The sequence below is a fragment of the Mesorhizobium sp. CA8 genome (genome assembly GCF_020164955.1).
In the GTDB taxonomy this organism is placed as follows: domain Bacteria; phylum Pseudomonadota; class Alphaproteobacteria; order Rhizobiales; family Rhizobiaceae; genus Mesorhizobium.
On the sequence record NZ_JAIUHG010000004.1, the window covers coordinates 170,135 to 278,434 of the forward strand.

The following is a 108,300-nucleotide window of genomic DNA, read 5'->3' on the forward strand; positions in this document are numbered from 1 at the left end:
ACCGTTACCAGGGTCGTCAACGACAACGATACCGACGCCAGTTCAGCAAATTGATCAGGACGCAGATAGATCGACACGAAGCAGAATGACCCCAATGCGAGGCCCTGCGCGCTGCCTTTGAGAATGTAATTGCGCTCTATCGCTTCTGCCTCTGCGACACTTGCTATGGTGCCGCCCGCTCTATGGAAGCCTTGGATGCTGAAGTACCGCCAGAGGCTGGCCGATAGCAGAACGAAAGCCAACGCCAAATAAAGCAGATCCTGCGTGCGCAGGTAGACCATGAAACCGAGAATCCAGTAGCATACGCCGCCGATCGCCACCATGCCGGCGTTGTCGAACAATGCCCGCACGAACTGGATATAGACATCCGCCGGGATGTTCTCGGTCTTTGTTCTGCCCATGTCGCTGGCCCAACACTACGCCCTCTAATGCCACGCCCGCCTTAAGAAAGGCTTAGACAGCGGCTTGACTTCGGTTGCCGAAGTTACGAAACCGCAGGCAGATCAGAGAATTCAATCCTTCGGCAAACAATCGGCCGGCTGGTGCGATCACTCCGCCGCCCGGAGTGCCGGCTCCGCCGGAGCCTGGGCCAGACGCTCGATCAGCCGCGCACGCTCGCCCGCCGCCTTGTCGGCGCTGGCCTGTCGGACATGGCCGTAGCCGCGGATCAGCGCCGGCACGGAGGCCAGAGCCGTCGCGGCCTCCACCCTGCCAGGCGCCAGCGCGCCGGCGATGAGGTCGAGATCGGCCTCATACTCTCTCAGCAGCTGCCGCTCCATGCGCCGCTCGGCCGTGTAGCCGAAAAGGTCGAAGGCGGTTCCGCGCAGGCCCTTCATCGCCGCCAGCAGCCGAAAGCCCTTCATCATCCACGGGCCGAAGCTCGATTTGCGGGGCTTGCCGTCATTGCCGCGCCGCCCAAGGATCGGCGGCGCAAGGTGGAATTCAAGCTTGTCATAGCTCTGGAACTGCTGGGCGAGGTCGGCGGCGAAGGTGCCGTCGGTGTAGAGGCGCGCCACCTCATACTCGTCCTTGATCGCCATCAGCTTGAAGAGGTTTTTGGCGACGGCTTCGGTCACCGCGGTCGAGCCGGGCACGGCCTTGGCTTCGGCGACGCCCAATGTCGCCACACGGTCGGCGTAGCGCTTGGCGTAGGCGGCGTTCTGATAGGCGGTGAGGAAGGCGACGCGGCGGGCGATGACATCGTCCAGAGTCTCGGCGGGTTTCGACGCCGGCTTGCCGGTTTGGGCGACCAGGCCGCGCACGAAGTCGGGCTGGTGCGCCGCACGACGGCCCCAGCGGAAGGCCGCGATATTCATCGCTACCGCTTCGCCGTTCAATTCTATCGCCTTTTCAACGGCTTCGGCCGAAAGCGGCAGGCCGCCATGCTGGAAGGCGAAGCCCAGCATGAACATGTTGGCGCCGAGCGAATTGCCGAACAGAGCGCTCGCCGTGCGGGTGGCGTCGAAGAAATGCGCCTTGTCGTCGCCGGCAGCCGCCCGGATCGCCTTCTTCAGCCGCTCGACCGGCAGCGAGAAGTCGGCGGAACGGGTGAACTCGCCGGGCATGATCTCGGCGGTGTTGGCGAGGAAGATCGTATGGCCCTCGCGCACTGCGCCCAGCACCTTCTTGGCGCCGGAGACGACGAGATCGCAGCCGAGCACAAGGTCGGCCTTGCCCGCCGAAACGCGGATGGCGTGGATGTCGTCGGGTGTCGGGGCGATGCGGACATGGGTAAAGACCGAGCCGCCCTTCTGGGCAAGGCCCGCCATGTCGATCATGCCGCAGCCCTTGCCTTCGAGATGCGCCGCCATGCCGAGCACCGCGCCGATGGTGACGACGCCGGTGCCGCCGACCCCGTCGATAATCGCCGCCCAGCCCTGGTTGCCCATGCGGAACTCAGCCGGCGCCGGCACGCCGTCGAGAGGATCGGCCCTGCCGGCAATGCCTTCAGCTTTCCTGATCTTGCCGCCATGTACGGTGACGAAAGACGGGCAGAAACCGTTGAGGCAGGAGAAATCCTTGTTGCAACTCGACTGGTCGATCCGGCGCTTGCGGCCGAATTCGGTCTCGACCGGCTGGATGGAGACGCAGTTCGACCGCACGCCGCAATCGCCGCAGCCTTCGCAGACCAGTTCGTTGATGAAGACGCGCTTGTCCGGATCGGGGAAGGTGCCGCGCTTGCGGCGCCGGCGTTTCTCGGCGGCACAGGTCTGATCGTAGATGAGAACGGAAACGCCTTTGAGCCCACGCAACTCGCGCTGGACGAGATCGAGGTCGTCGCGGTGATGGATGCTGATGCCGGCCGGGAAATCGGCCTTGCCGGCATATTTGTCGGGCTCGTCGGTGACGACGGCGATGCGCTCGACGCCCTCGGCGCGCACCTGTCTCGCGATCATGTCGACGGTCAGGCCGCCCTCATGCGGCTGACCGCCGGTCATCGCCACCGCATCGTTGTAGAGGATCTTGTAGGTGATGTTGGCGCCGGAGGACAGCGCGAAGCGGATCGCCAGCACGCCGGAGTGGTTGTAGGTGCCGTCGCCGAGATTCTGGAAGATGTGGTCGCGCTTCGAGAACGGCGCCTGTCCGACCCATTGCGCGCCCTCGCCGCCCATGGCGGTGAAGCCGACCGTGTTCCTGTCCATCCACAGCGCCATGAAATGGCAGCCTATGCCGGCGGCGGCGATCGAGCCGTCCGGTATCTTGGTGGATGAATTGTGCGGGCAGCCCGAGCAGAAGAAAGGCGTGCGCGAGCCGATATCGACGGCGTCGGCAAGCATCGCCTGGAACTGGCGCAGCTTCGCCAGCCGCGCGGCGATCTCTTCCGACGGGCCGATGGTGCGCAGGATCCGCTCGCCGAGCGCGATGGCAATCTCGTTCGGGTCGAGCGCGCCCTTGGCCGGGAATAGCCAATCGCCGCGCTCGTCCTTCTTGCCGACGATCACCGGCTGGATGGCGGTGCCGTAGAGGTTCTCGCGCAGCTGCACCTCGATCAGCGAGCGTTTTTCCTCGACGACAACGATGGTGTCGAGGCCGCGGGCGAACTCGGCGATATGCTGGAAATCCAGCGGCCAGGGACAGCCGACCTTGAACAGGCGGATGCCGATGCGGTTGGCGCCCTGTTCGTCGACACCGATATCCTCCAGCGCCTGGCGAACGTCGAGATAGCTCTTGCCGATGGTGATGATGCCGAGCTTGGGGTTGCGGCCGCCGGAGTAGACGATGCGGTTCAGCCCATTGGCGTGGATGAAGGCGGAAGCGGCGGCGCGCTTATATTCATGCAGCCGCTCTTCCTGGCCGAGCATGTCGATCTCATGGCGGATGTTGAGGCCGCCCGGCGGCATGTCGAACTCGGGAATGACGATGCCGAGACGCTCGATCGAGGCGTCGACCGAGGCGGTCGATTCGATGTTGTCCTTGACGCATTTGATCGCCGCCCAGGTGCCGGCGAAGCGCGACATGGCAAAGCCGTAAAGGCCGTAGTCGATGATCTCCTGGACGCCGGCCGGATTGAGAATCGGCACCATAGTATCGACGAAGAGGAATTCGGTGGCATGCGCATTGGTCGAGGATTCGGCCATATGGTCGTCGCCCATCAGAGCGAGCACGCCGCCATTTCTCGACGAGCCGGCAAGATTGGCGTGGCGGAAGACGTCGCCGGAACGGTCGACGCCCGGCCCCTTGCCGTACCAGACGGAAAAGACCCCGTCATGCGTGCCCTCGCCCAGCAATTCGGTCTGCTGAGAACCCCAGCATGCGGTGGCGGCGAGTTCCTCGTTGAGGCCGGGCTGGAAGACGATATCGGCGGCCGCAAGCTGCTTCTTGGCCCGCCACAGCTGCATGTCGAGGCCGCCCAGCGGCGAGCCGCGATAGCCGGAGACGAAGCCCGCCGTGTTGAGGCCGGCCCGGCGGTCGCGCTCGCGCTGCATCAGAAGCATGCGCACGACCGCCTGCGCGCCGGACAGGAAGATGCGCTCCTTGCCAAGGTCGAACTTGTCGTCGAGCGCGACGTCGTGCAGCGTCATCAGGTATTTCCTCTGCGGAGGCGCCTCAAATCAGGCAGCCAACGTCGGAGTGGGACGCCGCAGTCTTTCTTCCCTTGGCGGTGAGGTCAAACAAAATCGCAGAGGCCAAATAACACGCAACAAACGGTCTGGCGAGTGGCAAGCCCCGCACGCAAGAGCATGCTAACCGCTTCCGGAGGAACAAAAATTTCGCCCGGGTGTCCGCGTTTCACGTCGCTTTCGAGCAATCCGGCTTCTGCGCATCGGGCAGCCTGCCGTCAGAATGGCCGGCAAGGTCCGGGTTGAGCTCGTATTTCGGGCCGATCACCAATGGCCGGTCCGGCAGCATGGTCTGATCCTCCGACGAGGTCATGGTGGTGTCGATGCTTTGCAGCAATGTGCCGCTCGCATCCTCGATGCGGATCGAGACTTTGTAGGGCTTGTCCTTGACCACGCAGGAGAGCGGCGGACTGGTCAGCGTGATATGGGGCAGCTTCGGCCAGATCTTCTGGTTGACGACGAGCGGGTCGCCGCCGGCCGGGTTCTGGAAGCTCACGACCGCGACCTGGCCGTCGACCATCGGGCGCAGCGGCTTCAGCGTGATGACATAGGTGGCGATGGCGAGCCGGTAATTGAACTCGAACAGCTTGCCGGAGATGGCAAAGAGCTGGTCGTTGCCGGTGTCGCGGCAGGCGCCGAGCGTGACAGCGGCGACCAGGGCGGCGCCAAGGACGATCGAATGCGACAATTTCCTAAACATTGGGAGCCTCCCTCGCCGCTGTACGGCGGCGGTAATAGCGGTTTGCCTTCTGGCGGTTGCCGCAAACGGCCATGTCGCACCAGAGGCGGCTGGCGTTGCGGCTGCGGTCGACAAACAGCCAGTTGCAATTGGGACATATCCGGAGCCGCGCCACCGTTTCGTCGCGCAACAGCGACAGCGCCGAGACGGCCAAAGCCGCCTCGAAGGCGATCGGCGTTTGCGGATCGCCGAAAGGCTGGCCCGGCGTCCCGATCTCGGTCGCGCTGCCGGACAGCCCGCTGGCGCAGGCCGTGAGGAAGTCCGGCAGGTGGCTGGTCGCCACCGCGCCATTCGACACGGCATGGCGAAACAGGCGATCGGTCGCCTCGCGGATCGAGATGACGATCGGTTTTATCTCGCCCGGTTCCGGCGCCTGCAGCCGCCGGCCGCCGAGCTCGGCGGCGCGAAAGCTGCTCGCCGCCTCGGCGAAGCGGGCGATCTCGGCCGGGTCGTCGAAACGGTCGAAGGACTTTTCCGGGTCGTTGCGCAGCACGACGGTGTTCGCCGTATCGAGCGCAAGGATGCCGCCGGTGAAGCGGTGTGGAGTCCAGGATACCGTCATGACAGAAATCTAACCGATAAAACGTGTTTGACAAGTTAGATTCCGAATGCAACGGTCCGGATGGAGGTCAGGGTGCAGGACCCGAGGACGCCGCATGCTCTATTTTTTCCAGCAGGTGCTGAACGGGCTGCATTCGGGCGCGCTCTATGCGCTGCTCGCCTTCGGCTATGTGCTGACCAACGGCATCCTGCATCGCACGAACCTGGCTTACGGCGCGCTGTTCGCCTTCTGCGGCCAGACGATGATCCTGACCGCCGCCTTCGGCTATCAGGCGCTGTGGCTGACGCTCGCCGCCGCGGTGACGCTCGGGGTGGCCGCGGCCATTCTCTATGCGGCGCTGATCAGTCACGTCCTGTCGCGCAGTGTCTTCGAGAGGCTCGCCGATCGCTCGCCCAACGCCATCGTGGTGACGACGCTCGGCATTCTCGTCTTCCTGTCGGAGGCGAGCCGCATCGCCGCCGACACGCATGACCTGTGGCTGCCGCCGATGCTCGCCAATCCCGTCACCTTTGCCCAGGGTAACGGCTTCAAGGTCACGCTCACCGTCATCCAGTTGCTCGACTGCGCGGGTGTCATCGCGGTGGTGGCGCTGGCGGCCTGGCTGTTTTCCCATTCGCGCTTCGGCCGCGCCTGGCGCGCCGTCTCCGACGATCCGAAAGCGGCGGCGATGTGCGGCGTCGATGTCACCGCCGTGTTCCGCCGCGCCGTGCTGTTCGGCGGCTTTTGCGCCGCCTTGGCCGGCGTCCTTGCCGGCGTCTATTACGGCAATGTCTCCTTTGGCACCGGACTGGTCTACGGTCTCAAAATCCTGTTCGTGACGGCGGTCGGCGGTTATCTGTCGCCGCTCAAGGCAGCGCTTGGCGCCGCGGCCTTCGGCATGGCGGAATCGCTCTGGGCCGGCTATTTCCCGCTCGAATGGCGCGACGCCTGGATCTATCTCTTCCTCGTCGTCATGCTGGTGCTGATCGGCGCCGGGCGCGACCAGGCCAAGATCGCCTAAGCTCCCAGACTTTCGTTGCATGACGTTGCGTCACACGGCGGCATTCCGCCTTTGCGCGGCTTACCGATCGGTTTGCCGCGGCTTTGTCATGTTGACCTGCCGGGCCACGCACTGCATATCGTTGGGCCAAGCGGCGCGACGCCGGAGGGGAATCGGGCGCACCGCATGGCACTTTGAGTCTATGCATCGCGCTTTCCGAAAATCGAACGTGATTTTCGGGCTGATGCACGAGGGAGGACTATGCATGGCAGGGCTGCTCGCTCTATCCAGGACGATCGACCGCATCAACGAGTTCATCGGCCGCTGGGTCTCGTGGCTGATCCTGCTCGCGATCCTGGTGAGCGCCGGCAATGCCGTCATCCGCAAGGTGTTCGACACCTCCTCCAACGCTTGGCTGGAGCTGCAATGGTACCTGTTCGGCGCCGCCTTCATGCTGGCCGCCGCCTACACGCTGAAGCAGAACGACCATATCCGCATTGACATCGTCTACGGCATGTTCTCGCGCCGCGTGCAGCACCGGATCGACCTCTTCGGCCATCTCTTTTTCCTGATGCCCTTCGTCGTGCTGATGGTGATCTATTTCGTACCTTACGTGTCGCTGTCCTTTCGCAGCGGCGAGATGTCGACCAATGCCGGCGGGCTGATCGTCTGGCCGGCCAAGGCCATCCTGCTCGTCGGCTTCTTCCTGCTCGCGCTGCAAGGGGTTTCCGAGATCATCAAGAAGATCGCCATCATGCGCGGCGACATGGACGACCCCACCCCCTTCATCTCGGCGCATGAGCAGGCCGAGCTCGAGGCCAAGGCGCTGGCCGAGGAAGCCAAGGCGCTCGCGGGCGAGGTCCGCTCATGATCGAATTCATCGCGCAGAACATGGCGCCGATCATGTTCGCGTCGCTGATCATCTTCCTGTTGATCGGCTACCCCGTCGCTTTCTCGCTCGCCGCCAACGGCCTGCTGTTCTTCTTCATCGGCGTGCTGGTCTCGCCCTACTCCGGCGGGTCGATCAACCTCGCCTGGCCGCTGCTGCACGCGCTGCCGGACAATTTCTACGGCACCAGGGTGATGTCCAACGACACGCTGCTGGCGATCCCCTTCTTCACCTTCATGGGCATCGTGCTTGAACGATCAGGCATGGCCGAGGACCTGCTCGACACGATCGGCCAGTTGTTCGGGCCGATCCGCGGCGGGCTTGCCTATGCGGTGATCTTCGTCGGCGCGCTGCTTGCCGCAACGACCGGCGTGGTGGCGGCCTCCGTCATCGCCATGGGCCTGATCTCGCTGCCGATCATGCTGCGCTACGGCTATGACCGCAGGGTGGCTTCCGGCGTCATCGCCGCGTCCGGCACCCTCGCCCAGATCATCCCGCCGTCGCTGGTGCTGATCGTGCTCGCCGACCAGCTGGGACGCTCGGTCGGCGACATGTACGCCGGCGCGTTGATCCCCGGCCTCGTGCTGACCGGCATCTACATGCTCTACATCCTGATCATGTCGATCGTCCGGCCGAAATCGATGCCGGCGCTGCCGCTCGAAGCCCGCACGCTCGGTCACGGCGTGTTGTCGCTGATCGTGGCGCTGCTGGTCACCGGCGCCATCTCCTACGGCGCCTATCGCTACCTTGCCCCGACGCGGGGCGACAATGCCGACATCCTCGGTTTCGCCGTCGGCGTCATCGTCATCTATGTGGTCGCCATCCTCGACCAGCGCCTGCGTATCAACATGATGTCGAAACTGGCGCAACAGGTCGTGATCGTGCTGATCCCGCCGCTGGCGCTGATCTTCCTGGTGCTGGGCACGATCTTCCTCGGCATCGCCACGCCGACCGAAGGCGGCGCCATGGGCGCCGTCGGCGCGCTCATCATGGCGGCGATGAAGGGCCGCTTGACGAGGGACGTCATCAACCAGGCCCTGGCCTCGACAACCAGGCTTTCCTCATTCGTGCTGTTCATCCTGATCGGTGCACGCGTCTTTTCGCTCACCTTCTACGGCGTCAACGGCCATGTCTGGGTCGAGCATCTGTTGACCTCGCTTCCCGGCGGCGAGACCGGCTTCCTGATCGGCGTCAACATCCTGGTCTTCGTGCTTGCCTTCTTCCTCGATTTCTTCGAGCTTGCCTTCATCATCGTGCCGCTCCTGGCGCCGGCCGCCGACAAGCTCGGCATCGACCTGATCTGGTTCGGCGTGCTGCTCGGCGTCAACATGCAGACCAGCTTCATGCATCCGCCCTTCGGCTTCGCGCTGTTCTACCTGCGCTCGGTCGCGGCCCGCGTGCCCTATCTCGACAGGATCACAGGCAAGCAGATCGCGCCGGTCAGCACCGGGCAGATCTATTGGGGCGCCGTGCCGTTCGTTTGTATCCAGGTGATCATGATCGGGCTCACCATCGCCTTCCCGCAGATGGTCATGCGCTACAAGGGCGCCGCGGTGGAGCCCAGCACCATCGACCTCAAGCTGCCGGACATGCCGTCGCTGTCGCCGCTCGGCACAGCCCCGGCGAACAACAACGGCGCGGCGCCGGCCAATGGCGGCGCCCCGGCGGCTCCCGGCACGCCCGACCTGTCGCAGCCGCCGAGCTTCGGCGATGCGCCGGCCAAGCCGGCGGCGCCGGCGCCCGACCTTTCTAAGCCGCCGAGTTTCAATTGAGGTGACCGCGTCATGAGAGCCGTCCGGCTGGAAGCAATCGGCAGCATCGCGCTTCGCGAGGTGGACAAGCCTTCGCCGGGACCGGAGGATGTTCTGGTGCGCATCGAGGCCTGCGGCGTCTGCGGCACCGACCGGCACCTTTTCCATGGCGAGTTTCCCTGCGCGCCGCCGGTGACGCTCGGCCATGAATTCTCCGGCATCGTCGAAGCGATCGGCCAGGCGGTGTCGGGCATTGCCATCGGCGACCGCGTCACCGGCGATCCGAACATCGCCTGCGGGCGCTGCGCCCATTGCCATGCCGGCCGCGTCAATCTCTGCAGCAATCTGAGCGCCATCGGCATCCACCGCGACGGCGGTTTCGCCGACTATGTGCTGATGCCGCACAAGCAAGCCTTCCGGCTGCCCCCAGACCTCAAGCCGACGCATGGCGCTTTCTGCGAGCCGCTCGCCTGCTGCCTGCACGGCGTCGACCTTGCCGCGATCCGGCCGGGCGCGTCGGTGGTGGTGCTGGGCGGCGGCGTCATCGGCCTGCTCGTCGTGCAGCTGGCCAAGCTCGCTGGCGCAGCGATCATCATCCTGTCGACCCGGCAGGCTTCGCGCCGCGCGCTCGCCGCGGAGCTCGGCGCGACCGCGACAATCGACCCAAGCACCGTCGACCCGATCGCGGCCGTCGCCGGGCCGAACGGCCTGGCCCCCGGCGGCGTCGACGTGGTGCTGGAATGCGCCGGCGTGCGCGACACGGTCGAGCAATCGATGCGGATGGCAAAGGCGGGCGGCACGGTTGTGATCGTCGGCGTCGTGCCGCAAGGCATGAAGGTGGAAATCGAGCCGTTCGATCTTTTGTTTCGCGAACTGAAGGTGCTCGGCTCCTTCCTCAATCCGTTCACGCATGCAAGGGCGGCGCAGCTGATCGCCTCCGGCGCGATCGAGGTCGACCGACTGATCTCAAGGCGAGTGAGCCTGGAGGAGGCGCCCGACGTAATCGCCAACCCGCCGGCGCCGGGTGAGGTCAAGGTGCTGGTGGTGCCGGGCCAAGGCTGACCCACGGCCCTTTGCCTTGAAACGTTGGCGATTGGCGAAACCGCCGATGACGGCGCCCCTCTCCCCGTCCCTATGCGGGAGAGGGTGCCGGCAGGCAGGTGAGGGGCGGCGCCGACGTCGGATGTGTAAGGTGAGACCCAGATCGCGGCTCTAGGCGATTCAATCGCCGAAGCTGGCGCTGCCCCTCATTCCCCTGCCGGGACCTTCTCCCCGTATAGTGACGGGGAGAAGGGGCTAATCTTCCTACAGTTTGCCGTTGCGCTGCTGCACCATCATGAAGGTGTCGTAGTTGTATTCGGCGATCTGGGCCCAGAGATAGTGCTCCTTGCGGAACGCCTTGATCGATTCCCAGATCTTCTTGAACGGCGCGTTGTTGGATTCCATCTCGGCATAGACCTCGTTGGCCTTCTCGAAACAGGCGGCCATGATCTCCTGGCTGAACGGCCTGAGCTTGGCGCCGCCAGCCACCAGCCGCCGCACCGCCGGCGGATTCACATAGTCGTATTTCTGCAGCATGTTGGCGTCCGCGGCCTGCGCCGCGGTGCGCACCAGCGATTTGTAAGTCGGCGAAAGTTCTTCGTATTTCGCCTTGTTGAACAAGAGATGAACGGTCGGGCCGCCTTCCCACCAGCCGGGATAGTAGTAATAGGGCGCGACCTTGTAGAAGCCGAGCTTCTCGTCATCATAGGGTCCGACCCATTCGGCGGCGTCGATGGTGCCCTTTTCCAGCGCCGGGTAGATGTCGCCGCCGGCAATCTGCTGCGGCACCACGCCGAGCCTCTCGACGACCTTACCGGCAAAGCCGCCGATGCGCATCTTGAGACCCGACAGATCGGCGACGCTGTTGATTTCCTTGCGGAACCAGCCGCCCATCTGGACGCCGGTGTTGCCGCCGGGCAGGCCGAACAACCCTTGTGCCCCAAGGAATTCGTTGAACAGGTCGATGCCGCCGCCATGGTAATGCCAGGCGTTCATGCCACGCGCGTTGAGCGAGAAGGGGACGGCGGCGCCGAGAGCCCAGGTGGGATCCTTGCCCCAGTAATAATAGGCCACGGTGTGGGCCGCTTCGACGGTGCCGGCAGCGGCGGCATCGGCCGCCTGCAGGCCGGGCACCAGTTCGCCCGACGCGAAGACCTGGATCTGGAAATTGCCGTCGGTCGCTTCGGATAGCATCTTGGAGAAGACTTCGGCGCCGCCATAGATCGTGTCGAGCGACTTCGGGAAGGACGACGCCAGCCGCCAGGTCACTTTCGGATTGGACTGGGCAATGGCCGGCGTGGCGAGTGCCGCGGCCGCTGCGGCTGCGCCCACGCCGGAGGCGCCGGCCTTGCGAATGAATGAACGACGATCCATTAAGTTTCCTCCCTGCGGATCAGCTGACCGATGCCGGGACATCCTCTATGCCCGGGCCGGTTGGGGAGAAACATACACAGGCAAGAAGTCGAGTCCAGCGCTGCGGGCCAAGGTTGCAGCCATTCAGCGGCCCACTGCAACTATAGTCTAACATTCTCTTGTCTGGCCCATGCGAGGCGGCGAAACTTGCCATGGAAAAGCCGCGACGGATCGCTTATTTTATAGGCAGAACAATTCCTTGGCCTGATGGAAACCAAACCCAAAATGCAGCAGCCGCTCGTCGCAGTCTCGTCCGACGTCCGCCAGTTCGACAACTACACCTGGCATGCAGCACCCCAGCAATATCTGGAAGCGGCGGTCACTGGCGCCGGCGTGTTCCCGCTGCTGGTGCCGTCCTTCCGCGACCGGCTCGACCTCGACGAATTGCTGTCGTCTGTCGATGGCGTCATGCTGACGGGTTCGAAGTCCAACGTCCATCCCTCGCTTTACGACGGCGACCCGAGCGAGGCCAACGGCCCTTACGATCCGGCGCGCGACGCCACAACGCTGCCGCTGGTCCGTAAGGCGCTCGAGCGCGGCGTGCCGCTGCTTGCCATCTGCCGCGGTATCCAGGAGCTGAACGTTGCGCTCGGCGGCACGCTGGGCACCGAAATCCAGGAGCGCGAAGGCTCGCTCGACCATCGCGCGCCGGTGAGCGACAATCAGGATGAGCGCTTCGCTATCCACCAGACGATCTCGATCAAGCCGGGGAGTTGCCTTGCCGGCGTGTTCGGTGCCGGCGAGATCAAGGTGAATTCGCTGCACCGACAGGGAATCGATCGGCTCGGCTCGAAACTGCAAATCGAGGCTTTGGCCACCGACGGCACGATCGAAGCGGTCTCGGTCAAGGATGCGCGGGCCTTCGCGGTCGGCGTGCAGTGGCACCCTGAATACTGGGTGAAGTCGGACAGCAATTCCGCCAAGATCTTCAAGGCCTTCGGCGATGCCGTGCGGCTGCACGCGGCGGCGAAAACGGGCGCCCGCGCCGCGGCGGAATAAACATTCCCTTTAAATTCAGTTCTCGCTGTCGCTGTTCAACGCCAGCAGCGGCGCGGCCGGGGCGTAGGATTCGTAGCCGTCGCCATCGGCAACACCGAAGGTGACGATCGGATCGACGCCGTTCTCGCTGAAAGCGACCGGGCCGTCCGCCTGCTCGCGCCAGAATTTAACCCGCTTGATGCCGGGCATCAGCTTGCGGCAGCCCGGAGCGATGTCGAGACGCGACAGGCCGTCGGAGACCGGAGCTCCCCGCTGTACTGCGCAGGCGGCTTCATCGCAATTGGCCGTCAATCGATAGCTGCTCGACGAGGCGGTCTCGACAGCCGTGCCCTGGCCCTCGCCGTCATAGAGGACATGCGCCCCCCGAACAACGCAACCAACCCGGCAACCAGCTTCACGCCGCTTCTCCACACTCAAGCAGTATGGAAATCATTTCAGAGAGTTAAGTGAGTTAATGAGGCTGTTGAAGCCTTAACAAATGTGGCGAAAGCGCCTGGAGCGGTTCAACCTTCCATGGACGGAACACCCGTTTGAAAGCTTCCCTCGAATTGCTCTAGCTGTGCGCCTTGACGTTGAGCGTCTCCGGCACCGGCGTCAGCGGCCGGCGCTCGGTGAACCAGGCGACGAGATTGTCGACGCAGAGATCGGCCATGGCGCGGCGGGTGTGGACCGACGCCGAGCCGACATGCGGCAGAAGCGAGGCGTTGGGCGCGTCGAGCAGGGACTGCGGCACCTTCGGCTCGTCGGCAAAGACGTCGAGCCCGGCGGCGGCGATGGCACCGCTCTTAAGAGCGCCGGCCAGCGCTGCCTCGTCCACCGTCGAGCCGCGGCCGATATTGACCAAGACGCCGTTCGAGCCCAGCGCCGACAGGACCTCGGCGTTGATCGCCTTCTCGGTGGAGGCGCCGCCCGGGGCAATGCAGATCAGCGTGTCGACGGCTTCGGCAAGCCCCTTCAAAGTGGCATGATATTCGTAAGCCAGGCCTTCGACCTTGCGGCGGTTGTGATAGGCGATCGGCAAGCCGAAGGCTTCGATGCGGCGGGCGACGGCACGGCCGATGCGGCCCATGCCGAAAATGCCGACGCTGCGGCCGCGCAAGGTAAGCCGGCTCAGGCGATAATTGCCCTTCTCCACCCAGTCGCCATCGCGCAGCCATTTCTCGGCGGCATAGAGCTCGCGCACGGTGTTGATCAAAAGACCAATAGCGGTGTCGGCGACCTCCTCGGTCAAAACGTCGGGCGTGTTGGTGACCATGACGCCGCGCTTGGCCGCGTGATTGGCGTCGACCGAATCGTAGCCGACGCCGAAACTGGCGATGATCTCGAGATTGGGCAGCGCGTCGATCATTGCCGCGCTGATGCCTGCGTAGGAAGCAATGCCGCGCACCGTCGCGCGCATCTCGTCCGTGACCAGCGCAGGGTCGGCGCGTTCGATCCGCACAAGCTTGAACGCCTTGTCGATGCGGCCGACGGCATGGTCGTTGAAATCGCCCGGCACCAGGATGGCGACCGACAATTTTCCTTCGGCCCTGGTCATGCACGCTCCACCGGCTTGCCGGTCGACTGCCGCACATGCAGCTCCGGCTTGATCAGCTCCTGCGAGGGCCGCACCGCCTGTCCGTTCAATTTGTCGAGCAGGGCGCTCGCGGCGCGGCGGCCGACCTCGCGCTGACCGTTCCAGACCGTGGTCAGGGCCGGTGTCGCGATTGCCGCCTCCTCGAGATCGTCATAGCCGGTCACGGAGATATCGACGCCCGGCACGAGGCCGGCGCGGGCGATGCCGTTCATCAGCCCGATCGCGACCAGGTCGTTCCAGCAGCAGGCGGCGGTGGGCTTGTCCTTCAGCGCCAGAAACTGTCCCGCAGCCTCGAACCCTGCCTGCTTGGTGCGCGGCCCGGGAATGCGCCAGGACGGCTTCACCTCCAGGCCGGCCGTCTCCATCGCGTTGAGATAGCCCTGGTAGCGGTCTCGGCCGGTCGAGGTCTGGTCGGTGCCGCCGACCATGGCGATGCGCTTGTGGCCGAGCGAGATCAGGTGGTTGGTGGCAAGCGCGGTGCCATAAGCATCGTCGCCGCGGAACACCGGCACGTCGGCGCCGGCGACGGTGCGCGCGATCAGCACCGCCGGCAGGCCGTTCTCCTCGGCCATGATGATGTCCTTGGCCGGCGTGCCGATGGCCGGCGACATGATGACGCCGTCGGCGCCAAGCTGCAGCAGCGTGTCGATGAAGGTGCGCTGCTTTTCCAACTGGTCGTAATGGTTGGAGAGAATGAAGGTCTGGCGGCTGCGGTCGAGCTCGCTTTCGATCGAGCGCAGGATCTCGGCGAAGAAGGGGTTCATGATGTCGTGCACGACGACGCCGACAATGCCGGAGCGCGAGGTGCGCAACGAGGCGGCGCGGCGGTTGTAGATATAGCCGATGACGCGGGCATGCTCCTTGATGCGCTCGCGCGTGGAGCCTGCGACCAGCGGGCTGTCGCGCAGCGCCAGCGATACCGTTGCCGTGGAGACGCCGAGCGCATCCGCGATCGTCGAAAGCTTGATCTTCTGTGCCAGCGCCCTTCGCTCCCCAGGGTCTTTAAATTGTTTAAATTCGGCCTTATGCCATCGATCGGGAGCAAATCAAAGTTTTTTCGCCAGCGCCTCGGCCTCGGTGTCGAGCGAGGCGGAGTTGCGGACGCGAAGCCGGTGCTCGCGGTGGATGATGTAGAGCCCGCTCGCAACGATGATCACAGCGCCCAGCAAGGTCCAGCGGTCGGGGAATTGGTGGAAGATCAGCCAGCCGGAGATGATCATCCACACCATCTGCGAATAGGGGAAAGGCGCCAACTGCGTCGTGGTTGCCAGGCGATAGGCCCGGACCAGCAGATAGTGGCTGCCGGCGCCGAAGACGCCCAGCATCAAGACGACGAACCATTGAAAGCCGCCGTGGGGCAGCGCGGGCGCGAAGGCAAGCATCGGGGCCAGCAGCACCGACGGCGCCAGCGCCGAGAACAATATCAGGCTCTCGGATGTCTCCGTCGAGGACATGCGCCGCGTCATGATGACGTAAAAGCTGTTCGACAGCATCGAGCCCAGCGCGAAGAGATGGCCAATACCGAACACGCCGACGCCGGGCCTAGTGATGATGAGCACGCCGACAAAGCCGGTGAGGATCGCGAGCCAGCGCCGCCAGCCGGCCCATTCGCCGAGCAGCGGGCCGGCAAGGGCGGTGATGACCATCGGGCCGAAGAAATAGATCGAGGTGGTCTCGGCGAGCTGCAGCGTCCTCAGCGCCAGGATGTTGAACATGGTCGAGCCGAAAAGCATGCAGCCGCGCAATATATGCGCCGGCAGGTTGTTGGCGCGAAAACGCGCCGGCTCGCGCCAGCCGCGCAGGAAGAGGCCGACCAGCAGGACATGGACCGCGAAGCGGGCCCAGGCGACGATCAGCGCCGAGACGCCGGCCAGCACCAGATATTTGCTGGAGGTGTCAAGAAAGGTGAAGCAGACATAGACGCAGAGCATCAGAAGCATCGCCGCGGGCGGCGTTGCGCTGTCTTCGTTGTTTTTGGGAATGCTCAAGGTCGGGCCGAAGGAAGATAGACGTTACCCTTCTGCGGCAATCGCCGCTTGCCAGCAAGCCAAAAGCGACTGGCCCAACAAGCGCTTCGGACAGGCTTAGAGCGGATTGCCGTCGGCGATTGGCTTGAACGGTTCTCGCGGGTCGTCATCCACGGGCGGAGCAGGGAGCGAAGCGACGCGGCGCAGACCCGAGGATCCATGCCGTTACATCGACGCTCCACCAACGGTGCAAATTCTGCTCCGTTGCAAACTTCGGCGAAGGTCACGGCATGGATCCTTGGGTCTTCGCTCCGCTTCGCGTCGCTACGCCCAAGGATGACGAAGTTGGCGAGGTAGCTGCCAATCTCGAACGTTCAAGATGGTATAAAATCAGCCATGCATGCGAGCGCCCTTGGTGATCTTGTCGACGAGCTTTTTCTCGCCGCGCATAGCGATCCCGACGACCCTGGCATCGTCCGGCGCGAATTCGGCGAAGACGGCGCGGTTGGCGAGGTCGTGCCCGGTCGAAAACATCTCCTCGATATAGGCGGACGTCGTGACGCCGCGCTCCAATGCCCGGCGATGGATCGTGCCCAGCGTCGCGGCGTCGGCCGACAGGACGATGACCGGCTGGATCGACATCGGGTTGTAGCGGTTGCCGGCGCGGTCGCGATACGGCTCGCCGATGATCTCGGGGAACTGCGCGACGATGCCGCTGGTCAGGAACGCGGTGACGTTGAGCTTCTGCCACACCGGCAGATCCTCTCTGAGGACAATTGCAATTTTCGTATCGAACACCAAGATTGAGACTCCGAAATGGCCCATGACGGGCGGAACAAGGCGATGGCGCAGGCTCTAGGCGCGGAAGCGCAGGAAGGTCTTGAACGTTCGTGCGCGGATGCGGCCGATGGCGATCGCATCGTTTCGGCGCTGGGCGGGCTTGGCCTCGAACGCATCGAAGCTCGATTCCGCGGCAACGCCTTCGAGCTCCACCGGCACGACACCTACGCGATCGGCGTGACCTTGCATGGCGTGCAGCGCTTCCATTATCGCGGCGCGCTGCAACACAGCCTGCCGGGCAAGGTGATCGTGCTGCACCCCGACGAATTGCACGATGGCGGCGCCGGAACGGAAGACGGGCTGCGCTACCGGATCCTTTACCTGGAGCCGTCCCTGCTGCTCGACTGCCTTGATGGCGAAGCGCTGCCTTTCGTGCGCGACGCCGTGGTCGACGATCCGGCGCTGCGGGACACGCTGCTCTCGGCGCTGGGGCCGCTGGACGAAGAACTCGGCGACCTTTTCGTGGCGGATTTCGTTGCGCAACTGGCGCAACAGCTGAAACGCCATTCCGGACAGCCGGCAAAATCCACGGGCAAGACCGCATGGCGGGCGGCGGCGCTTGCCCGCGACTATCTGGAGGAGAATGCCGAACGGGCGGTGCATTCCGATGAGCTGGAGGCCGTTACCGGCCTCGACCGCTACGCGCTGTCGCGCCATTTTCGCGCCACTTATTCGACCAGCCCGCATCGCTTCCTGTTGATGCGCCGGCTGCAAAAGGCGCGGCGCATGATCGCCGAGGGCGAGCCACTGGCGGAAATCGCCGCCGGCGCCGGCTTCAGCGACCAGAGCCATTTCAACCGCCATTTCAAGAAGGCATTCGGCATGACACCGGGGCGCTGGGCGGCGCTGGTGCGCGACGCGTAGCGTCGTCGCTCAAGGGCGAGGCGTCCGGTGATGGCGTTCAGGCGCGATGCGCAGCATCGTCGCCGTTCCGCTAAACCGGCGATGCTTTGGTCCGCGGTTGCGCGACGATGCTGCGCATCGCGCTTGCGTTACTCGAGACGACGCCTGCGCGTCGCTCATTAATGGAAACGTTCTCGCGTTGCGCGACCATGCTACGCATCGCGCGTCTGTCACCAACGTCTCGCGGCTGAGCGATGACGCTGCGCGTCACGCCTCATCCAACTCCGCGTCGTCGTCGATCAGCACCAGATCTTCGTTCGACAGATTGGCCTCAATGCGGGCCAGCAGCTTGAACAGCGCCTTCTGGTCCTTCTTGTCGAGGCCCCTCAGCGCCTGTTTCTCGGTCTTCTTGACCGACTTCTCAATGGCGCGAATGGTTTCACGGCCGGATTCGGTGAGGAAGATATGGGCTTGGCGGGCATCGGCGTTGGAGGCGCGCTTTTCGAGGAAACCCTGCGCCTGCAGCCGGTTAATGGTCTTGGTGATGGTCGGCGGGCGCACGCCGAGCTTGCCGGCGAGATTGCCGGGGGTCTGGCCGTCCTCGCGGTCGAGCGCCAGCATGATCTGGTCCTGGCCGGCGTAAAAACCATGCGCCAGAAGCCGCGCCGCCAGCGCCGTGCGCGCCAGCCTTGCCGCCGAATGCAGCCGGCTCATTGTCGCTGTCTTGTCCGCCTTGGCCATGGCCATTCCCTCTTCGGCCGAACCGACGCGTCCAGCATAGAGGCTGCCCGACGGTTGGCAAATGACGATCTCTAGAATCCGGCTTGCGGAACGCTTTGCCGGCAAGCATTGCGGTGCCCGCGCAGGTGATGCCAGATGTTTATTTCAGTTAGATGACAAACGACTTTTGCGCCGGCGAGATTCACCGCGAACGCTGGTGAAGGCCATTGGGCGCCCGTGCGGGTCTTGCGTCTGGCCTGCCTCAGCCGCCGCTGACCCGCGCTTGGCGCCATCCCGCTTAAAGGGTCCGCCTGGCCCATCGGTTTGGCGGGTGCAAAAGCGCGGCACCCATCCTATATGAGGCCGACAATCCAGGATTTTCGAGCCAAGACTTTCGAGGCAAACCATGAGCGATGCACAGACGCAAATTCCCGTAACCGTTCTCACCGGCTATCTCGGCGCGGGCAAGACGACGCTACTCAACCGCATCCTGTCGGAGAACCACGGCAAGCGCTACGCCGTCATCGTCAACGAGTTCGGCGAGATCGGGATCGACAACGACCTGATCGTCGAATCCGACGAGGAAATCTACGAGATGAACAATGGCTGCGTGTGCTGCACGGTGCGCGGCGACCTGATCCGCGTCGTCGAGGGCCTGATGAAACGCCCTGGCCGCTTCGACGCCATCGTCGTCGAGACCACGGGTCTTGCCGATCCGGTGCCGGTGGCGCAGACCTTCTTCATGGACGACGACGTGCGCACCAAGACCAAGCTCGATGCGGTAGTGGCGCTGGTCGACGCCAAGCACCTGCCGCTGCGCTTGAAGGATTCCAAGGAAGCCGAGGACCAGATCGCCTTTGCCGACGTGGTGGTTCTGAACAAGACCGACCTCGTCACTCCGGAAGAGCTGGAAAAAGTCGAGGCAACGATCCGCGCCATCAACCCGGCCGCCAAAATCCATCGCACACAGCGTTCCGGCGTGCCGCTCACCGAAGTGCTCGACCGCGGCGCTTTCGACCTGTCGCGCGCGCTGGAAAACGATCCGCATTTCCTCGACGCGCACGACCACGATCATGACCACCATGATCACGACCACCACGATCATGACGGTCACGACCACCATCATCACGTCCACCCGTCCGACATCCATGACGTGACGGTGAAGTCGGTGTCGCTGCGCGGCGGCGAGATGGACCCGAAGAAGTTCTTTCCCTGGATCGAGAAGGTGACCCAGATGGAGGGACCCAACATCCTGCGGCTAAAGGGCATCATTGCGCTCAAGGGCGACGAGGACCGCTATGTGCTGCAGGGCGTGCACATGATCCTCGAGGGCGATCACCAGCGCGCCTGGAAGGACGGCGAAAAACATGAGAGCCGGCTGGTCTTCATCGGCCGCGATCTGGACGCCGAGCGGCTCAGGAAGAGTTTTGAAGCCTGCCAGGCAGCTTGATTCCGCGCCTTCTTCCTTCTCCCCTTGTTGGAGAAGGTGGATCGGCGCGCAGCGCCGAGATGGTTGAGGGGTGTTCCAGCGGAGTGAGACGACGGCGTTCCCTGGAACACCCCTCATCCGACCTCGCTTCGCGAGGCCACCTTCTCCCACAAGGGGAGAAGGGAGAACCGCACGCCAGCGCCGCTTCCCGCATAGCGATTCCAAGCATGGGTTGAGACCTGCGGCTCGACCCCTTATGGGAATGGCAGAAATCTCGAATGGACCAATCTATAATGCCCACAGTCGCCCCGCTTGATCTCGAAGGCCATTGCGTCGCCGCCGTCATTCTCAACGAGGTGCCGCATTTCGCTTTGGCTGACGGCACGATCCACCGGCTCGACAATGGGTATAAGACCGCGCAGGCCAATGACGGCCTGCTCGCCGCCTTCCACGACGCGGCGAAGGACCGGCTGATCACCGGCGGCGAGGACGGCAAGGTGTTTGCCGTGAAGGCCGGCGGCGAGGTGAGCGAACTGGCCAGCGCCGGCAGGAAATGGGTGACCAGCGTCACTGCCGGACCGCAGGGCGCGGTCGCCTATGCTTCGGGCAAGACCGCCTTCGTGCGTTTCGCCGACGGCAAGATCGAGGAATTTGCCCATCCGCGTTCGGTGGAAGGGCTCGCCTTCTCGCCCAAGGGCATGCGCTTCGGCGTCGCCCGCTACAATGGCGCGACACTGCATTTCCCGGCCGCCGAAGGCAAACCGGTGGAACTCGAATGGGCCGGCGCTCATACCGGCATCACCTTTTCGCCGGACGGCGCCTTTCTGGTCACCACCATGCAGGAAAACGCGCTGCATGGCTGGAAGCTCGCCGACGGCAAGCACATGCGCATGAGCGGCTATCCCGGCAAGGTGAAGAGCCTGTCCTGGAGCGTGAAGGGCAAATGGCTGGCGAGTTCCGGCGCGCCGGCGGCGATCGTGTGGCCGTTCGCCAGCAAAGACGGACCAATGGGCAAGGCGCCGCTGGAGCTCGGCACGCGCGGCAACACCATGGTGACCTGCGTCGTCTGCCATCCGAGCCAGGACGTCGTGGCCATCGGCTACGAAGACGGCATGGTGATCGCGGCGCGCTTCGCCGACGCCAAGGAAGTGCTGCTGCGCCGCCCCGGCAAGGGCGCCATCACGTCGATGATGTGGGACAAGGAAGAACGCCGCGTCGTGTTCGGCAGCGCCGCCGGCGATTGCGGCGTGATCGATATCACGGCTTAAGGGGAGTAAGGCAGTAGGGCAGTAAGGGAGTAGGGAAATAGCGCTTGAAAGCCACCCTACTGCCCTACTGCCCTACTGCCCTACTGCCCTACTGCCCTACTGCCCTACTGCCCTACTGCCTACCGTCTGAGGGGACTTCATGCATTCAATCCACCGGACTTCCATCGGCGGCATCGAGATCGCCCGAATCGCCGAATTGCGCGAAGCAGAAGCGGTCGCCTTCCGCAAGGCGCGGCCGAAATCCGAGGCGAAGCTGGGCAACGGCATTGCCGGCTTCCTCGGCGGTGTGCCGATGCACTGGATGACGGACTGGCCGACGCCGTTCCCGATCCTGGTCGACGGCGCCAAGGGCGCCACCATCACCGACATCGACGGCAACAAACTCGACGATTTCTGCCTCGGCGATACCGGCTCGATGCTCGGCCATTCGCCGCCAGCTGTCGCCCGCGCCATCCGCCGGCAAGCTGCCCGGGGTCTGACCTACATGCTGCCCAGCGAGGACGCGCTGGCGATCGGCCAGCTTTTGCAGCAGCGCTTCGGCCTGCCCTACTGGCAGATCGCAACCACTGCCACCGACGCCAACCGCTTCGCGCTGCGAGTCGCCCGCGCGGTGACCGGGCGCGAGAAGATTCTGGTCTTCAACGGCTGCTATCATGGCTCGGTCGACGAGACGATGGTGCGTCTGATCGACGGCAAACCGGTGAACCGGCCTGGGCTGGCCGGCGAATTCCGCGACCTGACGCGAGCAACGAAGATCGTCGAGTTCAACGATATTGCCGCATTGGAAGCAGCGCTGGCTGACCGCGACGTCGCCTGCGTCATCACCGAGCCGGTGCTGACCAATTCCTGCATGGTGCTGCCGGAACCCGGCTTCCACGACGCGCTGCGGCGCCTGACCCGTGCGGCCGGCACGCTGCTTCTGATCGACGAAACGCACACCATTTCGACCGGCCCCGGCGGCTATACGCGCAAGCACGGGCTGGAGCCGGACCTGTTCGTGCTCGGCAAGCCGGTAGCCGGTGGCGTGCCGGCAAGCATCTGGGGCATGAGCGAAGAGGTCGCCACGCGTTACGCCGCCTACAACCGGGCGAAGGAGCCCGGCTATTCCGGCATGGGCACGACGCTGTCGGCCAACCCCCTGCAATTCGCGGCGATGCGCGCGACGCTGGAAGAGGTGATGACCGAGGACGCCTACGCCCATATGGACCGGCTGGCGCGCCGGCTCGATGCGGGGCTCTCCGCCGTCATCCAGCGAAACAAGCTGCCCTGGCATGTCGCACGGGTCGGCGCCCGCGTCGAGTTCATCTGCGCGCCCGGACCGCTTGGGAACGGCGGCGAAGCGGAGAAGGCGCATGCGCCGGAGCTCGAAGCCGCCATCCATGTCGCGCTGGTCAATCGCGGCGTGCTGATCGCGCCGTTCCACAACATGATGCTGATCTCACCGGCAACGACTTCGGCGCAGGTGAGCCGACTGATCGCCGCCTTCGCCGCGGTTGCGGGCAAGCTTGCGGCGTGAGAAAAGCGGCGATGGACAATCTGAACGCCGCTACCACCTCTCCTTCCGGCTCGACTCCCGCCGAGGCGAAGGCGTTTCTCGACGCGCATCCCGAGATCGAGGCGTTCGACATCGTGCTCACCGACGCCAACGGAATCGGTCGCGGTAAGATCGTGCGCCGGCACGAGCTGATGGGCATTTTCGAGAACGGCCGGCACCTGCCGATCTCGATCCTCGGCCTCGACATCACCGGCGAGGATGTGCACGAAACCGGGCTGGTGTGGGACACCGGCGACGGCGATCTCAGGGCATGGCCGATCCCCGGCACGCTTGTGCCGCTCTTCGGCACCAAGCCGTCGCGCGGCCAGGTGCTGATGTCGATGCACCATCTCGACGGCCAGCCGATGACCTCCGACCCGCGGCTGGTGCTGGCAAGGCAGGTGGAATTGCTGGCGGCGCGCGGCCTGCATCCGGCGGGCGCTTTCGAGCTTGAGTTTTTCCTGCTGTCCAACGAGCGCGATGCGGATGGCAAGGTTCAGCCTGCCCGCGCGGTGCTCGACGGCCGCCGCTCGGCCAAGACCGAGGTCTATTCAGTCGACCATCTGCATGGCATGGAGCCGCTGTTTTCCGACATCTACGCCGCAGCCAAGGCGCAAGGCATTCCGGCCGAAACCGTGATTTCCGAATACGCGCCCGGCCAATACGAGCTGACGCTGAACTACCGCAAGGACGTAATGCGGGCGGCCGACGACCTCGTGATGCTGAAGCGGCTGGTCAGGGCGCAGGCGCGCCGGCACGGTGTCACCGCCTGCTTCATGGCCAAGCCCATCGAGGCCTATGCCGGCTCCGGCATGCATTTCCACGTCTCGCTGCAGGACGATGCCGGCCACAATGTCTTCACCGAGGGCGCCGGCGAGAAATGGTCGCCAAAGCTGCTCAACGCGCTTGGCGGCCTGATCCACACCATGGCGGAATCGATGCTGGTGTTTGCGCCGCACGCCAACTCATGGCGCCGCTTCGTCTCGCAATCCTACGCGCCCGTGGCGCCCAGTTGGGGCGTCAACAACCGCTCGGTGGCGCTGCGTGTACCGGCGGGCGACGCCAAGAACCGCCGCATCGAGCATCGGCCGTCGGGCGTTGACGCCAACCCCTACCTTGTCGCCGCAACGGTTCTGGCCGGGATCGTCAAAGGCCTGGATGAGGGTCTGGACTCTGGCCCCGAGACGACCGGCAACGGCTACGAGCAGGCAGCGGAGAAGTCGAGCATGCCGGCCGACTGGCGCGCTGCGATCGAGGCGGCCAGAGGCTCCGATTTCCTGAAATCGGCGCTCGGCCCCGACCTGCACCGGACCTTCGTGGCGATCAAGCAGGCTGAATATCTGCGCGTCGCGCGGACCGTCAGCGAGTTGGACTATCATCTCTACCTGCACGAGGTTTGAGGCAGCGCCCAGCAGGCGGGACGATCACGTTTTGCCGACATCGGACCGCCGAAGAAATATTGGCGGAACCTTCCCGAGGCCTCGCTCATTCCAGATTGGATAGCAGGAGCAGACAGAGCCGCGTCAGAGATGATCGACCGGATGCCAACCACCCCAGCACCGCACCATGCCAAGGTGAAGGCCAAGCATTGGCCGACGCCCGAGCCGGCCGATGTGGTGGCGCCTGAAGCCGACGATATTCCGGAGTTGCGCGAAGAGGCGAAAGGCTGCCGCCGCTGCCCGCTTTGGCATGACGCAACGCAGACCGTCTTCGGCGAGGGACCGGAGAATGCCGATGTGATCTTCGTCGGTGAGCAGCCGGGCGACCAGGAGGATCTGGCCGGCAAGCCGTTCGTCGGGCCGGCAGGCAAGGTGTTCGACAACATACTGGGCGACGCCGAGATCGATCGCCGCAAGGTCTATGTGACCAATGCGGTGAAGCACTTCAAATTCGAACCGCGCGGCAAGCGGCGCATCCATTCGAAGCCCAATGCCGGCGAAATCCAGGCCTGCCGCTGGTGGCTGGACAAGGAGCTCGATCTCGTCAAGCCGAACCTCGTGGTGGCGCTCGGCGCGACGGCGGCGCAGTCGCTGCTCGGCAAGGCGGTGCCGATCACCAAGATGCGCGGCGATGTGATCGAGCGCGAGGATGGCTTGCGCGTGTTCGTGACCATCCACCCGTCCTTCATCCTGCGCATCCGCGATCGGGAGGACAAGGAGGCCGAGAAGGAGCGGTTTTTGCAGGATATGCGGAAGGTGAAGCAGCTGATGGCTGCTTGATGGGGGAGTGCTAGCCGCTTCTCTTTCGATCACTCATGCAATGCCGATTAAGCGGCGATCGTTCGCGCTGCCCCTCATTGCCCTGCCGGGCATTTCTCCCCGTACAGTGACAGGGAGAAAAAGCTGTCGCGCAGCGCTTCGCCAATCGCCAGCGCGGCGCGGCTATCGCCTTCTCGCGTTCACGGGGAGAAGGTGCCCACAGGGCGGATGAGGGGCAGCGCCTACGCTCGCGTAGATGACACGGCGTCGTCGTCTAACGGACTAGAATCGCCCTCAGATCATTCACATTCGTGCCTGTTGGCCCGGGCACGAACAGATCCCCGACCGCATTGAACGCCGTCCAGGCATTGTTGCCAGCGAGCATCGCCTTGGCGTCGACGCCTGCCGCGCGCATGCGCGCCACGGTCGAGCCGTCCGCGAAGGCGCCGGCATTGTTCTCCGAGCCGTCGATGCCATCGGTGTCGGCAGCCAAGGCATCGATGCCATTCACGCCGTCGATGCCGATGGCGAAGGCGAGCAGGAATTCGGAATTGCGGCCGCCCTTGCCCTTTGCCCGCAATGTCACTGTCGTCTCGCCGCCGGACAGGATCAGCACCGGCTTGGCGAAGGGGTGATTGCGCGTCGCCACCTCGCGGGCGATCGCGGCATGCACGCCGCCGACCTCACGCGCTTCGCCTTCGATGGCATCCGAAAGGATGACGGCCTCGATGCCTAGCCGCTTCGCTTCGGCGGCGGCGGCTTCCAGAGAGACGGCGGCCGAGGCGGTCAGGTGCACTTCGTTGCCGCCGAAGCGCGGATCGTCGGGGCGCGGCGCGTCCGCGGCCGGAGACTGGATATGCGCCATGACCGAGGCCGGCAGCTTCATGCCGTAGGCGGCGATCGAGGCCAGCGCATCCGCGCGGCTGCCGGTGTCGGGAACGGTCGGTCCCGATGCGACCAGCGCCGGATTGTCGCCCGGGATATCGGACACGACCAGCGATACGACCCGGGCCGGATGAGCGGCGGCGGCCAGGCGTCCGCCCTTGATGGTCGAGACATGCTTGCGGATGGTGTTCATCGCCGCGATCGGCGCGCCGGAGGCAAGCAGCGCCTCGTTGACGGCGATCTCGTCGGCAAGCGTCAGCCCCGGAGCCGGCGACGGCAGCAGGGCCGAGCCGCCGCCGGAAATCAGCGCCACGACCAGGTCGTCCGAAGTCAGCCCACGCACTTTCTCCAGCAGCCGGCGCGACGCCTCGAGACCGGCGGCATCCGGCACCGGGTGCGCCGCTTCGATGATCTCGATGCGCTCGCATCTGGCGCCATAGCCGTAGCGGGTGACGACTAGCCCATCGATGGGGCCATCCCAGACCTTCTCGAAGGCGGCGGCCATCTGCGCCGAGCCCTTTCCCGCGCCGATGACGACGGTGCGGCCCTTCGGCTTCGCCGGCAAATGATTGCGGATCGTCTTTTCCGGGTCGGCGGCGGCGACGGCGGCGTTGAAGATCGATGTGAGGAAGCTTTTCGGGTCGGTCATTTTTCTTCCGGCGGCAGCGCAAGCCCGCACGCATCGATGCCAAGATGGGCGCACAGCGCGTCGACCACGACGCCATGGTCCTCGCGCTCCGGCAAGCCGGAGACCGCGATGACGCCGATCACGCCGGCGCCCTTCACCGTGACCGGAAAGCCGCCGCCGGCCAGCACATAATCGGCAATGTCGAGCGCTTCGCCGACCTTGAACGTGCGGTCCGGGCGCTGCTGCTCCAGCACCAGGCGATAGGTGCTTCTCAGATAGCGCTTCACGACGTTGATCTTGCGCCGCGCCCAATCGGGATTTGACGCATTGGAACCCGGCATTGCGGCATAGAAGAGCGGCCGGTCGAAGGTCCTGATGTCGACGATGATCGGCAGGTTTTCCCTCAGCGCCCGGTCCCTGATGGCGAAACCTATCTTGAAGGCGACGGCCTCATCGAAAGCCGCAAAGACCAGCGTGGCTTCCTGTTTCTTGATCAGAGCGATGTCGTCGGCGGTGGCCATGTCTCGTTCTCCGAAAATCGACACCGTCGTTTGTACGACAACCTCTGTCCGGTCAAGCATTCGTCGCGGAGGCCCCCTCATCCGGCCGCTTCGCGGCCACCTTCTCCCCGGTCGGGTGAAGAGATGGGCGCCAGGCTCGGCGGCCCTCCTCTCCCCTCGGGGAGAGGTCGGATTGCCCCGAATTGCCGTTCGCAATTCGGTCAGCAATCCGGGTGAGGGGGTCACCCAGCCACAATCGCGCTCTTTGCCGGCCGCCCGGCCACATAGACCTCGCGCACGGCGCGGTCGTCGCCCAGCGTTTGCAGCAGGAAGAGCTCTTCCGCCAGCGTCTCCACGGTCTCCATCCTGAGCCGCATCCCCGGCGTCGCATGAGCATCGAGCACGACGATGTCGGCATCGGTGCCTTCCTCCAGCGTGCCGACCCTGTCGGCCACGGAAAGCGCCTCGGCATTGCCGCGCGTCAGCTGCCAGAAGGACTGGAACGGGTTGAGCTTCTCGCCGTTCAGCGCGATCACCTTGTAGCCCTCGTCCATGGTGCGCAGCATCGAATAGTTGGTGCCGCCGCCGACATCGGTCGCGGCGGCGATCCTGAGCGGCTTTTCGCGCCGGCGGTAGCGCTGATAGTCGAACAGGCCGGAGCCGAGGAAGAGATTGGAAGTCGGGCAAAACACCGCGACCGAGCCCGATTGCGACAGCGCATCCGCCTCGCGTTCCGACAGATGGATGCAATGGCCGAACAGGCTCTTCTTGCCGAGCAGGCCGTAATGCTCATAGACATCGGCGTAGTCGCGCGACCAGGGGTAAAGCTCCTGGGTGAAAGCGATCTCGGCGTGGTTTTCCGACAGATGCGTCTGCATGTGGAGATCGGGATGCTCGCGGCAGAGCACGCCGGCCATCTCCATCTGCTCGGGCGTAGAGGTGATGGCGAAGCGCGGCGTGATGGCATAGAGCTGGCGGCCCTTGCCGTGCCATTCGGCGATCAGCGCCTTGGTATCGTCATAGCCTGTCTGCGCCGTGTCGAGCACGCCGTCCGGCGCGTTGCGGTCCATCATCACCTTGCCGGCGATGTTGAGCATATTGCGCTCATGCGACTCGGCGAAGAAAGCCTCGGCTGAAGACTTGTGCACCGAGCAATAGGCGACGACGGTCGTAGTGCCCTGGCGCAGCATCTCGTCGAGGAAGACCCTGGCGATGCGGCGGCCATGCTGCGCGTTCTGGAATTTCGACTCTTCCGGAAAGGTGTATTTGTTCAGCCAGTCGAGCAGCTCGGCGCCGTAGGAGGCGATGATCTGCATCTGCGGCACGTGAACGTGGGCGTCGAGGAACCCCGGCAGGATCAGATGCGGACGATGGTCGATCGTCTCGACGCCGGCGCCCGCCTTCTTCAAGACCTCGGCAGAGGAGCCGGCTGCGGCGATCTTGCCGTTGTCGATCAGCAGCCCGCCATCTTCCTCGTAGCGCCAGGCGGAATGGTCGTCGACCGCTTCGGGCCAACGCAGGAAGGAGAGCGTGCGGCCGCGCAGAATTTTCGCTGTCATGCTTACTTTCCGGCGCCTTCGAACCAGGCGACCAGAAGGGCCCTTTCCTGGTCGGTGATCTGGGTGACGTTGGCGGGCGGCATGGCATGCGCCCGGCCGGCCTGGATGTAGATCTCGCGCGCATGCTCGGCGATGCGCTCGTCGGTGTCGAGCAGCACGCCCTTCGGCGCATGGTAGATGCCTTCATAGACCGGCTCTTGCGTGTGGCACATGGAGCAGCGGCCGAGCACAGTGTCGCGCACGGCCGGGAAATGCGCCGAGGCGATGTAGACCTGCGCTGCGGCGGAGGCGGCGGAGGTCTTCGGCTCGCCGGTCAGCACCTTCGGCACGGTCGACAACCAGATGATGATCATGAACAGCACGGCGGCGCCGAGCCAGGTCCAGGTCGGGTTGCCCTTCCTTGCATGTAAAGTGTTGAAATAGTGCCGGATCAGAACGCCGATGATGAAGACCAGCGAAGCAATGACCCAGTTGAACTGGGTGCCGAAGGCCAGCGGATAGTGGTTCGACAGCATCAGGAACAGGACCGGCAAGGTCAGGTAGTTGTTATGCAGCGAGCGCTGCTTGGCGATCTTGCCGTATTTCGGGTTCGGCTTGCGGCCGGCGATCAGGTCGGCGACGACGATCTTCTGGTTGGGGATGATGACCATGAAGACATTGGCCGACATGATCGTGGCGGTGATGGCGCCGAGATGCAGGAAGGCGGCGCGGCCGGTGAAGAGATGCGTCAGCCCCCAGGCGATGAACACCAGCACGCAATAGAGCACCAGCATCAGCCCGGTGTCGCTTTTGCCGAGCGGCGAGCGGCAGAGCAGGTCATAGACGATCCAGCCGACGCCGATGGTGGCCAGCGACAACAGGATGCCGACCGGCACCGAGATGTTGAGCACGTTGGGATCGATCAGGAAGAGGTCGGCCCCGGCGTAATAGACCACGCAGAGCATGGCGAAGCCCGACAGCCAGGTGGCGTAGGATTCCCATTTGAACCAGGTGAGGTGCTCCGGCATCTCGGCCGGCGCGACCAGATATTTCTGGATATGGTAGAAGCCGCCGCCATGCACCTGCCACTCCTCGCCGAAGGCGCCGGCGGGCAGGCCGGGACGCTGGCGCAGGCCGAGGTCGAGGGCGACGAAATAGAAGGACGAGCCGATCCAGGCGATGCCGGTGATGACATGCAGCCAGCGGACGGCGAAGCTCAGCCAGTCCCAGAAAATCGCGAAATCCGTCATTGCACTCGTCCCTGCCGATGAGAGCGACTTTACGGTCTGGCGCGCAAACGAAAAGAGGCGAGGTGCGCGATGACTTTCAAAAAAAAATGGAAAATACTAGGGTTGCCCAAGGTGTGTGAGGATTCAGGTCAGGCCGAGCCGAAAACGGCGGGTTTCGAGAACCGGAGCGAGCGTAGTTGAAGTACGTGAGCACCGGAAGCGCAGGAGCCCGGCGTTTTGCAGGCCATCACCTGAATCTCCACACGCTTCGCGCAGCCGTTCAAGAGCCACGAACCCGCATGGCCTATCTCGACAACATTGCCGTCTTCGTCCGTGTCGTCGAGCTCGGCAATCTGTCGGCCGCGGGGCGCGACATGCGCATTTCGCCGGCGGTCGCCTCCAACCGCATCAAGGAGCTGGAGAAGCATCTGGGCGTGAGGCTGTTCAACCGCACGACAAGGCAGTTGATGCCGACCGAGCACGGCACGGTGTTCTACACCGGCGCCAAGCAGGTGCTGGATGCGATCACCGAAGCGGAAGCCGCGGTTGCAGCACTTTCCGGCCAACCGCGCGGCACGATCAGGGTTACGGCACCGCTCGGCCTCGGCCGCCGCCTGATCGCTTCCGGCATTCCGGATTTCCATGACAAATACCCCGATATCGAGGTGCGGCTGAGACTCTCCGACCACAATGTCGACATCATGAAGGAAGGCATCGACGTCGCCTTCCGGCTCGGCATCATCGAGGATTCCAGCCTCAGGATGCGCGGCATCATGGAATGCGAGCGCGTGCTGGTGGCGGCGCCGAAATATCTGGAAGCGCGCGGCGAACCGGCGGAGCCGCAGGAACTGGTCGGCAAGAAGCACGACTGTCTGATGCTGCGCTATGCCGGCGCGCGCGAATTCGTCTGGACCTTGCAGACGCCGGGCGGCGTGCAGAAACTCGAGGTGCATGGCCCTTACGACACCGACGACGGCGACGTGCTGACCGGCTGGGCGCTGTCGGGGCGCGGCATCATCAACAAGCCGCGCTTCGAGGTCGAGCCCTTCATCCGCGACCGGCGGCTGAAGGTGATCCTGCCCCAGGCGCCGCCGACACCGGTGCAATTCGCCGCCGTTTATCCGCACAAGAAGCTGCAGGACCCGAAGGTGCGGCTGCTGCTCGACTTCATGGCCGACCGCTGCCAGCGGCTGATCAAGGATATCTTGGCTGGGAAGTAAGGGGTACCAGCGTTGCGGCGGGATCGGCCGAAGTCTCCGTGACGTCGTCATCAACGGGCGAGCGACGCGAAGCGGAGCGCAGGCCGAGGAAGCCGCCCGTCTAGAGTTTGGTTTTTCGCAATTCCGGACGGAAGGCTACGGCGAAGGCGCGGAGTCTAGCCGCAGCGCACTTTTCCTGGAATGGCTTCGGATCAATCCATCAGCCGCGCCGTGCCCGACACCCTGATCGAGCTGCCGGGCGCCGGTGGAATATCGGCATGAAGGCGCGAGCGCATCCCCATATCCTCGCCCTGGACGATGTCGATGGCGCCGCGATGCGGCCAGCCGAGATCACGCAGATAGCCGGCAAAGGCAGCGGTCGCGGCACCCGTCGCCGGGTCCTCGTAGACGCCGCCGGACGCGAAGGGATTGCGCGTGTGAAAGAGGCGCGGTGTCTCGGCATAGGCAAGCAGGATGGTGACCAGGCCTTCGCGCCGCATGAAGGACTGGCCTTGCTTCAAGTTATAAGCCATCGCAGCCAACGTCTCGCGCGACTTCAGCGCCAACACCAGATGATCGGCGCCGCCGTGGATGAGCGCCGGCGGGATGGCGGGATCGAGATCGCCCGGCTGATAGCCAAACAAGGCGAGAACCTCCTCGACCAGTTCGGCCGACGCAGGCCTGCTGCGCGTCGGTGGCGACTGCAACGCGGCGACAAAGTTGGCGCCATAGCGAAACCCTTCGACGGTGATGTCGGCCTGGTTGAGGGTCAGCCTGAAAATTCCGTCGCCGAATTTCCTGACCAGCGCCGTGCCGAGCGCGATCGTGGCATGGCCGCAGAACGGCACTTCCGACTCCGGCGAAAAATAGCGCACGCGCCAGCTGTCGCCCTCGGGCGCCGCGAAGGCAGTTTCGGAAAAACCGATTTCGGCCGCGACGCGCTGCATGTCGGCCGCATCCGGCAAGGCCCCGCCGATCATCACTCCGGCGGGGTTGCCGCCGCTGTTCCCGTCCGAAAAGGCTGCGATCTTCAATACGTCCATGTTCCTGACCCCGTTGTCCCGCGAGGCGCAACAAACACGTTTCGAGCCGCTTTGGGAAATGAAGAAACCGGCAAGCAGCGGTGAACGCCACTCACACCTGCAATCGGGATGGTGCGCTTCAATCCGATGGGGAACGAAATTCGACCCACCGCCGTTTTGACAGTTGGCGGTCGTTCGGGCCGCCTTCAGCTCTCAGCCAATCGATCCAGCCGCGACAGGAGTCGACCATGGACGCCATCGTCACCAAGAACGACCTCAAATCCGATGCCAGGAAGGAATCGATCGATCTGCTCAACGCCAGGCTCGCCGACGCCATCGACCTGGCGCTGATCACCAAGCAGGCGCATTGGAACGTCAAGGGTCCGCAATTCATCGCCATCCATGAGATGCTGGACGAATTCCGCGAGGAGATCGACGGCCATGTCGACATCATCGCAGAACGCGCCGTGCAGCTCGGCGGCACCGCGCATGGCACCTCGCAGGAAGTGTCGAAGGCGACCAGGCTGAAGCCTTATCCGACCGACATCCACAAGACCAAGGATCATCTGGCCGCGCTGATCGACCGCTATGCCACGGCCGCCAAGCTCGCCCGCGAAGCAATTGACGAAGCCGACGACGCCGGCGATCGCGATACGGCGGATATCTTTACCGCCTATTCGCGCTCGCTCGACAAATTGCTGTGGTTCCTCGAGGCGCACACGCAGGAAAAGGAATAGCCAGACTTTCCTTGCGCAGGCGGTTGAATCAGCCGGCCATCGCCTTGTCAGCGCCGGCTGAGCTTGGCGCTTCCGCGGCCTGCGACACCAGCGCCGTCATGATCTCGGCGGCAGCAAGCGCTGCGATCACCGGCGGGCGCTTGTCCTTCACCGCATTGCCGCCGATCGGCGAGATAAGCCGGCCAAACTGCGCTTCGCTGCCCTCGGCGGATTTCAGGAACCAGTTCCTAAAGGTTGCCTTCTTGGTCTTCGAGCCGATCATGCCGACATAAGCGCTGTCGTCGCGCTTCAGCGCCTCGGCGACGATCAGGAAATCCAGCGCATGATCATGGGTCAGGACAGCGAAGGCCGATCCGGCCGGCGCCTCGCGTATCACGGCTTCAGGCATTGGCGTCAACCGCGTCTCGACCGTTTCCGGCATGCCTTCCAGCGCTTCGGATCGGGTCTCGACGACGACCACATGGATCGGCAGCAATGCCAGCGACGCGGCCAGCGCCTGGCCGACATGGCCGCCGCCGAAGAGATAGACATACGGCAGATGCGCTTCTTCCGATTCAGCCTTGGCGATCAGTTGCTGCTCCAGCGAGGCATCGACGAGGCGGATCAGCACCTCGACGCGGCCGCCGCAACATTGGCCGATTTCTGGCCCGAGCGGGACGTCAAGCGTGGCGGCGGCGGAGCCGCCGGGTGGGGTCGCCCGCGCAGTGCTCCGCGCTTTGGCGGTGCCTTCTGTGACGTCCCCCTCTGGCCGCTTCGCGGCCATCTCCCCCTCACGGGGGGAGAGCATCTGCCGCGCCTTGTCGATCGCCATGTATTCGAGCTGGCCGCCGCCGATCGTGCCGAAAATGGCCGATGCCGAGACAAGCATGAAGGCGCCGGCCTCTCGCGGAGTCGAGCCCTTGGTGGCCGCCACTTCGACGAGAGCGACCCGGCCAGTTTGGCCGAGAAATGCCTTCAGGCTTTGCGCGTTCGAGTCCATCGTCTGCATTCCCAGATCGTGATGGCGTTTCGTTGAATCGCCCTCACGATCTAACTCTTTATTGGAGCATGATCTTTCTCCGAAACCCGGTTCCCACTTTTCGGGATCATGCTCTAGCGCCGAAATATAGTGTTTTTCGGCCCGAATTGCACGTTTTAAGCCGGCTTCACCGCTTCCCGCTTCAATCGCTCGATCGCCATCAGCACGCGTTCCGGCGTCGCCGGAGCATCGAGACGTGGACAGATCTTGTGATCCGCGACGCTCGCAACCGCGTCCGACAGCGCATGCAGCACCGACATGCCGTGGGGCAGCGGCGGCTCGCCGACAGCCTTGGAGCGGTGGATGGTCGGCTCATAGGCCGACGACCAGTCGGTCAGCTTGACGTTGAAGATCTTTGGCCGGTCAGACGCGAGCGGGATCTTGTAGGTCGACGGCGCATGCGTGCGCAGCCGGCCGCCATTGTCCCACCAAAGCTCCTCCGTCGTCAGCCAGCCCATGCCCTGGATGAAGCCGCCCTCGACCTGGCCGAGGTCGATCGCCCGATTCAGCGAACGGCCGGCGTCGTGCAGGATATCGGTGCGCTCGACGACATATTCGCCGGTCAGCGTGTCAACCGAGACCTCCGAGCACGCCGCGCCATAGGCGTAATAGTAGAAGGCATGGCCGCGCCCCTTGCTGCGGTCCCAATGGATCTTCGGCGTCTTGTAGAATCCGGCCGCCGAGAGCTGGATGCGGTTGATATAGGCCTGCTTGACCAGATCATTGAAGGCCACTTCCTGGTTGCCGATGCGCACCCGGTTGGGCAGGAACACGACCTGGTCGTGCGGCACCTGATATTTATCGGCGGCGAAATCGGTCAGCCGCTTGCGGATCTGGCGGGCGGCGTCCTGCGCTGCCATGCCGTTGAGGTCGGCGCCGGAAGACGCGGCCGTCGGCGAGGTGTTCGGCACCTTGGCGGTGGTGGTGGCGGTGATCTTGACCCGGTCGAGGTCGATCTGGAACTCCTCGGCCACGACCTGCGCCACCTTGAGATGCAGGCCCTGGCCCATCTCGGTGCCGCCGTGGTTCATATGGACCGAACCGTCGGCATAGACATGCACCAGCGCGCCGGCCTGATTGGCCTCAGTCTTGGTGAAGGAGATGCCGAACTTGACCGGTGTCAGCGCCAGGCCGCGCTTGATGAAGCGGCTGTTGTTGTTGAAGGCGCTGATCTCACGGCGGCGGCGCGCATAGTTCGCGCTTTCCTCCAGCTCGGCGACGATGCGCTGGATGATGCAATCCTCGACCTTCTGGTGGTAGGGCGTGACGCTTCGCTCGCCGATGGCCTCCATCGGATCGTAGAAATTGAGCTTGCGGATCTCGAGCGAATCCTTGCCGACGGCGAAGGCGACCTCGTCGATGACGCGCTCCGCGCCGGCCATGCCCTGCGGCCCACCGAAGCCGCGGAAGGCGGTGTTGGAAACTGTGTTGGTGTAGAGCGGCGCCGACTTCGCATGCACCGCAGGATAGAAATAGGCGTTGTCGCAGTGGAACAGCGCGCGGTCGCCGACCGGACCGGAGAGGTCGGCGGAGAAGCCGCAGCGCAGCGCATAGGTGAAGTCGACGCCCAGGATATTACCCTCGTCGTCGAAGCCGACCTCGTAGTCGATGGCGAAGTCGTGCCGCTTGCCAGTGGCGGTCATGTCCTCGTCGCGGTCGAGCCGGATCTTCACCGCGCGCTTGAGCTTCTTGGCGGCAACGGCGGCGATCGCGGCGCACTGGTTGGCCTGCGTTTCCTTGCCGCCGAAGCCGCCGCCCATGCGGCGCACTTCGACTGTCACCGCATGGCTCGGCACGCCGAGCGCATGGGCAACCAGATGCTGCGTCTCGCTCGGGCCCTGCGTCGAGCAATAGACGATGACCTCGTCGTCCTCGCCGGGGATCGCCAGCGAGACCTGGCCTTCGAGATAGAAATGGTCCTGGCCGCCGAGCCACATGCGGTTCTTGATGCGGCGCGGTGCGGCGGCAATCGCCGCAGCCGCATCGCCGCGCTTCAGGATCAACGGCGTGGTGACCTGCTTGTCGTTGACCGGGTCAAGATTCCAGATGTCGATGACGGCCGGAAGCTCGTCATATTCGATCTTGGCAAGCCGCGCGGCGCGGCGCGCCTCCTCGCGCGTCTCGGCAACCACGGCGAAGATCGGCTGGCCGTAAAACTCAACCTTGCCTTCGGCGAGCACCGGATCGTCATGCATGTTGCTCGGCGAAACATCGTTCTCGCCGGGCACGTCGGCATGGGTCAGCACATCGACCACGCCCGGCGCCGACCGCACCGCCGACAGGTCGATGCTTTTCAACGCGCCATGCGCGACCGTGGAGAGGCCGAGGCCGATATGCAGCGTGCCGGCAGGCTCCGGCATGTCGTCGATATAGACGGCGGCTCCGCTGACATGCTTGTGCGCGGAATCGTGCCGCTGGTCGGTGGCCACACCGCCGGCGATCTTTTCCGCCTTGAGATTGGGAGTGGCGTGCTTGTTCATCAGGCCGCCTCGTTGCGCGAGACCTGGAACGGCGCCTTCGTTCCGGTCGTCTCGATGTAAAAGCGCAGCAACAAGTTTCTCGCCGCCAGCGCCCGGTATTCGGCGGTCGCGCGCATGTCGGTCAGCGGCGTGAAGTCGCTGGCATATTCGGCCATCGCAGCCTCCACCGTCTCTTCGTTCCAGACCTTGCCGATAAGCGCCTTCTCGACCGCAGTGGCGCGCTTCGGCGTCGCGGCCATGCCGCCATAGGCGATGCGGATGTCAGCCACCGTGCCGTCCTTGGCCAAGGTCAGGTAGAATGCGCCGAGCGTCGCCGTGATATCCTCGTCGCGCCGCTTGGTGACCTTGTAGACGGCAAATTTTTCGCCTCGCGTCGGCACCGGAACATGCACTGCTTCGACGAACTCGCCGGGCTGACGGTCCTGCTCGCCATAGGCGATGAAGAAGGTTTCGAGCGGTATGGTGCGGCGCGCCTCACCCTTGCGCAGCGTGAGCTGCGCGCCGAGCGCGATCAGCGGTGGCGGCGTGTCGCCGATCGGCGAGCCGTTGGCGATGTTGCCGCCGATCGTGCCCATGTTGCGCACTTGTTCGCCGCCGATGCGGTCGACCAGCGGTCCCAATGCCGGAATGCGCTTCGACAGCGTCTCGAAGGCCTCGGTGTAGGTGGCGCCGGCGCCGATGGTGATGACGCCATCCTTCTCCAAGATCGTGCGCAGGCCGTCGAGACCGCCGATGAAGATCGCCGGCGAGATCTCGCGCATATGCTTGGTGACCCAGAGACCGACATCGGTCGAGCCAGCGATGATGGTGGCGCCCGGCTCTTTCTCGAGCAAGGCGGCGAAATCGTCGACGCTGGCCGGCACGATCAATCGCGCCTTGCCCAACCCGATCTCGACCCTGGCGCCATCGCGCAGTGCCTTCAGCCGTGCGGTGATGTCCTCGCGCTCCGCGGCCAGCGGATCCTTAGCCGCCTCGCCATAGCTCGAAATGGCATGCGCGGCGCGCATGATCGCTTCATAGCCGGTGCAGCGGCAGAGATTTCCCTGTAGCGCCTTTTCGATCGCGGCGTTGGACGGATCGGGGGTCCTCATCCAGAGCGCATAGAGCGACATGATGAAGCCCGGCGTGCAGAAGCCGCATTGCGAGCCGTGGAAATCGACCATCGCCTGCTGCACCGGATGCAGTTTTTCGCCGTCGCCGCACAGATGCTCGACGGTGACGACATGGGTGCCGTCGAGCGAGCCCATGAAGCGGATGCAGGCATTGACGCTCTCATAGACGAGACTTTCGGCGGAGAGCTTGCCGACCAGCACCGTGCAGGCGCCGCAGTCGCCCTCGGCGCAACCTTCCTTGGTGCCGCGCAGCGAGCGGTTGAGCCGCAGCCAGTCGAGCAGGGTCGCATCGGGCGCGACGTCGGTCAGCGCCACGTCGGCGCCGTTCAGGATGAAGCGTATGTCGTTGCGGATCTCTGGCATGTCTCAGCTCCCCCGATAGGTCGAGTAGCCATAGGGCGAAATCAAGAGCGGGACATGGTAGTGCCGTTCTTCCGCCATGCCGAAGCGGATCGGCACGACGTCGAGAAAGGCGGGCTCAGGCAGCTTGGCGCCCTGGCCGCGCAGATAATCGCCGGCGGCGAAAACCAGCTCATATTCGCCGGTGCGGAAATCGGCGCCGGCAAGCAGCGGCGCATCACAGCGGCCGTCATCGTTGGTGGCGACGGTCTTGAGATGCGTGCGGTTCCCGCCCTCGATGCGGAACAGCCCGATCGACAGACCCTTTGCCGGCCGACCGGTCGCGGTGTCGAGCACATGGGTCGTCAGGCGCCCGCCATCGGCTTTCGAGGTCTCTGCCACTGGCCGCCTCCCATCCCGGTACAGTTTCAGGTCAATTGTGCGCCAATTAAAGGCGATGCATAAGCCCCGGTCGAGCGGAGTGCGGCAAAAAGCACTTTCAAAAATTTTCGGGGGAATGCAGCAGCACCCCTTTCGATATCTTCAATGCAACAATCGGCAGGAGCGGCGATGCGTTACGAACGGGACATGCGCGGTTACGGGGCCAATCCGCCGGATCCGAAATGGCCCGGCGGCGCACATGTCGCGGTGCAGTTCGTCGTCAACTACGAAGAAGGCGGCGAGAACTGCGTGCTGCACGGCGACAAGGCTTCGGAGGCCTTCCTGTCGGAGATCGTCGGCGCGGCGCCCTGGGTCGGCCAGCGCCACTGGAACATGGAATCGATCTATGAATACGGCGCCCGGGCCGGCTTCTGGCGGCTCTACCGGCTGTTCACTGAAGCGCAGGTGCCGGTGACCTGCTACGGCGTCGCCACCGCCCTCGCGCGCTCGCCCGACCAGGTCGCGGCGATGCAGGAGGCCGGCTGGGAAATCGCCTCGCATGGCCTGAAATGGATCGATTATCGCGACCACGCGGCCGAAGACGAGAAGCGCGATCTCGAAGAGACCATCAAACTGCATTACGAAGTGACCGGCGCGCGGCCGACCGGCTGGTATACTGGCCGCACTTCGGTGAACACCGTGCGGCTCGTCGCCGAGGAAGGCGGCTTCGACTACGTTTCCGACACCTATGACGACGAGCTGCCCTACTGGTTCGACCGCGACGGACTGGAGAAGCCGCAGCTCATCATCCCTTACACGCTCGACGCCAACGACATGCGTTTCGCGACGCCGCAAGGCTTCAACTCCGGCGACCAGTTCTTCGCCTATCTGAAGGACAGCTTCGACACGCTCTACGCCGAGGGCAAGGCAGGGCGGCCGCGCATGATGAATATCGGCCTGCATTGCCGGCTGGTCGGCCGTCCCGGACGAGTGGCGGCATTGAAGCGCTTCGTCGACTATGTGAAATCGCACGACAAGGTGTGGCTGACACGGCGCATCGACATCGCCAAACACTGGCGCGAAACGCACCCCTACGAGGCGCCGGCGCTGCGGCCCTCGCGGATGGGGTTCGAGGAATTCGTGCATGCCTTCGGCGGCGTGTTCGAGCATTCGCCCTGGATCGCCGAGCGCGCCTACGAGCTGGAGCTTGGACCCGCGCATGACAGTGCCGGCGGCCTGCACAACGCGCTCTGCCGCATCTTCCGCGCAGCGACGGAGGCCGAACGGCTTTCCGTGCTCAACGCCCATCCGGACCTCGCCGGCAAGCTGGCGTCGGCCAAGCGGCTGACGCCGGAATCGACCAAGGAGCAGGCCTCCGCCGGGCTCGACGCGCTGACCGACAAGGAGCGCGAGCTGTTCTCGAAACTCAACGCCGCCTATGTCACCACCTTCGGCTTCCCCTTCATCATCGCGGTCAAGGGCAAGACCAAGGACGAAATCCTCGCGGAGTTCGAGGCGCGGATCGGCAACAGCCGCGGCACCGAGTTGGAAATCGCCTGCAAACAGGCCGAACGCATCGCGCTGCTTCGCCTGAAAGACATGCTCCCGCAATAACGCCAGGGATCCCCATGGATATGATCAAGACCGCCGAGCGAACCTATTACGCGCCGCAGGGGGGCCATCCCGGCCAGAACGAGCTGTTGACCGGCCGCGCCGTCTTCACCGAGGCCTATGCCGTCATTCCCAGGGGCGTGATGCAGGACATCGTCACCAGCCCGCTGCCGTTCTGGGACAAGACGAGGGCCTGGATCATCGCAAGGCCGCTCTCGGGCTTCGCCGAGACCTTCTCGCAATATATCGTCGAGGTCCTGCCGGGGGGCGGCAGCGACCGGCCCGAACTCGACGCCGGCGCCGAGGGCGTGCTGTTCGTCGTCGAGGGCGAGCTCACCGTTTCGCTTGCCGGCAAAAAACATGTGCTTGCCCCCGGCGGCTTCGCCTTCCTGCCGCCGGGGAGTGGCTGGACCGGGCGCAACGGGAGCAGCAGCGCCGTTCGCTTCCACTGGATCCGCAAGGCCTATGAGGCTGTCGACGGCCTTGACGCGCCGGAAGCGTTCTTCTCGAGTGACCAGGACGTCGCGCCGAGCCCGATGCCGGGCACCGAAGGGCGCTGGGCAACGACCCGCTTCGTCGACCCAGCCGATATGCGCCACGACATGCATGTCACCATCGTGACGCTGAAGCCCGGTGCGGTCATCCCCTTCGCCGAGACCCATGTCATGGAGCACGGGCTCTATGTGCTGGAAGGCAAGGCGGTCTACCGCCTCAACCAGGACTGGGTCGAGGTCGAGGCCGGCGATTTCATGTGGCTGCGCGCCTTCTGCCCGCAGGCCTGCTATGCCGGCGGCCCCGGCAATTTCCGCTACCTGCTCTATAAGGACGTCAACAGGCATGCCAGGCTTGGCGGCTATCTTGGGGGCAAGGCGCGGTGAGCCGCATCGTCGCCCGACCGCTGACTCGTGAGAACTTCGCGCCCTTCGGCGATGTCATCGACATGGGCGGCGACAACCGCTACCCGATCAATGGCGGCAAGGCGATGCGCTATCACGACCTCGCCACCGCCGAGGCTGCGGGCCCGAACGCGCGCGTGCTGATCTCGATGGTGCGCGGCACGCCCTATGAGATGCCGCTGAAGCTCACCATGGTCGAGCGCCATCCGCTCGGCAGCCAGGCATTTATCCCGCTGTCGCCGCGGCCGTTCCTGGTGGTCGTCTGCCATGACAGCGAGGATGGGCCGGGCGAGCCGCATGCCTTTCTCACCGACCCAAGGCAAGGCATCAACTACCGCCGCAATCTCTGGCACGGCGTGCTGACGCCGATCGGCGAGGAACAGGATTTCCTCATCGTCGACCGCGGCGGCGACGGCTCCAATCTCGAGGAATTTTATTTCTCGCATCCTTACGAGATTCACCTTCCCTGAAAGCTCGCAACTTCCATGACCGACATTTCGCTGATCGACCGCCTGCTCGACGTGATCGAGCACGACATCGTGCCGAAGACGGTGCAAGGCGTTGCCCATGGCAACAAGCTGTTCGGCGCCGCGATCCTCAGGAAGGACGACCGGTCGCTGGTGCTGGCCGAGACGAACAACGAGATGGAAAATCCGCTCTGGCATGGCGAGGTGCACTGCCTGAAGCGCTTCTACGAGATGCCCAAGGCGGAGCGCGTCGACACCAAGGATGCGCTGTTCGTCGCCACGCACGAGCCCTGCTCGCTCTGCCTGTCGGCGATCACCTGGACCGGTTTCGACAATTTCTACTATCTCTTCAGCCACGAGGATTCGCGCGACAGTTTTGCCATCCCGCATGATCTGAAAATCCTGAAAGAGGTCTTCACCCTGGATCCAGGCGGCTACAACGCCGAGAACGCCTATTGGAAGAGCTTTTCCATACGCCGGCTGGTCAGGGCTTTGCCCGAGACTGAGCGCAAGCAGCTGGAGGCTCGGATCGGCAGGATTGCGGCGCGTTATGACGAGCTGTCGGACGCCTATCAGGCAAGCAAGGCCGACAACGACATCCCGCTGAACTGACGCCGGCTTTCCCGATCTTGAACTGCCACCTTTATGGTGGCATATTGGGTTATGGAGAAACGCAGGCCCCACTTACGATCTTGGGGCGATCAAGACGACGTTTGGGTCTGCCGATACGCTGGCGATCACCATGTCCCAGCGCGCGATCTGATCCTCTATGTGAAATTTCAGGCGGATGTCGTGACTGAATTCACGGTTGTGGCATTCAAGGAGAAATAGCCGTGGCAAGAAAAGAGAGGCCTGAAACGATGACCTCCCCGGAAACGGGAGAGACGCTGACGCGCGGGTTTCGTCCATTCGCCGTGACCTACAAAGGCGAGAGCATGACGGTCGACCTGCCCGGCTATTATCCAGCTTCGGATGGCGAGAGCGTGCATGTCGGGGACGACATGGCTGCCGTCGATGCCGCTCTGCGCATTCTCAAGGAAAAGATCGACGGCGTGCCGGCGCCAGAAACTATCCGGCGCATGCGCGCAAAGCTAAAGCTGTCGCAGCGCGAGGCGGGTTCCCTGTTCAAGGTCGGAGAGAATGCTTTTGACAAATATGAAAGAGGCCTCATCGAGCCGAGTGGGCCGACCATTCAGTTGATGACGCTGCTCGAGAAACATCCCGAATTGCTCGACGAATTGCGCTAACGACCCAGGTCGCATTTTTTGATGCTCCAGTCGCGAATGGCGATTGAAAGTCGCGACGCCGCGGAGCGTTATGCACGCCATGAAAACCGTCACCGAATTTCCCCGCAAGGTCGTCGAGTTTCCCGACATGGGCATCGTCATGCCGGATGGTTGCCGGCTCTCGGCGCGCGTCTGGATGCCGGAGGACGCGACCGACGATCCGGTACCCGCGATCCTTGAGCACCTGCCCTACCGCAAGCGCGACGGCACCATCTTTCGCGATCAGCTCACCCATCCCTATTTCGCCGGCCACGGCTACGCCTCGATCCGCGTCGACATGCGCGGCAATGGCGATTCCGAAGGGCTGATGGACGACGAATATTCCGAGCAGGAATTGCAGGACGCCTGCGACGTCATCGCCTGGGCGGCCGCGCAGCCCTGGTGCAACGGCAATGTCGGCATGATGGGCATTTCCTGGGGCGGCTTCAACTGCCTGCAGGTGGCGGCGAAGCAGCCGCCGGCACTGAAGGCGGTGATCAGCCTGTGCTCGACGGTCGACCGCTATGCCGACGACATCCATTATAAGGGCGGCTGCCTGCTCTTGGAAAATTTCGGCTGGGCCTCGACGATGCTGTCCTATTCGTCGCGGCCGCCGGATCCCGCGATCGCCGGCGGCAATCGCTGGCGAGACCTGTGGCTTAGCCGGCTGGAGAACCAGCCCTTCCTTCTGCCGCTCTGGCTCAACCACCAGCATCGCGACGCCTATTGGAAACGCGGCTCGATCTGCGAGGATTTTTCGGCGGTGAAAGCGGCCGTGCTGTCGATCGGCGGCTGGCATGACGGCTACCGCAACACGATCTCCAATCTGGTCACCAACATCCAGTCGTCGGTCAAAGGCATCGTCGGTCCCTGGATCCACAAATACCCGCACTACGCCGGACCCAAGCCGGCGATCGGCTTCCTGCAGGAGGCGCTGCGCTGGTGGGACCGCTGGCTGAAGGGGGCGGAGACCGGCGTCGAGGCCGATCCGGATTACCGCGCCTATGTCATGGACAGCGTGCGGCCGGCGCGCTGGCACCCGGAACGGCCGGGCCGCTGGGTGGCGGAGCAGCAATGGCCGTCGCCGAACGTCAAGATCGAGGCGATCGGACTCATTCCCGACGGCGCCAAGCCCTCGATCGTCGCTTCACCGCAGACCTGCGGCCTTGCCGGCGGCGAATATTTTCCCTTCACCTTCGGGCCGGAACTGCCGGGCGACCAGCGCCCCGACGATGCGCTGTCGGTGTGCTTCGACCAACCGCAGCTCGGCGAAGCGATCGACATCGTCGGGGCGCCGGAGCTCGAGGTCCGGCTTGCCTCCGATCGGCCGCAGGCCAACGTCGCGGTGCGGCTTTGCGACGTGCATCCGGACGGTGCCTCGGAGCTGATCTCCTATGGCGTGCTCAATCTGACCCACCGCAGCTCGCACGAATTTCCCGAACCGTTGGTTCCCGGCGAGTCGGTTTCGGCGCGCGTCGTGCTCGACCAGTGCGCCTACCGGGTGCCGGCCGGCCACAAATTGCGCGTCGCCGTTTCGACCGCCTACTGGCCGATGATCTGGCCTTCGCCGGAGCCGGTGCGGCTTGATCTCGCGCAGGCGACGCTAAAGCTGCCGCTGCGCCCACCGGCGAAAGGCAATGAAGCTTCGTTCCCAGAGCCGGAAGGCGCGACGCCGTGGGCGACCGAGACGATCCGGCCGGCGAATTCCGAACGCCATGTCGACCGCGACGAGAAGACCGGCCTGGTCACGCTTTCCATAACCGACGATTTCGGCGCGGTGCGTGACCTCGACCACGGACTGGTCAATGGCAGCATCGTGCGCGAGACATGGACGATCCATCCCGACGACCCGCTGTCGGCCACCGGGGCCACGCATTGGACGCAAACATTGTCGCGCAATGAATGGTCGGTGCGGACCGAAACCTTTGCCGGGATGCGATCGGACGCCGCAAACTTCATCGTCAACGCCAGAATCGAGGCCTATGAGGGCGAAAAGCTGGTCTTCGAACGCGACTTCGAGCAGACGATTCCCCGCTCCATGGTTTGAGCCGAAGCAAGATTGGTCCAATTGCGACGTACGATTTACGCCACGGTATGTCGTATTCGGTCTTGCCTGCCGCTTTCCCTTGCGGTCATTATCTCCTCCAATAGCAAGAAACGACCATAAGGTCGGATACCCAGAGTGAGGAACCATAATGTCTAACGAACTCGACTATCTCAGCCGGCGAGTCGCGGCCGGAAAACTTAGCCGTCGCGACTTTCTCGGTCGCGCCGCCGCGCTCGGCGTAACCGCTACCTTTGCCAACTCCCTGCTCTCCAGCGCCGTGCGCGCTGCCGGCCCGGTCAAGGGCGGCACGCTGAAGGCCGGTCTGGTCGGCGGTGAATCCACCAACAGTCTCGATCCGGCCCTGTTCATGACCCAGGTGCCTTTTGCCTTCGGCAAAATGTGGGGCGAATTGATCGTGGAGCTCTCGCCCGACGGCAAGCTGGAGAACCGCATCGCCGAGGAGATCGGCTCTTCGGACGACGCCAAGGTCTGGACGCTGAAAATCCGCGACGGCATCGAATTCCACAACGGCAAGACAGTTACCGCAGAAGACGTCGCTGCCACGCTTGAGCGTCATTCGGACGAGAAGTCCAAGTCCGGCGCGCTGGGCTACATGAAGGGCATTGACACCATCAAGGTCAACGGCAAGGAAGTCGTGCTGACGCTGAAGGAGCCCAACGCCGACCTCCCCTACCTCCTCAGCGACTATCACCTGATCGTGCAGCCGAACGGCGGCAAGGACAAGGCCGATGCGGGCATCGGCGCCGGTCCGTACAAGGTCAAGGTCAATGAGCCCGGCGTGCGCCATGGCGGCGAACGCTTCGCCAATTACTGGCAGGGCGACAAGATGGGCCACGCCGACCAGATCGAAATTATCGTCATCAACGATGCAACGGCGCGCACGGCCGCCCTGCAGGGCGGCCAGGTCAACATGATCAACCGCGTCGAGCCGAAGATCGTCGATCTGATCAAGCGCGTGCCTGGCGTTACCATCCGCAACCACTCCGGTCCGGGCCACTACGTGTTCATCATGCATTGCAACACGGCACCCTTCGACAACAACGATCTCAGGATGGCGTTGAAGCTGGCGATCGACCGCGAGGAGATGTTGAAAAAAGTGCTGCGCGGCTACGGCTCGCTCGGCAACGATTTCCCGATCAATGCCTCGTACCCGCTATTCACCGAGATCGAGCAGCGCAAGTACGATCCGGACAAGGCCAAATTCCACTACAAGAAGTCCGGCCATGACGGCGCCGTGCTGCTCAGGACCTCGGATGTCGCCTTCCCCGGCGCTGTCGATGCATCCCAGCTTTTCCAGCAGAGCGCCGCCAAAGCCGGCATCAAGATCGAGCTCAAGCGAGAGCCCGGCGACGGCTATTGGAACGAAGTCTGGAACAAGCAGCCCTTCTGCGCCTCCTATTGGGGCGGCCGGTCTACACAGGACCAGATGTACTCGACCGCCTATCTGTCGACCGCCGACTGGAACGACACGCGTTTCAAGCGCCCGGACTTCGACAAGATGGTGCTGGCCGCGCGCGCCGAGCTCGACGAGGCCAAGCGCAAGGCGATGTACCACGACATGGCCGTCATGGTGCGCGACGAAGGCGGCCTGATCCTGCCGATGTTCAATCAGTTCATCGACGCGACAGGCCCCAAGGTGGCGGGCTGGGTGGAGGATCCGCATCAGGAGCTTTGCAACGGCTACGCGCTGGCGAAGTGCTGGCTCGAAGCCTGAGCACGGCCTTGCGGAGATGTCCTCACCCATCGTGAAACTGGTGGCCCAGCGCATTGCGCTGGGCATCCTCCTTCTGCTGGCCGTTTCGGTCCTGATCTTCGCCGGCACGCAGATTCTGCCCGGCGACGTCGCGCAAGCCATCCTTGGACAATCGGCGACCCCGGAGTCGCTGGCCAATCTGCGCGAGCAGCTCGGGCTCAATCAGCCTGCCTATATCCGTTACTTCCACTGGCTGGGCGGCGTGCTGACCGGCGATCTCGGCACCGCCATGTCGAGCGGCCAGGACATCGCGACATCGATCAAGGAACGGCTGTGGAACACGCTGTTCCTGGCCTTCTGGGCGGCCATCGTGGCTATCCCGCTGGCGATCACGCTTGGGCTGATCGCGGTGCGTTACCGCAATGGCTGGGTCGACAAGCTGATCTCTGGCGTGGCGCTTGCCTCGACCTCCTTCCCGGAGTTCTTCATCGGCTATCTGCTCGTCTTCTACTTCGCGGTCCAGCACCAGTGGTTCCCGGCCATCTCGACCGTCTATGACGGAATGTCTTTGGGTGAGCGCCTGCAGGCCATCGCGCTGCCTGCGGCAGCGCTGACTCTGGTGGTGCTCGCCCACATGATGCGCATGACGCGCGCGGCGATCCTCAATGTCATGCAGTCGGCCTATGTCGAGACGGCGGAACTCAAGGGGCTGTCGGCCGCTGCCGTTATCCGCAAGCATGCCTTCCCGAACGCGATCGCGCCGATCATCAACGTCGTCATGCTCAACCTTGCCTATCTGGTGGTCGGCGTCGTCGTGGTCGAGGTGATCTTTGTCTATCCAGGCATGGGGCAATATCTGGTCGACCACGTCACCAAGCGCGACGTGCCGGTCGTGCAGGCGGTCGGCCTGATCTTCGCCGCTGTCTATATCACCCTCAACATCGTCGCGGACATTGCGGCGATCGTCGCCAATCCGCGACTCAGGCATCCGAGGTAGGGGGCGGCCGATATGCTCGATATCAGACGCATCCCCCTGCCGTCGCTGGCCGGCCTGGTGCTGACCGCGCTGTTCGTGCTGGCGGCAATATTCGCGCCCTTGATCGCGCCGCACGGCAACGCCGAGATCGTCGGCGATGTGTGGGAGCCGATGTCGGCCGCGCACTGGCTGGGCACCGACAATCTCGGCCGCGATCTGTTGTCGCGCATGATCTACGGCGCCCGCATCACGCTGTTCATCGCGGTGCTGGCGACGGCACTGTCCTTCTCGCTCGGCGCCATTCTCGGCTTTTCGGCGGCGGTATTCGGCGGCTGGTACGACACGATCCTGTCGCGGCTCGTCGACCTCCTCATGTCGATTCCGACGCTGATCATGGGCCTCGTCGTGCTTTCGGTGCTGCCGTCGAACCTGGTGACGCTGATCCTGGTCATGGGCATCCTCGATTCGACCCGCGTCTATCGACTGTCGCGCGCGGTCGCCGTCGATATCAACGTCATGGACTATGTCGAGGCGGCGAAGCTGCGTGGCGAAGGCAGCGGCTGGATCATCTTCCGCGAGATCCTGCCCAATGCGCTGTCGCCGCTGGTCTCGGAACTCGGACTGCGCTTCATTTATGCCGTGCTGTTCCTGTCGACACTGTCCTTCCTCGGCCTCGGCGTGCAGCCGCCGGATGCCGACTGGGGCGGCATGGTCAAGGAGAATAAGGACGGCATCGTGTTCGGGATTCCGGCGGCGCTCATCCCGGCGGCGGCGATCGCGGCACTTGCGATCTCGGTCAATCTCGTCGCCGACTGGGTGCTCAATCGCACGACAAGCCTGAAGGGAGGACGCGGCTGATGGTTGACGGCAAAGCAAAGTCCGGTCCTCTCCTCGACATCCGCAACCTGCGCATCGAAGCGACGGTCTATCCGCCGGGTGAAGCACCGAGGACCATTACGCTTGTCCACGACGTCTCGCTGACGCTGGAAAAGGGGAAGGTGCTTGGGCTGATCGGCGAGTCCGGCGCCGGCAAGTCGACCATCGGCCTGTCGTCGATGGGCTATGGCCGCGGCGGCGTTCGGATTACCGGCGGCGAGGTCATCCTCAACGGCCGCGACATACTGAAAGGCGGCAAGGAAGGCCTGCGCAAGCTGCGCGGCCGCGAAGTCTGTTATGTCGCCCAGTCGGCTGCGGCGGCCTTCAATCCGGCGCACCGGCTGATGGACCAGGTGGTGGAGGCTACGCTCCTGCACGGCACCGCGACCCGCGCCGAGGCCGAGAAACGCGCCGTCGCCCTGTTCAGGAAGCTCAGCCTGCCCAATCCCGAAACGATCGGCCAACGCTTCCCGCACCAGGTGTCGGGCGGCCAGCTGCAGCGTGTGATGACGGCGATGGCGCTGTGCTCGGAGCCGGACCTGATCGTCTTCGACGAGCCGACGACGGCCCTCGACGTGACGACGCAGATCGACGTGCTGTCAGCGATCAAGGATGCCATCCGCGACACGCATGTCGCGGCCCTTTACATCACCCACGACCTGGCCGTCGTGGCGCAGGTGTCCGACGAAATCATGGTGCTGCGTCACGGCCGGCTGGTCGAATGGGGCGGCACCCGCCAGATCATCAAGGAGCCGCGCCAGGAATACACCAACGCCCTGGTCTCGGTGCATGAGATCGAACACCAGGAACAGCAGCCGGGCACGGCGCCGATGCTGTCGGTGAAGAACGTGACGGCCGCCTATGGCGGCGGCCACGTCAAGGTGCTGAAGAACGTTTCGGTCGACATCTTTCCGGGCCAGACGCTGGCCGTGGTCGGCGAGAGCGGTTCCGGCAAATCGACGCTGGCGCGCGCCATCACCGGTCTCTTGCCGCCCGAGCAAGGTAGCGTCGTCTTCGACGGCCGCACGCTTGCCAACAGGCTCGCCGACCGGCCGAAGGAGGACCTTCGCCAGCTGCAGATGATCTACCAGATGGCCGACGTGGCGATGAATCCGCGCCAGACGGTGGGCACCATCATCGGCCGGCCGCTGGAGTTCTATTTCGGCATGAGGGGACGCGAACGCGACAAGCGCGTCGCCGAGCTGCTTGACGAGATCGAGATGGGCAAGGGCTTCATCGATCGCTATCCGGCCGAGCTTTCCGGTGGCCAGAAGCAGCGCGTCTGCATCGCCCGCTCGCTCGCCGCCAAGCCGAAGCTGATCATCTGCGACGAGGTGACCTCGGCGCTCGATCCGCTGGTCGCCCACGGCATCCTCAAGCTCTTGCTCAACTTGCAGCAGATCGAGAAGGTGGCCTACCTCTTCATCACCCACGACCTCGCGACAGTGAAGTCGATCGCCGATTCGATCGCGGTGATGTATCGCGGCGAGGTGGTGCGCTACGGCTCCAAGAGCAAGGTTCTGACGCCGCCCTTCGACGCTTACACCGACCTTCTGTTGTCCTCCGTTCCCGAAATGGAGATCGGCTGGCTGGAGAAGGCCATCAAGGGACGGCGCATGGAAAGCGCTGGAAACTGACTGAATTCCCGCAGAACTGTTAAGCGGCTTTCCGCACGGAGGAGCGTCGCCGCTAACACCAAGAAGGTGGGTGGCTGGGTGAAGAACCCCAATGGCGAGATGACGGACGGCTACGCGCTCTGCGAGTGCTGGCTGAACGCCTGATATCAGGCTATCCAAAGCAGCGCCGGGTGTCCGCGCGATGCACGGCGCTTCCGTTTCGAAAAACAACCACAGGGACGTCCCGTGCCGCTCAAATCCAAACTGCTGCTCATCATCCTCGACGGCGTGCCCTACCGGAACTGGCGCCGCCTGATGGGCAATCTGGAGGGCTGGGCGCAGTCGGGCGAGGCGCAGGTGTGGAAGATGCGCTCCGTGCTGCCGTCGACGTCCGCCTGCTGCTACGCCTCGATTCACACCGGTGTCACGCCTCAGGTGCACGGCATTCTTACCAACGAGAACCGCTTTCGCGTCACGCAGCCGGACATTTTTTCGGAAGTGAGCAAGGCCGGCGGCAAGACGGGCGCCGTGACCCATTCCTACTGGTCGGAATTCTTCCGTTCGTATCCGTTCGACCTTATCGAGGACATGGAGTTCGACGAGCCGGGCGGGCCGATCACGCATGGCCGCTTCCACACCATGACCGGCTACAATCTCAAGAACCAGATGACGCCAAGCGACGTCGACCTGTTCGCGACGCTGACGATGCTGAACAAACGCCATGGCATCGATTACGGCATCCTGCACACCTGCACGCTGGACTCGATGGGCCATCGCTTCGGCCATGACTGCCACGAGATGGATCATGCCTGCTACGCGATGGACGGCATGCTCGCCGCCTTCCTGCCGCAATGGCGCCAAGCCGGCTATGAAGTGATCGTGACGGCCGACCATGGCCAGACCGATCGTGGCCACCATGGCGGCCATGACGATGAGATGCAGGATTTCGCGCTCTATTATTTCGGACCCGCGAAGGGGCCTGAGGCCGACACGCTGCTCGACCAGCTGCAGCTCGCACCGACAGTGCTGAGCCGGCTTGGGGTGACGATACCGGAGACGATGGGGGCCAAGGCGTTTTTGGGGTGAGGCGCGGCCTTGCCTTCTCCCCTTGTTGTGGGAGAAGGTGTCGCCGAAGGCGACGGATGAGGGGGCTCCAGGGAAAGCCGACGTCTCACTCCGCTGGAACACCCCTCATCGTCTCGGCGCTATCGCGCCGATCCACCTTCTCCCACAACAAGGGGAGAAGGAGAAACCCTGCCCTCTGGCAACACTCACTTTCTTCAGTTAGCCTCCAAGAAATCCTTGGCGGAGGGTGAACCTTTTTGGACCGATCAGCGACAGAGCTTCGAGGAGCCAGGCGGCTCGACCGGCCATGAATGCGACGACGGAAACCGATCGCGCGCTCGTCGACCGGGTCGCGAAGGGCGACCGGGCTGCCGTTCGGCTCCTGTTCATGCGTCACCACGCGCGGATCTACCGCTTCGTGGCGCGCCAGACGGGATCGGAAATGATGGCCGACGATATCGCGAACGAGGTTTTTCTCGAACTGTGGAAACAGGCGCCCGGCTTCGAGGGCCGCTCCGAAGTCTCGACATGGCTGCTCGGCATCGCCCGCTTCAAGGCGCTCTCCATGCTGCGCAAGAGGAAGGAAGACTGGATCGACGACGACGATGCGGCCCAGGTTCCCGACGGCGCCGACACGCCCGAAGTCGTCACCATGAAGGAAGACAAAGCCGCAGCCTTGCGCCGCTTCGTCGATGCCTTGGCCGAGGAACACCGCACGGTGATCGACCTTGCCTATTACCACGGTCAGTCGGTGAGCGAGATCGGCGAGGTGCTCGGCATTCCGGTCGCCACCGTCAAGACCAGGATGTTCTACGCCCGCAAGAAACTCGGCGAAGCCCTCAAGGCCGCCGGTTACGACAGGGGTTGGCCATGAGCGCCGCTGAAAAGATGTCGCGCCGCGACGCGATGGAGACGCTGCTGCCGTTCTATCTGAACGGCTCGCTGGAAGGCGCCGAGCTGGAGGTCGTCGAGGAATGGCTGGCCACCGATCCAGCGGCGCTTGCCGCCCTTGGCGAGGCCGAGGCCGAGTTCTCCGGCACCGCCGCCGCCAATGAAGCGATCCGCCCGCCCGCCGATGCGCTCAGCCGTTTTACCAGGGCGCTCGACGCCGAGGCCGGGCCGGTGCGCGCGCCCGGCCAATCCTGGCTGGCAAAAGTCTTCGGCCGGGTGACGGCAATGCCTGCCGGCGTCGCCTGGGCGGCTGCCGCGGCGCTGCTTGCGCTGGTCATCGTGCAGTCCTTCGAACAGCCGGGCGGCAAGGGCAACGACTTCGAAGTCGCCGGCGCCCAGGACGATCTGGCGAAGCTGCCTTTCGCGCTGGTGAAGTTCAAGCCGGATGCGAAGATGGCCGATATCGCCGCCTTCCTCGGCCAGAACGGGTTGAAGATCGCCGGCGGCCCGACCGCCGACGGCGTGTTCCACCTGACGATCCCCGCCAGCACGGCGGCCGATTACGACAAGCTTGTCGGCCTTATTGCCGCCCAGCCTTTCGCGGAGGCTGTGGTGCAGGGAAGGAAACCGGCCGATGGCGGCTAACCCGCTTACAGGAAACGTGCGCCGCGGTCGGGCTCGGCGACTTCGCCGTAGCCTTCCGCCCGGAATTGCGTCGAGGCCGAGAGTCATTCTTCATGCTGTGATCCTCGCGGCGGCCTTTGTCGCCGCGCCCGCATTCGCACAGACCAACGACCCCAATCTGACGCAAAAACAGCTCGATTGCCTAAAGGCGACCGGCGGCGGCTGCGATAAGGATGGCGGCACCAAGAACGGCGCCGGGACGCCGGGCCCGGCCACGGGCGGCGCGGTGTTCCTGCCGGCGCTGATCGTCGATCTCTTTCCGAACTCGCCGGCGCCCACGGCCCCGCAAACGCCGGCACCGTCCAATGGAACATCGTCGTCGGACGGTTCGAACAACACGCCGCCACCCGCTCCGGCGCCAAGCGGGCCGGTCACAGTGCCGCAAGGTCTCAACCTGGCGGAGCCGCCGCGCGCGATCGCCGGCGAGTTCGTGCCCGACGAGGTGCTGGTGACGGTCGACGGCGGCGCCGGCGTCGTGCAGCAGATCGCCAATTCCTTCGGCCTGCAGGTGCGCTCGCAGCGCCAGTCGCGGCTGCTCGGCACCACTTTGGTGCGCTTCGGCATCACCGACGGGCGGCCTGTCGGCGTGGTGCTGGCGCAGCTTGCCGCCGACGGCCGCACGCGGCGCCGCGAGCCCAACCATATCTACACGCTGCAGCAGGCGGCCGGCATCGTGAACTATGCCTTCGACCGCATCGCGCTCGATTCGAAAGAGGCGAGCGGCGAGAATGTGCGCATCGCCGTCATCGACACCGGCATCGACGACACCAATCCCGCGCTGGCCGGCGTGATTGCCGGCCAATATGACGGCATGCCCAATGTGCCGATCGAGAAGCGCGACCACGGCACCTCTGTCGACGGGCTTATCGCCGGCGTCGGTCCGCTGGAAGGCATGGCGCCAGGCGCCAGGATCTATCACGCGCGCGCCTTCGAAGGCGGCAAGTCGACCATGGACGTCATCCTCTCGGCGCTCGACTGGGCGGCCGAGCAGAATGTGCGCATCATCAATATGAGCTTTGTCGGGCCGAAGAACGACCTCCTCGGCGCCGCCTGCCGCAATGCCCGGGCACTCGGCATGGTGCTGGTGGCTGCCGCCGGCAACAATGGACCGAAGGCGCCCTATGGCTATCCGGCCGCCTTTGACGGCGTGATCGCCGTGACCGCCACCGACGCCAAGGACGGGCTGATGCCGCAGGCCAATCGCGGCGCCTATGTCTTCATCTCGGCGCCGGGCGTCGAGATGGTGGCGCCGAGCGGCGCGGGGTCGGATGTGGTGACCGGCACCTCCTTCGCCGCCGCAATCGTGTCCGGCGCCATCGCCAATCTGATCCACGCCGCGCCCGACCGCACGGCCGACGATATCGAGAAAGCGCTGGCGGCCACGGCCAAGGATCTCGGGCCTAAGGGGCGCGACAATGACTTCGGCTATGGTTTGCTGGACATCAAGGCGGCCGGAGCAGCGAAGGAGTGAGTCCAGGCAGTCGGCTATGCTGATTGCCGAGATGCGAACAAACGGTTGCCCATTTAAAGAGCCGGGCCTAGCCGGACAGGGCTTCCATCATAGAAACGCGACAGCCGGAAACGGCTGAGATCGTGCCCGGTTTCATTTCCCTGGATCATGTCGGAGACGACGCGGCCGATACCAGGTCCGATGCCGAATCCGTGGCCGCTCATTCCCGTCGCGACGAAAAGACCGCCAATTGCTGGCACCTGATCGACAACGGGAACGACGTCGGGCATGGCGTCGATCATACCGGCCCAGCCGGCCTTCAGCCGAACCGTCTCGAACCGGGGGAAAAGCTGTTTGAAATTGCGCTCGATCGAGCGAAGCTTTGCCGGCTCGGGGGCCGGGTTGAGCACGCGCATTCTCTCGAAAGGACTTTCTGAATCCGGCGCCCAATCGCGCGGCGTCGACCAGCCATCGGGGTAGCCCGATGGAGCGAAGGGGAAATAGCGCGTTCCGAACGGATTTTCCATGAGGGCGGGAAGATATTGGGTGGCGTGCCGGAACGCGTCAGGCCCAAGGTAAAGCAAGTGGCTGCCGCCCGCGGCGAGCGTGTATCCGCCATCCTGTCTGCGCCGGAAAGCGATATGGTCGTCGGCCGCCGCACCTGAATAGACCTCAGGCATGGGTTCTGTCGCAGCTGTGGTCACCCTGACGCTGAGCTGGGGGATGGCCACGCCGTGTCTTCGCAAGAAGAGGGATGACCAGGCGCCGCCCGCGACCAGCACGCTGGAGGCCCCGATATATCCCGCTTCGGTCCACACGCCCTTGATCCTTCCGGCCGAGATTTCGAGAGTGCGCGCCGCGCAATTCTCGACGATCCTGGCGCCTTTTCGCACGGCAAGCCTGGCCAGCGCCCGCACCGCCAACCAGGGCTCGGCGCGCATGTCGGAGGGCGTCGTCATCGCGCCCTTGAACCTGCGCGACATGCCGCTGATGAGTTTTGCGGTTTCGTCGGCGTCCAAAAGGCGGGTGTCGAGCTTATGGATCGCGGCGATCTTCATGAATTCTTCGAACTTGGCCATGTCCTTGTCGGAGTTCGCCAGGTAGGTCACGCCTGTCTGGTTCAGCCCGATGTCTTCGCCGCATTCATCGGCCAGTTGCCGCCACAGACGGGACGCCTCAATGACGATCGGCAGCTCATCCGCGTCTCGTCCCTGCTTTCTGATCCAGCCCCAGTTTCGCGAGGACTGTTCGGCGGCAACGCGGCCTTTTTCCAACAGCGTCACCGGAATGTTGCGGGAGGCAAGGAAGAGGGCCGTCGTTACGCCTATGACACCGCCACCGACGATCACCACCTCCGAAGTCTTCGGCGGAGGACCAGGATGTTGGATTGGATCCGCTTCGGTGAACGGGAATGTAGGCAATGGCGCACTCTGAGGAGCTGATTGACGGTCTGGCTTACTGGTTGTTGCCGTCAAACATCAGGAGCAGCCGAAGGCGGACCGTTGTCCCAAGACAGTAGCCCGGAAGGCGGCAGCGGTGAAGTTGTTGGATCAGGCGCTATACCGGCGCCCCCGCCACCGACCCGCGCACAACCAGATCCACCGGCCATACCTCGCCGCGCGCGCCATCTTCCAGCCCCGATATGCGGGCCGCCAGCCGCTCGGCGATGCGGGCGCCTGCGAGGCGGATCGACGAGCGTGTCGTCGACAGCGGCACCGGGAAATTCTCCGGCCGCAGCCAGGGGAAGACGTCGTCATGGGCAATCAGCGAGAGGTCGCCCGGAATGGTGAGGCCGAGATCGCGCACGGCGCGCACGACGCCCAGCGCCATGATCAGACTGGAGCAGACGATCGCCGTCGGCGGCTCAGCGTCCTCGAGCAGGCGGCGGGCGGCGCGGTAGCCGTTTTCCTCGGTCATGGCCACCGAGCGGATGTGGCGCTCGCCGAGCGTCAGCCCGCTCGCGGCAAGCGCCCGGCGCATGCCGCGCTCGCGGTGGATGGCGAAGGTCTCGCGCTCGTTGCCGTTGATCAGCGCCAGGCGCTGGTGGCCAAGCTGGACCAGCAGGCGCGCCGCTTCGTGGAAGGCGCCCTCATTGTCGATGTCGAGATAGGGATAGTCGAAGTCGAAACCCTCGCTGCGGCCATGGACGACGAACGGAATGCCCAGCGTGTTGACCAGCGCCAGTCGCTTGTCGGCCGGACGCGGCGAGGAGATGTAAACGGCGTCGACCTGGCGGTTGGCGACGATGCGCCGGTAGGTCGTTTCCTCGTCGTCGGCATCGGCGGGCGAAAGCACGAGGTCGAGCTCGTGCGAACGGGCATAGTCCCCGAGGCCGGACAGGAATTCGACGAAGTGCGGATCGATGTCGACGGCGGCACCCGTCGGCAGCACATAGCCGATCATTCCCGACTTGCCGGTGGCGAGCCGGCGCGCGCTGGGGTTCGGCCGGTAGCCATGGCGCTTGGCGGCATCCATCACCCGGCGCCGGGTTTCCTCATTGACCTCGGGATAGCCGTTCAGCGCCCGGCTGACCGTGGTTTGCGAGAGCGACAGCATATGCGAGAGTTGCTTGAGGTTCATCGGAGGCCTCCAGCCTCAAAGCGCTTTCAAATATGGACCGATCCGATGATTGTTGGCAAAGCCGCCAAGCACAACCGGACTTTAGAGGTCTACCTGCGTTGTTTGAAGTAAAATTGCTGCTGCAGCGCCAAAAAAGCATGCTGCAGTGCACCTTTCGCAGCCGATTTCGTGCGATTTAAATCGATTAACGAACTCTTCCCCTTGACTCTCCCGCGATTCAATGGCGAGATCAAAATGGCCAAAGCGCTTTGGAAGGCTCTTCGAAAGGTTGCGGTTGCCCTTTCGTTGAGTCACAGTTCCGCGGGCGTCGGCGGACGAAATGGAGGTTTCGTCCTGTTTGTGACCACTGGGAGGACTTGCGATGAAGAAAATGCTTCTCTTGGGTGCGGCGTTCGCGGCACTCACCCTCAGCCTGCCGGCGCAAGCCGAACTGAAGTTCAAGCCGGGCGAGGATCCGAAATTTCATTGGGCGAACTATGACGACCTCAAGAAGGTAGACCTCAAAGGCGAGACGCTGACGATCTTCGGACCGTGGCGCGGCGAGGACGAGGCGCTTGTCCGTTCCGTTCTCGACTATTTCCAGGAAGCGACCGGCGCGGACGTGAAATATTCCTCGTCCGAGAACTATGAGCAGCAGATCGTCATCGACACCCAGGCCGGCAGCCCGCCCAACATCGCCGTCCTGCCGCAGCCCGGCCTCATCCAGGATCTTGCTTCCAAGGGCGTGCTCACCCCGCTGGGCGACGATGTCGGCGCCTGGATCAAGGAAAACTATGCCGCCGGCGACTCCTGGGCCAAGCTCGGCACCTATAATGGCAAGGACGGCAAGCCCGGCTTCTACGCCTTTCCCTACAAGATCGACGTGAAGGGGCTGGTCTGGTACTCGCCCGACAATTTCGACGAGGCCGGCTATAAGGTGCCGAAGACCCAGGAAGAGCTCGCCGACCTCGAAAAGAAGATCATCGCCGATGGCGGCAAGCCCTGGTGCATCGGGCTGGGTTCGGGCGGCGCCACCGGCTGGCCGGCGACCGACTGGGTCGAGGACATTATGCTCCGGACACAGCCGCCGGAGGTCTACGACAAGTGGGTGAAGAACGAGATCCCGTTCACCGATCCGGCCGTGGTCAACGCCATCGACATCTTCGGCAAGATCGCCACCGACGACAAGATGGTGGACGGCGGCGCCAAGGCGGTCGCGGCGACCGACTTCCGCGACAGTCCGAAAGGCCTCTTCACCGTGCCGCCCAAGTGCTACATGCACCATCAGGCATCATTCATCCCGTCCTTCTTCCCGGACAACGTGAAGCTCGGCCAGGACGCCGATTTCTTCCCCTACCCGCCTTACGCCTCCAAGCCGGAGCTGGGCACGCCGCTGGAAGTGGCCGGAACACTGGTGATGATTACCAAGGATTCCAAGGCCTCGCGCGAGTTCATCAAGTTCCTCGAGATGCCGCTCGCGCATGAACTGTGGATGGCGCAGAAGAGCTTCGTCACCCCGTTCAAGGCGGCCAACAAGGAGGCCTATGGCAGCGAGGCGCTGAAGAAGCAGGGCGAGATCCTGGTCGGCGCCACGACGGTCCGCTTCGACGGCTCCGACCTGATGCCCGGCAAGATCGGCGCGGGTTCGTTCTGGACCGGCATGGTCGACCTGGTCGGCGGCAAGTCCGCGCAGGACGTCGCCGCCGACATCCAGAAAAGCTGGGACGGCATCAAGTAAGCGTCCCGAAATCCTCCTCATCCTCCACCTGGATCCGGGCCACGGCCCGGATCCGACCGGCGGCCACGCCGGAAGCCTTCGCGTTTCGATTGTTCCGAATAACCGAAAATCGGTGCATCCGATCGCCAGCCCCGGCTGGGCGGTCATGCGCAGGGAGAGGGACCCATGGCGGCTCAGATTTTCTCGGCCATATTCGTCATCATCATCGGTGTCGGCGGCTGTGTCGCCTATTTCTGGGGCGCCAACAGACTGCTCGACCTCATCTTCCCCTCACGCGGGGTATCCGGCGCCGCCGCCATCAACAATCTGCGCCGGCAGGGATATGTACGGCCGTGGCTGTTCGTCGGCCCGGCGCTGATCATCCTTGCCATCTACCTGATCTACCCGGTGGTCGCGACGCTGTGGCTCTCCTTCTTCGACCGCGGCGGCACCAGTTTCGTCGGGCTGGCCAACTATGAATGGGCGGTTGGCGATCACGATCTGCGCAACTCGATCTTCAACAACCTATTGTGGCTGGCCGTGGTGCCGGCCGCCTGCACCTTCCTCGGCCTGATCATCGCCGTGCTCACCGACAAGATCTGGTGGGGCACCATCGCCAAGAGCCTGATCTTCCTGCCGCTGGCGATCTCCTTTGTCGGCGCCAGTGTGATCTGGAAATTCATCTACGAGTATCGCGGCGAGGGGCAGGTGCAGATCGGCCTGCTCAACGCCATCATCCAGTATTTCGGCGGCCAGCCGCAGGTGTGGATATCGCTGCCGTTCTGGAACAATTTCTTCCTGATGGTGATCCTGATCTGGATCCAGACCGGCTTTGCTATGGTGATCCTGTCGTCAGCGCTGCGCGGCATCCCGGAAGAGACGCTGGAGGCGGCTGTCATCGACGGCGCCAATCCCTTCCAGATCTTCTGGAAGATCATGGTGCCGCAGATCTGGGGCACGATCGCGGTGGTGTGGACCACCATCACCATCCTGGTGCTGAAAGTGTTCGACATCGTGCTGACCATGACCAATGGCCAGTGGAACACCCAGGTGCTCGCCAATCTGATGTTCGACTGGATGTTTCGGGGCGGCGGCGATTTCGGCCGCGGCGCGACCATCGCCATCATCATCATGATCGCGGTCATCCCGATCATGGTCTGGAACATCCGCCAGGCCAACAAAGAGACGGGAGGGCACTGAGATGGCGACCAAGACCGGAAAGTCCTTTATCGGCCGCTTCGGCGTCCATATCGCCGTGCTCGTCTTCGTGGCGATCTGGACAATCCCCACCCTCGGCATCCTCGTCTCGTCGCTGCGCGACAAGGACCAGATCGTTGCGTCCGGCTGGTGGAACTCCTTCGCCAGTTCCAGCCAGAGCGAGGCGGGGCGGTTGCCGGGCGCGTCGGCGAAAACCCAGAAGGACGGCAAATACGTCATCGAGGGCAACATCTTCGGCGATGGCCCCAAGCGCGAGATCAGCGCCTTCGGCGTAAAATCTTCCGCGCCGACGCAGTACAAGGCGGGATCGGTCGCCGACCTCAATGACGGCGTCACGTTGCAAATGAATGCCGATGGCAGCTTCGTGCTGTCGTCACCGAAGCCCTTCGAAGGCGACCGCGGCCAGCGCGTCTATTACGCCTCCTCGGCGCCGCCGAAATTCACTACCGAGAATTATCAGACGGTGCTGTTCTCGGAAGGCATCGGCCGCTCGTTCATGAACTCGCTGACGGTGACCATTCCGGCGACCGTGATCCCGATCCTGATTGCCGCCTTCGCGGCCTATGCGCTGGCCTGGATGCGCTTCCCCGGCCGGGCGCTGCTGATCGCGGTCATCATCGGCCTGCTGGTGGTGCCGCTGCAGATGTCGCTGATCCCGCTGCTCAGGCTCTATAACGGCGTCGGCGCCTTCTTCGGCGTGCCCTCCAAGACCTATCTCGGCATCTGGCTGGCGCATACCGGCTTCGGCCTGCCCTTCGCCATCTACCTGCTCAGGAGCTATATCGCGGGCCTGCCGCGCGAGATCATGGAATCGGCACGCATCGACGGCGCCAGCGACTTCGAGATCTTCGTCAAAATCGTGCTGCCGCTGTCCTTCCCGGTGCTTGCCTCCTTCGCCATCTTCCAGTTCCTGTGGGTATGGAACGATCTGCTGGTGGCGATGGTTTTCCTCGGCACGGGGCCCGATCAGATCGTGCTGACGGCCAAGCTCAACGCGCTGCTCGGCTCGCGCGGCGGCAAGTGGGAGATCCTGACCACATCGGCGTTCATCACCATTATCGTGCCGCTGTTCGTGTTCTTCTCGCTGCAGCGCTATTTCGTCCGCGGGCTGCTTGCCGGCTCGGTGAAAGGAGGTTGAAGAGATGCAATCGGCTTTGAAGGCGACGTCGCAACCAGACCCCGCCATCGACCGCGACTGGTGGCGCGGCGCGGTGATCTACCAAATCTATCCGCGTTCCTATCAGGACTCGAACGGCGACGGCATCGGCGACCTGAAGGGCATTGTTCAGCGCCTGCCCTATGTCGCCTCGCTTGGGGTCGACGCCATCTGGATCTCGCCCTTCTTCAAATCGCCGATGAAGGATTTCGGCTACGACGTGTCTGATTATTGCGACGTCGACCCGATGTTCGGCACGCTGGCCGATTTCGACGCGCTGGTGACGGAAGCCCATCGCCTGGGCCTCAAGGTGATGATCGACGAGGTGCTGTCGCACACCGCCGACATCCACCCCTGGTTCAAGGAAAGCCGTTCCAGCCGCAACAATCCGAAGGCCGACTGGTATGTGTGGGCCGACGCCAAGCCCGACGGCACGCCGCCCAACAATTGGCTGTCGATCTTCGGCGGCTCGGCCTGGCAGTGGGACACCAGCCGCCAGCAATATTACATGCACAATTTCCTGGCCGAGCAGCCCGACCTCAACTTCCACAATAAGGAGGTCCAGGACGCGCTGCTCGACATCACCCGCTTCTGGCTGGAGCGCGGCGTCGACGGCTTCCGGCTGGACACGATCAATTTCTACTTCCATAGCCAAGGGCTGGAGGATAATCCACCGCTGCCGCCGGAAGAGCGCAACGACCAGACGGCGCCCGCGGTCAATCCCTACAATTACCAGGATCATCTATACGACAAGAGCCGGCCCGAGAATCTCGGCTTCCTCGAGCGTTTCCGCGCGCTTCTCGACGAATATCCGGCGCAGGCCGCCGTCGGCGAGGTGGGCGACTCGCAACGTGGTCTGGAGGTGGTGGCCGCCTACACCGCCGACAGCAAGCGCGTGCACATGTGCTATTCCTTCGATTTCCTGGCGCCGGAGAAGATCAGCGCCGCCAAAGTGCGCGCGGTGCTGGAGGCCTTCGGCCGGGTCGCCAGCGACGGCTGGTCGTGCTGGGCCTTCTCCAACCATGACGTGATGCGGGTCGCCTCGCGCTGGGCCGCCAACGAGGCGGATCCGACCGCCTATCTGAAGGTGATCTCGGCGCTTTTGATGTCGCTGCGCGGCTCGGTATGCATCTATCAAGGCGAAGAGCTCGGCCTTGGTGAAGCAGAGCTGAAGTTCGAAGACCTGCAGGACCCCTACGGCATCCGGTTCTGGCCGGAATTCAAGGGTCGCGACGGCTGCCGCACGCCGATGGTGTGGGATGCGGCCGCCAAGAATGGCGCTTTCTCGACCGCCAAGCCCTGGTTGCCGGTGCCGGGCAAGCACCTGTCGCAGGCCGTCAACGTGCAACAGGGCGATGCAAGCTCGCTGCTTGAGCACTATCGCCGCTTCCTCGCCTTCCGGCGCCAGCATCCGGCGCTGGCCAAGGGCGACATCGACTTTATCGAAAGCGATGGCGACACCGTCGCCTTCACCCGCCGCGAAGGCAATGAGCGGATCGTCTGCGCGTTCAATCTCGGCAGCAAGCCCGCCGATGTCGATCTCGGCCAAGGTGCGCTGCAACCCTTGCCGGGGCATGGCTTTTCGGGACAGACTGGCAGCGGGCCGGTCCGCCTCGGCGGCTACGGCGCCTGGTTCGGACGCATCGACTGAACTTGCAAACAGAGATCAACGGGAGAGGAAAAACATGGCCGATGTCACGCTCAACCAGGTGAAGAAATCATACGGCAACCTCAACATTCTCCACGGCATCGACCTCGACATCAAATCGGGCGAGTTCATCGTCTTTGTCGGGCCGTCGGGTTGCGGCAAGTCGACCTTGCTGAGGTCGATCGCCGGTCTTGAGGAGATCACTTCGGGCGAGCTGAAGATCGACGGCGAGGTGGTGAACGACGTGCCGCCGTCGAAGCGGGGAATTGCCATGGTGTTCCAGTCCTATGCGCTCTATCCGCATATGACGGTTTACGACAACATGGCCTTCTCGATGAAGATCGGCAAGGAAAGCAAGGCTGAGATCGACAAGCGGGTGCGCCAGGCGGCGGAGATCCTGCAGCTGACCAAATATCTCGACCGCCTGCCCAAGGCGATGTCGGGCGGCCAGCGCCAGCGCGTGGCAATCGGCCGCGCCATCGTGCGCAACCCAAAGGTGTTCTTGTTCGACGAGCCGCTGTCGAACCTCGACGCGGCACTTCGCGTCGCCACCCGCATCGAGATCGCCAAGCTCAAGGAATCGATGCCGAACACGACGATGATCTACGTCACGCACGACCAGGTCGAGGCGATGACGCTGGCGGACCGCATCGTGGTGCTGAAGGAAGGCGTCGTCGAGCAGGTCGGCACGCCGATGGAACTCTACAAGCGTCCAGGCAATCTGTTCGTCGCCCAGTTCATCGGCTCGCCGGCGATGAACATATTGCCGGCAAAGATCGAGAAGACCGGCAATCCGACCGTGGTCAGCCATGTCGGTGGCCGCAAGGCGACGGTGCCGATCGCGACGCCCGCCTCGGCGAATGGCGCCGCGGTCAGCTTCGGCGTGCGGCCGGAGGATCTCGCGATCGCCACAGGTGCGGACTATCTGTTCGAAGGCAAGGTCGACTATATCGAGCAGCTCGGCGAGGTTCAGCTCGTCTATGTCGATATCGGCCGCACCGACCTGCCGCTGGTGACCAAACTGCCGGGCAATGTCGAGGTCAAGCGCGGCGAGACGCTGCGGCTCAACGCCAGCGCCGGCGATCTGCATATCTTCGACGCCGACGGCCATTCCTTCACGCTGCATCGCGAAGAAGCGAAAGCGGCCTGACGCCATCGGCAGACTGGCTTTCGCGGCAAATAAAAGAAGCGGCGGGCCAAGCCCGCCGCTCTTTCCTTCAAATCACAGTCGGCTGTCAGTGGTTGCCGAAGTGGTCGCGGTCGCTGCCCTGAGGGGCCGACTTCTGTACGTCACGCGACGAGTTCAGCAGCTTGTAGACAGGCGAGTCCGTGCTGATCGACGACGTGCGGGTCGTGTCGACTGCCGGGGCAGGCTGGTTGACGCCACTGTTGCCGTAATTGTCGCTGCCCGCAAAAGCGGCACCGGAAACGGCCAGCAGGGCGGCCGTGGCAAGAACGATCTTCTTCATTTCAGTGCTCCTGAATCTTGTGATCCGACCGATGCGGCGGGCAAGCCCGCCGCCGGTTCAAGGTCGGTTGTTAGTTGTTGCCGAAAAAGTTGTGGTCAGCGCCCGTGGTGACAGGCTTCTGGTCGGCCGGTTCGGATTTGTGGACCGAAGCGGTGTACGACGAATCAACCGTGGCCGGCGGATTTGCTGCCTGCGAACCATAATTGTCGCTGCCAGCGAAAGCGCTGCCGGAAATAGCCAGAAAGGCTGCGGCAGTGAGAACAATCTTTTTCATTTTTGCTACTCCAGTATCTTTATATTCCGTCCGTCTAGCGGCGTGTCTTGGGAATGAAATCGCGTCGTTCGGACAGCGCTGATTTGGGTGAGCCGAGGGCCGGATTCCAATCACGAAGTTTTTCCGTCTGGACCATGAATCCGCCTCTTGAAGTTTTCATAAGCATGCCTATGACTTAATTTTTGTAGCTTTGAATCAACGGCTTAGCTCGATCTGGCAATTGGCTCACCAATTGTGTCGGGGCAGCGGCGTTCACACCATCCTGCACGCACCGTCAACAGAAACGAACCGTTCGGTTCGATTTTAGAACCTCCTAATAGTTACTTTTCGATACCGTTAACCATCCGACCCTGTTCCAAGGGGCGAGTCAGACATAGTGTGGCGCGGCAATCCATGGCGGCGAAGGCAACCGGACGGCCGGCATCTTTTGTGCGCTCGCAAACCTTGGGTGAACCGCAAGGCGAAATCTGCGAGATGATGCTCGATCTGATCCTGCGCATCGTCGTTCCACCGGTTCGGCGGCGCATCGAGATGGAGATCAATGCAGGCGACCGGCATGTGGCCCGGCTGCGTTCAATGACGATCAGCCGCTCCGGCGGGGAGCGGATGCTGCGCTTTCGCGGCAAGGTGGAGCTCGACCGGGCGGGACGGACCCTGGTGCCGGAGGCGCGGCCGTCACGACAATTTCGCGTCTGGGACAACGAACAGGCGGTCGCCACCTATGGCGCGCTGCCTTTCCAACTCGTTTCGACAAAATTCTCTCCGACAGGCTGAACCCGTGATGAGCCTTGGCGAAACGCCGGCGTTGAGTACGGCGTCGAGGGCTCGGCGAGGGCGGCCCAGCGCTGCTCAGGAGTCTGGAGTGATCAGCTTCAAGGAGGGGAAATAGGTCCGGTATCGGCCGACATCGCGTGTCAGAAGTGGGAGGCGGCCGACCGCAGCATGGGCCCCGATGAAGAAGTCCGGCAACACGCCAGTCTTTTGTCCTCCTGAGCTGCGATACTGTGTGAATACCTTTCCGGCAAGAAAAAGAGCCGCTCTTGGCATGGCAGCCATCTCAAGACCGCCCGCATCAAGAAACGCCTCAAGATCTTCGATGCGGGCGTAGCGAACGGCGAGCTCGGCGTAGACCGCATCGTTGATCAACAATGGTCCACTGAGGCTCGCCGCCTCAAGCTGAGCAACCGACCAATCGGCCCAGTTTGGATCGTCCGTAACGACGTCGAGCAGAACGTTGGTGTCCACGAGCGTCACGCTTCGCCACGCGTAAGCGCCATGATAGCCTCGGTCGTGAGCCCCTCGCCGGCATGGCCGCGCAATTTGGCAAAGCGGCTCGCCGGCTGCTTTCTGTCGACGCGAGCCAGCACGACGCTTCCATCGGCGGCGCGCCTGAAATCAACCCTACTTCCCGGAACGATCCCCAGCAGGTCGCGGACCGGTTTGGGTATGGTCACTTGCCCTTTTGCTGTAACGGTGGTGGCCATCTTCGCCCCTCTCGGTAATACCAGATACAAGTAAGGTATTACCTTGTGGATCGAATTTCAACGGCTCGCACCGGCAATTCAAATCCCGTAGCGCTCGGTGCGGATAATCCCCGCCGGAACGCCGGCGCCGATCAGGGCATCGGCGGCGGCCGAGACGAACGCATTCGAGCCGCAGACATAGGCGAGCTTTGGGGCTTTCGGCAGGCGCTCGACGGCCTGCACCATCATGCGGGCGTCGACGCGCCGGGAATAGTCGGACGGCCGCCTCGCCGGTTCGCGGGTCAGCGTCAGCACCAGATCGAAACCGTCGCGGCGATCGTCGAGACCGATCAGCTCGTCGCGGAAAATCACCTCGTCCCAGACCCGCGCCGAGAACACCAGCACAACGGGTACCGCCGCGTTGCGCAGCATACGATGGCGCACCATTGCCATCAGCGGCACGACGCCCGAGCCGCCGCCGACCAGAAGGATCGGCCCGCCGTCGCTCTCCTCCCAGATGAAATGGCCACCCAGCGGTCCGCGCAGCTCGATCTCGTCGCCCGACGGCAGCGACATCGTGGAAGAAGGGCGAGACCTCGCCGTCGTCGAGCCGCTCGATCGCGAGCTCGACGCCGCCACCTGGTTCGGGCGCCGAAGCTATGGAATAGGATCGGCGCGCCTGATAGCCGTCCGGCGCCGTCAGCCTGACGTCGACATGCTGTCCGGCCAGATGGGCGAAAGGCCGCGACGGCTGGAACCAGAAGCTGGTGACGCGTGGCGTGCGCTTTTCGATGCGGGTGATCGTGGCTGCCTGCCAGGGCGATTGCGGCAACGGCTCGGCACTCATCGATTGCTGCTCACGAATTCGCCCTCACGGGTCACTGGAATAGCGCTGCTCGCGCCAGGGGTCGCCATACATGTGATAGCCGCGCAGTTCCCAAAAGCCCGGTTCGTAGCGGTCGGTGAACTGCAGCCCGTTCACCCATTTGGCCGATTTCCAGAAATAGAGATGCGGCACCAGAAGCCGCGCCGGCCCGCCATGGTCCGGCGTGATCGGCTTGCCCTCATAGAGCAGCGCCACCATCGCCTTGCCGGTGACGAGGTCCTTGGTCGGCACATTGGTGGAATAGCCGTCGAAGGACAGCGCCAGCGTAGGCCGTCGGCGGCTCGATGCCGGCATCGGCGAGGATGTCGTCGATCATCACGCCTTGCCAGGGCGTGTTGAACTTGGTCCAGGCCGTGACGCAATGAATGTCGCGCGTCATCTTGCTTTGCGGCAGGGCGTTGAACTCGGCCCAGTTCCATTTCTTGAGCGGTCGCGGCCCCTGCTTCAAGGTGAAGGACCAATCCTCGGTGCGCACGCGCGGCGTCGGCCCGGCCGAGAGAACCGGGAAACCCTGTTCCAGGTACTGACCCGGCGGGATGCGCGCGTCGGCGTCGGAAGGAGGACGCCGTCCGGAAAAAAAGCCGCGCGTGACCATCGAGACGCCTCTTGCACCGGTGGAAGGATGCGGGGAGTGTTCTCGAATATACCTCTACGGGCAACAAGAATCTTGGCGACCCGCCTTGCACCGGCAGGTCGCCACGACGTGGTCAGCCGGCCGCGAAAGGCACTGCGACGAATATCTGCTGGTCGCCGCGATCGACAAGCAGCAGCACCGATTTCTTGCCCGACTTGGCTGCCTCGGCGATAGCCTGGTTCGCCTGTCTGGCGTTCTTTACGGGCGTCTGGTCGACGCCGACGATCACGTCCCCCGGCTGGAGGCCCGCTGCCGAAGCCGCCTTGTCCGGATTGACACGCTCAATCACGGCGCCGTGCTGGTTGTCGGCAAGGTTGAGCTCCTGCCGGATCTCGGGAGTGATGTCGGTCAGGCCGAGGCCGAGCGACGGAACGCCCTGGCCCGCCGACGGCTTGCCGCCTTCGCCATTCGACGCGGTCTGCACCTCGTCGGTGTTGCGGCCGACTTCCGCGGAGACCTGAACTACCTTGCCCTTACGCCAGACATTGACCGTTTCCTTATTACCGGGCGGGACATCTGCGACGGCGCGCGACAGGTCCTTGGGATCCTTGATCTCCTGGCCGCCAAAGCCGGTGATCACATCCCCGACTTCAATGCCCGCCTTGGCCGCAGGCGAGCCCGGCGTGACCGACGAGACCAAGGCTCCGGCAGGGTGGTCGAGGCCGATCGCGCCGGCAACATCCGGCGTGACCGGCTGGATCTGCACACCGAGATAGCCGTATTCGATGTCGCCGCCCTTCATCAGCTTGGCGACAACTTTTTGGGCCTGGTCCGACGGGATGGCGAAGCCGACGCCGACGCTGCCGCCATTGGGCGAGTAGATGGCGGTGTTGATGCCGATCACATTGCCGTGGATGTCGACCAGCGGACCGCCCGAATTGCCGTGATTGATCGGTGCGTCGATCTGGATGAAATCGTCGAACGGCCCGCTATGGAGATCGCGGCCGCGCGCCGAGACGATGCCGGCGGTCACCGTGGTGCCGATGCCGAACGGGTTGCCGATCGCCAGCACCTGGTCGCCGGTCATCAGCTTGCTGGAATCGCCCCACTTGACGGTCGGCAGCGGCTTGTCTGCCTTGATTTTGAGCACAGCCAGGTCATGCTTGGCGTCGTGGCCGACAAGCTTTGCCGGAAGCTCGGTGCCGTCGTCGAGCGTCACCTTGATCGAGGTGGCGCCGTCGATGACGTGGTTGTTGGTGACGATTGTGCCATCCGCGCTGATGATGAAGCCGGAGCCGAGCGCCTCGCTACGTGGTGCCCGCTGAGGCGGCGTCTTGGGCATCGGCATGCCCTGGTCGCCAAAGAATTGCCGGAAATATTCGTCGAAAGGCGAGTTGCCATCGAAAGGCGAACCCTCGCTCATGGCATCCGCCCGGCCCCTCATCATTGTCGTGATGGTTACGACCGCCGGCTTTGTGGTGGCAACGATGGGAGCGAAGGAGCCGTTAGGCGCGGTGACGCCGGCGGCGGGAGTCTGGGTGGTGGCGACGGCGTTGCTCAATCCGGCGCTGTTCGTGCTCTCGGCAAAGGAACCAATAACGGGAGAAATGATCAGCGCAGCGCCCAACAGGGCCGCGACGCGATGTCTGCGAAGAATGTTCATGGGTGACATGGTCGTTTCTGTCCGGGCGAGAGGTTGATCCGGCGCCCCGGATGGCTCTCGAAGCACGCATCCGTTGGCGTGTCGGCGACCGGGATTGCCTGCCTCGCCTTGCACGGCAGCCGGCCGGATCGACAACCAAGATTTAGGGTGCGGAATGGCCTGAATCAGGACCTTTGGATGACCTTACGAAGATTTAATTCAGAGAGCGCTTACGAACCGCTCTCTCCGGCGCAGATAAGCGGAGGCGATCTCACGCATCCGCTGGCCGGTAAAACTCGGGCCATGGCCGCCATGGCCGATGCGTACCGGCAGGTCGAGCAGGCGCTGCATGGTGCGGCGATAGGCGGCGCGGTCCGAATCCGGCAGGTCGTCGATCAGCACGCCGTCATAGATGGCGTCGCCGGCAAAGAACAGGCCATCGGCCTCGTCGAACAGCGCGATGGAATCCGGCGAATGTCCCGGAAGATGCAGCACGCGGAATTTCCTGTCGCCGAGATCGATGACATCGCCCTCATCGAGCGTGCGGGTCAGCGGCGCGGAAGGAATGCGGTAGTCGGCCGCCTTCCAGTCCGGCGCCGGCAGCTTCGAGACCGCACCGTCGAGATTGTGGAACATGTGGGCGTAGGTAACGGCATCGTTCATGCCGTCGAACTGCGCCGCGCTCATCTTCGGGCCCATACGCAGCGGGAATTCGTGCAGCGAGCCGACATGGTCGAGATGGATGTGGGTGGCGACAACGATCAGCGGCTTGCCGGGCGGCGTGTCGATCTCAGGCGCCAGCGGGCGGATACCCATGCCGGTATCGACCAGCAGATCGGCGTCACGGCCCTTCAAATGCCACATATTGGCGCGCACGAAATCATGCACGAAAGGCTCGGTCAGCATCGTCGTGCCGGCATCGACTTTCGCCTTGCCGAACCAGTCGCCAACCGCAAGCTCGGGGATCGAGCCGCCGCCCATCAGACGAACGGCTTCCCGACCTTGTATTTTTCCGGCACCAGCCGCTTCAGATAGGCCATGCCGGCGTCCGAAAGCTGGTTGGTGTCCGGCTTCATGAAATCGTCGGGCATATGGCGGGTCTTGCCGGCCACCGCCTTCAGCGGCACCTTCTTCAACACCGTCTTCGACCCGTCATATTGCAGCGCGACCGAGCCGCCGCCTTCGCCTGCGACAGCAACCGCGAAAGCGCCGGCGTCGAAGGCTTCCTTGGCGTCCACGGCGCTGATCGCGCCGACATAACCGCGCGGCATGTAGCCCAGCGCGTCGACCCGCGCGCGTTTGCCGGGCAGGCCTTCGGCCAAGGCCCGTTCGAGCGCCGCCGGCAGGTCGCTGCCCGACAATTTGACATTGCCGTGCTGGTCGCGCTCCAGCTTGTCCGGCGGCACCAGGCTTTCGACCAGCGCCTTGCCGTCGGCGGTGCTGACGCCCTCCGAGACAGCGACGATGCAGCGCTTATGGCGGTCCAGCTTTTCGCGCACTTCCTCGATGAAGCGCTTCGCCGAGAAGGCGCGCTCCGGCACATAGACCAGATGCGGGCCGCTGTCGGGATCGAGTTGCCAGGCGGCCGCGGCAGCGGTCAGGAAGCCGGCATGCCGGCCCATGACGATGCCGACATAGATGCCGGGCAGGGCGCGGAAATCGAGGTCGACCGAGAGGAAGGCGCCGGCGACGAATTCGGCCGCCGAGATGAAGCCCGGCGTGTGGTCGTTCTCCTCGAGGTCGTTGTCGATGGTCTTCGGCGCATGGACGAAGGCGATCGAGCCGCCGGCGGCATCGGTCAGGATCTGCTGCGTGCCTGAGGTGTCGTTGCCGCCGATATAGATGAAGGCGTCGGCGCCGGCTTTCTTCAGGCCGTTTAGGATAACCTCGCAATAGGCGGCGTCCGGCTTGTCGCGGGTCGAGCCGAGGGCGGCGCTCGGCGTGCCGGCGATCAGCCGCAGCCGGTCCTCGGGGATGGCGGAGAGATCGACATAATTGCCGTCGCGGATGCCGCGCACGCCATGGAGCGAGCCCAGCACCTTGGCGCCGGGATGGCGCTTGCGGACTTCCAGCGTGGCGCCGACGACCGTCTGGTTGATGACGGCGGTCGGGCCGCCGCCCTGCGCGATGACGAAGGTTCCAGCCATGCTCGATTTCTCCCGAAGCGAAGGTTTTCAGGTACCTTGGCCTGTCTTGCGGCATCGCGCAACGGAAGAAACGGGATCTCGAAAAAGCAGCCGGACAGGTCGCCTGGAAAGATCAGACCACGACGACCGGGTTCTTCTTGGAAACGCGGCTGTAGAGGTCGATGATATCCTGGTTGATCAGGCGCACGCAGCCCGACGACATCGCCTGGCCGATGCTCCACCATTCGGGCGAGCCGTGGATGCGGTAGCCGGTGTCCTTGCCGTTCTGGTAGATATAGAGCGCCCGCGCCCCGAGTGGATTGGTGAGGCCGCCGGGCTGGCCGCCCTGCCATTTCACCAGTTCCGGCTTGCGCTGGACCATCTCCGGCGGCGGCGTCCAGACCGGCCATTCGCGGCCATACTGGATGTTGGCGCGGCCCGACCAGCGGAAGCCGTCCTTGCCGATGCCGACGCCGTAGCGGATGGCGTCGCCCCCCGGCTGGACGAGATAGAGCATGCGCTCCTCAAGGTGGACGACGATGGTGCCGGGCGCCTCGCCGGTCTTGTCCACGACGATCTGCCGGCGGAACTGCGGCTTGACCTTCTGCCACGGCACGGCCGGCACCTGGAAGCCGCCATCGGTGAGCGAGGCGTACATGACATCGGGGCCGGTGACATTCCTGTCGACACTGATCGCCGGGCGCATGGGCGGAACGGAACCGGTGACGGTGTTGTCGAGCTGCATCTGCGGCAGGTCGAGCGTGTCGGTGGTGCTGCAGCCGGCCAGGCCGAGCAGCGCCATGGCGCCCGCGCCGGAAAGCACGGCGCGGCGGGAAAGCTGAATTTCGGTATCGATTGCGGCGCCGCTGGGAGGCGGCGTCAGACTTTGCGGCAACTCGCGCATGCACCAAACCCTACGCTGCCGACGGGAAGCACGGTCCGGCCGGATGGCAGGCATTTTCGTCAGTCATGGTTGAAAAAGGGTGAAAGACCGGAAGCCGGCTTAACCCTAACGCGTCGTTGCGGCGGTCGATGGGCCCGAGGCCTTGGCTCCGAAGATTTTTCCAGCGGCCCCTTTACATTCCCGAGGACCCCAGGATTTATCCTTTTCTTTGCGCTCAAGGAGCAGGGAAATGTCCTTCGAAAACTGGGCCGCCTTCGCCGCCGCCTCTTCCATCCTTCTTGTCATTCCAGGCCCGACGATCCTCCTGGTCGTCTCTTACGCGCTGGGCCAGGGCTGGCGCACCGCGCTGCCGATGGCGGTCGGCGTGGCGCTGGGTGACTTCACCGCCATGACGCTGTCGATGCTGGGCATCGGCGCGCTGCTCGCGGCTTCGGCCACGGTGTTCACGGTGCTCAAGGTGATCGGCGCCGGCTATCTCGTCTATCTCGGCATTAAACTGTTCCGCGCCGGCGGCGCGCTGAAGGCGGAACCGCGCACCGACGCGGTTTCGGCGGCAAGGATGATGGCGCATGCCTGGCTGGTGACGGCGCTGAACCCGAAGAGCATCACCTTCTTCGTCGCCTTCCTGCCGCAGTTCCTCGACCGGCATGCCGATTTCTGGACGCAGATGCTGATCTTCGAGACGACCTTCCTGACCCTGGCCTTCCTCAACGCCTTCGGCTACGCGCTGGTCGCGTCCAGGGCCCGGGCGATCGTGCGCAACCCGAAGGCGATCCGCATCTTCAACCGCACCGGCGGCACGCTGCTGGTCGGCGCCGGCATCGCCACGGTGGCGATGCGGTCGGCCAACTGACGCTATGAAGGACGCATTCGGTCTTACCTATTCCGGCACGACCGAAGCCGGGTTTTCGTCCTACGTCCGCGCCGTGCATGAATTGCAATGCTTCATCGGCGACCCGGTCGGCTCCATCGACCGCGCCATTGCCGATGACCCCACGTTTGTCATGGCGCATGTGTTCAAGGGTATCTGTTCGGCCTCGCCACCGAGCGGGATGCGATCGCGGTCGCCCGATCGAGCCATCAGGCGGCGTTGCCCCTTGCCGCCACCGCGCGCGAAGCGGCGCATGTCGCGGCGCTTGGCAACCTCGCCGAAGGGCGATGGCATGAAGCCACCCGTATCCTGGAGGACATCGCGATCGACAATCCGCGCGATGCGCTGGCGCTGCAGGTGGGGCATCAGATCGATTTCTTCACCGGCAATGCGCGCATGCTGCGCGACCGCATCGGCCGGGCGCTCCCGGCCTGGCAGAAAGATATGCCGGGCTACCACGCCATTCTCGGCATGCAGGCCTTCGGGCTGGAGGAAATGGGCGACTATGCCCGTGCCGAATCCCTGGGCCGAGAAGCCATCGAGATCGAGCCGCGCGACGGCTGGGCGCAGCATGCGGTCGCGCATGTCATGGAAATGCAGAGCCGGCAACGAGACGGCATCGCCTGGATGCGGGCCAATCCCGACACGTGGTCGACGGACAGTTTCCTCAAGATCCACAATTGGTGGCATCTGGCGCTGTTCCAATACGATCTCGGCGAGACGAACGAGGTGCTCAAGCTCTATGACGGCCCGATCTATGGCGACCGCTCGACATTGGCGCTCAACATGGTCGATGCCTCGGCCATCCTGTGGCGCCTCGTTCTCGGCGGCGTCGATGTCGGCGACCGTTGGGCGACGCTCGCCGCCAACTGGATGCCGAAAGCCGCCGCCGGCAATTATGCCTTCAACGACGCGCATGCGATGATGGCCTTTGTCGGCGCAGGGCTGGAAGCGCCGGCGAAAACGCTGATCGAGACGCAGCGCGAAGCGATGCTCGGCAGCGACGACAATGCCGCTTTCACGCGCGATGTCGGCCATCCGCTGACGCTTGCGATCAAGGCCTTTGGCGAAGGCAGCTACGGCGAGGCCGTGCGGCTGATCCAGCCGATCCGCTCGATCGCGCACCGTTTCGGCGGCAGCCATGCGCAGCGCGACGTGATCGACCTGACGCTGATCGAGGCCGCGTTGCGCGCAGGCGATACGGCGCTGGCGCGGGCGCTGACGGCCGAACGGCGGCTCGCCCGGCCGAACAGCCCGCTGTCGGCGCTGTTCTTGCGTCGCGCATTCGATTTGTCCGAGAATTGACCCCAAGGGGATCTTGTCTTAAAAACTGCCGAGCCATATTTTTTCGAGATCCGAAAAAATTAATGGCAATGGGAGGAAATCATGTATCTCGGCCTCGACCTGGGCACTTCGGGCGTCAAGGCGCTGCTGATCGACGACGGCCAGAAGGTCATCGGCTCCGGCCATGGCTCGCTCGACGTCTCGCGGCCGCATCCCGGCTGGTCGGAGCAGGATCCGGCGCATTGGATCGAAGCCTGCGAGACGGCGATTGCCGAGCTCAAGGCTTCGCACCCGAAGGAGCTTGCCGCGGTCAAAGGCATCGGCCTTTCCGGCCAGATGCATGGCGCCACCCTGCTCGATGCCTCGGACAAGGTGCTGCGCCCCTGCATCCTGTGGAACGACACGCGCAGCCATGTCGAGGCGGCGGCGCTCGATGCCGATCCGCGCTTCCGCAAGCTCACCGGCAACATCGTCTTTCCCGGTTTCACCGCGCCGAAGCTTGCCTGGGTGAAAGAACACGAAGCCGGGACCTTCGCCGCCGTCGCCAAGGTGCTGCTGCCCAAGGATTACCTGCGGCTCTGGCTGACCGGCGAGCACATCTCCGAAATGTCGGATTCGGCCGGCACCTCGTGGCTCGATGTCGGCAAGCGTCGCTGGGCGCCCGAATTGCTGGCGGCGACATCGCTCGATGAGAAGCATATGCCGTCGCTGGTCGAAGGCACGGCCAAGGCCGGCGCCTTGCGCGGCGAGCTAGCGTCGAAATGGGGCATCGCGGCGGGAATTCCAATTGCCGGCGGCGCCGGCGACAATGCGGCCTCGGCCTGCGGCATGGGTACGGTCGGCGCCGGCCATGCCTTCGTCTCGCTCGGCACGTCGGGCGTGCTGTTTGCAGCGAACGCCTCCTATTTGCCCAATCCCGAAAGCGCGGTGCACACATTCTGCCATGCACTGCCAAACACTTGGCATCAGATGGGCGTCATCCTGTCGGCCACCGATTCGCTCAACTGGCTGTCGGAGATCACCGGCAAAGGCGCCGGCGACCTGACCGGCGAACTCGGCGATACGCTGAAGGCGCCGACGGGCGTGACCTTCCTGCCCTATCTCTCGGGCGAGCGCACGCCGCACAATGATTCCGCCATCCGCGGCTCCTTCACAGGCCTCGCGCATCAATCGAGCCGGGCCGTGCTGACGCAGGCCGTGCTCGAGGGCGTCGCCTTCGCCTTCCGCGACAGCCTCGAAGCGCTGAAGACAGCCGGCACGACGCTGAGCCGGGTGACCGCGATTGGCGGCGGCTCGCGCTCGCGTTATTGGCTGAAGGCGATCGCCACCGCGCTGCAGCTGCCGGTCGACATCCCGGCCGATGGCGATTTCGGCGCCGCCTTTGGCGCGGCGCGGTTGGGGTTGATCGCCGCGACCGGCGCCGATCCGCTTGCCGTCTGCACCGCGCCGGCGACGGATGCGACGATCGAGCCGGATGTCGGGCTTGATGGTGCTTATGCTGATGCCTATCAGCGCTATCGTGCGCTCTATCCGGCGATAAGGGCTGTTACTGCGTGAGTATGCGCGAGACACCCCCCTCTGGCCTGCCGGCCATCTCCCCCGCAAGGGGGGAGATTGACTGTCACGCGGACCTTCGCCAATCGCCAGCGTTGATAAAAGCGCGGCAGCGCCGAAGCTGCCAATCTCCCCCCTTGCGGGGGAGATGCCCGGCAGGGCAGAGGGGGGTGCCTCGGACCGCTGCTCCGAAATTAGCCTCACTGCGCCGGCACCTTGTCCAAAAACCCGGTGACGCTCTTCAGGCGACCATCTTCGATGACGCCGATGTCGGTGCCTTCGATGACGGACTCGCTGCCCTCAGGTCCCAGATTCCACGAGAAGCGAATGCGGTCGGCGAAACCGTCCGGCTCGCCCTTCAGCGAGAATCGGAAGCCGGCGAAGCGCTGCTGGACGCCGTCGATCAGTGCCGCCATGCCGTCATGGCCGTCGCCCTGCATGACCGGGTCGCGATAGCTGACATCCTTGGTGAAGGCCGCGTCGAGCAGCGCCTTGCGGCGGGCCACATCGCTCTCGTTCCAAGCGGCGATGTAGTTACGGGCGATCGTGTTGAGGTCGGTCATTGTCATGTTCCTTCGTTGGAGCGTTTCGACATGACGCTTTTCGCGCCCCGCAAGAGCGAAACCAATTACGCCTGAGGTAATCAGGCAAAGCACCCGGAGAGGAAGGAAACCATGAGCAGCGGATTTTTCGGCGACATCAAGAAGATCAAATATGAGGGGCCGGATTCGACCAATCCACTTGCCTACCGGTTCTACAATCCCGACGAGGTGGTGGCCGGCAAGCGGCTGGAAGACCATTTGCGCTTCGCCGTCGCCTATTGGCACTCCTTCGCATGGCCGGGCGGCGACCCGTTTGGCGGCCAGACCTTCGACCGCCCTTGGTTTGCCAAGCCGGGCGGCGTCGACACGATGGAGCTGGCCAAGCTCAAGGCCGACGTCGCCTTCGAAATGTTCGCGCTGCTCGGCGCGCCCTATTTCTGCTTCCACGACGCGGACGTGCGTCCGGAAGGCAAGGATTTTTCGGAGAGCGCCGCGCGTCTCGACGAGATCACCGACTATTTCGCCGACAAGATGAAACAGACCGGCGTCAAGCTGCTCTGGGGCACGGCGAACCTCTTCTCGCACCGCCGCTTCATGTCGGGCGCGGCCACCAATCCCGATCCGGATGTGTTTGCTTATGCGGCGGCGACGGTGAAGAGTTGCATCGACGTCACCAAGAAGCTCAAGGGCGAGAACTATGTGCTGTGGGGCGGGCGCGAGGGCTATGAGACCTTGCTCAACACCGACCTTGCCCGCGAGCAGGAACAGGCCGGCCGCTTCCTCAGCCTCGTCGTCGATTACAAGCACAAGATCGGCTTCAAAGGCACGATCCTGATCGAGCCGAAGCCGCAGGAGCCGACCAAGCACCAGTACGACTACGATGTCGCCACGGTGTACGGCTTCCTCAAGCGCTTCGGGCTGGAGAAGGAAGTAAAGCTCAACATCGAGCAGGGCCACGCGATCCTTGCCGGCCATTCCTTCGAGCACGAGCTGGCTTTGGCGAATGCACTCGGAATCTTCGGTTCGATCGACATGAACCGCAACGACTACCAGTCGGGCTGGGACACCGACCAGTTCCCCAACAACGTGCCGGAAATGGCTCTGGCCTATTACCAGGTGCTGCAGGGCGGCGGCTTCAAGACCGGCGGCACCAATTTCGATGCCAAGCTCAGGCGCCAGTCGCTCGACCCGGACGACCTTTTGATCGGCCATATCGGTGGTATGGATGCCTGCGCGCGCGGTCTGAAAGCTGCGGCCAAGATGATCGAGGACAAGGCGCTGTCCGGCCCGCTCGCCGAGCGTTATGCCGGCTGGAACACCGCCGAGGGCAAGGCGATGCTCTCGGGCGAGCGCACGCTGGAGGCGATCGCCGAGCGCGTGGTGAAGGAGAAAATCGAGCCGCAGCCGCGCTCCGGCCGGCAGGAATTGCTGGAGAACATCGTCAACAGGTATGTCTAAAGAACGGCAGGCCGCCCCGCGCCCGAGCAATCGGGGCGCGGGGAAAGCCTGAAAATTTGCATGCGCGAGGGCAGAACTTCACGACAAGGTTTTGCCCCGAGCCGCCCCTCAATCGCCCCGCTCTTGCCTTCAAACAGCCGTCACGGAACTCGTATAAACGTGGCTCCTGTAGCGGGTGAAGAAGAAGGAGGCGAACCGATATGCAGCATGAACGCGAAATCGACGCCCTGCTTTCGTCCGGCGAAACCGGATCGATCATCGACCGGCTGATGGCGTTGCCGCATTCGAAAGACGGCGGCCGCAAGACAAACGAATGGGACCGCGCGGTTGCGGCGCGGTTGGAAACCGCGCTGGCCAAGAGCATGCGCACGCGCATCGTCGGCGAAGGCCGCGACGCCGCCTGATTCTTCCGTGGCCTGATTCTTCCGCGGCCTGATTCTTCCGCGGCCCGATTCTTCCGCGGCCCGATTCTTCCGCGGTTTGACGAACGCAGACTGTTTCTCCATCCTGCGGCTATGATACGCGCGGTGCTCCTGGATCTTCTGGGTGTCGTCTGTGATGGCGACACCCCGATAGCGGGAGCGGCGAAGGCAATTAAGCGTCTGCGCGATGCCGCCTTGCCGCTGCGTTTCGTCAGCAACACGACACGCTCACCGCGCAGCAAGATCGTCGCGCAACTTGCCGCCATGGGCATCAAAGTTGCGGATGAAGAATTGCTGACGCCAGCGCAGGCTGCGATCGAGTGGTTGCGCAAGCATGGCCGCCAGCCGCATCTGCTCGTCCATCCCGATCTCGAAGCAGAGTTTTCGGGCCTGGAGGGAGGAAGCAGCAAGGCGGTCGTCATGGGCGATGCCGGCGAGGCATTCGGCTACGCCAGCCTCAACCGTGCTTTCCGCGAGTTATCCGCCGGTGCCGATTTCGTGGCTTTGGCCGCCAACCGCACCTTCAAGGATGCGGATGGCCAACTCAGCCTCGACACCGGCGCCTTCGTTGCGGCTCTCGAATTCGCCAGCGGCCGAAGCCCCGTCGTGCTAGGCAAGCCGTCGGCGGATTTTTTCCTTTCGGCGCTCGCAGATTTGAACTGCCCTACGGCCGATGCGGTCATGGTCGGTGACGACGCGGAGAGCGATGTCGCCGGCGCGCTCAGCGCCGGGCTTGGCGCGGCGCTGCTCGTGCGGACAGGCAAATACCGTCCCGGCGACGAAACGCGATTCGATCCGGCTCCCACCGCAGTGGTGGATGACCTCGCCGCCGCGACAGACTGGATTCTCAACCACGCCGCAGCCTGACCGGCGCCTCGCCGAAAGCTCTTGAAAATGCCCTGGAAAATGCCGCGGCGGAGGAAAAGCCGGTACGTCCGGCAATGTCGGCCATGGCAATGCGCGTATCCATCACCAGGCGGCGGGCGGCGCTGAGGCGCAGCCTCAGATAATAGGCGCCGGGCGTCTCGCCGATCGACTTGCGAAAAATGCTTTCCAGCGTTCTCGCCGTGACGCCGGCGCGTTTTGCCACGGCGTCGACGGTGAGCGGCTGGTCGACATGCGCTTCCATCAGCCGGATCGCCTGGGCAAGCCTAGGATCGTAGCCGTCGAGACGGCCGAGCGAGACCAGCGGCTGCGCGTCGGTCGCGGCGCGCGCCTGGTCGTAGATGAAGACGCTCGCGACATCGAGCGCGGCGGCCATGCCGAGCCTTGTGCGGACCAGATGCAGCATCAGGTCGAAGGTCGGCGAGGCGCCGCCGGAGGTGAAGACCGGCCCGTCGATGACGTAGCGGTCCGGCCGCACGTCGACGCCCGGGAATGCGGCGGAGAAATCCTCCATGTCTTCCCAATGCGTAGTGGCGCTGCGGCCCTCGAGCAGGCCGGCGCGCGCCACCAGCCAAGTTCCCGCCTCGACGCCGCCACAGGCGCGCGCGGCGCGAGCAGCGCGGCGCAGGCCGGCAAGCAGCGCCGACGTGGCGTAGTTCTGCGTGCCGAAGCCGGCGACGACGACCAGCATGTCGGTGGCCTCGGCCGCGTCGAAGCGGCCGCTGACAGCCACGGGAAGGCCGCATGTCGTGACCGGCGCCTCGCCGGTGACCGAGACCAGCTTGAAATCGAACGGCGTCTCGCCCGAGATGCGGTTTGCGGCGCGCAGCGGGTCGACCGCCGAGGCCACGCACATGATCGAGGATCCCGAGAACACGAGGAACGTCACCTTGAGCGTCTCGCGCTCGGACCGAAAGATGGTCGGTTTTTCGCTTTTGATCATGAGAGCTTCGTAAAACGCAAAACAGTTTCCGGCAAGTCGGGCATTCTTGGTGAATTCCCTTGCATGCCGTGCCGCTATCGGCTCCCGCTTCTGGGTGGCATGCATGGCCGATCGAATCTGGGAGGATCAATATGCCGCTTGCGATGAACCGCGAGGTCTTCATTACCTGTGCCGTGACCGGCTCCGGCGGCACGCAGGACCGCAGCCCGCATGTGCCGCGCTCGCCCAAGCAGATCGCCGATTCAGCGATCGACGCCGCCAAGGCGGGTGCGGCGATCGTCCATTGCCATGTGCGCGACCCCGAGACCGGCAAGCCCAGGCGCGACGTGCATCTCTACCGCGAGGTGACGGAGCGCATCCGCGAGGCGAACGTCGACGTGGTGCTGAACCTCACTGCCGGCATGGGCGGCGACATGGTGTTCGGCTCGCCGGAAGCGCCGCTGCCGCTCAACGAGAAGGGCACCGACATGGGCGGCGCCTCCAACCGCATGGAGCATGTGCGCCAGTGCCTGCCGGAAATCTGCACGCTTGATTGCGGCACGATGAATTTCGCCGAGGCCGATTATGTGATGACCAACACGCCGGGCATGCTGCGTGCCATGGGCGGCATGATGACGGCGTTGGGTGTGAAGCCCGAGATCGAGGCCTTCGATACCGGCCACCTGTGGTTCGCCAAGCAGTTGGTCGAGGAAAAGGTGCTCAATCCGGACGCGCTGGTGCAGCTCTGCATGGGCGTGCCGTGGGGTGCGCCGGACGACCTCAACACCTTCATGGCGATGGTCAACAACGTACCCTCGACCTGGAACTGGTCGGCCTTCTCGATCGGCCGTAGCCAGATGGCCTATGCGGCGGCGGCCGTGCTTGCCGGCGGCAATGTCCGCGTCGGCCTGGAGGACAATCTGTGGCTCGACAAAGGTGTGCTCGCCACCAACGCGCAGCTCGTCGAACGCGCGGCCAGCATCGTCACCAATCTCGGTGCGCGGATCCTTGGGCCGGAAGAAGTGCGCAAGAAGCTCAACCTTACCAAGCGGGCGCCGATCGCTGCCGCGGCTTAAGCATGATCCCGAAAAGTGGGTACCGGTTTTCGGACAAGATCATGCTCAAACAAGACACCGGGAGTTGAGCATGGCTACCGTCAAATTCACCGCTATGAAGGACGGCGACAGGGAAGATTACGAATTCCTGACCGCTCATGAGATCGACTATGCCGCCAAGACCGGCGACCGGCTGCTCGATGCACTTGTGCAGCTGGACGAAGGTCTTTCAGGCTATAAGATCACCCGGCTCGGCCATTCGCTGCAGGCGGCGACTCGCGCCTGGCGCGACGGCGCCGATACGGACTGGATCGTCTGCGCGCTGCTGCACGACATCGGCGACATCTACGCGCCCTACAATCATGATGAATATGCCGCGACGATCCTAAAACCCTTCGTGCGCGAGCAATGCACCTGGGTGGTGGAAAAGCATGGCGACTTCCAGCGCCTCTATTACGCGCATCACCTGGGCGGCAACCGGCATGCCCGCGACCGCTTCGCCGGCCACCTCTATTTCGACGACTGCGACCAGTTCTGCGAGCGCTGGGACCAGTCGAGCTTCGATCCCGACTACGAGACGCTGCCGGTCGAGTTCTTCCGGCCCTTCGTGCTCGAAGTGTTCGCCCGCAAGGCCTACGACCCGGCGGTGATCCGCGCCGGCGAGCGTGTGGCCCTCATCGATCCCGAAACAGCCAAGACGAGAACCGGAGCCTGACCATGAGCATCATCAACAAGGCGGCCGCCATCGGCGGCGGCGTCATCGGCGCCGGCTGGGTGGCGCGTCTGCTCTTGAATGGCATCGATGTGTCGATCTTCGACCCCGATCCGGAAGCGTCACGCAAGGTTGGCGAGGTGATGAAGGGCGCGCGCCGCGCCTATAAGCAGATGCTGCCCGGCGGCCTGCCCAAGGAAGGCAAGCTCACCTTCGCCAAGACCATCGCCGAGGCGGTTGCCGACGCCGACTTCATCCAGGAAAGCGTGCCGGAGCGGCTCGACCTCAAGCACAAGGTGCTGGCCGAGATCGACCAGCATGCGCCGGCCAACGCCATCGTCGGCTCGTCCACCTCCGGCATCAAGCCGACCGACATGCAGGTGGCGATGAAGAAGCACCCGGAACGGCTGGTGGTCGGCCATCCGTTCAACCCGGTCTATCTGTTGCCGCTGGTCGAGATCGTCGGCGGCGAGCAGACCTTCCCCGAGGCGATCGAGGTGGCCAAGGAGCTCTACGCCTCGATCGGCATGAAGCCGGTGGTGGTGCGCAAGGAGATCGAGGCCTTTGTCGGCGACCGCCTGCTCGAAGCCGCCTGGCGCGAAGCGCTGTGGCTGGTCAAGGACGGCATCTGCACCGTCGAGGAACTCGACGACATCATGCGCTATTCCTTCGGCCTGCGCTGGGCGCAGATGGGCATGTTCCAGGTCTATCGCGTCGCCGGCGGCGAAGCCGGCATGCGCCATTTCATGGCGCAGTTCGGGCCTTGCCTGAAATGGCCGTGGACCAAGCTGATGGACGTGCCCGAGTTCAACGACGAGTTGGTCGACCTGATCGCCACGCAGTCGGACGAGCAGGCGCACGGGCTGTCGATCCGCGAGCTGGAGAAGATCCGCGACGACAATCTGGTCGCGATCATGGAAGCGCTGTCGAAGCAGAACAAGGGCAAGGGCTGGGGCGCCGGCGCGCTGCACAAGGACTATACCAGGCAGCTCGCCAAGCTGGCGGCGAAGAAGACCTCCACCACGGCTCCCGCAAAGGCCAAGCCGGCCAAGAAAGCCGCGAAGCCGGCAAAGGCTGAAAAGCCGACAAAGACTGGGAAGCCCGCCAAGGCCGATAAGGCGAAGAAGAGCAAGAAGAAGGGCTGAGGCGATGCATTTCGGTCTTTCGGAAGAACAGAAGCTCATCGTCGAGACGACGCGCGCCTTCGTCGAGAACGAGCTCTACCCGCATGAGCGCGAGGTGGAGCGCACCGGCGAGCTGCGCCGCGAGCTGATCGACGAATTGAAGGCGAAGGCGATCGGGGCCGGGCTTTATGCCGCCAACATGCCGGCCGATGTCGGCGGCGCCGGCCTCGATACGGTGAGCTGGCTGCTCTATGAGAAGGAGCTTGGCCGCGCCAATTATGCGCTGCACTGGACCTGCGTGGCGCGTCCGTCCAACATCCTGCTCGCCGGAACGCCGGAACAGCGCGAGAGATACCTCTTTCCCTGCATCCGCGGCGAGAAATGGGACTGCCTGGCGATGACGGAGCCCGGCGCCGGCTCCGACCTGCGCGGCATGAAGGCGACCGCGGTGCAGGACGGCTCGGACTGGGTGCTCAACGGCACCAAGCACTTTATCTCGCATGCCGACATCGCCCACTTCGCCATCGTGTTCATGGCTTCGGGCGAAGAGGATTCGCCGCGCGGCAAGCGCAAGAAGATCACCGCCTTCTTCGTCGACAAGGGCACCAATGGCTTCACGGTGCGCGACGGCTATCGCAATGTCTCGCATCGCGGTTACACCAATTCGATCCTCGAATTCGACGATTGCCGGCTGCCGGCTTCCCAGGTGCTCGGCGAAGTGCATAAGGGCTTCGACGTCGCCAACTCCTGGCTCGGCGCCACGCGTCTCCAGGTTGGCGCCACCTGCCTCGGCCGCGCCGAACGCGCGCTCTCGCATGCCATCGAATATGCAGCACAGCGCCAGCAGTTCGGCCAGCAGATCGGCAAGTTCCAGGGCGTGTCGTTCAAGCTCGCCGACATGGCGACGGAATTGAAGGCCGCGGACCTGATGGTCTTCGAAGCCGGCTGGAAATACGATCAGGGCACCGTCACCGACCAGGACATGGCGATGGCCAAGCTGAAGGCCACCGAGATGCTGGCCTTCGTCGCAGACGAGGCCATCCAGATCCATGGCGGCATGGGGCTTATGGACGACCTGCCGCTGGAGCGCATCTGGCGCGACGCCCGCGTCGAGCGCATCTGGGAAGGCACGTCGGAGATTCAGCGACATATTATTTCGCGGGCGCTGCTGCGTCCGTTCGGAGCTTAGAGCATGATGCGGCAAGGCCGGGATCCGGCCTTGGACCAGATCGCGCTCAAACGAAAAGATGGCCATGCATAAACTCGAACGTCTCCTGCGCCCGAAATCGATCGCCGTGTTCGGCGGGGCGCAGGCCGCCGCCGTCGTGGCGCAGTCGATCAAGATGGGCTTTGCCGGCGAGATCTGGCCGGTGCATCCGACCAAGGACGAGGTCGCCGGCCGCAAGGCCTACCGCTCCGTCGCCGATCTGCCGGGCGCGCCGGACGCCGCCTTTGTCGGCGTCAACCGGCATCTCACCATCGAAGTGATCAAGGCGCTGGCCGAGCGCGGCGCCGGCGGCGCCGTCTGCTTTGCCGCCGGATTCCTCGAGACCGAAGCCTACGACGAGGACGGCGAGCGGCTGCAGGCTGAGCTGGTCGCCGCCGCGGGCCAGATGCCGATCATCGGGCCGAACTGCTACGGCCTGATCAACTATGCCGACGGCGCGTTGCTTTGGCCCGACCAGCATGGCGGGATCAGGCTGGCCGAGGGCGGCAAGGGCGTCGCCATCATCACGCAATCGTCCAACATCGCCATCAACATGACGATGCAGAAGCGCGGACTGCCGATCGCCTTCCTGATGACCGCCGGCAACCAGGCGCAGACCGGCCTCTCCGAAATGGCGCTGGGCCTGATCGAGGACGAGCGCGTCACCTCGCTCGGCCTGCATATCGAGGCCTTCGACTCGGTCGCCGGCTTCGAGAAGCTGGCGGCGCGGGCGCGCGAATTGAAGAAGCCGATCATCGCCATGAAGGTCGGCCGCTCCGAACAGGCGCGGCAGGCGACGGTGTCGCACACCGCTTCGCTGGCCGGCTCGGACGCCGCCTCCGGCGCGTTCCTGAAGCGGCTCGGCATTGCGCGCGTCGATTCCATTCCGGCCTTCATCGAGGCACTGAAGCTGCTGCACATCACCGGTCCCCTGCCCGGCTACAAGCTTTCGTCGATGAGTTGCTCGGGCGGCGAGGCTTCGGTGATGGCCGACAGCGCCGAGGGGCGCTGGGTGCATTTCCCGGCGCTGACGGCCGAGCACCGCGCGCATGTCAAATCGACGCTCGGACCGCTGGTCGCCGTCGCCAATCCGCTCGACTACCACACCTTCATCTGGAACAACGAGCCGGCGATGACCGCCACCTTCACCGCCATGGTGTCGGGCGGCTTCGACCTCAACATGCTGGTGCTTGATTTCCCGCGCCCGGACCGCTGTTCCGACGTCGACTGGTGGGCGACGCTGCGCGCCTTCGAGGCGGCGCTGAAGACCAACAAGGCGCAAGGGGCGATCGTCTCCTCGCTGCCGGAAAACCTGCCGGAGGAATACACCGCCGGCCTGATGGCGCGCGGCATGGTGCCGCTGTTCGGCATCTCGGAGGCCATGGACGCCGCCCAGGCCGCCGCCTTCATCGGCTGGGCCTGGCGCGAGCCGCAGGCGCAGCCGGTCGACACCACCGCGGCGGGAGCATCCGACGCCAAACGCGTGACGCCGGACGAGGCCGAGGCCAAGGAAAGGCTCATCAAGGCCGGCCTGCCGGTGCCAAAGGGCGAGCGCGCCTCCAATGCGGTCGAGGCGGTGATTTCCTCGATGAGCTTGGGTTTCCCGGTGGCGCTGAAGGCGCTCGGCGTGACGCACAAGTCGGAAGTCGGCGCTGTCAGGCTGAACCTCAAGGACGCCGAATCCGTCAGTGCCGCCGCACATGATTTGCTGCCGCTCGGCACCGGGCTCTATGCCGAGCGCATGGTGCGCGACGGCGTCGCCGAGCTGATCGTCGGCTTCACCCGCGACCCGATGTTCGGCGTGGTGATGACGCTCGGTACCGGCGGCGTGCTGGTCGAGCTGTTGCGCGACAGCGTGACCCTCATGCTGCCGGCAACGCGCGACGACATCGAGGCGGCATTGCGTGGGCTCAAGCTCTATCCTCTCCTCGAAGGCTATCGCGGCCGGCCCAGGGCCGACGTTGACGCCGCCATCGACGCCATCGCCGGCATTGCCGACTTCGTGCAGAAGAACGAGGGCGAGATCGAGGAACTCGACATCAACCCGCTGATCGTCTGCGCTAAAGGCAAGGGCGCCTGGATCGCGGATGCGCTGCTTGTGCTTGGAGAAAAGAAGAATGGCTGACGTCATCACCACCCGCCGCGAAGGCGCGATCCTCGAGGTCACGCTCGACCGGCCGAAGGCCAATGCCATCGACCTCAAGACGTCGCGGCTGATGGGCGAGACCTTCAAGGCGTTCCGCGACGATCCCGAGCTGCGCGTCGCCATCGTCAAGACGGCCGGCGACAAATTCTTCAGCGCCGGCTGGGATCTGAAAGCGGCGGCCGCCGGCGATGCGGTGGACGGCGATTATGGCGTCGGCGGCTTCGGGGGGCTGCAGGAGTTGCGCGACCTGAACAAGCCGGTGATCGCCTGCGTCAACGGCATGGCCGTGGGCGGCGGCTTCGAGCTGGCGCTGTCCTGCGACCTCATCTACGCCTCCGACCATTCCTCCTTCGCGCTGCCCGAGATCCGCGCCGGCACGCTGGCCGACGCGGCGACGATCAAGCTGCCGAAGCGCATCCCCTACCATATCGCCATGGACCTTCTGTTCACCGGCCGCTGGATGGAAGTCGCCGAGGCGCATCGCTGGGGCCTGGTCAACGAGGTGTTGCCCAAGGATAAGCTCGAGGAGCGCATATGGGAGATTGCAAGGTTGCTCGCCAGCGGCCCGCCGCTGGTCTTCGCCGCGATCAAGGAGACGGCGCGGGTGGCCGAGGCGCTGACGTTCCAAGACGCCATGAACAAGGTGACGCGCCGGCAGCTGCCGACGGTCGACAAGCTCTATGGGTCGGAAGACAATATGGAAGGGTTCCGGGCTTTCGCGGAGAAGCGCGAGCCGGTTTGGAAAGGACGGTAGAATCGCGATGACGGCGCGAGGCACCCCCCTCTGCCCTGCCGGGCATCTCCCCCGCAAGGGGGGAGATTGGCAGTGTCGGCGCCGGCGCTCACCTTCCCCTGGAGATTGGCGAAGGCAAATGCGACATCCGATCTCCCCCCTTGCGGGGGAGATGGCCGGCAGACCAGAGGGGGGTGACCGGGCTGAACCTCTCCAGTCGGTCCAAGCGCGATGACCGACTACAAAACCCTCATCGACGCAGAAACCTGGGCCTTCATCGAGAAGACCAGTTCCTACTATCCGCCGGACACGATCGACTACACGATCGAAGAGCAGCGCGCGGTCTACGACCGAATGTGCCGGGAGTTCTTCGCCGGATATCCGCAAGGGGTGACGGCGGAGACGACTGCCGTTGCCGCGCCAACCAACAGCATCTCGATCCGCATCTACCGCAACGCCGCCCCGAACAACGCTGCGATGGTGCTCTACCTTCATGGCGGCGGATTCATCCTTGGCGGGCTGGACAGCCATGACGATGTCTGCGCCGAGCTTTGCGCCCGCACCGGCTTCGATGTGGTTTCGCTCGATTACCGCCTTGCGCCGGAGCATCTGCATCCGGCGGCCTTCGACGACACCATGGATGCCTTCGAATGGGCCGCCGAGACCTATGACTGCGCGATCGTGCTCTGCGGCGACAGCGCCGGCGGCAATCTCTGCGCGGCGGTAGCGCATGCCACACGCGGTCACGCCAAGAAGCCTGCCGGCCAGGTGCTGATCTATCCTAGCCTTGGCGGCGACCATTCGCGCGGCTCCTACGTGACCCATACCGAGGCGCCGATGCTGACGGTGCGCGACCTCGACTTCTACAAGCATATCCGCACCGGCGGCGTGGACCGGACCGGCGACATCACGCTCTACCCGCTCGCAGACGCCGATTTCGCAAACCTGCCGCCGACCGTGGTGATCACCGCCGAATGCGACCCGCTGTCGTCCGACGGCGAAGCCTATCGCGACCGCATCGTCGCGGCCGGCGGACACGCCACCTGGTTCGAGGAGCCCGGGCTGGTGCATGGCTACCTCAGGGCCCGGCACATGGTCGGCCGGGCGCGCACGAGCTTCACCCGCATCATCGAGGCGGTTTCGGCGCTCGGTCGGGGCGACTGGATCTGGTAACACACGACGGCCGGGAGCGCTTTCCGCTCCGCCCATGAACCTTTCCCCGCCAGCCGGCGACTGACGGTCAGGCGCCGCAATGGCGCGGCCCGGAAAGGAAGCCGCCATGACCAGAAACCCAGAGACTTCGCGGTCTCCGGGAACAACGGGAACCCAGCGCGATCACCGCCTTCGGGAAGGGGTCGACGCGCTGGGCTTCCGGCTGATTCCGTTGACCCTGCCCAGCAGCCGGCGTATCGTCACAAAGAGGAAAACAGACACTACGATCGGGGAAGAACGTGCTCGAACGCCGCGCCTTGCCCTGGTTGGCGCGGTAGAGGCGGACGTTCCTTCCAGCGGCTTCGGGGGGAGTGCAATGTCTGGCGTTCGCGGCTCGTTCCTGCGTTCCCGTGGCCGCCGTTTGCGCCGCGCAATCGCAACAAGCGGCGGAATTCTCGCTTTGGCGCTGTCCGCCGGCTTGTGGCTCGGCGGCGCGGCGAAGGCGCAGGAAACCCAGATCATCTATCCCGGCTCGATGGCGGTCACCGGCTTTCCGGGCACCACCATTCCCAATTTCGATGAGGGTCTGCCCCCCGGCGTCGACCCGGTCGACGAGACCTTCATCGATACGTCCCGCGCATCCTTGCGCATTTTCGACGTCTCGCATCTCGGTGGGCCGGCCTTCGGCCAACTCGTCAACACGCGGCCGCCCTTCGAGGTGACGGCCGGGCAGATCGGCGAGGTGTTCGGCCTTAGCTATGACGATGGCGTGCGCGACGGCGTGCCGTCAGGCGTTCCCAACCTCTACGCCGCCGCGACCTCGCTGCATGGCATCGAGATCGTCACGCCGGACGCCGACCATGACGGCAGGCCGGAACGGCAGCGCCGCGGCGCCCCGGGCGCCACCTTCATGGACGGGCAGTTCGGCACCGAGAATGGCGGCGGTCCAGGCACGATCTGGAAGATCGACGGTATCACGGGCGCCGTCTCCAAATTCGCCGATATCGACACCAACAGCGGGCCGGGCATCGGCAACCTCGCCTTCGTTCCGACCCATCGCGAGTTCTTCGCATCGGATCTCGACACCGGGCTGATTCACCGCATCGATATCGAGGGCAATCTGATCGACAGCTTCGATCATGGTGTTGCCGGGCGCCCGGCGCATGGGCTGGCCCCGGTCGCCGACGACGGCGCCGTGATGGACATCCAGGCTGCCGCTTTCGATAGCGAAGACCCGGAGACCTGGGGCTATACGCAGGATGCGCGCCGCGTCTGGGCTGTCGCGTATCGCGGCGGGCGGCTCTACTATTCCGTCGGCGAGAAGGCAGAGATCTGGTCGGTCGGCATTGCGAGCGACGGAAGTTTTGCCGGCGATCCACGCTGGGAACTGACGGTCAGGGCCGACAAGGATTATGCCGTCACCGACATCGCCTTTGACAACAAGGGGTTCATGTATCTCGCCCAGCGCGGCCCGGTCGAGAACCGCTACGATTACAGCCGCTTCGCCGATTCCGGCAAAGGCGAGCTGATCCGCTACTGGCGCGAGGAGCCTGACGATCCGGCGACGGAATCGGCCTGGGTCGAGGTGCCGCAGGAATATGCCGTCGGCTTCCCGCAAGGCAACCGCCAGTCGGCCGGCGGCGTCGACCTACAATATCGCTATGACGCCGAAGGCAATCTCGACACGTCCGTCTGCACCGGCACCGTCGTCAACACCGGCGACAAGTTGCGCGACAATCCCGAGCTTGCCGAGCGGCTCGCCGCCGGCGGACCGCTTGCCGTGCATGGCGTGCAGCTGACGCCGAGCACGCTGGTCAAGCCGGCCAACGTGCCGCCTTTCGGCTCCTGGTTCGTCGATTTCGACGGTTATTTCGAAGACCCGGACGTCCAGGGCCATGTCGGCGACGTCAGGGTCTGGCGCCCCTGCGAGGGCCATGCCGGCTATTACGAGGAAATCCCCGGCGGCGGCTATCTGCCTCCGTTCTATCCGCCCGACTTCCCGCCGCCCGGCAACCTGCCGGCCTGCCTGGATGTCGAGGACGTGCATTATTACTGCACGCCGCGCGGGCTGCGGGCCGAACTCTATCTCCATGACCATGCCGGCTTCGGCGGCGATTCGATCAAGGCGCAGTCCCAGACGCCCGGCGTCGGGGTGACAACCCCCATGTCGCATGTCCCGGGTAAGCCCTACACGGTCGACATCACCGGCCATGATCCGGGCGACACCGTCAATGTCGGGCTCTGCTTCTACCGCAAGTCCGACCAGGACAAGGGTGGCTACTATCCTTGCTGCAAGATGACGCTGCCGCTCAGAACGCCAGCCGCCAGTTGCGAACGTTGAGGGAGGGACAGATGACAAATCTCGCCCTTTCCCGCTCCGTCTCGAGCCGTTCGAAAACCGTCATGGCGACGATCGTGAAACCCCTGTCATATGCCAGGCGCGGCGCGCGCTGGCTGATGGCGGCCGGTGTCGCGGTCGCCATGATGCCGGCCTTGCCGGCGCTCGCCCAGGACCAGGCTCCGGCCGCGATCAAACAGGCCGCCAATCCGGCGTCACGCGGCATCAATGCCGAACTCGCGCGGATCGTCCCCTTCTTCACCAAGAAAGGCAGCCAGAAAAGCTGCGATTCCGTCGAGTATGTCCTGAGCTTCGGCATCCATGGCGACCCGCAGGACTTCGACCGGCCAAGCGTGGCCGCCCTGCTCAAGGCGACAAGGCTCGATTTCAAGGATCAACTGCCGCACGGCCTACAGATTGTCGGCGTCGATGTCTCCGGCGACGGCACCAGCGCCTCCGGCGGAGCGCTGCCCGCTGCTTCAATCGGCACGTCGGCCAGCCCGAACGACACGGCCAGCGTTTCCAACTTCCGCATCAGCGCTGCCAACCTCGATGGCACGGGTGCTGCGAACGAACGCGTCATCACCTTCCGCATCACCGCCAAGATAGACCATGCGACCTTTCCCGTGCCGACGACGGTCGACAACCAGGGTGAGATCGAGGTGGCCTTCAGGGGCGGTCCGGCAACAGCGATCCGCTCGCAGGATCCGGACAAGCCCGACGACGGCGATTTCCTGACCGGCGTGAAGACCTCGATCAAGATCGACCTGACCAAGTGCAACCCGCCGCCTCCGCCTCCCGGCAAGGAATGCTTCAAGGTCGAGCACGGCACGGTCGACTGTGTGCCCGGCGGCGCCGCCTTCATCTACCATATGCCGGTCGGACCCGAGATGGGCGGCAAAGGGGTGCAGGTGTCGACGACCACGCCCGGCATCAGCATCGTTCCCGACATGCAGAAAGTGCCGGTCGGCGGCGGCGTGCTGAACTGGAAGATCATCGGCGCTTCGCCGGGCGAGACCATCCATCTCGTCGTCACCGGCATCGAGACCTATGCCGGGCCGAAGGAAGGCTGGGGGCTCTGCTGCACGCAGGTCATCGACATCGTCGTCCCGCGTGACCTCAGATGCCCGCCGAAGGACAAGGAGCCGGACCTCAAGGTCGAGAAGCATGCCGACGTGCCGCGTTGCACGATAGCCGGCGGCTGCTACTTCACCATCACCGTCACCAATGTCGGCGACGCGCCCTATAACGGCAAGATCGTGCTCGACGAGCTGACGCTGCCGGCAGGTTCGGTGCTGACCTCCGGGCCGAACGCGCCCTGGGTCTGCGTACCCGGCACGACGCCGATGACCTGCACCTATCCGGCGACGACGCTCAATCCCGGCGCCTCCGTCAACCTCAAGCTCGGCTTCAAGCCGGCGGGCGGCTGGCAGGGCGGCGTGCTGCGCAACTGCGCCGCCTATGACTACCAGGCCAGCGGCAAGCCGCTGTTCGGCAGCCAGCAGAACGACCGCGGCTGCGCCTCGATCCCGATCTGCCGCCGAGGCGATCGCGATCCGCAGTGCAATCGGCCGGTCGAGAAGAAGGTCGACCTGATCCTGAAGAAGCGCGCCCGCAGCCCGGTCTGCACTCCGGACGGCGCCTGCACTTTCGTGATCGACATCATTAACAACGGGACCGGCACCTATAACGGGCCGCTGACGGTGATCGATACCTACCCCGGCGGCGCGCCGACCTCGTCGACCTTCGGGCCGAGCCCGCCATGGACTTGCGGAGCGAACGGCCCCGGCCAGTTCCGCTGCGACAATGCCGGCATCTCGCTGCCTCCGGGCGCCTCGACGCCGATCGTCGTCAGAGCGGTGATGCCCGCAAACTACCGGCCGGACACGGTGGAGAACTGTGCCGAGGTGAAGGGCATTGCCGGCGAGGTCGACCTCGCCAACAACAAGGCCTGCGCCACCGAGCGCATCCGCCATCCGAATGGCGGCCAACCCGGCCTGCGCATCACCAAGACCTGCGGCGGCTCGCTTGCCGGTGCCGCGGTTTCCTGCCGCATCACCGTCACCAATGCCGGCACCGCGGCCCCGACCGGACCGGTGCGGGTCAACGATGCCGCGACGCTGGTGTCGGGCGGAGCGCCTGTACAAATACAGAGCGTCACCCCTGACGGTGCGGACTGGGCTTGCGGACCGGTGCCTGCCAACACGCTGTCGTGCCAGATCCCCGGCACCGTGATGACGCCCGGAACCAGCCGGCACTTCGACGTGACGGTGAACGGCAATGGCGCATTCGAGAATTGCGCGCGCGGCTCCTACGGGCCGGCGCCGGGCGACGACATCGTCTACCCGATCGGCCAGGCCTGCGCGAAGGGCGGCGGCTCGACCATCCGCGTCGAGAAGACCGGCGATGCCGAATGCCGGTCGGGAGAGCCCTGCTCGTTCGAGATCACCATCACGAACGATGGGCCGAATCCCTTCTCCGGCCCGGTCCGCATAGGCGATGCGATCGGCATCGACGGCATCGGCAGGCTGGAAGGCGTCCCGATCACCTCGATCGACCCGCCCTTCGGCTGCTCGCCGGAGCCGGCGACGCTGCCGGCGTCCTGCATCGCGAACCTGGCGCTCGGCGCCGGCGAAAGCCGCAAGCACCATGTCACCGTGACCCTTCCCGACGACAGGCGGCTTGCCGATCTCAAGGGCACGGTCACGGGACAGAATTGCGTCGGCGTGCTCTCGCCGAACACGCCGGTGCAAAGCGGCGGCGACGTGCTGTCGCGTGCACCGAGCGGCGTGCAGGGCGATCGCGGCAAGGCCTATGCGTGCCATCCCTTCACCATCGGGCATGAGGTGAAGAACCAGTGCTTGTATGGAATGGTGCTGAACTCGGCCGGCCGCTGTGTCTGCCCGGAAGGCACCACCTTCCGTGATGGCCAATGCTCGTCCGGTGGCAGCAAGCTTCTGCCGCTGCCGGTGCCGCAGCGTTGCGTCCTGCTCCAGGGCCAGATCCGCACCGAGGACGGACGCTGCGTCTGCCCGCGCGGCACCGAACTGGAAAACGGCAAGTGCGTCCAGGGCGAAGAGCCGCAGGAGCCGCAATGCACGCTGCGTCCCGGCCAGTACCGCGACCAGAACGGCAATTGCGTCTGCCGCCGCGGCGAGCTGGTGAACGGCGTATGCCAGGTCGTCCCGCCGAAATGCACGATCCGTGGCGCAGTGCTGACGACGGACGGCTGCGTCTGCCCGAAAGGCACGCATCTCGACCGTGCCGCCAAGGCTTGCGTGCCTAACAGGCAGCCGCCCGCCCAGTGCCGTGTCCGCGGCCAGTCCCGCAATGCCGATGGCGATTGCGTCTGCCCGAGCGGCATGGAGGTGCGCGGCGGCGCCTGCCGGCCTATCGTGTCGAAGCAGTGCCCGGTCCGCGGCCAGGTGCGCGACCCCAACGGCAACTGCGCCTGCCCGGATGGCCTGGTGGTGCGGGGCAGGGCCTGCCAGCGGCCGAGGCCGAGCCAGGAGCAGTGCGCCATCCGCGGCCAGGTCCACAACAAGCGGGGTGACTGCGTCTGCCCGCGCGGGACCGAAATTCGCGACGGCGCCTGCCGCAAGGCATCGGTGGAATGCGCACCGGGTGCGGAGTTCATCGACGGACAGTGCCAGCCGGTCTTCACCCGGCGGCGCTGCCCGGCCGGAACGACCGGCCAGTATCCGGATTGCTACCCGATCCGCAGGCCGCCGGACATCGAGATCAACCCCGGCATCCTGCTCAACCCGAATGTGCTGCAGCAACTGGTGCCGCAGCGCCAGCCACGCCGCTTGCTGCAGGATCCGGCGGGCGCCAACATCCAGAACTTCAAGCCGTAGTCTTGCGGCTGAAGATCAAGACCCGCCGGAGCGATCCGGCGGGTTTTCTTTTCCACATCGAAGAAAGCTCTATGGCAGGTGGGCCCATGCGTCCGTCGAAACATGCTTCCCCTTGGCCGGACCATGGTCCAGGGCGTTTCACCGTTTCACGGAAACTATGAAACGCCCTATGTCTTTGTTTTCACGCAATTCCGGACGCAAAAGCGCTCGCACTTTTCCTGGAATTGCTCTAGGCAATCGCCCTGACAGGCGCGCGACCACGCGCACAGGACCGCCGGGAGAATTTGCGCCATGAGCAAGAAGACCCTGATCGCGCCATCGGTGCTGGCGTCGGATTTCTCGAAGCTGGGCGATGAGGTCGAGGCCGTCGTGGCGGCCGGCGCCGACTGGATCCATCTCGACGTGATGGACGGCCATTTCGTGCCCAACATCACCTTCGGCCCGCCGGTGATCAAGGCGATCCGCAATCGCACCAAAGCCTTCTTCGACTGCCATCTGATGATTGCGCCGGCCGATCCTTACCTGGCGGCCTTCGCCGAAGCCGGGTGCGACGGCATGACGGTGCACGCCGAAGCCGGGCCGCATCTCGACCGCTCGTTGCAGACCATCAAGAGCCTCGGCAAGAGGGCCGGCGTCTCGCTCAACCCGGCAACGCCGGAAACGGTGATCGAATATGTGCTCGACCGGCTCGACCTGATCCTGATCATGACGGTCAATCCCGGTTTCGGCGGACAGGCCTTCATCCCGGCGATCGTCGACAAGGTGAAACGGGTGAAGGCGCTGATCGGCAGCCGGCCGATCCACATCGAGATCGACGGCGGCGTCTCGGCCGAGACGGCGCCGCTGGTGACCGCGGCCGGCGCCAATGTGCTGGTGGCGGGTGCCGCCGTCTTCAAGGGCGGCAGCATCGAAGCCTATAGGGCGAACATCGAAGCAATTCGCACCGCAGCCGACAGGACCGCAAGTTGAACGCATAGCAGTCCGATCTCTCTCGTAAGTTGCGCAATCGAGCAGAGATTGAACGACTGTTCAATATGTGAAGCGGCGCAGGAATACCAGCTTTTTATCGAGATTCTACTTCGTTCAATAAATAGACGACCCATCTCGTCTTAAAGTCGAATATCGTCATCTTCCGCTTGAGGCGCCATTGCCCGGATGTATGATACACGTACGGAATTGCTTCGCCGAGGGGCCCTGGCAAACCAGGGGCAAGCAACAGGAGTTTGATTGACAAACGGAAGCACCGAGCCGGGCCAAAGCAAGGGCGGCAAAAGCACGCTTGCCAGTTCCGTCTACCAGCAACTGCGCGACGACCTGTTGCGCGGAGCTCTGGAGTCCGAGACGAAACTGCGTGTCGAATGGGTCGTTTCCCGCTATGGCGCCGGCGCCTCGCCGGTCCGCGAGGCACTCAACCGCCTGGCCGCCGAGGGCCTGCTCGGCCGTCACGACCAGCGCGGCTTCTTCCTGATGCCGGTCAGCGCCGCGGAACTGGAGGAATTGACGCGCACGCGCTGCTGGCTTGAGGAGCGGGCGCTGCGCGAATCCATTGCTCACCGCACCGCCGAATGGGAAGAGCAGCTGGTGCTGGCGCTGCACCGCCTTGCGCGCGCCGAGCGCCGCCTGCCGGATGACCCGACAACCAACAATCCGGAGTGGGAGAAGCTGCACCGGGCCTTTCATCGCGCGCTGATCGCGGCGTGCCGGTCGCATTGGCTGATCGGCTTTTGCGATCAGCTTTCCGATCAGGCCTCGCGCTACCGCCTGATCGCGCAAAATGCGCCAGGCACGGGGCGCGACGATCTCGGCGAGGACCGCATCATTGCCGAGCGCACGCTGGACGGCGACGCCGACGGCGCGGTCGAGGCGCTTCTCAATCACTACCGCCTCACCGCGGCGATGTGCATGGAACGCCTCGCCCAGGGCTACGACCCGAGGGCCGGCAAGTCCCAACGCGGCCGCAAATAGCGGATTGAAGAATCAACGCAGTTTTTGCTCCGGGCGTCAAATCTGGTATTCGCTCAGGCGAGCGCATGCATGCGCCATTCGGCCTTCGTCCGCCGTGAGGACATTTCATGACCAATCATCTCTTCAGCGCTTTCCGTTCCCGCATGCCGGCGCCCGGCCGGCTGCTGATGAAGACGGATGACGGCCGTTCGATCACCTATGGCGACATGCTGGCGAAATCGGCGCAGCTTGCGCACGCCCTGGCGCAGGCTGGCGTCGAGCCCGGCGACCGCGTCGCGGTCCAGGTCGAGAAGAGCCGGGAGGCGGCGCTGCTCTATCTCGCCACGTTACGCGCCGGCGCGGTCTTCCTGCCGCTCAACACCGCCTACACGCTGCCCGAGCTCGACTATTTCTTCCGCGACGCCAGGCCGAAGCTGATCGTTTGCGATCCGGACCGTCTTTCGGGCGTCGAACCGCTTGCCGCGGCGATCGGCGCCACGGTGCTGACGCTCGGCCGCGACGGACAGGGAACGCTGGCCAGCCAGGCTTCGCGACAGGCGACGGATTTCAGCGATGTCGCGCGCGGGCCGGACGATCTTGCCGCGATCCTCTACACTTCCGGCACGACCGGCCGTTCCAAGGGCGCGATGCTCAGCCACGAGAACCTCGCCTCCAACGCGCGCGTGCTGGTGGAGCAATGGCGCTTCAGCGCCGACGACGTGCTGATCCATGCGCTGCCCATCTTCCACACGCACGGCCTGTTCGTGGCTACCAACGTCATCCTGATGGCCGGCGCGAAAATGCTGTTCGAGCAGAAATTCGATCCGGCGCGCGTCATTTCGCTCTTGCCGCGCGCGACCGCGCTGATGGGCGTGCCGACCTTCTATGTGCGGCTGTTGCAGCAGGACGGCCTGACACGCGAGGCGGCGAAGACGATCCGGGTCTTCATCTCCGGCTCGGCGCCGCTCTTGGCCGAGACGCACAAGGCCTGGCGCGAGCGCACCGGCCACGCCATCCTCGAGCGCTACGGCATGACCGAAACCAACATGAACACGTCCAACCCCTATGACGGCGAGCGGCGCGCCGGCACGGTCGGCTTCCCCTTGCCGGGTGTTTCGCTGCGCATCACCGATCCCGAGAACGGCAAGTCGCTTGCCCAGGGCGAGATCGGCATGATCGAGGTGAAGGGCCCGAACGTCTTTGCGGGCTATTGGCGCATGCCCGACAAGACCAGGGCCGAGTTCCGCGACGACGGCTTCTTCATCACCGGCGACCTCGGCCTGATCGACGCCGACGGCTATGTCCACATCGTCGGACGCGGCAAGGACCTGATCATCTCGGGCGGATACAACGTCTATCCGAAGGAGATCGAAAGCGAGATCGACGCGCTGGACGGCGTCAGCGAAAGCGCGGTGATCGGCGTTGCGCATCCGGATTTCGGCGAGGGCGTCACCGCGGTGGTGGTGCGCAAGCCGGGCTCGGCGATCAGCGCCGCCGACATTGCCAGCGCCATCGCCGGACGGCTGGCGAAATACAAGCATCCGAAGCAGGTGATCTTCGTCGACGAGCTGCCGCGCAACACAATGGGCAAGGTGCAGAAGAACGTGCTGCGTGAGGCCTATAAGGATATTTACGCGGCGAAATAGCGCCGGCTAATAATCTATCGAGCCACAGGCCTCGGAGATGGGCCAAGACGCCCATCGCCTCGTCATCCTAGGGCGGAGCAAGGAGCGAAGCGACGCGCGGAGACCCTAGAATCCATGCCGTTACGCTAAGGCGCTTGTAACGTTGCAGAATTCTGTACCGTTGCGCCCTATGGCGTTGCCGATATTTAAAGGAGCATTAACGGACGGGGAACAGCCGGCAACGGTAGCTTATTTCTTCTACTGCCTAGGCGCTATTATTCCGATCATCACGGTTGTTGTACTGTTTGCTTTGCAGACGATGCCGCGATGACATACATCTCTTCGTGAGCGCTCTCGCCTAATTTCGTTTTCATCGGAAGGCAAAGATGTCAGGGATCATAATCGATCAACTGGAACGCCTTAAAACGGCAAGAGGAAAGGAACTTCTAGCCGAGGACCGCCTGGAGGATGTAAAAGTTACCAGTGTGGCACCTCCACCTGTCCCTAGCGATGAACGCATCAAGATCGAGGTCGGAGAAGACGGCGCACCAAAGGTCAAGGTGCGTAAGCCTTAGCATTTCTACGTTCCGCGCATCTCTTTTGTCGCGAAACTCCCAAAAACCCGACATTTTAAGGCCCGATAAGCAGAGGCCTCAAATCTTCGCGGTCAGAAAATGTCTGTCCCGGTCAAAACCTGCCCGAGTATGACGGGAGGATGTGCCTACGCGCCAAAAACCTTCTCGCCGCCGATCCAGACGTTTCTGACATCCAGCCCCTCCGACAGCCCAACAATGTCGGCCGCTGTCCCGTTGGCGAAGCGGCCGAGCCTGTGCGCCTGGCCGATCGCCTCGGCCGGGTACAGCGAGGCCATGCGCAAAGCCTCGTCGAGTTCCAAGCCGACGACACGATGGACGTAGCGCACGGCGGAAATCATGTCGAGATCGGCGCCGGCCAGCGTGCCGTCGGCAAGCCTGAGACTCCCATCCTTGCGGTAGATGGTGCGACCGTTGAGCGTGAACGATGTCATGTCCGTGCCGATGGTTGCCATGGCGTCGGTGACGAGCACGATCTTGCCCGGCCCCTGCTTGCCGCGCAGCGCAAGGATCATCGTCGCCGGATGAACATGGATGCCGTCGGCGATGATGCCGGCGTACAAGCCGCCGGTGTCGAGCGCAGCGCCCGACAGGCCCGGCTCGCGGTTGCCGATCTGGCTCATGGCGTTGAAGAGGTGCGTGACCACCGTGGCGCCGGCTTCGGCGAAGGCGGTGGCCGTCGCGTAGTCGGTATCGCTATGGCCGAGGCTGACGACGACGCCGGCTTCGGCGAGCGCCGCGACACGGGCCGGCTCGACCGATTCCGGCGCGATCGTGGTGAGCAGGACGGGGAGCTGTTTGCGCGCCGCGATCAGCGCCGCCTGGTCCGCGTCGGTCATCGGCCGGATCAGCGCCGGATCATGCGCGCCTTTGCGGGCGATGGAGAGATGCGGACCTTCCAGATGCAGGCCGAGGAAGCCCGGCACCTGTTCCCGAGCGGCCTCGGCGCCGGCGGCGATCGCGGCGGCGGTGATCGCCGGCGTGTCGGTGATCAGCGTCACCAGCAGCGCTGTGGTGCCGAAAGGCGCATGCGCTCGGCAGATGGTCTCGATCGAGGCGACGTCGGGATGGTCGTTGAGCATCACACCGCCGCCGCCATTGACCTGGATGTCGACGAAACCGGGCACCAGCAGGCCGCCGCCGGTCTCGACCGTCGAAACGCCGGACGGAACCGCCCCGGCGGGTAGGATGGCCTCGACGACTTCGCCCTTGACGACAAGGGCGGCGTTGTCATGCCAGTCGGTGCCGTCGAAGATGCGGGCGCCGGTGAGTGCGAAACGGTCGCTCATACGGTTTCCGTCACCTTGCGCAGATTGCGCGGCGTGTCGGGGTCAAGGCCGCGATGGCGCGCGAAAGCTTCGACGAAGCCGTAGAAGGACACGATCAGCGGCAGCGGATCGGTCAGCGGGTGGCCGGTGGCGACATGGGGAAGAAGCCGCGCGGCCTTCGCCTTGTCGGAGGTGGTGAAGGCGGCGGCGCCCTTGGCCGTCAGACCGTCAGCCGCCTCGGCGACCGAGGGTTCGGACGCATCGCGCGCGGCAAGCGCCAGGACCGGGAAACCCGGCCCGACCAGTGCCAGCGGCCCATGCATGACCTCGGCGGCACTGTAGGCCTCGGCATGCATGGCGCAGGTTTCCTTGAATTTCAGCGCCGCCTCGCTGGCGATCGCGAAGGACGGCCCGCGGCCGAGGATGAACAGCGATTGCGGGTTCTCCAAAGCGCCGGCAAGCGCCATCCAGTCGCAGGCGATCGCCTTCTCGAAATGGCCGGGCAGGCCGGCGAGCGCCTTAAGCAGCGCTTGGTCATCGGTTGCATGCGCCATCAGGGCGAGGCCGGCGACGGCCGAGTTGACGAAGGTCTTGGTGGCCGCGACGGAGCGTTCAGGGCCGGCCAGGATGTCGATGGCATGGTCGGAAATCCGCGCGAGCGGCGAGTCGGCCGTGTTGGTGATGGCGACGGTCAGCGCGCCGCCGGCCCGCGCGGTTTCGGCCATGGCAATGATGTCGGGGCTCTTGCCCGACTGCGAGATCGCCAGGCAGGCCGAGCCTCGGAGTCTCAATTTGGCGCCATAAATCGACGCGATCGACGGCCCAACGGAAGCGACCGCCAGGCCTGCCGTCAGCTCAACGGCATATTTCATGAAGCTCGCGGCATGGTCGGACGAGCCGCGCGCCACGGTGACGACGAAGTGGGGATCGCGCTCGCGCAGGCCGCGCCCTGCTTCGGCCAAAGCCGAGGCCGAGCCGTCGAGAAGGCGAGCAGCGGCTTCAGGGATCTCGTCGATCTCGCGCCGCATATGGGTGGTGTTGGCGCTCATGGCCGGATCTCCTCTCCCGGCCCGGTCAGCCGGAGTTCCGCGACGAAATCATAGGCGTCGCCCCTGTAGACCGAGCGGGTGAACTCGATCACCTTGCCGCTCGCCAGATAGGAAATGCGCTCGATCTGCAGTCCGGCAACCCCCGCCGGCACCTCCAGCAGGCGCGCATCGGCGTCGCCGAGATTGGTGGCCGAGATGCGCTGCACGGCGCGGACCGGGCGATTGCCGGTCATGCCCAGCGCCGCATAAAGCGAGGAGCCGATCGCTTCGGGATCGGGCAGGACGCTGGCCGAGAGCGCCGCGCGCTCGATCGCCAGCGGCGTGTCGTTGGCGATGCGCAGGCGCGCGACGCGCGCCACCAGCTCGGTCGAGGAGAGGCCCAGCACCATCATCTCATCCGGCGACGGGGCATAGAGGCCGCGGTCGAGCCAGACCGAACGCACATTCATGCCGCGGCGTGCCATGTCTTCCGTAAAAGAGGTGAGCCGCGACAGCGACTGCTCGACGCGCTCCATGCGCGGCGCGACGAAGGTGCCCGAGCCGTGGCGCTGGACGAGGATGCCGCCCTTGACAAGATCCTGCACCGCCTTGCGCACGGTGACGCGCGAGATATCGGCCTTGCTGGCGATGTCACGCTCGGAGGGCAGCGCGTCGCCCGGACCAATCAGGCCGCGATTGACCGCTTCCTCGATGCTGCGCCTGAGCTGCAGATAAAGCGGTGCGCCGCTCTGCGAGGATTCTTTCAACATGGCGAAGATCTGGTCGGCGGCGCTCATCGCGACGCCTCCGGCAACATGGCGAAGATCTGGTCGGCGGCGCTCATCGGGCGGCCTCCGAGCCCCTTGCGAAGATGCGCAAGGCCATCTGCACGGCGCCGCCCAGCGCATCGTCGAGCGGGGCTTTGAGCAGCGCCTGATAGCGTGCCGACAGGCGCGGCGCATAAAGCGGCGCCAGACCGCCGAGCAGGCAGAGCGGCGCGTCGTCGGCAAGATCGAGCGCGCCGAGCGAAGCCTCGACATCGGCGACCGCCTTGGCGAGGATGAAATTGGCGACGAGATCGCCCTTTTCAGCATGCTCGAAGACCTTTGGCGCGAAGCCGCCGAAATCGCCGGGCTTGGCGTTGGTGGTGAATTCGACGACGTCTTCGGGATTGTTGCGGAAGACGGCGAGCATGGCGTCGGTCAAGGGCGAGGCCGGACGGATGCCGTCATAGGCAAGCAGCGTCTGTTCCAGCAGGTCGCGGCCGATGCGGGCGCCGCTGCCCTGGTCGCCGACCTGGAAACCCCAGCCGCCGATGGCGCGCGACTTGCCCTCTTTACGCGCCATATAGGCGGTTCCGGTGCCCAGAATGGCCATGGCGCCATCGCCGGAGCCAACCGCGCCCTCGAGCGCGATCTCGGCGTCGGTTTCGACGCGGCTGTTGCTGAAGGGCAGGATCGCTTCGAGCTGCTGCCGATAGGTGCCGACATTGGCGCCGGCGAGGCCGAGAACGGCCGGTGTTTGCGGGATCATCTCCGGATCCTCGCCCGCGGCCAAGAAGGCCTGCCTCGCCGCTTCGACGATGTTGGCGCGGGCGCCGGTGAGGTCGGTGCGGATGTTGGCGGCGCCGCTCTTGGCGCGGCCGAGAACGGCGCCGTCGACAGTCGCAAGGGCCGCCCTGCAGCTGGTGCCGCCGCCATCGATGCCAAGCACGAATTTCACGCGATTTCTCCTCGGGGCCGGATAATACCAATAAAATACCAATAGCCAAGAGTTAATTTCGGCTCAAAAAAATTTAAGCCGTATTTAATTGACTTCCCCCGCTAATTTGCCGGCGGGTGAAGTCCGCAGCTGGAAATTCGTTAATGCGTGTGGACAAGTGGTATTTTTTTGGTATTGTTCGCTCAGTTGGAGGAAAATGGATGGCCGAGACGCGCACGGAAGCGCTCCACCAGAATGCCGAGGGGCTGGATGTCCAGGCCCCGGAAGCCATTCTGGCATTCCTGGCCAACGCCCAGATCGAGGCCAGCAAGGCCGTCCATGGCGCCATCCCGGCGATTGCCGTTGCCGCCGAACTCATCGCGAAGCAATTGAAGAACGGCGGCAAGCTCGCCTATGCAGCGGCCGGCAGCTCCGGCCTGATGGCGGCGGCCGACGCGCTGGAACTGCCCGGCACCTTCGGCATTGCGCGCGACCGCATCGCCATCCTGATCGCCGGCGGCGACGGGGCCTTCCGCACGCTGGCCGGCGGACCGGAGGACGACACCGAGGAAGCGGCGGCGGCGGTTGCCGCGGCTGCGATCGGCAAGGGCGACTGCCTGATCGCCATCTCCGCCAGCGGTTCCACGCCCTATGCCGTGCGGGCGCTCGAAGACGCGCGCAGCCGGGGCGCTGCCACCATCGCTATTGCCAACAACCGGGGCGCCGTCCTGTTCAAGCAGGCGGACGTCGCCATCCTGCTCGAAACTCCGCCTGAGCTGATCGCCGGCTCGACGCGCATGGGCGCGGGCACCGCGCAGAAGATCGCGCTCAACATGCTGTCGACGCTGACCGCGATCCATCTCGGCCATGTCCACGACGGGTACATGGTCAATCTCACCGCAGACAACATCAAGCTGCGCGACCGCGCCGTGCGCATGGTCGCCGCCATCAGCGGCAAGAGCCGCGACGACGCAGCCCGCCTGCTCGAGGAAAGCGGCGGCGTCGTCAAAACCGCCATTCTGCTCGCCGCGGGCGCCGCCAACGCGGACGCGGCCGAGAAGATACTGGAAGGAACCGGCCAGAAGCTTCGACCGGCGCTTTCCGCGCTGGGGCAAGATCCTGAAAAGTGGAACCCGCTTTTCAGAAAAGATCATGCCCTAACAAAGAAGTAGGGCCTGTTTCGTTCCCATTTCCATCGGGGTGAAACGGGCTTGTGAGGGGAGCAAGGGGCGCTGAGCCCCTGTTCTCAAAACCGAACCTGAAAAAGGTCAACAGGGAGACTGAAGATGAAGACCAAACTACTGACGGCCCTTCTGCTCGGCACAAGCATCCTCGGCACGACCGGGATGGCGCTCGCCGAGGACGTGACGCTCAACATCGAAAGCTGGCGCGGCGACGACCTGACCATCTGGAAGGACAAGCTCATTCCGGCCTTCGAAGCCAAGAACCCTGGCATCAAGGTGGTGTTCGCGCCTTCGGCCCCGACCGAGTATGATGCGGCGCTGGGCGCCAAGCTCGCCGCCGGATCGGCCGGCGACCTGATCACCTGCCGTCCCTTCGACAAGTCGCTCGAACTGTTCAAGAAGGGCAACCTTGCCGATATCAGCTCGCTGCCCGGCATGGAGAACTTCTCGCCCGTCGCCAAGGCCGCCTGGCAGACCGACGACGCCAAGTCGAGCTTCTGCGTGCCGATGGCTTCGGTGATCCACGGCTTCATCTACAACAAGGACGCCTTCGACAAGCTCGGCATCAAGGTGCCGCAGACCCGCGACGAGTTCTTCGCGGCGCTCGACAAGATCAAGGCCGACGGCACCTACATTCCGATGGCGATGGGCACCAAGGACCTCTGGGAAGCCGCGACCATGGGCTACCAGAATATCGGCCCGAACTACTGGAAGGGCGAGGAAGGCCGCCTGGCGCTGATCAAGGGCGAGCAGAAGCTGACGGATCCGCAGTGGGTCGAGCCCTTCAAGGAACTGGCGAAGTGGAAGCCTTATCTCGGCGACGGCTTCGAGGCGCAGACCTATCCGGACAGCCAGAACCTGTTCACGCTCGGCCGCGCCGCCATCTATCCGGCCGGTTCGTGGGAGATCGGCTTGTTCAACACCCAGGCGCAGTTCAAGATGGGCGCCTTCCCGCCGCCGGTCGGGAAGGCCGGCGACACCTGCTACATCTCCGACCACACCGACATCGGCATGGGCCTGAACGCGGCCTCGAAGCATCAGGCAGAAGCCAAGAAGTTCCTGGAATGGGTCGCCTCGCCGGACTTCGCCACCATCTACGCCAATGCGCTGCCGGGTTTCTTCAGCCTGAACAGCAAGCCGGTGAAGATGGAAGACCCGCTGGCGCAGGAATTCGTCTCCTGGCGCGGCAAGTGCAAGTCGACGATCCGCTCGACCTACCAGATCCTGTCGCGCGGCACGCCGAACCTCGAGAACGAGACCTGGGTTGAATCGGCCAATGTGATCAACGGCACCGACACCCCGGAGGCCGCGGCCAAGAAGCTGCAGGACGGCCTCGACAGCTGGTACAAGCCGGCGAAGTAAGAGCATCGATTACGGTGCCGGCCGGGCACGCCCCGGCCGCCATTCGAACAGCTCCAGATAGCGATTGTCGGCGCAGCCTCCCGGTCTTACCCTCAGCTTGCGGGGAAGACGGAGCCGATCTGTCGCTGGCCCTGTTGTTCCCTCCCAAGGGGACGAGCGGGCCGTGCATCGAGGCATCAGCTAGCATCACCTGAACTGGAACCCAGAGACGGCGGGGAACCGAACTCATGGCTACCAAACTGATGGCTACCAAACTTATGGCTGCAGAAACGCGAGCGAAAAGACCGATCCGCTGGCATGTCGGCGTGTTCCTGGCGCCGGCGGTGCTGGTCTACACCGCATTCATGATCCTACCGCTGTTCGGCACCCTCCAGCTCTCCTTGTTCCGCAACATCGAACAGTCCCAGGTCTTTGTCGGGCTGGGCAATTTCCGCACGCTGTTCGGCGATCCGAACTGGTCGGTGAATTTCTGGAACGCGCTGCGCAACAATGTCTGGTTCTTCATCATCCACATGCTGGTGCAGAACCCGATCGGCATCCTGCTCGCGGCGCTTCTTTCCAGCCCCAGGCTGCGCTTCACCGCCTTCTACCGCACGGCGATCTTCGTGCCGACGATCCTGTCCTTCGTCATCGTCGGCTTCGCCTGGAAGCTCATCCTGTCGCCGATCTGGGGCGTGGCGCCGCATCTGATGGATTTCGTCGGATTGAAGAGCTTCTTCACGCCGTGGCTCGGCAAGGAGCAGTATGCGCTGACCGCGCTCAGCCTGGTCTCGGTCTGGCAGTTCGTCGGCATCCCGATGATGCTGATCTATGCAGCGCTGCTGTCGATCCCCGACGAGGTGATCGAGGCGGCCGAATGCGACGGCGTCACCGGCATGGCGCAGTTCTGGAAGATCAAGCTGCCGCTGATCCTGCCTTCGATCGGCATCATCTCGATCCTGACCTTCGTCGGCAATTTCAACGCTTTCGACCTGATCTACACCGCGCAAGGGGCGCTCGCCGGGCCGAACTATTCGACCGACATCCTCGGCACCTTCCTCTACCGCGCCTTCTTCGGCTTCCAGCTGCAGGTCGGCGATCCCAACATGGGCGCCGCGATCGCCACGATCATGTTCCTGATCATCCTCGCCGGCGTCTGCGTTTACCTGTTCCTCGTGCAGACGCGCCTGCGTCGCTACCAATTCTGAGGCGCGCCATGAGCACAGCCACTCGTTCGCTTCCCCGCGCCCTCGGCGCGCATGCGGTCCTCTTGACCTACACCGCGATCGCGCTGTTTCCCGTGATCCTGGTGGTGATGAATTCGTTCAAGTCGCGCGCGGGCATTTTCGGCGCGCCGCTGACGCCGCCGACACCGAAGACCTTCGACCTGATCGGCTACACCACCGTGTTCGGCCAGGGCGACTTCGTCCACTATTTCCAGAACAGCCTCGTCGTCACCGTCGCCTCGCTGTTCTTCGTGCTGCTGTTCGGCGCGATGGCCGCCTTCGCGCTGTCGGAATACCGCTTCCGCGGCAACACGATGATGGGGCTCTACCTGGCGCTCGGCATCATGATCCCGATCCGCCTCGGCACCGTCGCCATCCTGCAGTTGATGGTGGCGACGGGGCTCGTCAACACGCTGACGGCGCTGATCCTGGTCTACACCGCGCAAGGCCTGCCGCTGGCGATCTTCATCCTGTCGGAATTCATGAAACAGGTGTCCGACGATTTGAAGAACGCGGGCAGGATCGACGGACTGTCGGAATACACGATCTTCTTCCGGTTGGTGCTGCCGCTGGTACGCCCGTCCATGGCGACGGTCGCCGTCTTCACCATGATCCCGATCTGGAACGATCTGTGGTTCCCGCTGATCCTGGCGCCGTCGGAAGAGACCAAGACGGTGACGCTCGGCGCGCAGCTCTTCCTCGGTCAGTTCGTCACCAACTGGAACGCGATCCTGGCCGCGCTGTCGCTGGCGATCCTGCCGGTGCTGATCCTCTATGTCATCTTCTCGCGGCAGCTGATCCGCGGCATCACGTCGGGAGCGGTGAAGTGAGCCACAACAGCCAACCCTTCATAGGGCTGCGCCTCACCCTCTCAGGAAAAAGTGGAGCAGTCACGTGAGCGATAAAAACCCTCTTCGCGTTGTCGTCGCCGGGCTCGGCAATATGGGTCGCAGCCATGCGCTGGCCTACCACACCAATCCGGACTTCGAGATCGCTGCTTTGGTCAACCGTTCCGACGTGCCGCTGCCGGACGGGCTCGCCGGCTACGGCATAAGGCGCTCCTTCGATGACGCGCTGCGCGACGAGAAGCCGGACGTCGCGGCGATCGCCACCTATTCCGACAGCCATGCCGACTATGCGGTCCGCGCCTTCGAGGCCGGCTGCCATGTCTTCGTCGAAAAGCCGCTGGCGACGACGGTTGCCGACGCGCAGCGCGTCATCGATGCCGCCAAAGCCAATGGCAAGAAACTGGTGATCGGCTACATCCTGCGCCACCATCCGTCCTGGATGCGGCTGATCGCCGAGGCGCGCAAGCTCGGCGGCCCGTATGTGTTCCGCATGAACCTCAACCAGCAATCCTCCGGCCATACCTGGGAGACGCATAAGCAGCTGATGCGGACGACTTCGCCGATCGTCGACTGCGGCGTGCATTATCTCGACGTGATGCTGCAGATCACCGACTCGAGACCTGTCGAAGTGCGCGGCATGGGTGTCAGGCTGACCGACGAGGTAGCGCCCTCGATGTACAATTACGGCCACCTGCAGGTGTTGTTCGAGGACGGCTCGGTCGGCTGGTACGAGGCCGGCTGGGGGCCGATGATCTCGGAGACGGCTTTTTTCGTGAAGGACGTGATGTCGCCCAAGGGCTGCGTCTCGATGGTGATGAAGGAGGGTGTGAAGTCCGACGACATCGACACCCACACCAAGACTTCGACCATCCGCCTGCACAGTGCGGCGACCGGACCGGACGGCAAATTCGCCAAGGAAGACCAGCTGCTGTCGATGGAAGGCGAGCCGGGCCACCAGGAGCTCTGCGACCTCGAACAGGCCTTCCTGCTCAAGGCCATCCGCGAGGACATCGACCTCACCCGCCACATGGACGATGCCGTGAAGTCGCTCGCCGTCTGCCTCGCCGCCGACGAGAGCGTGCGCAGCGGCAACGCCGTGAAACTCTAGAACAGGAACGAAGCCGTGGGCTCGCTGAAGATCGAGAATGTGAAGAAGGCTTTCGGGCCGGTCGAGGTGCTGAAGGGCATCGACCTCGAAGTGATGGATGGCGAGTTCGTCGTCTTCGTCGGCCCGTCGGGCTGCGGAAAATCGACGCTGCTGCGCGTGATCGCCGGCCTGGAGGATTCGACCTCCGGCCGCGTGCTGATCGACGGCGCGGACGTCTCGGTCACGCCGCCGGCGAAACGCGGCATCGCCATGGTGTTCCAGACCTATGCGCTCTACCCGCATCTGACGGTGAAGAACAACATGGCGCTGGGCCTGAAGCAGGCAGGCACGCCGGCGGCCGAGATCGAACGCCGCATCAAGATCGCTTCCGCCATGCTGTCGCTCGAGCCCTATCTCGAGCGCCGGCCGGCGGAGCTGTCGGGCGGACAGCGCCAGCGTGTCGCCATCGGCCGCGCCGTGGTGCGCGAGCCGAAGCTTTTCCTGTTCGACGAACCGCTGTCGAACCTCGACGCGGCGCTGCGCGTCAACACCAGGCTCGAGATCGCGCAGCTGCACCGGCGGCTGAAGGCGACGATGATCTACGTCACCCACGACCAGGTCGAGGCGATGACGCTGGCCGACAAGATCGTGGTGCTCAACGCCGGCCGCATCGAGCAGATCGGCAGCCCGATGGAGCTCTATAATTCGCCGGCCAACGAATTCGTCGCCGGCTTCATCGGCTCGCCGAAGATGAATTTCATCGACGGCGCCAGGCTGGGCGAGACGGCCAAGACCATGGGGGTGCGGCCGGAACATCTGACCGTCGACGCGAAGTCCGGCGCCTGGAAAGGCACCGTCGTGCATGCCGAGCATCTCGGCGCCGACACCAATCTCTATCTCGACTGCGAGAAGGCGGGACTGGTCACCGTGCGCATCTTCGGCGTCTACAATGCCGAGCCGGGCGCTACGCTCTACGCGACGCCGGATGCGGCGAAGACGTATCGGTTTGGGGCGGATGGGAAGGTGCTGAGGTAGCGCCGGCTTCCCCTTCTCCCCTTGTGGGCCTGTTGCGTAATTGGCTGGTTGTGATTCTCTGAGAAGGAAGCTCGGAGGGAATCGCAA

The 108,300-nt window shown here is 64.3% G+C and carries 92 protein-coding genes and 4 pseudogenes (1 of these 96 running past the window's edge); 58 read left to right on the top strand and 38 right to left on the bottom strand.

Translation table 11 applies throughout. The annotated features are described in order from the left end of the window. The 4 genes and pseudogenes from LB553_RS06650 to LB553_RS06665 all read right to left on the bottom strand — a co-directional run. Window positions 1-401, bottom strand: partial view of a putative bifunctional diguanylate cyclase/phosphodiesterase gene (locus LB553_RS06650; RefSeq protein ID WP_224511729.1) — the 5' portion only. It extends 1,915 nt beyond the left edge of the window; only the first 401 of its 2,316 coding nucleotides appear in the window; it begins with the start codon at window positions 399-401; its stop codon lies off the left edge, out of view. A 147-nt stretch (window positions 402-548) separates the two neighbouring features. Continuing rightward, a pseudogene (locus tag LB553_RS06655) lies at window positions 549-4,034 on the bottom strand (indolepyruvate ferredoxin oxidoreductase family protein); the annotation flags it as partial. 196 nt (window positions 4,035-4,230) lie between these two features. Further along, entirely contained in the window at window positions 4,231-4,761 is a 531-nt protein-coding gene (locus tag LB553_RS06660; RefSeq protein WP_224511731.1) for a hypothetical protein, read from the bottom strand. Beyond that, on the bottom strand, window positions 4,754-5,362 hold the full coding sequence (locus LB553_RS06665) for a CGNR zinc finger domain-containing protein (RefSeq protein WP_224511732.1): 609 nt from the start codon (window positions 5,360-5,362) through the stop codon (window positions 4,754-4,756). Before LB553_RS06665 ends, LB553_RS06660 begins: the two co-directional genes overlap by 8 nt. 94 nt (window positions 5,363-5,456) lie before the next feature. Between LB553_RS06665 and LB553_RS06670 the strand changes: the two genes are divergently transcribed. The 4 genes from LB553_RS06670 to LB553_RS06685 all read left to right on the top strand — a co-directional run bounded on the left by LB553_RS06670 (window position 5,457) and on the right by LB553_RS06685 (window position 10,043). Beyond that, window positions 5,457-6,362, top strand: coding sequence for a branched-chain amino acid ABC transporter permease (locus LB553_RS06670; RefSeq protein ID WP_224511733.1), 906 nt, complete (start codon window positions 5,457-5,459; stop codon window positions 6,360-6,362). 244 nt (window positions 6,363-6,606) lie between these two features. Next, window positions 6,607-7,212: a TRAP transporter small permease subunit gene (locus LB553_RS06675; protein ID WP_224511734.1), complete on the top strand. Its 606-nt coding sequence runs from the start codon at window positions 6,607-6,609 to the stop codon at window positions 7,210-7,212. Further along, window positions 7,209-9,002, top strand: coding sequence for a TRAP transporter large permease (locus LB553_RS06680; protein ID WP_224511735.1), 1,794 nt, complete (start codon window positions 7,209-7,211; stop codon window positions 9,000-9,002). The genes LB553_RS06675 and LB553_RS06680 overlap by 4 nt, the downstream gene beginning before the upstream one ends. A gap of 12 nt (window positions 9,003-9,014) precedes the next feature. Continuing rightward, window positions 9,015-10,043: a zinc-dependent alcohol dehydrogenase family protein gene (locus LB553_RS06685; protein WP_224511736.1), complete on the top strand. Its 1,029-nt coding sequence runs from the start codon at window positions 9,015-9,017 to the stop codon at window positions 10,041-10,043. 243 nt (window positions 10,044-10,286) lie between these two features. Here the strand turns inward: LB553_RS06685 and LB553_RS06690 are convergent, their stop codons facing one another. Beyond that, on the bottom strand, window positions 10,287-11,396 hold the full coding sequence (locus tag LB553_RS06690; RefSeq protein ID WP_224511737.1) for a TRAP transporter substrate-binding protein: 1,110 nt from the start codon (window positions 11,394-11,396) through the stop codon (window positions 10,287-10,289). Window positions 11,397-11,660: 264 nt separating this feature from the next. Between LB553_RS06690 and LB553_RS06695 the strand changes: the two genes are divergently transcribed. Continuing rightward, window positions 11,661-12,434, top strand: coding sequence for a gamma-glutamyl-gamma-aminobutyrate hydrolase family protein (locus LB553_RS06695; protein WP_224511738.1), 774 nt, complete (start codon window positions 11,661-11,663; stop codon window positions 12,432-12,434). A gap of 15 nt (window positions 12,435-12,449) precedes the next feature. On the opposite strand, the gene LB553_RS06700 is transcribed toward LB553_RS06695, so the two are convergent. From LB553_RS06700 to LB553_RS06720, 5 genes are all read right to left on the bottom strand, one after another. Next, window positions 12,450-12,725, bottom strand: coding sequence for a hypothetical protein (locus LB553_RS06700; protein ID WP_318011480.1), 276 nt, complete (start codon window positions 12,723-12,725; stop codon window positions 12,450-12,452). Between the two features lie 262 nt (window positions 12,726-12,987). Beyond that, window positions 12,988-13,971: a 2-hydroxyacid dehydrogenase gene (locus tag LB553_RS06705; protein WP_224511739.1), complete on the bottom strand. Its 984-nt coding sequence runs from the start codon at window positions 13,969-13,971 to the stop codon at window positions 12,988-12,990. Then, the gene (locus LB553_RS06710; protein WP_224511869.1) at window positions 13,968-14,990 is read right to left on the bottom strand and encodes a LacI family DNA-binding transcriptional regulator; all 1,023 of its coding nucleotides are present in this window, start codon (window positions 14,988-14,990) and stop codon (window positions 13,968-13,970) included. Before LB553_RS06710 ends, LB553_RS06705 begins: the two co-directional genes overlap by 4 nt. Before the next feature lie 66 nt (window positions 14,991-15,056). Next, a complete protein-coding gene (locus LB553_RS06715; RefSeq protein WP_224511870.1) occupies window positions 15,057-15,941 on the bottom strand; it encodes a DMT family transporter in 885 nt (294 codons plus the stop codon). A 426-nt stretch (window positions 15,942-16,367) separates the two neighbouring features. Continuing rightward, window positions 16,368-16,775, bottom strand: coding sequence for a DUF2000 family protein (locus tag LB553_RS06720; protein WP_224511741.1), 408 nt, complete (start codon window positions 16,773-16,775; stop codon window positions 16,368-16,370). Between the two features lie 45 nt (window positions 16,776-16,820). Here LB553_RS06720 and LB553_RS06725 point away from each other — a divergent pair, with 45 nt between their 5' ends. Further along, window positions 16,821-17,681 (top strand): AraC family transcriptional regulator, encoded by an 861-nt coding sequence (locus LB553_RS06725; protein WP_224511743.1) that lies wholly within the window; start codon window positions 16,821-16,823, stop codon window positions 17,679-17,681. Window positions 17,682-17,927: 246 nt separating this feature from the next. Here LB553_RS06725 and LB553_RS06730 read toward each other — a convergent pair whose 3' ends face one another. Then, window positions 17,928-18,401, bottom strand: a complete 474-nt coding sequence (locus tag LB553_RS06730) for a MarR family winged helix-turn-helix transcriptional regulator (RefSeq protein ID WP_041000249.1) — start codon at window positions 18,399-18,401, stop codon at window positions 17,928-17,930. A 385-nt stretch (window positions 18,402-18,786) separates the two neighbouring features. Between LB553_RS06730 and LB553_RS06735 the strand changes: the two genes are divergently transcribed. The 5 genes from LB553_RS06735 to LB553_RS06755 all read left to right on the top strand — a co-directional run bounded on the left by LB553_RS06735 (window position 18,787) and on the right by LB553_RS06755 (window position 24,830). Beyond that, on the top strand, window positions 18,787-19,830 hold the full coding sequence (locus LB553_RS06735) for a CobW family GTP-binding protein (RefSeq protein ID WP_224511744.1): 1,044 nt from the start codon (window positions 18,787-18,789) through the stop codon (window positions 19,828-19,830). Between the two features lie 272 nt (window positions 19,831-20,102). Then, window positions 20,103-21,077, top strand: coding sequence for a WD40 repeat domain-containing protein (locus LB553_RS06740; protein WP_224511745.1), 975 nt, complete (start codon window positions 20,103-20,105; stop codon window positions 21,075-21,077). 139 nt (window positions 21,078-21,216) lie between these two features. Next, a complete protein-coding gene (locus LB553_RS06745) occupies window positions 21,217-22,593 on the top strand; it encodes an aspartate aminotransferase family protein (RefSeq protein WP_224511746.1) in 1,377 nt (458 codons plus the stop codon). An 11-nt stretch (window positions 22,594-22,604) separates the two neighbouring features. Continuing rightward, window positions 22,605-24,011, top strand: coding sequence for a glutamine synthetase family protein (locus tag LB553_RS06750; protein WP_224511747.1), 1,407 nt, complete (start codon window positions 22,605-22,607; stop codon window positions 24,009-24,011). Window positions 24,012-24,098: 87 nt separating this feature from the next. Continuing rightward, window positions 24,099-24,830 carry a UdgX family uracil-DNA binding protein gene (locus tag LB553_RS06755; protein ID WP_318011483.1) on the top strand — a complete coding sequence of 244 codons (732 nt, stop codon included), beginning with the start codon at window positions 24,099-24,101 and terminating at the stop codon, window positions 24,828-24,830. A 253-nt stretch (window positions 24,831-25,083) separates the two neighbouring features. On the opposite strand, the gene LB553_RS06760 is transcribed toward LB553_RS06755, so the two are convergent. The 4 genes from LB553_RS06760 to LB553_RS06775 all read right to left on the bottom strand — a co-directional run bounded on the left by LB553_RS06760 (window position 25,084) and on the right by LB553_RS06775 (window position 29,610). Further along, window positions 25,084-26,343, bottom strand: coding sequence for a glycerate kinase (locus LB553_RS06760; protein WP_224511748.1), 1,260 nt, complete (start codon window positions 26,341-26,343; stop codon window positions 25,084-25,086). Continuing rightward, a complete protein-coding gene (locus LB553_RS06765; RefSeq protein WP_224511749.1) occupies window positions 26,340-26,843 on the bottom strand; it encodes a heme-degrading domain-containing protein in 504 nt (167 codons plus the stop codon). Before LB553_RS06765 ends, LB553_RS06760 begins: the two co-directional genes overlap by 4 nt. 221 nt (window positions 26,844-27,064) lie before the next feature. Continuing rightward, complete coding sequence (gene guaD, locus LB553_RS06770) at window positions 27,065-28,381, bottom strand: guanine deaminase (RefSeq protein ID WP_224511750.1); 1,317 nt, start codon at window positions 28,379-28,381, stop codon at window positions 27,065-27,067. Window positions 28,382-28,383: 2 nt separating this feature from the next. Continuing rightward, on the bottom strand, window positions 28,384-29,610 hold the full coding sequence (locus tag LB553_RS06775; RefSeq protein ID WP_224511752.1) for a urate hydroxylase PuuD: 1,227 nt from the start codon (window positions 29,608-29,610) through the stop codon (window positions 28,384-28,386). 278 nt (window positions 29,611-29,888) lie between these two features. On the opposite strand from LB553_RS06775, the gene LB553_RS06780 reads away from it, so the two are divergent. Continuing rightward, window positions 29,889-30,809: a LysR family transcriptional regulator gene (locus tag LB553_RS06780; protein WP_224511754.1), complete on the top strand. Its 921-nt coding sequence runs from the start codon at window positions 29,889-29,891 to the stop codon at window positions 30,807-30,809. A gap of 191 nt (window positions 30,810-31,000) precedes the next feature. Here the strand turns inward: LB553_RS06780 and LB553_RS06785 are convergent, their stop codons facing one another. After that, on the bottom strand, window positions 31,001-31,831 hold the full coding sequence (locus LB553_RS06785) for a PhzF family phenazine biosynthesis protein (RefSeq protein ID WP_224511756.1): 831 nt from the start codon (window positions 31,829-31,831) through the stop codon (window positions 31,001-31,003). 227 nt (window positions 31,832-32,058) lie between these two features. On the opposite strand from LB553_RS06785, the gene dps reads away from it, so the two are divergent. Continuing rightward, window positions 32,059-32,547, top strand: a complete 489-nt coding sequence (dps, locus tag LB553_RS06790; protein ID WP_224511757.1) for a DNA starvation/stationary phase protection protein Dps — start codon at window positions 32,059-32,061, stop codon at window positions 32,545-32,547. Window positions 32,548-32,575: 28 nt separating this feature from the next. On the opposite strand, the gene xdhC is transcribed toward dps, so the two are convergent. From xdhC to uraH, 4 genes are all read right to left on the bottom strand, one after another. Continuing rightward, window positions 32,576-33,526 carry a xanthine dehydrogenase accessory protein XdhC gene (gene xdhC / locus LB553_RS06795; protein ID WP_224511872.1) on the bottom strand — a complete coding sequence of 317 codons (951 nt, stop codon included), beginning with the start codon at window positions 33,524-33,526 and terminating at the stop codon, window positions 32,576-32,578. A gap of 155 nt (window positions 33,527-33,681) precedes the next feature. After that, window positions 33,682-36,045, bottom strand: a complete 2,364-nt coding sequence (gene xdhB, locus LB553_RS06800; RefSeq protein ID WP_224511758.1) for a xanthine dehydrogenase molybdopterin binding subunit — start codon at window positions 36,043-36,045, stop codon at window positions 33,682-33,684. Continuing rightward, complete coding sequence (gene xdhA / locus LB553_RS06805; protein ID WP_224511759.1) at window positions 36,045-37,520, bottom strand: xanthine dehydrogenase small subunit; 1,476 nt, start codon at window positions 37,518-37,520, stop codon at window positions 36,045-36,047. The genes xdhB and xdhA overlap by 1 nt, the downstream gene beginning before the upstream one ends. 3 nt (window positions 37,521-37,523) lie before the next feature. Next, window positions 37,524-37,898: a hydroxyisourate hydrolase gene (gene uraH, locus LB553_RS06810; RefSeq protein WP_224511760.1), complete on the bottom strand. Its 375-nt coding sequence runs from the start codon at window positions 37,896-37,898 to the stop codon at window positions 37,524-37,526. Between the two features lie 168 nt (window positions 37,899-38,066). On the opposite strand from uraH, the gene puuE reads away from it, so the two are divergent. From puuE to LB553_RS06880, 14 genes are all read left to right on the top strand, one after another. Further along, entirely contained in the window at window positions 38,067-39,491 is a 1,425-nt protein-coding gene (gene puuE / locus LB553_RS06815) for an allantoinase PuuE (protein ID WP_224511761.1), read from the top strand. Window positions 39,492-39,505: 14 nt separating this feature from the next. Continuing rightward, window positions 39,506-40,366, top strand: a complete 861-nt coding sequence (locus tag LB553_RS06820) for a bifunctional allantoicase/(S)-ureidoglycine aminohydrolase (protein ID WP_224511762.1) — start codon at window positions 39,506-39,508, stop codon at window positions 40,364-40,366. After that, on the top strand, window positions 40,363-40,854 hold the full coding sequence (locus tag LB553_RS06825) for an ureidoglycolate lyase (RefSeq protein WP_224511763.1): 492 nt from the start codon (window positions 40,363-40,365) through the stop codon (window positions 40,852-40,854). Before LB553_RS06820 ends, LB553_RS06825 begins: the two co-directional genes overlap by 4 nt. A gap of 15 nt (window positions 40,855-40,869) precedes the next feature. Then, complete coding sequence (locus tag LB553_RS06830; RefSeq protein WP_224511764.1) at window positions 40,870-41,463, top strand: nucleoside deaminase; 594 nt, start codon at window positions 40,870-40,872, stop codon at window positions 41,461-41,463. Between the two features lie 248 nt (window positions 41,464-41,711). Beyond that, the gene (locus LB553_RS06835; RefSeq protein WP_224511873.1) at window positions 41,712-42,098 is read left to right on the top strand and encodes a type II toxin-antitoxin system MqsA family antitoxin; all 387 of its coding nucleotides are present in this window, start codon (window positions 41,712-41,714) and stop codon (window positions 42,096-42,098) included. A gap of 79 nt (window positions 42,099-42,177) precedes the next feature. Next, window positions 42,178-44,163 carry a CocE/NonD family hydrolase gene (locus LB553_RS06840; protein ID WP_224511766.1) on the top strand — a complete coding sequence of 662 codons (1,986 nt, stop codon included), beginning with the start codon at window positions 42,178-42,180 and terminating at the stop codon, window positions 44,161-44,163. Window positions 44,164-44,311: 148 nt separating this feature from the next. Continuing rightward, the gene (locus LB553_RS06845) at window positions 44,312-45,898 is read left to right on the top strand and encodes an ABC transporter substrate-binding protein (RefSeq protein ID WP_224511768.1); all 1,587 of its coding nucleotides are present in this window, start codon (window positions 44,312-44,314) and stop codon (window positions 45,896-45,898) included. Window positions 45,899-45,914: 16 nt separating this feature from the next. After that, window positions 45,915-46,874, top strand: a complete 960-nt coding sequence (locus tag LB553_RS06850; protein WP_224511770.1) for an ABC transporter permease — start codon at window positions 45,915-45,917, stop codon at window positions 46,872-46,874. Between the two features lie 12 nt (window positions 46,875-46,886). Next, window positions 46,887-47,711, top strand: coding sequence for an ABC transporter permease (locus LB553_RS06855; RefSeq protein WP_224511772.1), 825 nt, complete (start codon window positions 46,887-46,889; stop codon window positions 47,709-47,711). Further along, window positions 47,711-49,366, top strand: a complete 1,656-nt coding sequence (locus tag LB553_RS06860; RefSeq protein ID WP_224511774.1) for an ABC transporter ATP-binding protein — start codon at window positions 47,711-47,713, stop codon at window positions 49,364-49,366. The genes LB553_RS06855 and LB553_RS06860 overlap by 1 nt, the downstream gene beginning before the upstream one ends. A 225-nt stretch (window positions 49,367-49,591) precedes the next feature. After that, complete coding sequence (locus LB553_RS06865) at window positions 49,592-50,431, top strand: alkaline phosphatase family protein (protein ID WP_224511776.1); 840 nt, start codon at window positions 49,592-49,594, stop codon at window positions 50,429-50,431. A 286-nt stretch (window positions 50,432-50,717) separates the two neighbouring features. After that, window positions 50,718-51,284: a sigma-70 family RNA polymerase sigma factor gene (locus LB553_RS06870; RefSeq protein WP_224511778.1), complete on the top strand. Its 567-nt coding sequence runs from the start codon at window positions 50,718-50,720 to the stop codon at window positions 51,282-51,284. Further along, the gene (locus LB553_RS06875) at window positions 51,281-51,946 is read left to right on the top strand and encodes an anti-sigma factor (protein ID WP_224511780.1); all 666 of its coding nucleotides are present in this window, start codon (window positions 51,281-51,283) and stop codon (window positions 51,944-51,946) included. Before LB553_RS06870 ends, LB553_RS06875 begins: the two co-directional genes overlap by 4 nt. A 97-nt stretch (window positions 51,947-52,043) precedes the next feature. Further along, on the top strand, window positions 52,044-53,456 hold the full coding sequence (locus LB553_RS06880; RefSeq protein WP_224511783.1) for a S8 family serine peptidase: 1,413 nt from the start codon (window positions 52,044-52,046) through the stop codon (window positions 53,454-53,456). Between the two features lie 53 nt (window positions 53,457-53,509). Here the strand turns inward: LB553_RS06880 and LB553_RS06885 are convergent, their stop codons facing one another. Together LB553_RS06885 and LB553_RS06890 are read right to left on the bottom strand one after the other, a co-directional pair. Next, entirely contained in the window at window positions 53,510-54,856 is a 1,347-nt protein-coding gene (locus LB553_RS06885) for an NAD(P)/FAD-dependent oxidoreductase (RefSeq protein WP_224511874.1), read from the bottom strand. A 136-nt stretch (window positions 54,857-54,992) separates the two neighbouring features. Further along, on the bottom strand, window positions 54,993-56,015 hold the full coding sequence (locus tag LB553_RS06890) for a substrate-binding domain-containing protein (protein WP_224511785.1): 1,023 nt from the start codon (window positions 56,013-56,015) through the stop codon (window positions 54,993-54,995). A 361-nt stretch (window positions 56,016-56,376) separates the two neighbouring features. On the opposite strand from LB553_RS06890, the gene LB553_RS06895 reads away from it, so the two are divergent. The 5 genes from LB553_RS06895 to LB553_RS06915 all read left to right on the top strand — a co-directional run bounded on the left by LB553_RS06895 (window position 56,377) and on the right by LB553_RS06915 (window position 62,883). After that, window positions 56,377-57,732, top strand: a complete 1,356-nt coding sequence (locus LB553_RS06895; RefSeq protein ID WP_224511787.1) for an ABC transporter substrate-binding protein — start codon at window positions 56,377-56,379, stop codon at window positions 57,730-57,732. Between the two features lie 165 nt (window positions 57,733-57,897). Beyond that, window positions 57,898-58,911, top strand: a complete 1,014-nt coding sequence (locus LB553_RS06900) for a carbohydrate ABC transporter permease (protein WP_224511789.1) — start codon at window positions 57,898-57,900, stop codon at window positions 58,909-58,911. Between the two features lies 1 nt (window position 58,912). Next, window positions 58,913-60,067, top strand: a complete 1,155-nt coding sequence (locus LB553_RS06905; RefSeq protein ID WP_224511791.1) for a carbohydrate ABC transporter permease — start codon at window positions 58,913-58,915, stop codon at window positions 60,065-60,067. A 4-nt stretch (window positions 60,068-60,071) separates the two neighbouring features. Further along, complete coding sequence (locus LB553_RS06910) at window positions 60,072-61,736, top strand: alpha-glucosidase (protein WP_224511793.1); 1,665 nt, start codon at window positions 60,072-60,074, stop codon at window positions 61,734-61,736. 34 nt (window positions 61,737-61,770) lie between these two features. Further along, a complete protein-coding gene (locus LB553_RS06915) occupies window positions 61,771-62,883 on the top strand; it encodes an ABC transporter ATP-binding protein (protein ID WP_224511794.1) in 1,113 nt (370 codons plus the stop codon). Between the two features lie 85 nt (window positions 62,884-62,968). Here LB553_RS06915 and LB553_RS06920 read toward each other — a convergent pair whose 3' ends face one another. Both LB553_RS06920 and LB553_RS06925 read right to left on the bottom strand, forming a co-directional pair. Further along, window positions 62,969-63,202: a DUF680 domain-containing protein gene (locus tag LB553_RS06920; RefSeq protein WP_224511795.1), complete on the bottom strand. Its 234-nt coding sequence runs from the start codon at window positions 63,200-63,202 to the stop codon at window positions 62,969-62,971. A gap of 70 nt (window positions 63,203-63,272) precedes the next feature. Continuing rightward, window positions 63,273-63,476, bottom strand: a complete 204-nt coding sequence (locus LB553_RS06925) for a DUF680 domain-containing protein (protein ID WP_224511796.1) — start codon at window positions 63,474-63,476, stop codon at window positions 63,273-63,275. A 474-nt stretch (window positions 63,477-63,950) separates the two neighbouring features. On the opposite strand from LB553_RS06925, the gene LB553_RS06930 reads away from it, so the two are divergent. Then, entirely contained in the window at window positions 63,951-64,250 is a 300-nt protein-coding gene (locus LB553_RS06930) for a hypothetical protein (RefSeq protein WP_224511797.1), read from the top strand. A 75-nt stretch (window positions 64,251-64,325) separates the two neighbouring features. Here the strand turns inward: LB553_RS06930 and LB553_RS06935 are convergent, their stop codons facing one another. From LB553_RS06935 to LB553_RS06970, 8 genes and pseudogenes are all read right to left on the bottom strand, one after another. Continuing rightward, complete coding sequence (locus tag LB553_RS06935; RefSeq protein ID WP_224511798.1) at window positions 64,326-64,730, bottom strand: type II toxin-antitoxin system VapC family toxin; 405 nt, start codon at window positions 64,728-64,730, stop codon at window positions 64,326-64,328. Next, window positions 64,727-64,960 (bottom strand): AbrB/MazE/SpoVT family DNA-binding domain-containing protein, encoded by a 234-nt coding sequence (locus LB553_RS06940; protein WP_224511799.1) that lies wholly within the window; start codon window positions 64,958-64,960, stop codon window positions 64,727-64,729. Before LB553_RS06940 ends, LB553_RS06935 begins: the two co-directional genes overlap by 4 nt. 78 nt (window positions 64,961-65,038) lie before the next feature. Next, window positions 65,039-65,786, bottom strand: a pseudogene (locus tag LB553_RS06945) (ferredoxin reductase). Between the two features lie 24 nt (window positions 65,787-65,810). Further along, window positions 65,811-66,420: pseudogene (locus LB553_RS06950) on the bottom strand (molybdopterin-dependent oxidoreductase). A 112-nt stretch (window positions 66,421-66,532) separates the two neighbouring features. Next, window positions 66,533-68,071 carry a DegQ family serine endoprotease gene (locus LB553_RS06955; RefSeq protein WP_224511800.1) on the bottom strand — a complete coding sequence of 513 codons (1,539 nt, stop codon included), beginning with the start codon at window positions 68,069-68,071 and terminating at the stop codon, window positions 66,533-66,535. Window positions 68,072-68,260: 189 nt separating this feature from the next. Further along, the gene (locus LB553_RS06960) at window positions 68,261-69,022 is read right to left on the bottom strand and encodes an MBL fold metallo-hydrolase (RefSeq protein ID WP_224511801.1); all 762 of its coding nucleotides are present in this window, start codon (window positions 69,020-69,022) and stop codon (window positions 68,261-68,263) included. After that, the gene (locus LB553_RS06965; RefSeq protein ID WP_224511803.1) at window positions 69,022-70,188 is read right to left on the bottom strand and encodes a diphosphate--fructose-6-phosphate 1-phosphotransferase; all 1,167 of its coding nucleotides are present in this window, start codon (window positions 70,186-70,188) and stop codon (window positions 69,022-69,024) included. Before LB553_RS06965 ends, LB553_RS06960 begins: the two co-directional genes overlap by 1 nt. Window positions 70,189-70,300: 112 nt before the next feature. After that, a complete protein-coding gene (locus tag LB553_RS06970) occupies window positions 70,301-70,969 on the bottom strand; it encodes a L,D-transpeptidase (protein WP_224511876.1) in 669 nt (222 codons plus the stop codon). A 331-nt stretch (window positions 70,970-71,300) separates the two neighbouring features. On the opposite strand from LB553_RS06970, the gene LB553_RS06975 reads away from it, so the two are divergent. The 3 genes and pseudogenes from LB553_RS06975 (at window position 71,301) to xylB (ending at window position 74,783) form a co-directional block, all read left to right on the top strand. Beyond that, the gene (locus LB553_RS06975; protein ID WP_224511805.1) at window positions 71,301-71,924 is read left to right on the top strand and encodes a LysE family translocator; all 624 of its coding nucleotides are present in this window, start codon (window positions 71,301-71,303) and stop codon (window positions 71,922-71,924) included. A 4-nt stretch (window positions 71,925-71,928) separates the two neighbouring features. Further along, window positions 71,929-73,247 (top strand): annotated as a pseudogene (locus LB553_RS06980) (tetratricopeptide repeat protein). Between the two features lie 81 nt (window positions 73,248-73,328). Next, entirely contained in the window at window positions 73,329-74,783 is a 1,455-nt protein-coding gene (xylB, locus tag LB553_RS06985) for a xylulokinase (RefSeq protein WP_224511807.1), read from the top strand. A 197-nt stretch (window positions 74,784-74,980) separates the two neighbouring features. Here xylB and LB553_RS06990 read toward each other — a convergent pair whose 3' ends face one another. After that, window positions 74,981-75,343: a nuclear transport factor 2 family protein gene (locus tag LB553_RS06990; RefSeq protein ID WP_224511808.1), complete on the bottom strand. Its 363-nt coding sequence runs from the start codon at window positions 75,341-75,343 to the stop codon at window positions 74,981-74,983. Window positions 75,344-75,454: 111 nt separating this feature from the next. On the opposite strand from LB553_RS06990, the gene xylA reads away from it, so the two are divergent. From xylA to LB553_RS07005, 3 genes are all read left to right on the top strand, one after another. Then, on the top strand, window positions 75,455-76,780 hold the full coding sequence (gene xylA, locus LB553_RS06995; protein WP_224511809.1) for a xylose isomerase: 1,326 nt from the start codon (window positions 75,455-75,457) through the stop codon (window positions 76,778-76,780). A 200-nt stretch (window positions 76,781-76,980) separates the two neighbouring features. Next, window positions 76,981-77,184 carry a hypothetical protein gene (locus LB553_RS07000; protein WP_095768166.1) on the top strand — a complete coding sequence of 68 codons (204 nt, stop codon included), beginning with the start codon at window positions 76,981-76,983 and terminating at the stop codon, window positions 77,182-77,184. Window positions 77,185-77,307: 123 nt separating this feature from the next. Next, entirely contained in the window at window positions 77,308-78,069 is a 762-nt protein-coding gene (locus tag LB553_RS07005; protein ID WP_318011482.1) for a TIGR01458 family HAD-type hydrolase, read from the top strand. Here the strand turns inward: LB553_RS07005 and LB553_RS07010 are convergent. Continuing rightward, window positions 78,050-79,030 (bottom strand): GlxA family transcriptional regulator, encoded by a 981-nt coding sequence (locus tag LB553_RS07010; RefSeq protein ID WP_224511811.1) that lies wholly within the window; start codon window positions 79,028-79,030, stop codon window positions 78,050-78,052. The two genes, LB553_RS07005 and LB553_RS07010, sit on opposite strands and share 20 nt — an antisense overlap. 131 nt (window positions 79,031-79,161) lie before the next feature. Here LB553_RS07010 and LB553_RS07015 point away from each other — a divergent pair, with 131 nt between their 5' ends. The 13 genes from LB553_RS07015 (at window position 79,162) to LB553_RS07075 (ending at window position 97,477) form a co-directional block, all read left to right on the top strand. Beyond that, window positions 79,162-80,085, top strand: coding sequence for a 3-keto-5-aminohexanoate cleavage protein (locus tag LB553_RS07015; protein WP_224511812.1), 924 nt, complete (start codon window positions 79,162-79,164; stop codon window positions 80,083-80,085). A gap of 70 nt (window positions 80,086-80,155) precedes the next feature. Beyond that, a complete protein-coding gene (locus tag LB553_RS07020) occupies window positions 80,156-80,779 on the top strand; it encodes an HD domain-containing protein (protein WP_224511813.1) in 624 nt (207 codons plus the stop codon). Between the two features lie 2 nt (window positions 80,780-80,781). Further along, window positions 80,782-81,921 (top strand): carnitine 3-dehydrogenase, encoded by a 1,140-nt coding sequence (locus LB553_RS07025; protein WP_224511815.1) that lies wholly within the window; start codon window positions 80,782-80,784, stop codon window positions 81,919-81,921. A 4-nt stretch (window positions 81,922-81,925) separates the two neighbouring features. Beyond that, the gene (locus tag LB553_RS07030; RefSeq protein ID WP_224511818.1) at window positions 81,926-83,089 is read left to right on the top strand and encodes an acyl-CoA dehydrogenase family protein; all 1,164 of its coding nucleotides are present in this window, start codon (window positions 81,926-81,928) and stop codon (window positions 83,087-83,089) included. A 64-nt stretch (window positions 83,090-83,153) separates the two neighbouring features. After that, a complete protein-coding gene (locus LB553_RS07035; RefSeq protein WP_224511820.1) occupies window positions 83,154-85,232 on the top strand; it encodes an acetate--CoA ligase family protein in 2,079 nt (692 codons plus the stop codon). Next, entirely contained in the window at window positions 85,225-86,007 is a 783-nt protein-coding gene (locus LB553_RS07040) for a carnitinyl-CoA dehydratase (protein ID WP_224511822.1), read from the top strand. Before LB553_RS07035 ends, LB553_RS07040 begins: the two co-directional genes overlap by 8 nt. A gap of 210 nt (window positions 86,008-86,217) precedes the next feature. After that, window positions 86,218-87,159, top strand: coding sequence for an alpha/beta hydrolase (locus tag LB553_RS07045; RefSeq protein ID WP_224511824.1), 942 nt, complete (start codon window positions 86,218-86,220; stop codon window positions 87,157-87,159). A 355-nt stretch (window positions 87,160-87,514) separates the two neighbouring features. Further along, window positions 87,515-89,479: a hypothetical protein gene (locus LB553_RS07050; protein WP_412033286.1), complete on the top strand. Its 1,965-nt coding sequence runs from the start codon at window positions 87,515-87,517 to the stop codon at window positions 89,477-89,479. Between the two features lie 11 nt (window positions 89,480-89,490). Continuing rightward, a complete protein-coding gene (locus LB553_RS07055; protein WP_224511829.1) occupies window positions 89,491-93,333 on the top strand; it encodes a DUF11 domain-containing protein in 3,843 nt (1,280 codons plus the stop codon). Window positions 93,334-93,624: 291 nt separating this feature from the next. Beyond that, window positions 93,625-94,302, top strand: coding sequence for a ribulose-phosphate 3-epimerase (gene rpe / locus LB553_RS07060; RefSeq protein WP_224511832.1), 678 nt, complete (start codon window positions 93,625-93,627; stop codon window positions 94,300-94,302). Between the two features lie 258 nt (window positions 94,303-94,560). Further along, the gene (locus LB553_RS07065; protein WP_224511835.1) at window positions 94,561-95,298 is read left to right on the top strand and encodes a GntR family transcriptional regulator; all 738 of its coding nucleotides are present in this window, start codon (window positions 94,561-94,563) and stop codon (window positions 95,296-95,298) included. A gap of 107 nt (window positions 95,299-95,405) precedes the next feature. Beyond that, the gene (locus LB553_RS07070) at window positions 95,406-96,923 is read left to right on the top strand and encodes a malonate--CoA ligase (RefSeq protein WP_224511836.1); all 1,518 of its coding nucleotides are present in this window, start codon (window positions 95,406-95,408) and stop codon (window positions 96,921-96,923) included. A gap of 365 nt (window positions 96,924-97,288) precedes the next feature. Further along, complete coding sequence (locus LB553_RS07075) at window positions 97,289-97,477, top strand: hypothetical protein (RefSeq protein WP_224511838.1); 189 nt, start codon at window positions 97,289-97,291, stop codon at window positions 97,475-97,477. A 146-nt stretch (window positions 97,478-97,623) separates the two neighbouring features. Here the strand turns inward: LB553_RS07075 and nagA are convergent, their stop codons facing one another. From nagA to LB553_RS07095, 4 genes are read right to left on the bottom strand one after another with little or no spacing between them, the layout of a single operon-like run. Continuing rightward, the gene (nagA, locus tag LB553_RS07080; protein WP_224511840.1) at window positions 97,624-98,784 is read right to left on the bottom strand and encodes an N-acetylglucosamine-6-phosphate deacetylase; all 1,161 of its coding nucleotides are present in this window, start codon (window positions 98,782-98,784) and stop codon (window positions 97,624-97,626) included. Next, a complete protein-coding gene (locus LB553_RS07085; protein WP_224511843.1) occupies window positions 98,781-99,812 on the bottom strand; it encodes an SIS domain-containing protein in 1,032 nt (343 codons plus the stop codon). Before LB553_RS07085 ends, nagA begins: the two co-directional genes overlap by 4 nt. Beyond that, window positions 99,809-100,588, bottom strand: a complete 780-nt coding sequence (locus LB553_RS07090; protein ID WP_224511845.1) for a GntR family transcriptional regulator — start codon at window positions 100,586-100,588, stop codon at window positions 99,809-99,811. The genes LB553_RS07085 and LB553_RS07090 overlap by 4 nt, the downstream gene beginning before the upstream one ends. Window positions 100,589-100,631: 43 nt before the next feature. After that, the gene (locus LB553_RS07095; RefSeq protein ID WP_224511848.1) at window positions 100,632-101,513 is read right to left on the bottom strand and encodes a BadF/BadG/BcrA/BcrD ATPase family protein; all 882 of its coding nucleotides are present in this window, start codon (window positions 101,511-101,513) and stop codon (window positions 100,632-100,634) included. Between the two features lie 200 nt (window positions 101,514-101,713). Between LB553_RS07095 and LB553_RS07100 the strand changes: the two genes are divergently transcribed. The 6 genes from LB553_RS07100 to LB553_RS07125 all read left to right on the top strand — a co-directional run bounded on the left by LB553_RS07100 (window position 101,714) and on the right by LB553_RS07125 (window position 108,213). After that, window positions 101,714-102,664 (top strand): N-acetylmuramic acid 6-phosphate etherase, encoded by a 951-nt coding sequence (locus LB553_RS07100; RefSeq protein WP_224511850.1) that lies wholly within the window; start codon window positions 101,714-101,716, stop codon window positions 102,662-102,664. 114 nt (window positions 102,665-102,778) lie between these two features. After that, the gene (locus tag LB553_RS07105) at window positions 102,779-104,038 is read left to right on the top strand and encodes an ABC transporter substrate-binding protein (protein WP_224511852.1); all 1,260 of its coding nucleotides are present in this window, start codon (window positions 102,779-102,781) and stop codon (window positions 104,036-104,038) included. Between the two features lie 257 nt (window positions 104,039-104,295). Further along, window positions 104,296-105,225, top strand: coding sequence for a carbohydrate ABC transporter permease (locus LB553_RS07110; protein WP_128259962.1), 930 nt, complete (start codon window positions 104,296-104,298; stop codon window positions 105,223-105,225). An 8-nt stretch (window positions 105,226-105,233) separates the two neighbouring features. Beyond that, window positions 105,234-106,073, top strand: coding sequence for a carbohydrate ABC transporter permease (locus tag LB553_RS07115; protein ID WP_224511854.1), 840 nt, complete (start codon window positions 105,234-105,236; stop codon window positions 106,071-106,073). Between the two features lie 64 nt (window positions 106,074-106,137). After that, window positions 106,138-107,199, top strand: a complete 1,062-nt coding sequence (locus LB553_RS07120) for a Gfo/Idh/MocA family protein (RefSeq protein ID WP_224511856.1) — start codon at window positions 106,138-106,140, stop codon at window positions 107,197-107,199. A gap of 15 nt (window positions 107,200-107,214) precedes the next feature. Further along, on the top strand, window positions 107,215-108,213 hold the full coding sequence (locus LB553_RS07125) for an ABC transporter ATP-binding protein (RefSeq protein WP_224511858.1): 999 nt from the start codon (window positions 107,215-107,217) through the stop codon (window positions 108,211-108,213). The last annotated feature ends 87 nt before the right edge of the window (window positions 108,214-108,300 follow it).

Coding starts and splice junctions, on each gene's coding strand:
- LB553_RS07025 (WP_224511815.1), top strand. CDS start 80,782: ATGAGCATCATCAACAAGGCGGCCGCCATCGGCGGCGGCGTCATCGGC.
- LB553_RS07115 (WP_224511854.1), top strand. CDS start 105,234: ATGAGCACAGCCACTCGTTCGCTTCCCCGCGCCCTCGGCGCGCATGCG.
- LB553_RS07075 (WP_224511838.1), top strand. CDS start 97,289: ATGTCAGGGATCATAATCGATCAACTGGAACGCCTTAAAACGGCAAGA.
- LB553_RS07100 (WP_224511850.1), top strand. CDS start 101,714: ATGGCCGAGACGCGCACGGAAGCGCTCCACCAGAATGCCGAGGGGCTG.
- xdhB (WP_224511758.1), bottom strand. CDS start 36,045: ATGAACAAGCACGCCACTCCCAATCTCAAGGCGGAAAAGATCGCCGGC.
- LB553_RS06715 (WP_224511870.1), bottom strand. CDS start 15,941: ATGCTCTGCGTCTATGTCTGCTTCACCTTTCTTGACACCTCCAGCAAA.
- LB553_RS06750 (WP_224511747.1), top strand. CDS start 22,605: ATGGACAATCTGAACGCCGCTACCACCTCTCCTTCCGGCTCGACTCCC.
- LB553_RS06940 (WP_224511799.1), bottom strand. CDS start 64,960: ATGGCCACCACCGTTACAGCAAAAGGGCAAGTGACCATACCCAAACCG.
- LB553_RS06685 (WP_224511736.1), top strand. CDS start 9,015: ATGAGAGCCGTCCGGCTGGAAGCAATCGGCAGCATCGCGCTTCGCGAG.
- LB553_RS06675 (WP_224511734.1), top strand. CDS start 6,607: ATGGCAGGGCTGCTCGCTCTATCCAGGACGATCGACCGCATCAACGAG.
- LB553_RS07055 (WP_224511829.1), top strand. CDS start 89,491: ATGACAAATCTCGCCCTTTCCCGCTCCGTCTCGAGCCGTTCGAAAACC.
- xdhA (WP_224511759.1), bottom strand. CDS start 37,520: ATGCCAGAGATCCGCAACGACATACGCTTCATCCTGAACGGCGCCGAC.
- LB553_RS06855 (WP_224511772.1), top strand. CDS start 46,887: ATGCTCGATATCAGACGCATCCCCCTGCCGTCGCTGGCCGGCCTGGTG.
- LB553_RS07035 (WP_224511820.1), top strand. CDS start 83,154: ATGCATAAACTCGAACGTCTCCTGCGCCCGAAATCGATCGCCGTGTTC.
- LB553_RS06730 (WP_041000249.1), bottom strand. CDS start 18,401: ATGGCCAAGGCGGACAAGACAGCGACAATGAGCCGGCTGCATTCGGCG.
- LB553_RS06990 (WP_224511808.1), bottom strand. CDS start 75,343: ATGACCGACCTCAACACGATCGCCCGTAACTACATCGCCGCTTGGAAC.
- LB553_RS06975 (WP_224511805.1), top strand. CDS start 71,301: ATGTCCTTCGAAAACTGGGCCGCCTTCGCCGCCGCCTCTTCCATCCTT.
- LB553_RS06925 (WP_224511796.1), bottom strand. CDS start 63,476: ATGAAAAAGATTGTTCTCACTGCCGCAGCCTTTCTGGCTATTTCCGGC.
- LB553_RS07045 (WP_224511824.1), top strand. CDS start 86,218: ATGACCGACTACAAAACCCTCATCGACGCAGAAACCTGGGCCTTCATC.
- LB553_RS06900 (WP_224511789.1), top strand. CDS start 57,898: ATGGCGGCTCAGATTTTCTCGGCCATATTCGTCATCATCATCGGTGTC.
- LB553_RS06745 (WP_224511746.1), top strand. CDS start 21,217: ATGCATTCAATCCACCGGACTTCCATCGGCGGCATCGAGATCGCCCGA.
- LB553_RS06915 (WP_224511794.1), top strand. CDS start 61,771: ATGGCCGATGTCACGCTCAACCAGGTGAAGAAATCATACGGCAACCTC.
- LB553_RS06820 (WP_224511762.1), top strand. CDS start 39,506: ATGGATATGATCAAGACCGCCGAGCGAACCTATTACGCGCCGCAGGGG.
- LB553_RS07040 (WP_224511822.1), top strand. CDS start 85,225: ATGGCTGACGTCATCACCACCCGCCGCGAAGGCGCGATCCTCGAGGTC.
- LB553_RS06765 (WP_224511749.1), bottom strand. CDS start 26,843: ATGGCCACCGCCGACGACATCGCTCTGATCAAGAAACAGGAAGCCACG.
- LB553_RS06785 (WP_224511756.1), bottom strand. CDS start 31,831: ATGGACGTATTGAAGATCGCAGCCTTTTCGGACGGGAACAGCGGCGGC.
- nagA (WP_224511840.1), bottom strand. CDS start 98,784: ATGAGCGACCGTTTCGCACTCACCGGCGCCCGCATCTTCGACGGCACC.
- LB553_RS06960 (WP_224511801.1), bottom strand. CDS start 69,022: ATGGGCGGCGGCTCGATCCCCGAGCTTGCGGTTGGCGACTGGTTCGGC.
- LB553_RS06680 (WP_224511735.1), top strand. CDS start 7,209: ATGATCGAATTCATCGCGCAGAACATGGCGCCGATCATGTTCGCGTCG.
- LB553_RS07110 (WP_128259962.1), top strand. CDS start 104,296: ATGGCTGCAGAAACGCGAGCGAAAAGACCGATCCGCTGGCATGTCGGC.
- LB553_RS06775 (WP_224511752.1), bottom strand. CDS start 29,610: ATGACGGATTTCGCGATTTTCTGGGACTGGCTGAGCTTCGCCGTCCGC.
- LB553_RS07050 (WP_412033286.1), top strand. CDS start 87,515: ATGTCTGGCGTTCGCGGCTCGTTCCTGCGTTCCCGTGGCCGCCGTTTG.
- LB553_RS06690 (WP_224511737.1), bottom strand. CDS start 11,396: ATGGATCGTCGTTCATTCATTCGCAAGGCCGGCGCCTCCGGCGTGGGC.
- LB553_RS06890 (WP_224511785.1), bottom strand. CDS start 56,015: ATGAACCTCAAGCAACTCTCGCATATGCTGTCGCTCTCGCAAACCACG.
- LB553_RS06725 (WP_224511743.1), top strand. CDS start 16,821: ATGGCGCAGGCTCTAGGCGCGGAAGCGCAGGAAGGTCTTGAACGTTCG.
- LB553_RS06875 (WP_224511780.1), top strand. CDS start 51,281: ATGAGCGCCGCTGAAAAGATGTCGCGCCGCGACGCGATGGAGACGCTG.
- LB553_RS06695 (WP_224511738.1), top strand. CDS start 11,661: ATGCAGCAGCCGCTCGTCGCAGTCTCGTCCGACGTCCGCCAGTTCGAC.
- LB553_RS06870 (WP_224511778.1), top strand. CDS start 50,718: ATGAATGCGACGACGGAAACCGATCGCGCGCTCGTCGACCGGGTCGCG.
- LB553_RS06740 (WP_224511745.1), top strand. CDS start 20,103: ATGCCCACAGTCGCCCCGCTTGATCTCGAAGGCCATTGCGTCGCCGCC.
- LB553_RS06955 (WP_224511800.1), bottom strand. CDS start 68,071: ATGTCACCCATGAACATTCTTCGCAGACATCGCGTCGCGGCCCTGTTG.
- LB553_RS06705 (WP_224511739.1), bottom strand. CDS start 13,971: ATGACCAGGGCCGAAGGAAAATTGTCGGTCGCCATCCTGGTGCCGGGC.
- LB553_RS07105 (WP_224511852.1), top strand. CDS start 102,779: ATGAAGACCAAACTACTGACGGCCCTTCTGCTCGGCACAAGCATCCTC.
- xylA (WP_224511809.1), top strand. CDS start 75,455: ATGAGCAGCGGATTTTTCGGCGACATCAAGAAGATCAAATATGAGGGG.
- LB553_RS06835 (WP_224511873.1), top strand. CDS start 41,712: ATGACCTCCCCGGAAACGGGAGAGACGCTGACGCGCGGGTTTCGTCCA.
- LB553_RS06895 (WP_224511787.1), top strand. CDS start 56,377: ATGAAGAAAATGCTTCTCTTGGGTGCGGCGTTCGCGGCACTCACCCTC.
- LB553_RS07000 (WP_095768166.1), top strand. CDS start 76,981: ATGCAGCATGAACGCGAAATCGACGCCCTGCTTTCGTCCGGCGAAACC.
- LB553_RS06930 (WP_224511797.1), top strand. CDS start 63,951: ATGATGCTCGATCTGATCCTGCGCATCGTCGTTCCACCGGTTCGGCGG.
- LB553_RS06670 (WP_224511733.1), top strand. CDS start 5,457: ATGCTCTATTTTTTCCAGCAGGTGCTGAACGGGCTGCATTCGGGCGCG.
- LB553_RS07015 (WP_224511812.1), top strand. CDS start 79,162: ATGCCGCTTGCGATGAACCGCGAGGTCTTCATTACCTGTGCCGTGACC.
- puuE (WP_224511761.1), top strand. CDS start 38,067: ATGCGTTACGAACGGGACATGCGCGGTTACGGGGCCAATCCGCCGGAT.
- LB553_RS06840 (WP_224511766.1), top strand. CDS start 42,178: ATGAAAACCGTCACCGAATTTCCCCGCAAGGTCGTCGAGTTTCCCGAC.
- dps (WP_224511757.1), top strand. CDS start 32,059: ATGGACGCCATCGTCACCAAGAACGACCTCAAATCCGATGCCAGGAAG.
- rpe (WP_224511832.1), top strand. CDS start 93,625: ATGAGCAAGAAGACCCTGATCGCGCCATCGGTGCTGGCGTCGGATTTC.
- LB553_RS06905 (WP_224511791.1), top strand. CDS start 58,913: ATGGCGACCAAGACCGGAAAGTCCTTTATCGGCCGCTTCGGCGTCCAT.
- LB553_RS06970 (WP_224511876.1), bottom strand. CDS start 70,969: ATGGCGCTGCTCGGCCTGGCCGGCTGCAGCACCACCGACACGCTCGAC.
- LB553_RS06830 (WP_224511764.1), top strand. CDS start 40,870: ATGACCGACATTTCGCTGATCGACCGCCTGCTCGACGTGATCGAGCAC.
- LB553_RS07010 (WP_224511811.1), bottom strand. CDS start 79,030: ATGATCAAAAGCGAAAAACCGACCATCTTTCGGTCCGAGCGCGAGACG.
- LB553_RS06660 (WP_224511731.1), bottom strand. CDS start 4,761: ATGTTTAGGAAATTGTCGCATTCGATCGTCCTTGGCGCCGCCCTGGTC.
- xylB (WP_224511807.1), top strand. CDS start 73,329: ATGTATCTCGGCCTCGACCTGGGCACTTCGGGCGTCAAGGCGCTGCTG.
- LB553_RS07085 (WP_224511843.1), bottom strand. CDS start 99,812: ATGAGCGCCAACACCACCCATATGCGGCGCGAGATCGACGAGATCCCT.
- LB553_RS06845 (WP_224511768.1), top strand. CDS start 44,312: ATGTCTAACGAACTCGACTATCTCAGCCGGCGAGTCGCGGCCGGAAAA.
- LB553_RS06735 (WP_224511744.1), top strand. CDS start 18,787: ATGAGCGATGCACAGACGCAAATTCCCGTAACCGTTCTCACCGGCTAT.
- LB553_RS06860 (WP_224511774.1), top strand. CDS start 47,711: ATGGTTGACGGCAAAGCAAAGTCCGGTCCTCTCCTCGACATCCGCAAC.
- guaD (WP_224511750.1), bottom strand. CDS start 28,381: ATGACAGCGAAAATTCTGCGCGGCCGCACGCTCTCCTTCCTGCGTTGG.
- LB553_RS07030 (WP_224511818.1), top strand. CDS start 81,926: ATGCATTTCGGTCTTTCGGAAGAACAGAAGCTCATCGTCGAGACGACG.
- LB553_RS06920 (WP_224511795.1), bottom strand. CDS start 63,202: ATGAAGAAGATCGTTCTTGCCACGGCCGCCCTGCTGGCCGTTTCCGGT.
- LB553_RS06665 (WP_224511732.1), bottom strand. CDS start 5,362: ATGACGGTATCCTGGACTCCACACCGCTTCACCGGCGGCATCCTTGCG.
- LB553_RS06760 (WP_224511748.1), bottom strand. CDS start 26,343: ATGACCGACCCGAAAAGCTTCCTCACATCGATCTTCAACGCCGCCGTC.
- LB553_RS06965 (WP_224511803.1), bottom strand. CDS start 70,188: ATGGCTGGAACCTTCGTCATCGCGCAGGGCGGCGGCCCGACCGCCGTC.
- LB553_RS07090 (WP_224511845.1), bottom strand. CDS start 100,588: ATGAGCGCCGCCGACCAGATCTTCGCCATGTTGAAAGAATCCTCGCAG.
- LB553_RS06780 (WP_224511754.1), top strand. CDS start 29,889: ATGGCCTATCTCGACAACATTGCCGTCTTCGTCCGTGTCGTCGAGCTC.
- LB553_RS07070 (WP_224511836.1), top strand. CDS start 95,406: ATGACCAATCATCTCTTCAGCGCTTTCCGTTCCCGCATGCCGGCGCCC.
- xdhC (WP_224511872.1), bottom strand. CDS start 33,526: ATGGACTCGAACGCGCAAAGCCTGAAGGCATTTCTCGGCCAAACTGGC.
- LB553_RS06910 (WP_224511793.1), top strand. CDS start 60,072: ATGCAATCGGCTTTGAAGGCGACGTCGCAACCAGACCCCGCCATCGAC.
- LB553_RS07020 (WP_224511813.1), top strand. CDS start 80,156: ATGGCTACCGTCAAATTCACCGCTATGAAGGACGGCGACAGGGAAGAT.
- LB553_RS06850 (WP_224511770.1), top strand. CDS start 45,915: ATGTCCTCACCCATCGTGAAACTGGTGGCCCAGCGCATTGCGCTGGGC.